General features: G+C 63.6%; 108 protein-coding genes, 4 tRNA genes, 1 pseudogene and 1 riboswitch (2 of these 114 only partly in view). Of the genes and pseudogenes, 47 read left to right on the top strand and 66 right to left on the bottom strand.

Going from position 1 to position 111760, the window contains the following annotated elements; all coding sequences use genetic code 11:
* Positions 1–146: the beginning of an SDR family oxidoreductase gene (locus tag BGP85_RS20245; protein WP_103449574.1), read on the bottom strand. The gene continues 664 nt to the left of window position 1, outside the view; 146 of the gene's 810 nt are visible here — the first part of the coding sequence; the start codon lies at positions 144–146; its stop codon lies off the left edge, out of view.
* Between the two features lie 248 nt (positions 147–394).
* Between BGP85_RS20245 and BGP85_RS20240 the strand changes: the two genes are divergently transcribed.
* The gene (locus tag BGP85_RS20240; protein WP_012271016.1) at positions 395–547 is read left to right on the top strand and encodes a DUF3309 family protein; all 153 of its coding nucleotides are present in this window, start codon (positions 395–397) and stop codon (positions 545–547) included.
* A 54-nt stretch (positions 548–601) separates the two neighbouring features.
* Here BGP85_RS20240 and BGP85_RS20235 read toward each other — a convergent pair whose 3' ends face one another.
* The 3 genes from BGP85_RS20235 to BGP85_RS20225 all read right to left on the bottom strand — a co-directional run bounded on the left by BGP85_RS20235 (position 602) and on the right by BGP85_RS20225 (position 3649).
* Complete coding sequence (locus tag BGP85_RS20235; protein ID WP_103449573.1) at positions 602–2266, bottom strand: cation acetate symporter; 1665 nt, start codon at positions 2264–2266, stop codon at positions 602–604.
* Positions 2263–2574 (bottom strand): DUF485 domain-containing protein, encoded by a 312-nt coding sequence (locus BGP85_RS20230; protein WP_103449572.1) that lies wholly within the window; start codon positions 2572–2574, stop codon positions 2263–2265. Before BGP85_RS20230 ends, BGP85_RS20235 begins: the two co-directional genes overlap by 4 nt.
* Before the next feature lie 214 nt (positions 2575–2788).
* Positions 2789–3649 carry a glycine betaine ABC transporter substrate-binding protein gene (locus BGP85_RS20225; RefSeq protein ID WP_103449571.1) on the bottom strand — a complete coding sequence of 287 codons (861 nt, stop codon included), beginning with the start codon at positions 3647–3649 and terminating at the stop codon, positions 2789–2791.
* Positions 3650–3845: 196 nt separating this feature from the next.
* On the opposite strand from BGP85_RS20225, the gene BGP85_RS20220 reads away from it, so the two are divergent.
* On the top strand, positions 3846–5408 hold the full coding sequence (locus tag BGP85_RS20220) for a glycoside hydrolase family 17 protein (protein ID WP_103449570.1): 1563 nt from the start codon (positions 3846–3848) through the stop codon (positions 5406–5408).
* A 27-nt stretch (positions 5409–5435) separates the two neighbouring features.
* Here BGP85_RS20220 and BGP85_RS20215 read toward each other — a convergent pair whose 3' ends face one another.
* Positions 5436–5804, bottom strand: a complete 369-nt coding sequence (locus tag BGP85_RS20215) for a hypothetical protein (protein ID WP_103449569.1) — start codon at positions 5802–5804, stop codon at positions 5436–5438.
* A 189-nt stretch (positions 5805–5993) separates the two neighbouring features.
* On the opposite strand from BGP85_RS20215, the gene BGP85_RS20210 reads away from it, so the two are divergent.
* Entirely contained in the window at positions 5994–7292 is a 1299-nt protein-coding gene (locus tag BGP85_RS20210; protein WP_103449568.1) for a serine/threonine protein kinase, read from the top strand.
* Positions 7293–7338: 46 nt separating this feature from the next.
* On the top strand, positions 7339–8112 hold the full coding sequence (locus BGP85_RS20205) for an MlaA family lipoprotein (RefSeq protein ID WP_374755333.1): 774 nt from the start codon (positions 7339–7341) through the stop codon (positions 8110–8112).
* Positions 8113–8127: 15 nt separating this feature from the next.
* Here BGP85_RS20205 and BGP85_RS20200 read toward each other — a convergent pair whose 3' ends face one another.
* Positions 8128–9276: a patatin-like phospholipase family protein gene (locus BGP85_RS20200; protein WP_103449566.1), complete on the bottom strand. Its 1149-nt coding sequence runs from the start codon at positions 9274–9276 to the stop codon at positions 8128–8130.
* A gap of 15 nt (positions 9277–9291) precedes the next feature.
* The gene (locus BGP85_RS20195; protein ID WP_103449565.1) at positions 9292–10227 is read right to left on the bottom strand and encodes a lipid A biosynthesis lauroyl acyltransferase; all 936 of its coding nucleotides are present in this window, start codon (positions 10225–10227) and stop codon (positions 9292–9294) included.
* Between the two features lie 111 nt (positions 10228–10338).
* On the opposite strand from BGP85_RS20195, the gene minC reads away from it, so the two are divergent.
* The 7 genes from minC (at position 10339) to BGP85_RS20165 (ending at position 16884) form a co-directional block, all read left to right on the top strand.
* On the top strand, positions 10339–11106 hold the full coding sequence (minC, locus tag BGP85_RS20190) for a septum site-determining protein MinC (RefSeq protein ID WP_103449564.1): 768 nt from the start codon (positions 10339–10341) through the stop codon (positions 11104–11106).
* A 99-nt stretch (positions 11107–11205) separates the two neighbouring features.
* A complete protein-coding gene (gene minD, locus BGP85_RS20185; protein ID WP_027918150.1) occupies positions 11206–12018 on the top strand; it encodes a septum site-determining protein MinD in 813 nt (270 codons plus the stop codon).
* Between the two features lie 3 nt (positions 12019–12021).
* On the top strand, positions 12022–12276 hold the full coding sequence (gene minE / locus BGP85_RS20180; RefSeq protein ID WP_009682849.1) for a cell division topological specificity factor MinE: 255 nt from the start codon (positions 12022–12024) through the stop codon (positions 12274–12276).
* A gap of 84 nt (positions 12277–12360) precedes the next feature.
* Positions 12361–12996, top strand: coding sequence for an RluA family pseudouridine synthase (locus tag BGP85_RS20175; RefSeq protein ID WP_019472567.1), 636 nt, complete (start codon positions 12361–12363; stop codon positions 12994–12996).
* A gap of 44 nt (positions 12997–13040) precedes the next feature.
* The gene (locus tag BGP85_RS20170) at positions 13041–14330 is read left to right on the top strand and encodes a M18 family aminopeptidase (protein ID WP_103449563.1); all 1290 of its coding nucleotides are present in this window, start codon (positions 13041–13043) and stop codon (positions 14328–14330) included.
* 188 nt (positions 14331–14518) lie between these two features.
* Positions 14519–14686 carry a hypothetical protein gene (locus BGP85_RS28950; RefSeq protein ID WP_165837385.1) on the top strand — a complete coding sequence of 56 codons (168 nt, stop codon included), beginning with the start codon at positions 14519–14521 and terminating at the stop codon, positions 14684–14686.
* A gap of 44 nt (positions 14687–14730) precedes the next feature.
* Positions 14731–16884 (top strand): mechanosensitive ion channel family protein, encoded by a 2154-nt coding sequence (locus BGP85_RS20165; protein ID WP_103449562.1) that lies wholly within the window; start codon positions 14731–14733, stop codon positions 16882–16884.
* Positions 16885–16888: 4 nt separating this feature from the next.
* Here BGP85_RS20165 and BGP85_RS20160 read toward each other — a convergent pair whose 3' ends face one another.
* Complete coding sequence (locus tag BGP85_RS20160) at positions 16889–17602, bottom strand: UTRA domain-containing protein (protein WP_103449561.1); 714 nt, start codon at positions 17600–17602, stop codon at positions 16889–16891.
* Positions 17603–17919: 317 nt separating this feature from the next.
* Here BGP85_RS20160 and BGP85_RS20155 point away from each other — a divergent pair, with 317 nt between their 5' ends.
* The 6 genes from BGP85_RS20155 (at position 17920) to BGP85_RS20130 (ending at position 23196) form a co-directional block, all read left to right on the top strand.
* Positions 17920–18984: an ABC transporter substrate-binding protein gene (locus BGP85_RS20155; RefSeq protein WP_103449560.1), complete on the top strand. Its 1065-nt coding sequence runs from the start codon at positions 17920–17922 to the stop codon at positions 18982–18984.
* A 126-nt stretch (positions 18985–19110) separates the two neighbouring features.
* Positions 19111–19917, top strand: coding sequence for an alkaline phosphatase family protein (locus tag BGP85_RS20150; protein ID WP_103449559.1), 807 nt, complete (start codon positions 19111–19113; stop codon positions 19915–19917).
* Positions 19914–20753 carry an ABC transporter permease gene (locus BGP85_RS20145; RefSeq protein WP_103449558.1) on the top strand — a complete coding sequence of 280 codons (840 nt, stop codon included), beginning with the start codon at positions 19914–19916 and terminating at the stop codon, positions 20751–20753. The genes BGP85_RS20150 and BGP85_RS20145 overlap by 4 nt, the downstream gene beginning before the upstream one ends.
* Positions 20743–21537, top strand: a complete 795-nt coding sequence (locus BGP85_RS20140; protein ID WP_103449557.1) for an ABC transporter permease — start codon at positions 20743–20745, stop codon at positions 21535–21537. The genes BGP85_RS20145 and BGP85_RS20140 overlap by 11 nt, the downstream gene beginning before the upstream one ends.
* Position 21538: 1 nt before the next feature.
* Positions 21539–22528, top strand: coding sequence for an ABC transporter ATP-binding protein (locus BGP85_RS20135; RefSeq protein WP_103449556.1), 990 nt, complete (start codon positions 21539–21541; stop codon positions 22526–22528).
* 14 nt (positions 22529–22542) lie between these two features.
* Complete coding sequence (locus BGP85_RS20130) at positions 22543–23196, top strand: HAD family hydrolase (protein WP_103449555.1); 654 nt, start codon at positions 22543–22545, stop codon at positions 23194–23196.
* A 121-nt stretch (positions 23197–23317) separates the two neighbouring features.
* Here the strand turns inward: BGP85_RS20130 and BGP85_RS20125 are convergent, their stop codons facing one another.
* The gene (locus BGP85_RS20125; RefSeq protein ID WP_103449554.1) at positions 23318–24280 is read right to left on the bottom strand and encodes an NAD(P)H-quinone oxidoreductase; all 963 of its coding nucleotides are present in this window, start codon (positions 24278–24280) and stop codon (positions 23318–23320) included.
* A 143-nt stretch (positions 24281–24423) separates the two neighbouring features.
* Here BGP85_RS20125 and BGP85_RS20120 point away from each other — a divergent pair, with 143 nt between their 5' ends.
* Positions 24424–26505 carry a carboxy terminal-processing peptidase gene (locus BGP85_RS20120; protein WP_181004543.1) on the top strand — a complete coding sequence of 694 codons (2082 nt, stop codon included), beginning with the start codon at positions 24424–24426 and terminating at the stop codon, positions 26503–26505.
* Positions 26506–26570: 65 nt separating this feature from the next.
* Here the strand turns inward: BGP85_RS20120 and BGP85_RS20115 are convergent, their stop codons facing one another.
* From BGP85_RS20115 to BGP85_RS20105, 3 genes are read right to left on the bottom strand one after another with little or no spacing between them, the layout of a single operon-like run.
* Positions 26571–27401 carry a hypothetical protein gene (locus BGP85_RS20115; protein WP_103449552.1) on the bottom strand — a complete coding sequence of 277 codons (831 nt, stop codon included), beginning with the start codon at positions 27399–27401 and terminating at the stop codon, positions 26571–26573.
* On the bottom strand, positions 27402–28943 hold the full coding sequence (locus tag BGP85_RS20110; RefSeq protein WP_103449551.1) for a hypothetical protein: 1542 nt from the start codon (positions 28941–28943) through the stop codon (positions 27402–27404).
* Between the two features lie 14 nt (positions 28944–28957).
* On the bottom strand, positions 28958–30409 hold the full coding sequence (locus tag BGP85_RS20105; RefSeq protein ID WP_103449550.1) for an OmpA family protein: 1452 nt from the start codon (positions 30407–30409) through the stop codon (positions 28958–28960).
* A 286-nt stretch (positions 30410–30695) separates the two neighbouring features.
* Here BGP85_RS20105 and BGP85_RS20100 point away from each other — a divergent pair, with 286 nt between their 5' ends.
* Positions 30696–31709 (top strand): EAL domain-containing protein, encoded by a 1014-nt coding sequence (locus BGP85_RS20100; RefSeq protein ID WP_103449549.1) that lies wholly within the window; start codon positions 30696–30698, stop codon positions 31707–31709.
* On the opposite strand, the gene BGP85_RS20095 is transcribed toward BGP85_RS20100, so the two are convergent.
* The 8 genes from BGP85_RS20095 to BGP85_RS20060 form a co-directional block, all read right to left on the bottom strand.
* Positions 31672–32040, bottom strand: a complete 369-nt coding sequence (locus tag BGP85_RS20095; RefSeq protein ID WP_060509068.1) for a hypothetical protein — start codon at positions 32038–32040, stop codon at positions 31672–31674. The genes BGP85_RS20100 and BGP85_RS20095 overlap by 38 nt on opposite strands.
* Positions 32037–32375: a helix-turn-helix domain-containing protein gene (locus tag BGP85_RS20090; protein ID WP_103449548.1), complete on the bottom strand. Its 339-nt coding sequence runs from the start codon at positions 32373–32375 to the stop codon at positions 32037–32039. Before BGP85_RS20090 ends, BGP85_RS20095 begins: the two co-directional genes overlap by 4 nt.
* A gap of 101 nt (positions 32376–32476) precedes the next feature.
* Complete coding sequence (locus BGP85_RS20085; protein ID WP_054886433.1) at positions 32477–32917, bottom strand: YkvA family protein; 441 nt, start codon at positions 32915–32917, stop codon at positions 32477–32479.
* A 280-nt stretch (positions 32918–33197) separates the two neighbouring features.
* Positions 33198–33965: an FKBP-type peptidyl-prolyl cis-trans isomerase gene (locus tag BGP85_RS20080; protein WP_103449547.1), complete on the bottom strand. Its 768-nt coding sequence runs from the start codon at positions 33963–33965 to the stop codon at positions 33198–33200.
* 503 nt (positions 33966–34468) lie between these two features.
* A complete protein-coding gene (gene pcaQ / locus BGP85_RS20075) occupies positions 34469–35401 on the bottom strand; it encodes a pca operon transcription factor PcaQ (RefSeq protein ID WP_103449546.1) in 933 nt (310 codons plus the stop codon).
* A 66-nt stretch (positions 35402–35467) separates the two neighbouring features.
* Positions 35468–35830: a nitrite reductase small subunit NirD gene (gene nirD, locus BGP85_RS20070; protein ID WP_103449545.1), complete on the bottom strand. Its 363-nt coding sequence runs from the start codon at positions 35828–35830 to the stop codon at positions 35468–35470.
* Positions 35830–38379 (bottom strand): nitrite reductase large subunit NirB, encoded by a 2550-nt coding sequence (nirB, locus tag BGP85_RS20065; protein ID WP_103449544.1) that lies wholly within the window; start codon positions 38377–38379, stop codon positions 35830–35832. The genes nirD and nirB overlap by 1 nt, the downstream gene beginning before the upstream one ends.
* 279 nt (positions 38380–38658) lie before the next feature.
* Positions 38659–42669 (bottom strand): bifunctional nitrate reductase/sulfite reductase flavoprotein subunit alpha, encoded by a 4011-nt coding sequence (locus BGP85_RS20060; RefSeq protein ID WP_103449543.1) that lies wholly within the window; start codon positions 42667–42669, stop codon positions 38659–38661.
* A 267-nt stretch (positions 42670–42936) separates the two neighbouring features.
* On the opposite strand from BGP85_RS20060, the gene map reads away from it, so the two are divergent.
* Positions 42937–43785, top strand: coding sequence for a type I methionyl aminopeptidase (gene map / locus BGP85_RS20055; RefSeq protein ID WP_103449542.1), 849 nt, complete (start codon positions 42937–42939; stop codon positions 43783–43785).
* Between the two features lie 79 nt (positions 43786–43864).
* Here map and BGP85_RS20050 read toward each other — a convergent pair.
* The 4 genes from BGP85_RS20050 to BGP85_RS20035 form a co-directional block, all read right to left on the bottom strand.
* Positions 43865–43941: transfer RNA gene (locus BGP85_RS20050), tRNA-Asp, on the bottom strand.
* 13 nt (positions 43942–43954) lie between these two features.
* Positions 43955–44030: transfer RNA gene (locus tag BGP85_RS20045), tRNA-Val, on the bottom strand.
* Between the two features lie 170 nt (positions 44031–44200).
* A tRNA-Asp gene (locus BGP85_RS20040) sits at positions 44201–44277 on the bottom strand.
* Between the two features lie 13 nt (positions 44278–44290).
* A tRNA-Val gene (locus BGP85_RS20035) sits at positions 44291–44366 on the bottom strand.
* Between the two features lie 216 nt (positions 44367–44582).
* Here BGP85_RS20035 and rdgC point away from each other — a divergent pair.
* The 3 genes from rdgC to sugE all read left to right on the top strand — a co-directional run bounded on the left by rdgC (position 44583) and on the right by sugE (position 46990).
* On the top strand, positions 44583–45503 hold the full coding sequence (gene rdgC, locus BGP85_RS20030; RefSeq protein WP_103449541.1) for a recombination-associated protein RdgC: 921 nt from the start codon (positions 44583–44585) through the stop codon (positions 45501–45503).
* A 108-nt stretch (positions 45504–45611) separates the two neighbouring features.
* Positions 45612–46577 (top strand): bile acid:sodium symporter family protein, encoded by a 966-nt coding sequence (locus BGP85_RS20025; protein WP_103449540.1) that lies wholly within the window; start codon positions 45612–45614, stop codon positions 46575–46577.
* 95 nt (positions 46578–46672) lie between these two features.
* Positions 46673–46990, top strand: a complete 318-nt coding sequence (gene sugE / locus BGP85_RS20020; RefSeq protein ID WP_103449539.1) for a quaternary ammonium compound efflux SMR transporter SugE — start codon at positions 46673–46675, stop codon at positions 46988–46990.
* 10 nt (positions 46991–47000) lie between these two features.
* Here sugE and BGP85_RS20015 read toward each other — a convergent pair whose 3' ends face one another.
* On the bottom strand, positions 47001–48878 hold the full coding sequence (locus BGP85_RS20015; RefSeq protein WP_103449538.1) for an MFS transporter: 1878 nt from the start codon (positions 48876–48878) through the stop codon (positions 47001–47003).
* A gap of 266 nt (positions 48879–49144) precedes the next feature.
* Here BGP85_RS20015 and BGP85_RS29650 point away from each other — a divergent pair.
* Together BGP85_RS29650 and BGP85_RS29645 are read left to right on the top strand one after the other, a co-directional pair.
* Positions 49145–50209, top strand: a pseudogene (locus BGP85_RS29650) (methyl-accepting chemotaxis protein); the annotation flags it as partial.
* On the top strand, positions 50201–51064 hold the full coding sequence (locus tag BGP85_RS29645) for a methyl-accepting chemotaxis protein (RefSeq protein WP_374755332.1): 864 nt from the start codon (positions 50201–50203) through the stop codon (positions 51062–51064). The pseudogene BGP85_RS29650 and the gene BGP85_RS29645, both read left to right, overlap by 9 nt.
* A 122-nt stretch (positions 51065–51186) precedes the next feature.
* On the opposite strand, the gene BGP85_RS20005 is transcribed toward BGP85_RS29645, so the two are convergent.
* The 3 genes from BGP85_RS20005 to BGP85_RS19995 all read right to left on the bottom strand — a co-directional run bounded on the left by BGP85_RS20005 (position 51187) and on the right by BGP85_RS19995 (position 54146).
* Positions 51187–52020 carry an amidohydrolase family protein gene (locus BGP85_RS20005; RefSeq protein ID WP_103449891.1) on the bottom strand — a complete coding sequence of 278 codons (834 nt, stop codon included), beginning with the start codon at positions 52018–52020 and terminating at the stop codon, positions 51187–51189.
* Positions 52021–52037: 17 nt separating this feature from the next.
* Positions 52038–53312: an MFS transporter gene (locus BGP85_RS20000; protein ID WP_103449536.1), complete on the bottom strand. Its 1275-nt coding sequence runs from the start codon at positions 53310–53312 to the stop codon at positions 52038–52040.
* Positions 53313–53414: 102 nt separating this feature from the next.
* Positions 53415–54146: a GntR family transcriptional regulator gene (locus BGP85_RS19995; RefSeq protein WP_103449535.1), complete on the bottom strand. Its 732-nt coding sequence runs from the start codon at positions 54144–54146 to the stop codon at positions 53415–53417.
* A gap of 151 nt (positions 54147–54297) precedes the next feature.
* Here BGP85_RS19995 and BGP85_RS19990 point away from each other — a divergent pair, with 151 nt between their 5' ends.
* Together BGP85_RS19990 and BGP85_RS19985 are read left to right on the top strand one after the other, a co-directional pair.
* Positions 54298–55476: an MFS transporter gene (locus BGP85_RS19990; protein ID WP_103449534.1), complete on the top strand. Its 1179-nt coding sequence runs from the start codon at positions 54298–54300 to the stop codon at positions 55474–55476.
* 111 nt (positions 55477–55587) lie between these two features.
* Positions 55588–59064: a hybrid sensor histidine kinase/response regulator gene (locus tag BGP85_RS19985; protein WP_103449533.1), complete on the top strand. Its 3477-nt coding sequence runs from the start codon at positions 55588–55590 to the stop codon at positions 59062–59064.
* Here the strand turns inward: BGP85_RS19985 and rmuC are convergent.
* Together rmuC and BGP85_RS19975 are read right to left on the bottom strand one after the other, a co-directional pair.
* Positions 59036–60409: a DNA recombination protein RmuC gene (rmuC, locus tag BGP85_RS19980; RefSeq protein ID WP_181004565.1), complete on the bottom strand. Its 1374-nt coding sequence runs from the start codon at positions 60407–60409 to the stop codon at positions 59036–59038. The genes BGP85_RS19985 and rmuC overlap by 29 nt on opposite strands.
* Positions 60410–60561: 152 nt before the next feature.
* Positions 60562–60921, bottom strand: a complete 360-nt coding sequence (locus BGP85_RS19975; RefSeq protein WP_103449890.1) for a sel1 repeat family protein — start codon at positions 60919–60921, stop codon at positions 60562–60564.
* A 956-nt stretch (positions 60922–61877) separates the two neighbouring features.
* Here BGP85_RS19975 and BGP85_RS19970 point away from each other — a divergent pair.
* From BGP85_RS19970 to BGP85_RS19960, 3 genes are all read left to right on the top strand, one after another.
* A complete protein-coding gene (locus BGP85_RS19970) occupies positions 61878–62102 on the top strand; it encodes a hypothetical protein (RefSeq protein ID WP_103449531.1) in 225 nt (74 codons plus the stop codon).
* Between the two features lie 248 nt (positions 62103–62350).
* Entirely contained in the window at positions 62351–62833 is a 483-nt protein-coding gene (locus tag BGP85_RS19965; RefSeq protein WP_103449530.1) for a hypothetical protein, read from the top strand.
* A 146-nt stretch (positions 62834–62979) separates the two neighbouring features.
* Positions 62980–64245: an OmpP1/FadL family transporter gene (locus BGP85_RS19960; RefSeq protein ID WP_103449529.1), complete on the top strand. Its 1266-nt coding sequence runs from the start codon at positions 62980–62982 to the stop codon at positions 64243–64245.
* A gap of 41 nt (positions 64246–64286) precedes the next feature.
* On the opposite strand, the gene BGP85_RS19955 is transcribed toward BGP85_RS19960, so the two are convergent.
* Positions 64287–65216 carry a LysR family transcriptional regulator gene (locus BGP85_RS19955; RefSeq protein WP_103449528.1) on the bottom strand — a complete coding sequence of 310 codons (930 nt, stop codon included), beginning with the start codon at positions 65214–65216 and terminating at the stop codon, positions 64287–64289.
* A gap of 114 nt (positions 65217–65330) precedes the next feature.
* Between BGP85_RS19955 and BGP85_RS19950 the strand changes: the two genes are divergently transcribed.
* Positions 65331–65591, top strand: a complete 261-nt coding sequence (locus BGP85_RS19950; RefSeq protein WP_103449527.1) for a DUF2798 domain-containing protein — start codon at positions 65331–65333, stop codon at positions 65589–65591.
* A 46-nt stretch (positions 65592–65637) separates the two neighbouring features.
* Here the strand turns inward: BGP85_RS19950 and BGP85_RS19945 are convergent, their stop codons facing one another.
* The 15 genes from BGP85_RS19945 to cobO all read right to left on the bottom strand — a co-directional run bounded on the left by BGP85_RS19945 (position 65638) and on the right by cobO (position 78143).
* The gene (locus BGP85_RS19945) at positions 65638–66189 is read right to left on the bottom strand and encodes a glutathione peroxidase (RefSeq protein ID WP_103449889.1); all 552 of its coding nucleotides are present in this window, start codon (positions 66187–66189) and stop codon (positions 65638–65640) included.
* Between the two features lie 46 nt (positions 66190–66235).
* Positions 66236–66358 (bottom strand): hypothetical protein, encoded by a 123-nt coding sequence (locus tag BGP85_RS29340; protein ID WP_258035899.1) that lies wholly within the window; start codon positions 66356–66358, stop codon positions 66236–66238.
* On the bottom strand, positions 66355–67557 hold the full coding sequence (locus tag BGP85_RS19940) for an MFS transporter (protein ID WP_103449526.1): 1203 nt from the start codon (positions 67555–67557) through the stop codon (positions 66355–66357). Before BGP85_RS19940 ends, BGP85_RS29340 begins: the two co-directional genes overlap by 4 nt.
* 63 nt (positions 67558–67620) lie before the next feature.
* The gene (locus BGP85_RS19935; protein WP_103449525.1) at positions 67621–68025 is read right to left on the bottom strand and encodes a MarR family winged helix-turn-helix transcriptional regulator; all 405 of its coding nucleotides are present in this window, start codon (positions 68023–68025) and stop codon (positions 67621–67623) included.
* A gap of 42 nt (positions 68026–68067) precedes the next feature.
* Positions 68068–69246 carry a glycoside hydrolase family 5 protein gene (locus BGP85_RS19930; RefSeq protein WP_103449524.1) on the bottom strand — a complete coding sequence of 393 codons (1179 nt, stop codon included), beginning with the start codon at positions 69244–69246 and terminating at the stop codon, positions 68068–68070.
* 146 nt (positions 69247–69392) lie between these two features.
* Positions 69393–70121 (bottom strand): adenosylcobinamide-GDP ribazoletransferase, encoded by a 729-nt coding sequence (locus BGP85_RS19925; protein ID WP_103449523.1) that lies wholly within the window; start codon positions 70119–70121, stop codon positions 69393–69395.
* A gap of 1 nt (position 70122) precedes the next feature.
* Positions 70123–70680, bottom strand: a complete 558-nt coding sequence (gene cobC / locus BGP85_RS19920; RefSeq protein WP_103449522.1) for an alpha-ribazole phosphatase family protein — start codon at positions 70678–70680, stop codon at positions 70123–70125.
* Positions 70677–71732, bottom strand: a complete 1056-nt coding sequence (cobT, locus tag BGP85_RS19915) for a nicotinate-nucleotide--dimethylbenzimidazole phosphoribosyltransferase (RefSeq protein ID WP_103449521.1) — start codon at positions 71730–71732, stop codon at positions 70677–70679. Before cobT ends, cobC begins: the two co-directional genes overlap by 4 nt.
* Positions 71729–72250: a bifunctional adenosylcobinamide kinase/adenosylcobinamide-phosphate guanylyltransferase gene (cobU, locus tag BGP85_RS19910; protein WP_103449520.1), complete on the bottom strand. Its 522-nt coding sequence runs from the start codon at positions 72248–72250 to the stop codon at positions 71729–71731. Before cobU ends, cobT begins: the two co-directional genes overlap by 4 nt.
* Position 72251: 1 nt before the next feature.
* On the bottom strand, positions 72252–73706 hold the full coding sequence (locus tag BGP85_RS19905; protein ID WP_103449519.1) for a cobyric acid synthase: 1455 nt from the start codon (positions 73704–73706) through the stop codon (positions 72252–72254).
* Positions 73703–74695: a threonine-phosphate decarboxylase CobD gene (gene cobD / locus BGP85_RS19900; RefSeq protein ID WP_103449518.1), complete on the bottom strand. Its 993-nt coding sequence runs from the start codon at positions 74693–74695 to the stop codon at positions 73703–73705. The genes BGP85_RS19905 and cobD overlap by 4 nt, the downstream gene beginning before the upstream one ends.
* Positions 74688–75596: an adenosylcobinamide-phosphate synthase CbiB gene (cbiB, locus tag BGP85_RS19895; RefSeq protein WP_103449517.1), complete on the bottom strand. Its 909-nt coding sequence runs from the start codon at positions 75594–75596 to the stop codon at positions 74688–74690. The genes cobD and cbiB overlap by 8 nt, the downstream gene beginning before the upstream one ends.
* Entirely contained in the window at positions 75593–76243 is a 651-nt protein-coding gene (bluB, locus tag BGP85_RS19890) for a 5,6-dimethylbenzimidazole synthase (RefSeq protein ID WP_103449516.1), read from the bottom strand. Before bluB ends, cbiB begins: the two co-directional genes overlap by 4 nt.
* Positions 76240–77535 (bottom strand): cobyrinate a,c-diamide synthase, encoded by a 1296-nt coding sequence (locus tag BGP85_RS19885; protein WP_103449515.1) that lies wholly within the window; start codon positions 77533–77535, stop codon positions 76240–76242. The genes bluB and BGP85_RS19885 overlap by 4 nt, the downstream gene beginning before the upstream one ends.
* Positions 77532–78143, bottom strand: coding sequence for a cob(I)yrinic acid a,c-diamide adenosyltransferase (gene cobO, locus BGP85_RS19880; protein ID WP_103449514.1), 612 nt, complete (start codon positions 78141–78143; stop codon positions 77532–77534). The genes BGP85_RS19885 and cobO overlap by 4 nt, the downstream gene beginning before the upstream one ends.
* 119 nt (positions 78144–78262) lie before the next feature.
* Positions 78263–78484: riboswitch (cobalamin riboswitch) on the bottom strand.
* A 165-nt stretch (positions 78485–78649) separates the two neighbouring features.
* Here cobO and BGP85_RS19875 point away from each other — a divergent pair.
* Positions 78650–79228 carry a hypothetical protein gene (locus BGP85_RS19875; RefSeq protein ID WP_103449513.1) on the top strand — a complete coding sequence of 193 codons (579 nt, stop codon included), beginning with the start codon at positions 78650–78652 and terminating at the stop codon, positions 79226–79228.
* Positions 79229–79319: 91 nt separating this feature from the next.
* Here BGP85_RS19875 and BGP85_RS19870 read toward each other — a convergent pair whose 3' ends face one another.
* The 5 genes from BGP85_RS19870 to BGP85_RS19850 form a co-directional block, all read right to left on the bottom strand.
* Positions 79320–79853 carry a C40 family peptidase gene (locus tag BGP85_RS19870; protein ID WP_103449512.1) on the bottom strand — a complete coding sequence of 178 codons (534 nt, stop codon included), beginning with the start codon at positions 79851–79853 and terminating at the stop codon, positions 79320–79322.
* A 139-nt stretch (positions 79854–79992) separates the two neighbouring features.
* The gene (locus BGP85_RS19865; RefSeq protein ID WP_103449511.1) at positions 79993–80631 is read right to left on the bottom strand and encodes a C40 family peptidase; all 639 of its coding nucleotides are present in this window, start codon (positions 80629–80631) and stop codon (positions 79993–79995) included.
* A gap of 127 nt (positions 80632–80758) precedes the next feature.
* Positions 80759–81466 carry a DnaA regulatory inactivator Hda gene (hda, locus tag BGP85_RS19860; RefSeq protein ID WP_008092169.1) on the bottom strand — a complete coding sequence of 236 codons (708 nt, stop codon included), beginning with the start codon at positions 81464–81466 and terminating at the stop codon, positions 80759–80761.
* Positions 81467–81619: 153 nt separating this feature from the next.
* Positions 81620–82693 carry an AI-2E family transporter gene (locus BGP85_RS19855; RefSeq protein WP_103449510.1) on the bottom strand — a complete coding sequence of 358 codons (1074 nt, stop codon included), beginning with the start codon at positions 82691–82693 and terminating at the stop codon, positions 81620–81622.
* Positions 82694–82704: 11 nt separating this feature from the next.
* Positions 82705–83775 carry a DUF2066 domain-containing protein gene (locus BGP85_RS19850; RefSeq protein WP_103449509.1) on the bottom strand — a complete coding sequence of 357 codons (1071 nt, stop codon included), beginning with the start codon at positions 83773–83775 and terminating at the stop codon, positions 82705–82707.
* Positions 83776–84029: 254 nt separating this feature from the next.
* Here BGP85_RS19850 and purM point away from each other — a divergent pair, with 254 nt between their 5' ends.
* The 4 genes from purM to BGP85_RS19830 all read left to right on the top strand — a co-directional run bounded on the left by purM (position 84030) and on the right by BGP85_RS19830 (position 86813).
* A complete protein-coding gene (purM, locus tag BGP85_RS19845) occupies positions 84030–85088 on the top strand; it encodes a phosphoribosylformylglycinamidine cyclo-ligase (protein ID WP_103449508.1) in 1059 nt (352 codons plus the stop codon).
* A complete protein-coding gene (purN, locus tag BGP85_RS19840) occupies positions 85088–85741 on the top strand; it encodes a phosphoribosylglycinamide formyltransferase (protein ID WP_103449507.1) in 654 nt (217 codons plus the stop codon). Before purM ends, purN begins: the two co-directional genes overlap by 1 nt.
* Before the next feature lie 8 nt (positions 85742–85749).
* Positions 85750–86460, top strand: a complete 711-nt coding sequence (locus tag BGP85_RS19835; RefSeq protein ID WP_103449506.1) for a DUF3108 domain-containing protein — start codon at positions 85750–85752, stop codon at positions 86458–86460.
* A 170-nt stretch (positions 86461–86630) separates the two neighbouring features.
* Positions 86631–86813, top strand: a complete 183-nt coding sequence (locus BGP85_RS19830) for a hypothetical protein (protein ID WP_103449505.1) — start codon at positions 86631–86633, stop codon at positions 86811–86813.
* 60 nt (positions 86814–86873) lie between these two features.
* Here the strand turns inward: BGP85_RS19830 and BGP85_RS19825 are convergent, their stop codons facing one another.
* The 7 genes from BGP85_RS19825 to BGP85_RS19795 all read right to left on the bottom strand — a co-directional run bounded on the left by BGP85_RS19825 (position 86874) and on the right by BGP85_RS19795 (position 95157).
* A complete protein-coding gene (locus BGP85_RS19825; protein WP_103449504.1) occupies positions 86874–87413 on the bottom strand; it encodes a DUF2058 domain-containing protein in 540 nt (179 codons plus the stop codon).
* Positions 87414–87439: 26 nt separating this feature from the next.
* Positions 87440–88273, bottom strand: a complete 834-nt coding sequence (mazG, locus tag BGP85_RS19820) for a nucleoside triphosphate pyrophosphohydrolase (protein ID WP_103449503.1) — start codon at positions 88271–88273, stop codon at positions 87440–87442.
* Between the two features lie 62 nt (positions 88274–88335).
* Complete coding sequence (gene relA / locus BGP85_RS19815; protein WP_103449502.1) at positions 88336–90576, bottom strand: GTP diphosphokinase; 2241 nt, start codon at positions 90574–90576, stop codon at positions 88336–88338.
* A 96-nt stretch (positions 90577–90672) separates the two neighbouring features.
* Positions 90673–92031 carry a 23S rRNA (uracil(1939)-C(5))-methyltransferase RlmD gene (rlmD, locus tag BGP85_RS19810; RefSeq protein WP_103449501.1) on the bottom strand — a complete coding sequence of 453 codons (1359 nt, stop codon included), beginning with the start codon at positions 92029–92031 and terminating at the stop codon, positions 90673–90675.
* Complete coding sequence (cysM, locus tag BGP85_RS19805; RefSeq protein ID WP_103449500.1) at positions 92032–92931, bottom strand: cysteine synthase CysM; 900 nt, start codon at positions 92929–92931, stop codon at positions 92032–92034. It abuts the gene before it with no gap.
* Positions 92932–93039: 108 nt separating this feature from the next.
* Positions 93040–94437, bottom strand: a complete 1398-nt coding sequence (locus tag BGP85_RS19800; RefSeq protein ID WP_103449499.1) for a sensor histidine kinase — start codon at positions 94435–94437, stop codon at positions 93040–93042.
* Positions 94438–94440: 3 nt separating this feature from the next.
* Positions 94441–95157 (bottom strand): response regulator transcription factor, encoded by a 717-nt coding sequence (locus tag BGP85_RS19795; RefSeq protein WP_103449498.1) that lies wholly within the window; start codon positions 95155–95157, stop codon positions 94441–94443.
* A gap of 193 nt (positions 95158–95350) precedes the next feature.
* On the opposite strand from BGP85_RS19795, the gene BGP85_RS19790 reads away from it, so the two are divergent.
* The 4 genes from BGP85_RS19790 to BGP85_RS19775 all read left to right on the top strand — a co-directional run bounded on the left by BGP85_RS19790 (position 95351) and on the right by BGP85_RS19775 (position 100071).
* Complete coding sequence (locus BGP85_RS19790) at positions 95351–98110, top strand: response regulator (RefSeq protein ID WP_103449497.1); 2760 nt, start codon at positions 95351–95353, stop codon at positions 98108–98110.
* 101 nt (positions 98111–98211) lie between these two features.
* Entirely contained in the window at positions 98212–99201 is a 990-nt protein-coding gene (locus BGP85_RS19785) for a 2-hydroxyacid dehydrogenase (protein WP_103449496.1), read from the top strand.
* 31 nt (positions 99202–99232) lie between these two features.
* The gene (locus BGP85_RS19780; RefSeq protein ID WP_079226860.1) at positions 99233–99670 is read left to right on the top strand and encodes a hypothetical protein; all 438 of its coding nucleotides are present in this window, start codon (positions 99233–99235) and stop codon (positions 99668–99670) included.
* Positions 99667–100071, top strand: a complete 405-nt coding sequence (locus BGP85_RS19775) for an META domain-containing protein (RefSeq protein WP_043196188.1) — start codon at positions 99667–99669, stop codon at positions 100069–100071. Before BGP85_RS19780 ends, BGP85_RS19775 begins: the two co-directional genes overlap by 4 nt.
* A gap of 34 nt (positions 100072–100105) precedes the next feature.
* On the opposite strand, the gene BGP85_RS19770 is transcribed toward BGP85_RS19775, so the two are convergent.
* Positions 100106–100570, bottom strand: coding sequence for a TlpA disulfide reductase family protein (locus BGP85_RS19770; protein WP_103449495.1), 465 nt, complete (start codon positions 100568–100570; stop codon positions 100106–100108).
* 85 nt (positions 100571–100655) lie between these two features.
* On the opposite strand from BGP85_RS19770, the gene arsC reads away from it, so the two are divergent.
* Genes arsC through BGP85_RS19755 form a run of 3 tightly spaced genes read left to right on the top strand, consistent with a single transcriptional unit; the run spans position 100656 to position 102017 of the window.
* Positions 100656–101009, top strand: a complete 354-nt coding sequence (gene arsC, locus BGP85_RS19765) for an arsenate reductase (glutaredoxin) (RefSeq protein WP_103449494.1) — start codon at positions 100656–100658, stop codon at positions 101007–101009.
* Positions 101006–101611 (top strand): NAD(P)H:quinone oxidoreductase, encoded by a 606-nt coding sequence (gene wrbA / locus BGP85_RS19760; RefSeq protein WP_016501124.1) that lies wholly within the window; start codon positions 101006–101008, stop codon positions 101609–101611. The genes arsC and wrbA overlap by 4 nt, the downstream gene beginning before the upstream one ends.
* Entirely contained in the window at positions 101604–102017 is a 414-nt protein-coding gene (locus tag BGP85_RS19755) for a DUF2069 domain-containing protein (protein WP_103449493.1), read from the top strand. Before wrbA ends, BGP85_RS19755 begins: the two co-directional genes overlap by 8 nt.
* A 31-nt stretch (positions 102018–102048) precedes the next feature.
* Here BGP85_RS19755 and BGP85_RS19750 read toward each other — a convergent pair whose 3' ends face one another.
* Positions 102049–102720 (bottom strand): DNA-3-methyladenine glycosylase I, encoded by a 672-nt coding sequence (locus BGP85_RS19750; RefSeq protein ID WP_103449492.1) that lies wholly within the window; start codon positions 102718–102720, stop codon positions 102049–102051.
* 4 nt (positions 102721–102724) lie between these two features.
* Complete coding sequence (gene ttcA / locus BGP85_RS19745; RefSeq protein ID WP_027918067.1) at positions 102725–103549, bottom strand: tRNA 2-thiocytidine(32) synthetase TtcA; 825 nt, start codon at positions 103547–103549, stop codon at positions 102725–102727.
* A gap of 263 nt (positions 103550–103812) precedes the next feature.
* Here ttcA and BGP85_RS19740 point away from each other — a divergent pair, with 263 nt between their 5' ends.
* Complete coding sequence (locus BGP85_RS19740; protein ID WP_103449491.1) at positions 103813–104412, top strand: Yip1 family protein; 600 nt, start codon at positions 103813–103815, stop codon at positions 104410–104412.
* 145 nt (positions 104413–104557) lie between these two features.
* A complete protein-coding gene (locus tag BGP85_RS19735; protein ID WP_103449490.1) occupies positions 104558–105052 on the top strand; it encodes a SprT family zinc-dependent metalloprotease in 495 nt (164 codons plus the stop codon).
* A 53-nt stretch (positions 105053–105105) separates the two neighbouring features.
* On the opposite strand, the gene BGP85_RS19730 is transcribed toward BGP85_RS19735, so the two are convergent.
* The 4 genes from BGP85_RS19730 to BGP85_RS19715 all read right to left on the bottom strand — a co-directional run bounded on the left by BGP85_RS19730 (position 105106) and on the right by BGP85_RS19715 (position 109501).
* A complete protein-coding gene (locus tag BGP85_RS19730) occupies positions 105106–106428 on the bottom strand; it encodes a dicarboxylate/amino acid:cation symporter (protein ID WP_060509215.1) in 1323 nt (440 codons plus the stop codon).
* Between the two features lie 295 nt (positions 106429–106723).
* Positions 106724–108070 carry an ATP-binding protein gene (locus tag BGP85_RS19725; protein ID WP_103449489.1) on the bottom strand — a complete coding sequence of 449 codons (1347 nt, stop codon included), beginning with the start codon at positions 108068–108070 and terminating at the stop codon, positions 106724–106726.
* Positions 108067–108744 carry a response regulator gene (locus tag BGP85_RS19720; protein WP_103449488.1) on the bottom strand — a complete coding sequence of 226 codons (678 nt, stop codon included), beginning with the start codon at positions 108742–108744 and terminating at the stop codon, positions 108067–108069. The genes BGP85_RS19725 and BGP85_RS19720 overlap by 4 nt, the downstream gene beginning before the upstream one ends.
* Before the next feature lie 151 nt (positions 108745–108895).
* Positions 108896–109501 (bottom strand): outer membrane protein, encoded by a 606-nt coding sequence (locus tag BGP85_RS19715; protein WP_103449487.1) that lies wholly within the window; start codon positions 109499–109501, stop codon positions 108896–108898.
* Positions 109502–109626: 125 nt separating this feature from the next.
* Between BGP85_RS19715 and BGP85_RS19710 the strand changes: the two genes are divergently transcribed.
* On the top strand, positions 109627–110421 hold the full coding sequence (locus BGP85_RS19710) for a dienelactone hydrolase family protein (protein ID WP_103449486.1): 795 nt from the start codon (positions 109627–109629) through the stop codon (positions 110419–110421).
* Between the two features lie 67 nt (positions 110422–110488).
* Entirely contained in the window at positions 110489–111190 is a 702-nt protein-coding gene (locus BGP85_RS19705; RefSeq protein ID WP_103449485.1) for a 4'-phosphopantetheinyl transferase family protein, read from the top strand.
* 3 nt (positions 111191–111193) lie between these two features.
* On the opposite strand, the gene BGP85_RS19700 is transcribed toward BGP85_RS19705, so the two are convergent.
* Positions 111194–111760: the 3' portion of an ATP-binding protein gene (locus BGP85_RS19700; RefSeq protein ID WP_103449484.1), read on the bottom strand. Its footprint extends 1035 nt past the window's final position; only the last 567 of its 1602 coding nucleotides appear in the window; the start codon falls outside the window, past its right edge — the gene reads right to left on this strand; its stop codon occupies positions 111194–111196.

The following is a 111760-nucleotide window of genomic DNA, read 5'->3' as shown; positions in this document are numbered from 1 at the left end:
GCTGCACGCACTAACTCCAGGGTTTCGCGCAGGCCCGCTTCGTTGACATCGGCCAGCGCCAGGCGCCAGCCCTCGCGTGCCCAGCGCAGGGCGATCTCGCGACCGAGGCCGGAGCCGGCGCCAGTGATCATGATGCGGTTTTGCATGGTGGCACGCCTTGTTCTGACAGGTTGTGCAACGAGTCTAATCAAGGCCTTGGCCAGAGGCAGGATTCATCAGGATAGTGAATGGGCGGGCATGACTGTTTGGTCAGTACCGGCCTCTTCGCAGGCTTGCCCGCGAAGAGGCCGGTACTGACCAAACAGATGGAATCTTTCGCAAGCGGCGTCGGTCCGAATTTACAAGAGGCCAGCAGTCCGAGGCCCTTGACCCTCAACCACGCAAGGACTCCGTCATGACCACGATTCTCATCATCATCCTGATCCTTCTGCTGATTGGTGGCTTACCGGTCTTCCCGCACTCGCGCAGCTGGGGCTATGGCCCGTCTGGCATCGTCGGCGTGGTGCTGGTGATTCTGCTGGTGCTGTTGCTGCTAGGCATGATCTAGTCGCAGGAAAAGAAAAACCGCGCCAAGGCGCGGTTTTTCAATTGCCGAAGGGTATCAGTGCGAAACCGCGCCAGAAGCCCCCAGGCCAGTCTGCGAACGGACGAACTGCGGGTAGAACAGCGCACGCTCGTCGTCGGCCGCCTTGGACTTGTCGGTGACCGAGAAGAACCAGATGCTGACGAAGGCAATGGCCATCGAGAACAGCGCCGGGTATTCGTACGGGTAGATGGCTTTTTCGTGACCGAGGATCTGCACCCAGATGGTCGGGCCGAGGATCATCAGCGTCACCGCACTCACCAGGCCCAGCCAGCCGCCGATCATGGCGCCGCGGGTGGTCAGCTTCTTCCAGTACATCGAGAGCAGCAGTACCGGGAAGTTGCAGCTGGCGGCGATGGAGAACGCCAGGCCGACCATGAAGGCGATGTTCTGCTTCTCGAACAGAATGCCCAGACCGATCGCCAGCACGCCGAGGGCGACGGTGGTGATCTTCGACACGCGGATTTCATCCTTGTCGTTGGCCTTGCCCTTGCGCCAGACGCTGGCGTACAGGTCGTGGGAAACTGCCGAGGCACCGGCCAGGGTCAGGCCGGCGACCACTGCCAGGATGGTGGCGAAGGCCACGGCGGAGATGAAGCCGAGGAACACGCTGCCACCCACGGCATCAGCCAGGTGCACCGCCGCCATGTTGTTGCCACCGATCAGGGCGCCGGCGGCGTCCTTGAAGTCCGGGTTGGTGCTGACCAGCAGGATCGCGCCGAAGCCGATGATGAAGGTCAGGATGTAGAAGTAGCCGATGAAACCGGTGGCGTACAGCACGCTCTTGCGCGCTTCCTTGGCGTCACTGACGGTGAAAAAGCGCATCAGGATATGTGGCAGGCCAGCGGTACCGAACATCAGCGCCAGGCCCAGCGAGAATGCCGAGATCGGGTCCTTGACCAGACCGCCCGGGCTCATGATCGCCTCGCCCTTGGCGTGCACCTTGATCGCTTCGGAGAACAGCGTGTTGAAGTCGAAGCCGACGTGCTTCATCACCATCAGCGCCATGAAACTGGCACCGGACAGCAGCAGCACGGCCTTGATGATCTGTACCCAGGTGGTGGCCAGCATGCCGCCGAACAGCACGTAAAGGCACATCAGGATACCCACCAGGATCACCGCGACGTGGTAGTCCAGGCCGAACAGCAGCTCGATCAGCTTGCCGGCGCCGACCATCTGCGCGATCAGGTAGAACGCCACCACCACCAGCGAACCGGAAGCCGACAGGGTGCGGATTTCCTTCTGCCCGAGGCGGTACGAGGCGACGTCGGCGAAGGTGTACTTGCCGAGGTTGCGCAGGCGTTCGGCAATCAGGAAGAGGATGATCGGCCAGCCGACCAGGAAGCCGATCGAATAGATCAGGCCGTCGTAGCCAGAGGTGAACACCAGGGCGGAAATACCCAGGAACGAGGCCGCCGACATGTAGTCGCCGGCAATCGCCAGGCCGTTCTGGAAGCCGGTGATCTTGCCACCGGCGGCGTAGTAGTCCGCCGCCGACTTGTTGCGCTTGGAGGCCCAGTAGGTGATGCCGAGGGTGAAGGCGACGAAGGCCACGAACATGGCGATCGCCGGAACGTTCAGCGGTTGCTTCTGCACCTCGCCGGTCAGGGCATCGGCGGCCCACACGGCGGGTGCAAAGGCTCCGCAGGCCAGAACGGCCAGGGCTTTGGCGTGGCGAATCATTGTTGCGCCTCCTTCAGGATGGCCTTGTTCAGCTCATCGAACTCGCCGTTGGCGCGGCGCACGTAGATGGCGGTCAGGACGAATGCCGAAACGATCAGGCCGACGCCCAGGGGAATGCCCCAGGTAATCGACGAGTCAGGGCTGAGCTTGGTGCCCAGAAGCTGAGGACCGTAGGCGATCAGGAGGATGAAGGCGCAGTAGAGGCCGAGCATGATCGCCGAGAGAATCCAGGCGAACCGTTCACGTTTGCTGACCAGCTCCTTGAAGCGCGGGCTGTTTTGTATCGAGAGGTAAATGCTGTCGTTCATTGTTTTTGTCCTAGCAGCACAGATAGGGGATGGAACCCACACCCTTACTTTATGCAGCTATTGGACGCCAACCAGACGACCTTAGTCTTAGATGCAACGGTGTTTTACCGATTGCGTAACAAAGTGCCGGCCCATCGCGGGACAAGCCCGCTCCTACAGGCCTTGCAGGAGCGGGCTTGTCCCGCGAAGAAGCAAAACTGGCCCTGAAGGGTTTTTACTTGCCAGTCCACTCCTTCACGCGGTCCGGGTGCTTGGCCACCCAGTCCTTGGCCGCCGCCTCAGGCTTGGCACCTTCCTGTATCGCCAGCATCACCTCGCCAATCTCATCCTTGGACTGCCACTGGAATTTCTTCAGGAACTCCGCCACTTCCGGCGCCTTGGTGCCCAGTTCCTTGCTGCCGATGCTATTCACGGTCTCGGCCGCGCCATACACGCCTTTTGGATCCTCGAGGAACTTCAGCTTCCACTTGGCGAACATCCAGTGCGGTACCCAGCCGGTCACGGCAATCGACTGCTGCTTGGCGTAGGCGCGGCCCAGTTCGGCGGTCATCGCCGCACCGGAACTGGCCTGCAGCTTGTAGCCGGTCAGGTCATAGTCTTTGATCGCCTGGTCGGTCTTGAGCATCACCCCGGAGCCGGCATCGATACCGACGATCTTCTGCTTGAAACTGCTGTCGGTCTTGAGGTCGGCGATGCTGACGGCCTTGACGTACTCAGGGACGATCAGGCCGATCTTGGCATCCTTGAAGTTCGGGCCGTAGTCGACCACGTTGTCCTTGTTCTTGGTCCAGTACTCACCGTGGGTCACCGGCAACCAGGCCGAGAGCATGGCGTCGAGTTTACCGGTGGCCACACCCTGCCACATGATGCCGGTGGCCACAGCCTGCAGCTTCACGTCGTAGCCCAGTTTCTGCTTGATCACTTCTGCGGCGACGTTGGTGGTTGCCACACTATCGGCCCAACCGTCCACATAACCAATGCTCACTTCTTTGGCCATGGCCTGTGCAGCGCTCATGGCCAATACCAGGGCGGTGCCCACGCCCAGGAAACGGCGCATTCTTGTAAAAGTAGCCATCAAAGCATCCCCTCGTCAGGTCTTGGAGATTGCATCATCTTCCTGCAACAAAGGTCGACCTGCTCCCACTGCGACCTGTACCGCACCATTGGCGACAGCACTGTGCCATTAGCGGCATCGGCCTACGCCGGCCTGCGCGATCCTTGCATGCCAAAGGTTTGGCGCCGGGCTACTATCTAACGTTTTGCGCCTGACGATGGACCGCCCAATGCCTGATGCTTCCCGCCTGCTGCCGTTGTACCTGCTCGCCTGCCTGCTCGCCCTGCTTGGGCTGGGGGCGCTCTGGTACGGGCTGGGCAAGCCGGTCCTGCTGCCCGACGCCGCCAGCCCCACGCACAAACTGCAGTGTGCGTCGTACACCCCGTTCGACAAGGACCAGTCGCCCTTCGACCAGCCTTTCCGCCTGCGCCCGGCGCGCATGGACGCCGACCTGGCGTTTCTGGCCGAGCGATTCCAGTGCATCCGCACCTATTCGATGACCGGCCTTGAGGCAATACCGGCGCTGGCCCGCAAGCATGGGCTGAAAGTGATGCTCGGGGCCTGGGTCAACGCCAACCCGGTCGACACCGGCAAGGAGGTGGACGCACTGATCGCCGCCGCCAATGCCAACCCAGACGTGGTCAGCGCGGTGATCGTCGGCAACGAGGCGTTGTTGCGCAAGGAAGTGACCGGCGAGCAGCTGGCCGCGCTGATCAACAAGGTGAAAAGCCAGGTCAAGGTGCCGGTAACCTATGCCGATGTCTGGGAGTTCTGGTTGCAACACCCGCAGGTGGCGCCAGCCGTGGACTTCCTGACCATCCACCTGCTGCCCTACTGGGAAGACGACCCGCGCGGCATCGACGATGCCCTGGCCCATGTCGCCGACGTGCGCCAGGTGTTCGGCAACCGATTCGCGCCCAAGGACATCTTCATCGGCGAAACCGGTTGGCCCAGCGAAGGCCGCCAGCGCGAGACCGCCGTGCCCAGCCGGGCCAACGAGGCGCGTTTCATTCGTGGTTTCGTCAGCATGGCCGAGGCCAACGGCTGGCACTACAACCTGATCGAAGCGTTCGACCAGCCATGGAAGCGTGCCAGCGAGGGCGCCGTGGGCGGTTATTGGGGGCTGTACGATGCCGATCGGCAGGACAAGGGCGTGCTCGAAGGGCCGGTCAGCAACCTGCATTACTGGCCGCAGTGGTTGCTGGCGGGCGTGCTGTTGATGGCGGTCACGCTGCTGTTGGCCGGGCGCCCTGCAACACCGCTGGCGGCCCTGCTGCTGCCGCTGCTGGCCGCATTTGGCGCAGGCTGCCTGGGGTTGTGGGGCGAGTTGATGCGCACCCATGCGCGGTTTGCCGGGGAATGGGTGTGGGCGGTGGTGCTGGCCGGGCTGAACCTGCTGGTGCTGATGCATGCGGCCCTTGCCTTGGTCGGTCGTAACGGCTGGCGCGAACGGCTGTTCACCTGGTTGCAGGCGCGTGCAGGCTGGTGGTTGCTGGCTGCCGGCTTTGCGGCGGCGGTGAGCATGCTGGCGATGGTGTTCGACCCGCGCTACCGGAGCTTCCCGAGCGTGGCGCTGGCATTGCCGGCGGTGGTGTACCTGTTGAAGCCGGTGGCGGCTCGGCGAGCGGAGGTGGCGTTGCTGGCCTTTATCGTTGGGGCCGGGGTGTTGCCGCAGTTGTATCGGGAAGGGCTGGAGAACGAGCAGGCTTGGGGGTGGGCGGTGGTCAGTGTGTTGATGACCGCAGCCTTGTGGCGGAGCTTGCGGCTGCGCAGAGCTTGAGGTTCCGGGGCTACTTTGCAGCCCCTGTCAGCCCCGGCGCGGTTGCCGAACCAGCCGCAACCCCGCCAGCACCACCACGAACACCGCAATGCTGGCGGTGTACAGCACCAGCGCCGGAACACCAAAGACCAGCGCCAGCACCGCCAGCCACCAGCCGCCGCGACCGGCAATGACCTGGGCAAGCAACGCCAACCCCAATCCGGCCCAGGCCATCACCTGAAAGTGAATGCCCAACCCCAACCACGAACGCACCTGGCACTGCCAGTAGTCGCCTGGCACTGCGCACAGGCCAACCCACTGAGCATCCTCCATCAACCGATAGCGCACGCCATAACTGGCCGCGAGCCAGATGGCCAGAAACATCAGCAGTAGAGCGGCCGGCAGCGATCGAGTCATCCCATTCTCCAATAGCGGTAATCGAAATCATCCATGATCGCCCAAGCCCTGTTGTAAGGCAAAATCACAACCCTGCAGCTATGTTGCAGATAACAAGCACACCAAAGGCCAGTGCACTCGGCAACTTTGCCCAGGCAACCGTGGTCCTAGCCTGCATACTGCACGACCTTGATCCTTCTGGGGGAATACATGCTTCGATCTTGGCGCCTCGCCGCCCTTCTTGGCGGCCTGCTCATGGCTGCGGCCGCTTCGGCGCGGGATATCGACGCCGCAAGCTACGGCTACCCCTTGACCAACCCGTTCGAGGCGACCATCGCCACTACACCGCCGGAGCAGCGTCCGACCCTGCCCAGCGACGACGAGATAGACCAGTCCGACTACAGCCTGAACCTGCGCCCCGAGCGCGAGTTCACCCTGCCCGACAACTTCTGGGCAGTGAAGAAGCTCAAGTACCGCCTGGCGCGACAGGACCACGAGGCACCGCTGATCTTCCTCATCGCCGGTACCGGTGCGCCCTACTCCAGCAGCATCAACGAATACCTCAAGAAGCTGTTCTACCAGGCCGGCTACCACGTGGTGCAGCTGTCGTCGCCAACCAGCTACGACTTCATGAGCGCCGCCTCGCGCTTCGCCACGCCCGGGGTCAGCCAGGAAGACGCCGAAGACATGTACCGGGTGATGCAGGCCGTGCGTGCCCAGCACCCACGCCTGCCGGTCAGCGAGTACTACCTCACCGGCTACAGCCTGGGCGCGCTGGATGCCGCCTTCGTCAGCCACCTCGACGAAACCCGTCGCAGCTTCAACTTCAAACGCGTGCTGCTGCTCAATCCGCCGGTCAACCTGTACACCTCGATCAATAACCTCGACAAGCTGGTGCAGACCCAGGTCAAGGGCATCGACCGCAGCACCACCTTCTATGAGCTGATGCTCGAGAAGCTCACCCGCTACTTCCAGGACAAGGGCTACATCGACCTCAACGACGCCCTGCTGTATGACTTCCAGCAGTCGAAACAGCACCTGTCCAACGAACAGATGGCCATGCTCATCGGCACCTCGTTCCGCTTCTCGGCGGCCGACATCGCCTTCACCTCCGACCTGATCAACCGCCGCGGCCTGATCATTCCGCCGAAGTTCCCGATCACCGAGGGCAGCAGCCTGACGCCGTTTTTCAAGCGGGCCCTGCAGTGCGACTTCGACTGCTACATGACCGAGCAGGTGATCCCGATGTGGCGCGCCCGCACCGACGGCAACAGCATCCTGCAACTGGTCAACCAGGTCAGCTTGTATGCCCTGGAAGACTACCTGCACAAGAGCGACAAGATCGCCGTGATGCACAATGCCGACGACCTTATCCTCGGCCCCGGCGATATCGGCTTCCTGCGCAAGGTGTTCGGCGACCGGCTGACCCTTTACCCCCATGGCGGCCATTGCGGCAACCTCAATTACCGCGTCAACAGCGACGCCATGCTGGAGTTCTTCCGTGGCTAACCAATTCCTCCTCGCCACCGCGCTGCTCGTCGTCGCCGGCAATGCCCTGGCCGCGGAAACCGCGGCACGGGCCAGCGTGGTCGAAGCCGACCCGCAAGTTACCCATGCGCCGCTGACACCGGAAGCCGACGGTTTCATCGACCCGCTGCGCGAACTGAAATTCAACCCCGGGCTCGACCAGCGCGAGTTCGAACGCTCGACCCTGGAAGCACTGAACGTGTACGACCCGCTGGAATCGGTGAACCGGCGCATCTACCACTTCAACTACCGCCTGGACCAATGGGTGCTGCTGCCACTGGTCAGCGGCTACCAGTACGTCACGCCCAGCTTCGTGCGCACCGGGGTGAGCAACTTCTTCAACAACCTGGGTGACGTACCGAACCTGTTCAACAGCGTGCTGCAGCTCAAGGCCAAGCGCTCGGCGGAGATCACCGCGCGGCTGATGTTCAACACCATCATCGGCGTGGGGGGCTTGTGGGACCCAGCCACCAGCATGGGGCTGCCGCGCCAGAGCGAGGACTTTGGCCAGACCCTGGGCTTCTATGGCGTGCCGGAGGGGCCCTACCTGATGCTGCCGGTGCTCGGCCCGTCGAACCTGCGCGACACCACCGGGCTGGTGGTGGACTATGCCGGCGAGCAGGCGGTCAATTACCTGAACGTGGCCGAGGCCAGCGAAAATCACCCGGAGATCTTCGCCTTGCGCGTGGTGGACAAGCGCTACACCACCAAATTCCGCTATGGGCAGCTCAACTCGCCGTTCGAGTATGAGAAGGTGCGGTATGTGTATACCCAGGCGCGCAAGCTGCAGATAGCCGAGTAAGCATGCCTGGCGAAATCAGATGCCCAGGAACTGGCACAGCTCGCGCTTCTTGGCCAAGGCATCGCGCCGCCCCAGTTCGATCAGCTCGCTGCAATAGCTGGCCTCGAACAACAAATAGCTCAACACCCCTGCCCCGCTGGTCCGGGTTGCCCCCGGACCACGCAGGAACAGGCGCAACGCCGCCGGCAACTCGCGCCGGTGCCGCGCCGCAATCTCGTCCAGCGGTTGGCTGGGCGCTACCACCAGCACCTCGATCGGCGCCAGCCCCAGGCGCCGTGCATCCAGGTGCGCCGGCAGCAGCCGGCTCAGGTGGTTGAGCCGCTGCAGCAGTTCGATATCATCCTCAAGGCTGTCGATGAAAGTGCTGTTGAGCAGGTGCCCACCGATCTGCGCCAGGCTCGGCTGCTGGCCGCTGAACACACGCTGGGGCGGCAACGGCGCCGCCGGGCGCTGCGGGTTACCGCTGACCCCGACCACCAGCACCCGGCTGGCGCCCAGGTGCAGGGCCGGGCTGATCGGTGCCGACTGGCGCACCGCGCCGTCGCCGTAATACTCGTCGCCCAGGCGCACCGGGGCGAACAACAGCGGAATCGCCGCGCTGGCCAGCAGGTGGTCGATGGTCAATGGCGTGGGCACGCCGATGCGGCGGTGGCGCAGCCAGGCGTCGATGGTGCCGCGCCCTTGGTAGAAGGTCACCGCCTGGCCACTTTCATAGCCGAAAGCGGTCACGGCAACTGCCCGCAATTGCTCGGCGGCGATGGAATGGCCGATGCCATCCAGGTCCAGGTGCGACTCCAGCAGGCCGCGCAGGGGGCTGCTGTCGAGCAAGGCCACCGGCGCCTGTCCGCCAAGGCCAAGCAGGCTGTGGCCGACGAAGCGGCTGGCCTGGCGCACCACGCCGGGCCAGTCGCTGCGGATGACCAGGCGGCTGCGGAAGTTCTGCCAGAACGCGGTGAGGCGCTGCACGGCGTCGTTGAAGCGCGTGGCGCCACTGGCCAGGGTCACGGCGTTGATGGCACCGGCCGAGGTGCCGACGATGACCGGGAACGGGTTGGGCGCGCCGGGCGGCAGCAGCTCGGCGATGCCGGCGAGGACGCCGACCTGATAGGCCGCGCGGGCGCCGCCGCCAGAAAGGATCAGACCAGTTACCGGGGGTGGCGCCATGGATTGAGTCCTGGATCAGCGTTTTTTCTTGTCGTACAGCCGCGGCGCGCCCTCGGGCCGCGACTTGAAGCGCCGATGCGCCCACAGGTACTGCTCCGGGCACTCGCGCAGCACGCCTTCGACCCACTGGTTGATGCGCAGGCAATCGGCTTCTTCGCTCTCACCGGGGAAGGCCTCCAGCGGCGGGTGGATCACCAGACGATAGCCGCTGCCGTCCTCCAGGCGCTTCTGGGTGAACGGAATCACCTGCGCCTTGCCCAGGCGGGCGAACTTGGTGGTCGCGGTGACCGTGGCTGCCGGAATACCGAACAACGGCACGAAGATGCTCTGCTTGGCGCCGTAGTCCTGGTCCGGTGCGTACCAGATCGCCCGGCCCGAACGCAGCAGCTTGAGCATGCCACGCACGTCATCACGCTCCACGGCCAGCGAATCGAGGTTGTGCCGTTCACGGCCACTGCGCTGGATGAAGTCGAACAGCGGGTTGCCGTGCTCGCGATACATGCCGTCGATGGTATGCGCCTGGCCAAGCAACGCGGCGCCGATCTCCAGGGTGGTGAAGTGCACCGCCATCAGGATGGCGCCTTGCCCGGCCTGCTGCGCCGCCTGCAGGTGCTCGAGGCCTTCGATGTGGGCCAGGCGTGCCAGACGGGCCTTAGGCCACCACCAGCTCATGGCCATTTCGAAGAAGGCGATGCCGGTGGAGGCGAAGTTGGCCTTGAGCAGACGCCGCCGTTCGTCGTCGGACAGTTCCGGGAAGCACAGTTCGAGGTTGCGCGCGGCAATGCGCCGGCGCTCGCCGGCCACGCGGTACATCAGCGCGCCCAGGGCACCGCCGAGCCACAGCAGGGCACGGTAGGGCAACTGCACCACCAGCCACAGCAGGCCCAGGCCCAGCCACAGGCCCCAGAATCGCGGGTGGAGGAAATAGGGTCGAAAACGCGGGCGTTCCATTGAAGCTTCCGGCAAGACAAAGGCCGAGCATTCTACAACGGATCGGCACCGGTTGCGGCCAACCGGTCTTATCGCTATAAGTCAGGGCACTTTTTTCGCAACAAGCCGTCTATGCAGACCATGAGCCCAAACCACACATCCGATACCGCCTCCGTGTTCCAGCTCAAGGGCAGCATGCTCGCCATCACTGTGCTGGAACTGGGGCGTAACGACCTGGAAGCCCTCGACCGCCAGCTGGCGGCGAAAGTGGCCCAGGCCCCGAATTTTTTCAGCAACACGCCGCTGGTGCTGGCGCTGGACAAGCTGCCGGCCAACGAAGGGGCGATCGACCTGCCCGGGCTGATGCGTATCTGCCGCCACCATGGCCTGCGAACCCTGGCGATCCGCGCCAACCGCATCGAGGACATCGCCGCGGCGATCGCCATCGACCTGCCGGTGCTGCCGCCGTCCGGCGCCCGCGAGCGACCGCTGGAGCCCGAACCCGAGGTGAAGAAGGTCGAGCCCGTGCCTGAGCCGGCCCCGGCTCCGGCGCCAGCCGAGCCAGAGGTGCGCCCTACCCGCATCATCACCTCCCCCGTGCGCGGCGGCCAGCAGATCTACGCCCAGGGTGGCGACCTGATCGTCACCGCTTCGGTCAGCCCGGGTGCGGAACTTCTCGCCGATGGCAACATCCATGTGTACGGCGCCATGCGCGGCCGCGCCCTGGCCGGGATCAAAGGCAATACCAAGGCGCGTATCTTCTGCCAGCAGATGACCGCCGAAATGGTCTCGATCGCCGGCCAGTACAAGGTGTGCGAAGACCTGCGCCGCGACCCGCTATGGGGTGCCGGCGTGCAAGTCAGCCTGTCCGGTGACGTGTTGAACATCACCCGTCTTTAACGGATACTTGCCGTCATTTTTAGAGCAACTTTTTTATCTGTTGCCGTTTTTTGCATTTTGCTGGGACACGTGTCCCGACTTATTTAGGGGTGAAACACCTTGGCCAAGATTCTCGTCGTTACTTCCGGCAAGGGGGGTGTGGGCAAGACCACCACCAGCGCCGCCATCGGCACCGGCCTCGCACTGCGCGGCCACAAGACTGTCATCGTCGACTTCGACGTGGGCCTGCGTAACCTCGACCTGATCATGGGCTGCGAACGCCGCGTGGTGTACGACTTCGTCAACGTGGTCAACGGCGAAGCCAACCTGCAGCAGGCCCTGATCAAGGACAAGCGCCTCGAGAACCTGTTCGTGCTGGCCGCCAGCCAGACCCGCGACAAGGACGCCCTGACCCAGGAAGGCGTGGAAAAAGTGCTGATGGACTTGAAAGAGCAGTTCGAGTACGTCATCTGCGACTCCCCGGCCGGTATCGAGAAAGGCGCTCACCTGGCGATGTACTTCGCCGACGAAGCCATTGTCGTCACCAACCCGGAAGTCTCCTCGGTACGTGACTCGGACCGTATGCTGGGCATCCTGTCGAGCAAGTCGCGCCGCTCCGAAAACGGCGAAGAGCCGATCAAGGAACACCTGCTGATCACCCGTTACCATCCCGAGCGCGTGGTGAAAGGTGAAATGCTCAGCGTCGCCGACGTCGAAGAAATCCTGTCGATCAAGCTCAAGGGCGTGATCCCCGAGTCCCAAGCCGTGCTGAAGGCCTCCAACCAGGGCATCCCGGTCATCCTCGACGACCAGAGCGATGCCGGCCAGGCCTACAGCGACGCGGTCGACCGCCTGCTGGGCAAAGAGAAGCCGATGCGCTTCATCGATGTACAGAAGAAGGGATTCTTCGAGCGCATTTTCGGGAGCAAATAAACCATGAACCTTTTTGACTTCTTTCGTGGCAGGCAGAAACAGACCAGTGCGTCGGTAGCGAAAGAGCGTCTACAGATCATCGTGGCGCACGAGCGCGGCCAGCGCAGCGAGCCGGACTACCTGCCGGAGCTGCAGAAGGAACTGCTGGAAGTGATCCGCAAGTACGTGAACATCGGCAACGACGATGTGCACATCGAGCTGGAGAACCAGGGCAGTTGCTCGATTCTGGAACTGAACATCACCTTGCCTGATCGCTGATCCAGGCGTTTCAGGCACAGGCGAAAACCACTGGGGCTGCATTGCAGCCCCAGTGGTTTTTGTCATTTTCACAGAGAACACGCAATGCCGCTGTCGAACATCCAGATCCTCCATGAAGACGCTGCCATCCTGGTGATCAACAAACCGACCCTGCTGCTGTCGGTGCCCGGCCGTGCCGAGGACAACAAGGACTGCCTGATCACCCGCCTGCAGGAAAACGGCTATCCGGACGCGCTGATCGTGCACCGCCTGGACTGGGAAACCTCCGGCATCATCCTGCTGGCCCGCGATGCAGACAGCCACCGCGAGCTGTCGCGCCAGTTCCACGACCGCGAGACCGAAAAGGCCTACACCGCGTTATGCTGGGGCCAGCCGGCGCTGGACAGCGGCAGCATCGACCTGCCCCTGCGCTACGATCCACCGACCAAGCCTCGGCACGTGGTTGACCATGAGCAAGGCAAGCATGCGCTGACCTTCTGGCGCATCGTCGAGCGTTGCGGGGACCACTGCCGGGTCGAACTGACGCCGATCACCGGCCGTTCGCACCAGCTGCGCGTGCACATGCTGTCGATCGGCCATCCGTTGCTGGGCGACCGCCTGTATGCCAACCCGGAGGCGCTGGCGGCCCATGAGCGGCTGTGCCTGCATGCCTCGATGCTGAGCTTCACCCACCCGGTTTCCGGGGAGCGCTTGAAGTTCGAGTGCCCTGCCCCCTTCTGAAGGTATCTGCGCTAAACTCGCGCCACTGCTGTCTGGAGTGAGTTATGCGCGAAGCACTGAATACCGGCCTGATTGAATTCCTCAAGGCCTCCCCGACGCCTTTTCATGCCACCGCCAGCCTGGCCCAGCGCCTGGAGGCGGCCGGCTACCAGCGCCTGGACGAGCGTGACAGCTGGGCTACGGTGCCCGGTGGCCGCTACTACGTTACCCGCAACGACTCCTCGATCATCGCGATCAAGCTGGGCAAGCAGCCGCCGCTGCTGAACGGCATCCGCATGGTCGGCGCCCACACCGACAGCCCGTGCCTGCGGGTCAAGCCACAGCCCGAGCTGCAGCGCCAGGGCTTCCTGCAACTGGGCGTGGAAGTCTACGGCGGCGCGCTGCTGGCACCGTGGTTCGACCGCGACCTGTCGCTGGCCGGGCGTGTCACCTTCCGCCGTGACGGCAAGGTCGAAAGCCAGCTGATCGACTTCAAGCTGCCGATCGCGATCATCCCCAACCTGGCGATCCACCTGAACCGCACCGCCAATGAAGGCTGGCAGATCAACCCGCAGAACGAGCTGCCGCCGGTGCTGGCCCAGGTGGCCGGTGACGAGCGCATCGACTTCCGTGCCGTGCTCACCGAGCAGCTGGCCCGCGAGCACGACCTCAACGCCGACGTGGTGCTGGATTACGAGCTGAGTTTCTACGACACCCAGGACGCCGCGCTGATCGGCCTGAACGGCGACTTCATCGCCGGCGCCCGCCTAGACAACCTGCTGTCGTGCTATGCCGGCCTGCAGGCGCTGCTGAGCGCCGACAGTGACGAGACCTGCGTGCTGGTGTGCAACGACCATGAAGAGGTCGGCAGCTGCTCGGCCTGCGGCGCCGACGGCCCGATGCTCGAACAGACCCTGCAACGCCTGCTCCCGGACGGCGACGCTTACGTGCGCACCATCCAGCGCTCGCTGATGGTCTCGGCCGACAACGCCCACGGCGTACACCCCAACTACGCCGACAAGCACGACGGCAACCACGGGCCCAAGCTCAATGCCGGCCCGGTGATCAAGGTCAACAACAATCAGCGCTATGCCACCAACAGCGAAACCGCCGGGTTCTTCCGCCACCTGTGCATGGCCCAGGAAGTGCCGGTGCAGAGCTTCGTGGTGCGCAGCGACATGGGCTGTGGTTCGACCATCGGGCCGATTGCGGCTAGCCACCTTGGGGTGCGCACGGTGGATATCGGCTTGCCGACCTTTGCCATGCACTCGATCCGCGAGCTGTGTGGCAGCCAAGACCTGGCGCACCTGGTGAAGGTGCTGAGCGCCTTCTACCGTAGCCGCGAGCTGCCTTGAGATTGATGTAGGCAGGCCCGGCCTTTTCGCGGGACAAGCCCGCGCCTACAGGCGATCGCGTTCCCTTGTAGGAGCGGGCTTGCCCCGCGAAAGGGCCGGGCCTGCAAACAGATGCCCAGGATCAATCCCCCTTCTGCCCAACCCGCTATGCTTGTTGTATGACCCCCAAAGCAGAAGGACCGCTGCCCATGTCCCCCTTTCTCTCACTGTTCGTGCCGGTGTTCCTGTTCCTGATGCTGCTGACCATCGGCTTCAGTATGCGTGAGCGCAATATCGGCGTGCTGATGATGTGGATCGGCACGCTGGGCATTTTTGGCCTCACCTGCTGGACGATCCTGGAGAAACTGCCGACATAAACCTCTACACTCGGTCAATCGTTTGACCTGAGGTAGATTTCCCGGTGCCAGCCTTTCTGCGTTGCCTAGCCCTGCTGCTGTTCATCTTCATGTCCCCGGTCCAGGCGGCGGGCTTGCCCAGCCTGCTGGGCTCCAGCGCCCCCGCCCAGCCCGAAGCCACCGAACCACTGGGCAAGTCCCTGGACGAGGTGATCAAGAACCTCGAAAACGACCAGCAACGCGCCAAGCTGCTGGCCGACCTGAAGAAGCTGCGCGACGCCACCAAACAATCGCAACCCACCGTCGAACAGGGGGTCCTGGGCCTGATCGGCGGCGCCCTGTACGACTTCGAAAAACAGTTCAGCGGTGATTCCAGCCCCTTCTACCGCTGGTCGCAGGAAATCGAACAGGCCCAGGCCGAACTGACCGAGCTGATCGTGCCGGTACATCAGTGGCCGGCCATCCTGTTCGGCTTTGCCGCGGTCATCGCGGTGTGGAGCCTGCTGGCCTATGCCTTCAACTGGGTCGGCCACCGCGTGCGGGTGCGTTTCGGCCTGACCGAGGAACTGCCGCAACACCCCCGTACCTGGGACCTGGTGCGCTTTGCCCTGCGCAAGCTGGGGCCGTGGTTGGTGGCTCTGATCTTCACCGTGTACCTGAGCTTCGCCCTGCCCCCGTCGCTGGGCAAATCACTGGCCATGGTGCTGGCCTATGCACTGGTGGTCGGCACCTGTTTCTCGGCCATCTGCGTGATCGCCTTCTCGCTGCTCGACGGCCCCCATCGCCACCGCGCCTTGCACATCCTGCGCCACCAGGCCTTCCGCCCGCTGTGGCTGATCGGCAGCTTCGCCGCCTTTGGCGAGGCCATGAGCGACCCGCGCATGCTGGTCGCCCTGGGTACCCACCTGGCCCATGCCCTGGCAACCCTGGCCAATGTCATCGCGGCGCTATCGTCCGGCCTGTTCATCCTGCGCTTCCGCCGGCCGATCGCCCACTTGATCCGCAACCAGCCCCTGGCCCGGCGCCTGACCCGGCGCACCCTCAGCGACACCATCGAGATCCTCGGCAGCTTCTGGTTCGTGCCGGCGCTGATCCTGGTGGCAGTCTCGCTGTTCGCCACCTTCATTTCCGCCGGCGACACCAGCACCGCCCTGCGCCAGTCGCTGATGTGTACCGTGCTGGTGGTGGTGTGCATGGTGCTCAACGGCCTGGTGCGCCGCCACGCCGCCAACCCCAAACGCGCCAGCAAGCGCCAGGCGGTATATGCCGAGCGCTTGCGCAATTTCGGCTACCTGCTGGTACACCTGTTCATCTGGCTGGTGTTCATCGAACTGGGGCTACGCGTGTGGGGCCTGTCGATGATCGGCTTCGCCGAGGGCGACGGCCATGAAGTGAGCGTGCGCCTGCTGGGCCTGGCCGGCACGCTGATCGTCGCCTGGCTGGTGTGGATCCTCGCCGATACCGCCGTGCACCATGCCTTGGTGCGCTCGCGCCGAGGCCTGGCCAACGCCCGCGCGCAGACCATGATGCCGCTGATCCGCAACGTGCTGTTCGTGGTGATCTTCATCATCGCGGTGATCGTCGCCCTGGCCAACATGGGCATGAACGTCACGCCGCTGCTGGCCGGTGCCGGTGTGATCGGCCTGGCCATCGGTTTTGGCGCACAGTCGCTGGTGGCCGACCTGATCACCGGTTTATTCATCATCATCGAGGACTCGCTGGCGATCGACGACTACGTCGATGTCGGTGGCCACCTGGGCACGGTCGAAGGCCTGACCATCCGTACCGTGCGCCTGCGTGACATCGACGGCATCGTGCACACCATCCCGTTCAGCGAGATCAAGAGCATCAAGAACTACTCCCGTGAGTTCGGTTACGCGATCTTCCGTGTGGCGATTCCGCACAGCATGAACATCGACCAGGCGATCACGCTGATTCGCGAAGTGGGGCAGAAACTGCGCAACGACCCGCTGATGCGCCGCAACATCTGGTCGCCGCTGGAATTGCAGGGGGTGGAGAGTTTCGAGTCTGGCTCGGCGATCCTGCGGGCACGGTTCAAGACCGCGCCGATCAAGCAGTGGGAAGTGTCGAGGGCGTTCAACCTGGCCTTGAAGCGCCAGTTGGATGAGGCAGGACTGGACCTGGCCACGCCGCGGTTGTCAGTGCAGGTGGTCACCGCCGGAGGGGGCGGGGTGACAGAAGCCGGTTCCTCCAGTTAAGGCCCTAACCCGCCTGGGCGCGGATGCAAATGGCATCGTGCCGCCAATATTCCAGGTCACAGTCGATCAGGTGCCCATGCTGGTCGCTGTTGACCCGGGTGATATGCAGGCCTGGGCTGCCGGCCGACACCTTCAACGCCCCCGCCGCCTCCACCGGCAAGGCGGTCGGCAGGATCTCGAAGCACACCTGCCCGTACTGGATGCCATACACCCGCCCGTAGATTTCGGTCAGCGACTGCGCCAGGTCCTGGTCGAGGATGCCAGGAAAATACTTCGGGTTCAGGTAGTGCTCGGCATACAGCACCGCCCGCCCATCGATGCGCCGCAACCGGCAGATCCGCACCACGCTGGACAGCGCCGGCAACTGCAGGCGTGCACAGATGGCCGCCGAAGCTGGCTGCAGGCGCGCCGAGAGCAGCTCGGTGGTGGGCACCCGGCCCTGATCCCGCACCATCGCATGAAAGTGGCTACGCTCGATCAGGTCGTAGGTCAGCCGCTGCGGCGCGACAAACCAGCCGCGCCGCTCTTCGCGGTAGATCAGTCCTTGGGCTTCCAGCTGGACCAGCGCTTCGCGCAGGGTGATGCGCGTGGTGGCGAACACCTCGCTGAGCTTGCGTTCGGCCGGCAATTTGCCGCCCGGCGCCAGCAAGCCGTGCTCGATCTGCTCCTGCAGGGCATGGCAGATGGCTGTTACCGCGCGCGGTGGCGTCGACTGCATCAAAAGGTTACCTATCTGGACTAGTCCAGCCCCATGACGAGGCCTCTGGAGAATAGTGCAAGCCTAGGCAGGGCTGATGAACATCCTGTGACAAAAGCCTTGGTCAGCCACTGCCGGAAACGCGCCAAGCCAGCAAAGCCGGGATGATCGGGTGGTCTACGCTGTAGCTTCAAGGCCTTTGCAAGCCCTGCCCTACATCAAACTGTCACGCAAACGGCCTACCTTGGCTCAAGCTTTGCTGACCTAGACCAACGGTCAGCAAAAACAGCTTCATTCATAACAACGATCGCTAAAGGCACCCACCCAAGGAGCTTCGGATGAAAAAGTTGTTCATGGCGTCACTGCTCGGCTCGGCCATTACCCTGTGCACCTCGGCGATGGCCGCCGGCCCCGACATCAAGGCCCTGGAAGACGCCGCCCGCAAGGAAGGCAACGTCAACAGCGTGGGCATGCCCGATGCCTGGGCCAACTGGAAAGGCACCTGGGAAGACCTGGCCAGCAAATACGGCCTCAAGCACAGTGACACCGACATGAGTTCGGCTCAGGAAGTCGCGAAGTTCGAAGCCGAGAAGGACAACGCCAGCGCCGACATCGGTGACGTCGGTGCCGCCTTCGGCCCGATCGCCTTCAACAAGGGCGTGACCCAGCCGTACAAGCCAAGCACCTGGGACCAGGTACCTGACTGGGCCAAGGACAAGGACGGCCACTGGGCGCTGGCCTATACCGGCACCATTGCCTTCATCATCAACAAAGACCTGGTCAAGGAAGGCGATCGCCCGACCAGCTGGCACGACCTGGAAAAAGGCAAGTACAAGGTTGCCATCGGTGACGTCAGCACCGCCGCGCAGGCTGCCAACGGCGTGCTGGCTGCGGCCATCGCCTACAAAGGTGACGAGAAGAATATCGAACCTGGCCTGCAGCTGTTCACCAAGCTGGCCCAGCAGAAGCGCCTGTCGCTGGCCAACCCGACCATCCAGACCATCGAGAAAGGCGAAGTCGAGGTCGGTGTGGTGTGGGACTTCAACGGCCTGAGCTACCGCGAGCAGATCGACCCCAAGCGCTTCGAAGTGCTGATCCCATCTGACGGTACGGTGATCTCCGGCTATACCACCATCATCAACAAGTACGCCAAGCACCCGAACGCGGCCAAATTGGCGCGTGAGTACATCTTCAGCGACGCCGGGCAGATCAACCTGGCCAAGGGGCATGCGCGGCCGATCCGTGCCGAGCACCTGAAGCTGCCGGAGGATGTGCAGGCCAAGTTGCTGCCGAACGAGCAGTACAAGGCGGCGCAGCCGATCAAGGATGCCGAGGTGTGGGAAGCGACCTCGAAGAAACTGCCGCAGATGTGGCAGGAGCAAGTGATCATCGAGATGGAGTAACAGCGAGGGCTGCGCCCTCGTTCGCGGGTCAAGCCCGCTCCTGCAGGCCCGCGCCGGCCTGTAGGAGCGGGCTTGACCCGCGAAAGGCCGCAAAGCGGCCGCTCTTGAAAACCCGCGGAGCTTCAAATGAACCACAACGTCATCCTGGTCCTGCTCGACGGCCTCAACTACCAGGTCGCCCACCACGCCATGGGCCACCTGCACGCCTACGTCGAGGCCGACCGAGCCGCGCTCTACCGCATGGAATGCGAACTGCCTTCGCTGTCACGGCCGCTGTATGAGTGCATCCTCACCGGCGTGGCGCCGATCGACAGCGGCATCGTGCACAACAACGTCAACCGCCTGTCCAACCAGCGCAGCGTGTTCCACTACGCCCGCGAAGCCAACCTGGGCACCGCGGCGGCGGCCTATCACTGGATGAGCGAGCTGTACAACCGCTCCCCCTTCGACCCACAGCGCGACCGTCACACCCACGCGCCAAAGCTGCCGATCCAGCACGGCCTGTTCTACTGGGACGATCGCTACCCTGATTCACACCTGCTGGCCGACGGCGAATACCTGCGTCGCCGCCATGCGCCGAATTTCCTCCTGGTGCACCCGATGAGCATCGACGATGTCGGCCACCGCCATGGCCTGGACAGCAGCCAGTACCGCAATGCCGCGCGCAGCGCCGACATCCTGTTGTCCGACTACCTGCCGGGCTGGCTCGAAGAGGGTTACCAGGTGCTGGTCACCGCCGATCACGGCATGAACAACGACCGCTCGCACAACGGCCTGCTGGCCGAGGAGCGTGAGGTGCCGCTGTTCGTGTTCGGCGACGCCTTCAGCCTCGACCCGGCCGCCAAACCGCTGCAGACTGAACTGTGCGGGACCATCTGCAAGCTGCTGGGCGCCGCGCATGACAAGACCGTGTGCTGGGAGCTGCTCAAGTGAAGGCCGGCAACCGTGGTCGCTACCTGGCCCTGCTCTGCCTGCTGCCGTTCGCCGTGTTCTTCGTGATCTTCCAGATCGCCCCGCTGGCCTGGGTGGCCATCAACAGCCTGCAATCGGAAGCCGGCTGGGGCGTGGAAAACTTCAGCAAGGTGTTCGCCTCCAAGTTCTACCTGCAGGCGCTGCAACGCAGCCTGGAGATCAGCTTCTGGTCGAGCCTGTTCGGCATCGTCATCGCCACCCTCGGCGCCTATTCGCTGCGCCAGGTCGACTCGAAGCTGCGCGACTTCGTCAGCGCCTTCGCCAACATGACCAGCAACTTTGCCGGGGTGCCGCTGGCCTTCGCCTTCATCATCCTGCTCGGATTCAACGGCGCGCTGACCTTGCTGCTGAAACAGATCGGCCTGCTGGAGGACTTCAGCATCTACTCCAAGAGCGGCCTGATCCTGGTGTACACCTACTTCCAGATCCCGCTCGGCGTGCTGCTGCTCTACCCGGCCTTCGACGCCCTGCGCGAAGACTGGCGCGAGTCCGCGGCGCTGCTCGGCGCCAGCCACTGGCAGTTCTGGCGGCATATCGGCCTGCCGGTACTGACCCCGGCGCTGCTCGGCACCTTCGTCATCCTGCTGGCCAACGCCCTCGGCGCCTATGCCACCGTTTATGCCCTGACCACCGGCAACTTCAACGTGCTGCCGATCCGCATCGCCGGCCTGGTGGCCGGCGACATCAGCCTCGACCCGAACCTGGCCAGCGCCCTGGCAATGGTGCTGGTGGGGCTGATGACATTGGTCACGGTGGTTCATCAATGGCTGCTCAAGAGGAGCTACCATGCGCGCTGAAAAAACCTCCGCCGGGCTCTACCATCGGCTGGTGGTGTACCTGCTGTTCCTGATCCTGCTGCTGCCGCTGGCCGGCACCCTGCTCTACTCGTTGGCCACCAGCTGGTCGGCGAGCCTGCTGCCCAGCGGCCTGACCTTCAAATGGTACGTCGCGCTGTGGAGCGAACCACGCTTCCTGGCCGCGTTCGGCCAATCGCTGCTGGTGTGCGTGGGCGCACTGCTGCTGTCGGTGGTGCTGATCCTGCCGCTGCTGTTTGTGGTGCACTACCATTTCCCGAAACTCGACGCACTGATGAACATCCTCATCCTGCTGCCGTTCGCGGTGCCGCCGGTGGTGTCGTCGGTTGGCCTGCTGCAGCTCTATGGCAGCGGCCCGATGGCGATGGTCGGCACGCCGTGGATCCTGATCGGCTGCTACTTCACCATCGCCTTGCCATTCATGTACCGGGCGATCACCAACAACCTGCAGGCGATCAACCTGCGCGACCTGATGGACGCTGCCCAGCTGCTCGGCGCCAGCACCTGGCAAGCCGCCCTGCTGGTGGTGCTGCCGAACCTGCGCAAGGGCCTGATGGTGGCGCTGCTGCTGTCGTTCTCGTTCCTGTTTGGTGAGTTCGTGTTCGCCAACCTGCTGGTCGGCACCCGCTACGAGACCCTGCAGGTTTACCTGAACAACATGCGCAACAGCAGTGGCCACTTCAACAGCGCGCTGGTGATCTCGTATTTCGCCTTCGTGCTGGTGCTGACCTGGGTCGCCAACCGCCTGAACAAGGACAAAACCTGACATGAGCTTCGTCAGCGTACATAACCTGCAAAAAAGCTATGCCGGCAGCCCGGTATTCGAGCACATCGACTGCCAGATCGAACGCGGCGAATTCGTTACCCTGCTCGGCCCGTCCGGCTGCGGCAAGTCCACCCTGCTGCGCTGCATCGCCGGCCTGACCCCGGTGGACGGTGGCAAGATCCTCCTCGACGGCCAAGACATCGTGCCGGTAAGCCCGCAGAAGCGTGGCATCGGCATGGTGTTCCAGAGCTATGCGCTGTTCCCCAACATGACCGTGGAGCAGAACGTGGCCTTCGGCCTGCGCATGCAGAAGGTCAAGGCCGATGAAAGCCAGCAGCGTGTGCGTGAAGCGTTGGACCTGGTGGAACTGGGCAACTTCGCCGGGCGCTACCCGCACCAGCTGTCCGGCGGCCAGTGCCAGCGCGTGGCCCTGGCCCGTTCGCTGGTCACCCGCCCGCGCCTGCTGCTGCTCGACGAACCGCTGTCGGCGCTGGATGCGCGCATTCGCAAGCACCTGCGTGAGCAGATCCGCGCGATCCAGCGCGAGCTTGGGCTGACCACCATTTTCGTCACCCACGACCAGGAGGAGGCGCTGACCATGTCCGACCGCATCTTCCTGATGAACCAGGGGCGCATCGTCCAGAGCGGCGATGCCGAAACCCTCTACACAGAGCCGGTGGACCTGTTCGCCGCCGGTTTCATCGGCAACTACAACCTGCTCGACGCCGACAGCGCCAGCCGCCTGCTGCAACGCCCGGTGGCCGGCCGCCTGGCAATCCGCCCGGAGTCGATCACCCTGGGCGTCAACGGTGAACTGGACGCCGAGGTGCGCAGTCACAGCCTGCTTGGCAACGTCATCCGCTACCGCGTAAAAGTGCGTGAGGTGGAACTGGTGGTCGACGTGCTCAACCGTTCGCCCGAGGACCTGCATGCCGACGGCCAGCGGGTTTCCCTGTCGATCGACCCCACGGCGCTGCGCGAAGTGGCCTAAGGAGAATCAGCAAGATGGCACTGGCAATTTTCGATCTGGACGAAACCCTGATCCACGGCGACTGCGCGTCGCTGTGGAGTGAACAGATGGCCCGGCTGGGCTGGGTCGATGGCAAGGAGTTCCTGCGCCGCGACCATGAACTGATGGAGGCCTACGGCAAGGGCCACTTGCAGATGGAGGATTACATGGCCTTCAGCCTGGAGCCGATTGCCGGACGCACGCTGGAGGAAGTCGAGCATCTGGTGGAGCCGTGGGTCGAGGAGGTGATCGAGCCGATCATCTACGGCGACGCCTGCCGCTGCATTGCCGAGCATCGCCGACGCGGTGACCGGATCCTGATCATTTCCGCCTCAGGCACGCACCTGGTCGGGCCGATTGCGGCGCGGCTGGGGGTGGATGAGTACCTGGCGATCGAGCTGGAAGCGGTGAACGGGGTGTATACCGGCAATACCCACGGGGTGCTGACCTACCGCGAGGGCAAGATCACCCGTTTGCTGGAATGGCTGGACCAGGAGCAGGAGAACCTGGAAGGCGCGAGTTTCTATTCCGATTCGCGCAATGACCTGCCGCTGTTGCTGAAGGTCGATCATCCGCATGTGGTGAACCCGGACGCGGTGCTCAGGGAGCATGCCGAGACTAATGGCTGGCCGGTGTTGAGCTGGAGCTGAGATCTCAGGCACCTGTACCGGCCCTTTCGCGGGGCAAGCCCACTCCTACAGGTGCGTCGCCGGCCTTGAATCCGGTGATGGGCCTGTAGAAGCGGGCTTGCCCCGCAAAGGCCTGGCCTGCTTAAGCCAGGCTAGGGTCGATGATCATCACCAGCTTGCCGGACACCTGGTTGCTCTCAAGCTCCGCATACGCCGCCTGGGCAAACTCCACCGGGTAGGTATCGACCAATTGCGGCGACAGGCGCCCTTCGGCAAACAGCGGCCACACCTGCTGCTGCAGTTCGCGCAGCAGCTCGGCCTTGAAGCCGTCATCGCGGTTGCGCAGGGTCGAGCCGGTAATCTCCAGGCGCTTGCCCAGCACCTGGGCCAGGTCCAGCTCGAACTTGCGCCCGCCCATCAGGCCGATGATCACCCAACGCCCGTCACGGGCCAGCAGTTTCAGGTTGAGCTCGCCATAGCTGGCACCCACCGGGTCCAGAATCACATCGAACGGCCCGAAGCCTTCCAGCGCGTCGAGGTTCTGGTTACGCACCACGCCACCCGCAGCACCCAGCGCCTCACAGTAGTCCAGACGGTCCTGGGAACCGACACTGACCCATACCGGGCTGCCAAACGCCTTGCACAACTGGATCGCCGCCGAGCCCACGCCACTGGCGCCAGCATGCACCAGCACTTTTTCACCGGCCTTCACCTTGCCCAGCTGGAAGATGTTCAGCCACGCCGTGGCATACACCTCCGGCAGCGCCGCCGCTTCGTGCAGGCTCAAGCCCTCTGGTACCGGCAATACATGGCGGGCATCGACTACCACTTCTTCAGCCATGGCACCGCTGGCCAGCAGCGCGCAAACACGGTCGCCCACGCGCCAATCAGCGCCGGCACCGACTTCCTCGATCACCCCGGCGCACTCCAGGCCCATGTACGGGCTGGCGCCTGGCGGCGGTGGATACAGGCCCTTCATCTGCAGCAGATCGGCGCGGTTCAGCCCCGCAGCAGCCACTCGAATGCGCACTTGGCCCGCGTCACAGGCCGGGCGTTCGGCCTCGACCCAGGCCACATGTCCGTCAACGCCTTGCAATGCCTTCACAGTGCCTCCATAGTTAAATCACAGACTGAGCCTGAGGAGCCCGCTCCCCAGGCTTTTTGCAGTATTTGTCCGGCTCCGATGGAACCGGCGAACGGAAAAGACGGCCTACTATGCGTGATCAATTGCCTCCACGTCGAATCAGCATGAAGCATTTCCTCCCAAGCACCGCCCTGGCCCTGATGGTTGGCCTGGGCAGCCTCACGCTCGGCGGCAATGCGGCGGCCGCCAACAAGTGGGACAGCTTGCAGCCGGACCGCGACGAAATCGTCGCCAGCCTCAACGTGGTGGAACTGCTCAAGCGTCACCACTACAGCAAGCCGCCGCTCGATGACGCCCGCTCGGTGATCATCTACGACAGCTACATCAAGCTGCTCGACCCGGCCCGCAGCTACTTCACCGCAGCCGACATCGCCGAATTCGACAAGTGGAAGACGCAGTTCGACGACTTCCTCAAGAGCGGCAACCTCGACCCTGGCTTCACCATCTACAAGCGCTACCTCGACCGCGTCAAGCAGCGCCTGGACTTCGCCCTGGGCGAATTGGCCAAGGGCGTCGACAAGATGGACTTCACCACCCACGAAACCTTGCTGATCGACCGCAAGGATGCCCCGTGGGAGAAGGACCAGGCCGCGCTCGACGACCTGTGGCGCAAGCGCGTCAAGGACGAGGTGCTGCGCCAGAAGATCGCCGGCAAAGAGCCGAAGCAGATCCAGGAAACCCTGACCAAGCGCTACAAGAACCAGCTGGCGCGCCTGGACCAGACCCGTGCCGAGGACATCTTCCAGGCCTACATCAATACCTTCGCCCAGTCCTACGACCCGCACACCAACTACCTGTCGCCAGACAACGCCGAGAACTTCGACATCAACATGAGCCTGTCGCTCGAAGGCATCGGCGCGGTGCTGCAGAGCGACAACGACCAGGTCAAGATCGTGCGCCTGGTGCCGGCAGGCCCGGCCGCCAAGACAAAGCAGGTAGCACCGGCGGACAAGATCATCGGCGTCGCCCAGGGCAACAAGGAAATGGTCGACGTGGTCGGCTGGCGCCTGGACGAAGTGGTCAAGCTGATCCGTGGCCCGAAAGGCTCGGTGGTGCGCCTGGAGGTCATCCCGGCCAACAATGCACCAAGCGACCAGACCAGCAAGATCGTCTCGATCACCCGCGAAGCCGTGAAGCTCGAGGAGCAGGCGGCGAAGAAGTCGGTGCTCAAGCTCAAACAGGACGGGCGTGACTACAAGCTCGGCATCATCGAGATCCCGGCCTTCTACCTGGACTTCAAGGCCTACCGTGCCGGTGACCCAGACTACAAGAGCACCACGCGCGACGTGAAGAAACTGCTCACCGAACTGCAGAAGGAAAAAGTCGACGGCGTGGTCATCGACCTGCGCAACAACGGCGGGGGTTCCCTGCAGGAAGCCACCGAGCTGACCAGCCTGTTCATCGAGAAAGGCCCGACCGTGCTGGTACGCAACAGCGACGGCCGTGTCGACGTGCTCGAAGACGAAAACCCGGGCGCATTCTACAAAGGCCCGATGGCGCTGCTGGTCAACCGCCTGTCGGCCTCAGCCTCGGAGATCTTTGCCGGCGCCATGCAGGACTACCACCGTGCGCTGATCATCGGTGGCCAGACCTTCGGCAAAGGCACCGTGCAGACCATCCAGCCCCTCAACCATGGCGAGCTGAAGCTGACCCTGGCCAAGTTCTACCGGGTCTCCGGGCAGAGCACCCAGCACCAGGGCGTGCTCCCGGACATCGACTACCCGTCGATCATCGACACCAAGGAAATCGGCGAAAGCGCCCTGCCTGAGGCCATGCCGTGGGACACCATCCGCCCGGTGGTCAAGCCAGCAGTCGACCCGTTCAAGCCGTTCCTGACTGACCTCAAGGCCAAGCATAACGCACGCAGCGCCAAGGATGCCGAGTTCACCTACATCCGTGACCGCCTGGCCCTGACCCAGAAGTTGATGGACGAGAAGACCGTCAGCCTCAACGAGCAGGAGCGCCGCGCCCGCCACGATGACGTCGAAGCCAAGCAACTGGCGATGGAGAACATCCGTCGCAAGGCCAAGGGTGAGGAGCCGCTCAAGGAGCTGAAGAAAGTCGACGAGGACGCCCTGCCGGAAGAGGATGACAAGACCAAGCCGGAAGACGACGCCTACCTGGCCGAGACCGGTCGCATCCTCATCGACTACCTGAGCGAAAGCACCAAGATGGCCAAGAAGTAACGCTCAGCACAGGCTGAAAGAAAAAGGGGCGAACATTTGCATGTTCGCCCCTTTTTTTCGCCCGTTTACTGCAGGTCGACATTCAGGCTCGGTGTGCCAAATGCCGCCAGCGAGGCGTTGGAGCCGGCGAAATAGCCGCTCCAGAATTGCTGCAACTGCTCCATGGTCTTGCCCGAACGGTAGGCGTGCTTGACGTCCTGGGTCACCAGTCCGGCGCCAGCGACATAAACGCGGGCCCCCTGCAGGTTGGCAAACAACTGGCGCTCGCCAACACGCTTGAGCTCAGCCGCCGGGTTGAGGTCACGAATTCGGTTGTTGGCGTAGAAACTCCCGAAGTCACTGTTTTCCAGCATGTCCGACAGCAGCAGGATCACGCGCTCGTCGGCCGGGCGTGAGGCCAGGTCGTTACCAATGTCGCGCAGCGAATGAAAAATCTCGCTGCGCGGAATGTCCTCGGTCGCCTCACGAAGGCTCTGGACGAATACCTGCCCGAATTTCTTGTGCAAGAACGCCTGCTGCTGCACTAGACATTTGTCGAAAGTACGCAGCGACTGCATACCGACATCATCACGAACATTGCCTGGCAGAGGTGTATTCAGTTCGCCGGCGAAACGCAGCTGCATGTACTTGCCCGGCACGAATGCCGAGAAACTGTACAGGCGCAGCTTGTCGCCAGGGCCGACGAAATGGTTTACCTGGGCCCAGGCGGCTTTCTGGATGCTCTCGGGCATCGGGATGGTCTGGTCAACGATCACCGTCAGCTCACGTCCGCTGCCCGCCTGGCGGAACGCATCAATCCTGGCATGGCCATAGCAGTCGGGAACGTCGTTGCGCTCGCTGGCCTGGGCCAGCGCAGGCAGGCAGAACAGTGCGGCGAACAAGGTCTTGAGCTTCATTCAGACGCCTTCGAAGTCTTTCAACAATTTCTGTTCATCGCGCAGTCCCAGCACCGCACCGAGGTCAAACCCCTTGGCCTGGCAGATGGTGCGCAACTGCTCGTCGCTGTAGCCCGTCAGATCCTTTTTACGCAAGGCGTCCAGGGCTGCGGCAGGCATCTCGGGCAAGGCTTCCCGAGGCGCCGCGACAACATCCTGCGGCGCGGCTTCGGCTGGCGAGCCCGGCTCTACCTTGGCTGGGCTGGCAGTGGCCACCTGGCGGGCATGGCTGTCTTCCTGGCGCAGGCGCACGAAGGCGTTGAAGTCGCGGTTCTGCGAGGCGTCAATGGCCACCGCCACGTCCGGGTTGGTGGTCGGGCGACGCGACAGCTTCATCTGCAGCTTGCGCAACTTGTGGTCGGCATGGGCACTGATACGGATGCGCTGGTTTTCCATCCAGCGTTCGAGTTCGTCAGCATTGTTGAAGGCATGCGAATACGCCCAGGCCTTCTTCGACTCCACACCCGCGAAACCGAAGATTGAGGCCAGCCAGACGCTCACTGCCTGGATGGCGATGTAAATGACCGACAGCACGACGAAGGTGATCAGCGACGCACTGCGGATGGCGTCCATCTTGTCGGTCAGGGTGTTGTCGCTGGCCTGCTGGTTCAGGGTCGCCGAGTCATCGGGCAGCTCGAACGGGCTGGCTTCGCCCTCGACCTGCTGGGCAAAGATGTCCGGGTTGCCGACCATCTCGGTCTCGATGCTCTTGAGCTGGTAGGCACGAATGCCAAACGCCGCACTGGCCATGATCAACACGACCAGGGCACAACCGATGATCCAACCGCGCTTGGGCGTGACTGTGTGATTGGTATTGAGGCGCGCGAGGATACGGTTGTAGTCCTTGGCACCGTTATCGCTGTAGGTATCCTTGATGCGGATACCCGGCAGTTGCTTCAAAGCATTGCTGCCCCGCTCGGGGTCGCTCTCCCACCAGTGCCGAGCCTTGCTGACCAGGGCATTATGGTGAATGGCGCGACCTGCCGCTTCGGCGAAGCCGGCAGAGATGATCGACAGCAAGAACGCCGCCATCCAGCCCAGGTAGGTCTGGTCGTTGCTCGAAAGGTTCTGGTTGATGAACGGTACCAGGACATAGGCGAAACCGACGGCTTCGAACAGGATAAGCAAGAAGGTCAACACCAGGACCCAGAGCGGACGTTCACGGCGATCGCTTTCACCGATGGCGTCCAGATATGCTTCGCACTTGTTGTAGTACTCGGCGTTCTTTTCACCGACATCCTGGTAATAGTCGTAATAGGCGTCGCACAAAGTGGTTTCGCTCAGTAGCCATTTGCGCTTGTCGGCAATGGTACTGGCCCGGGCCAGGCGGGCGACCGTGCCGATCAGCGGCAGGCCGTGCCAGACACGCATGGCGGTATACACCACTTGTTTCCAGTGCATAACGCACAGGATCGCCGCAACCAGGGCCAGCATGACCCCGGCACTGATCAGCCGGTTGGCCACGACCAATGCCATCAACTCGTTGAAACTGAACGCTTGCATGTGTCTTCCCTGTTTCAGGTACGAACCGGCACGAACCGGGCGGTAAAGGTTTCGCCGTCGCGGCGGGGGTAGAACAGCGCGCCATCGGTGGCCTTGGCGCTGCCCTTGCTGAATACCACGTCCATGCAGGACACCGGCGCTTGCGGATCTTTGAGGAACACCCGGTACAGCACGCGGACTTCACCTTCATAGGTGTTGGCTACCGCATCGGCCTTGATCAGCGCCTTGCGATTGCCCTTGGCGTAGTCAGTCACAACCTGGATAAACGGCTGGCGATCGACCGCCGCATCCATACGCAGGATCGACACTGGCGAAATGGTCACCAGGTGACCATTGACCGTTTGCGCCCAAACGCGGTTGTTGTAGCCCGGCAGATAGTCGGCGGTCGGATGGCTGTCGAGTGCCTGGCCACTGGCGAGATTGAACACCTTGCCGCTTTCGCGTGGCTGGTCGGCCTCGCAGCTGCTCACCGGGATGGTGCTGGCATAAGCTGGGGACACCAGTGTGAAGCCACCGCTTTTCGGTGTGATGGTCTGCCCCAGTGTCCATTGGCTGCTGGAAACTGCCTCCCCGCCGAAATCGATCAAAGTTCCGCTACGGACAACCAATGCTGGCCCGCTTGCCGCGGGAGCCGCCGTCTTTTCTGTCGCGCTGGGCCTGGCGGGCAAGCTGCCAGCTGGCTTTGCCTGCCGAGCGGGTGACTTGGCCACCGTCGCCGTGCCGTGGGCCAGGTACTTGGGATTGTTCTGCTCGGCATTCACGCGCTTGACCAGTGTGGCGGTGTCGTTGACCTCGACGAACTCGACTCGACGGTTCTTGCCACGTTGCAGCGGGTCACTGTTGTCCGCAACCGGGCGTGAGGCCCCTGCCCCCTGGAAGTACATGCGCTGGCGTGCAATACCCTGCTCGGCAAGGATGCTGGCCACCGCCCGTGCCCGCCGCTCGGAAAGCTGCTGATTGAAGCTCGCGCTGCCGGTGGCGTCAGTGTGGCCAACCACCAGAATCGCTGTATCGCGCTGGCCGCCGAAGGCGCTGGCCAACTTGCGCACCTGGCGCTCACCGTCGGGGCTGAGTTGGGCACTGCCGACAGCGAACATGCCCTCGTCCTGCACCTGGGCGACGAAACCCGCCTCCTGTGGTGCAGCACTGGCGGTGGCCGCCGGGGTGTTGAGGGTTTCAACGTCAAGTTGCAGGTGTTCTTCCTGGGCCAGGCTGCGTAAACGGTCGATGCGGTCCTTATACGCCAGCGCCGCACCGCAACCGGCGGCTGCGCCAATGACCGCACCACCGATAACTGCACCATTGCCCTTGTTGCTGAGCGCCCCCGCAGCCGCCCCTGCCAGGGCCCCAACCGTGCCGCCCAGCAGGCAGTTGGCCGTACGGCTATGGGTATGGGAAAACTCTTCGATGCTGGCGCAACCGCTGACGCCGACTGCCACGGCAAGGGCTAGGGCCGTGCTGCGCATATTGTATTTTGAAGCTGACAAACCCGTCTCCCGAGCAATCCACTGACCCAGGGCGCCCACCACGCAAATGCACTGGCTGACGTTCGTCCCTGAACGACAAATTTTGTAAAAATGAAAGGTGCGGGGATTTCATCACAGCCGTTGACGCCAATACAACGGCGAATATGCCGTTTACCCCACAATGATGGCAATTTAATACATGCTGTCATCAAATGGTCACTGCACTGTCGTGAAATACATCGGCCGGGGGGCATGCGCCTGGCCTCTTCATCTTCAGGAATTCACCATGACCGTCGCCGAACAGCTCACTGCCTTGAGCGCAATTCTGGCTCAGCGCAGCATTCACAGCCTGTTCCAACCGATCATCTGCCTCAGCGAACGGCGTGTCTTCGGCCATGAAGCTTTAAGCCGCGGCCCGTCCAACAGCCCGCTGCATTCTCCATTGAACCTGTTCACCATCGCCCGTCAGGCCGGTCACCTGACCGAACTGGAGGCCGCGTGCCGGGAAAGTGCGTGCCGACGCTTCAGCGAGCAGAGGCTCGACGGCAAGCTGTTTCTCAACATCTCACCTGAATCGCTGCTGGAACCGCACTACCCTTCCGGGCGCACCCTCAAGCTGCTCGAGCAAGTGGGGCTGGCACCCAGCCGGGTAGTGATCGAACTGACCGAGCACACGCCTACCGACGATTTCCAGCTGCTGTCCAATGCCTTGCACCACTATCGCGACATGGGCTTTTCCATCGCCCTGGACGACCTAGGCGCGGGCTATTCGAGCCTGCGCTTGTGGTCGGAGCTGCGTCCCGAGTACGTGAAGATCGACCGCCACTTCATCGATGGCATCCACCGCGACCCGCTCAAGCGCGAGTTCGTCGGCTCCATCCTGCAGATAGCCCGGGCGTCGAAGGCGCAGGTGATTGCCGAAGGGATCGAGCTGGCGCAAGAGCTGGCGGTATTGACCGAGATGGGGGTGGACCTGGTGCAGGGATACCTGCTGGGGCGGCCGCAGGAGTTGGGGGTGCGGGAGAGTCAGCAGCTACTGGCGCAGGTGCTGCCTGTGGCTCTGGTGGAACAACCGACGGTGGGGCTGAATGCCACGCTTGGGCAGATCATGGAACTGTTTGGCCGCAATGGTGACTTGAAGGAACTGGATGTAATGGATGCCGATGGCAACCCCTGCGGCGTGATCCATCGAGATGCATTGCCTGTGCTGGCCTCTTCGCGGGTATACCCGCGAAGAGGCCGGTGCAGCCCTTCCATAGGGTTCAGGCATGCTCTGGATAGCTGTACTCGAACACCCTGACAACCTCGGAAGCATGCCAGGACGCCGCCTCCATGCCATCCACCGGCCCAGAGAAGCGCCCCAGGCGCTCCACGCATTCGAAAAAGCCGGTGCGCGGCAAGCGACTGGCCCCCTGGCTGATGACCAGCGAACTGCGCAGCGGCTGCTCGGCACGAGCATCGAGCACCGCCAGGTACTCAAGCGCAGCGGTGAGGGTCTGCATGGCCGGGCTGGGCAACTGCAGCCGCTCTATCAGCGCACGGTAGGTGAGCAGGTGGCGTTGACGGCGGGCCAGGTCAAGCTCGTCCAGCAGGTTTTGCCAATGCTGTCGGCTGATCCTGACCTGGCTCATGAGGGTTCGCTCCAGCCGGCTACCCCGAGGTGCCACGCCAGGGCACGGCGGATCGCAGCATCCGGCTGGCGCTCGCCCGATTCGATCATGGCCAGGTAAGCCGGGCTCACCCCGACATTACGCGCCAACTGCTCAGGGGCGATGCCTTTGGCCTGGCGCAGCTGTGCCACTTCACTGAACGCGGGCAGGCTGGCTGCCGGGGAACTCTGTTGCGCTGATTCGACATCCACCTCGGCGGGTGTCTGCCCGGCTGCCTTGAGCAGCGCCTGATACTGCTCCCAGGGCACGACGGCGTACTCGGGCTGACCGTCCCGGCTAATGACCTGAATACCCATTACAACCCCCTTACGTAAGGATTACCGCATGTAATCCGTAGGCATAACGCTTATGCCAATTATATTACCAAGCGCGGGAGTCTGTGGGGACTTGCTCGATTTCAGTGCGTATTGCGCTCCAGGCGCAGCGCTTCGGGGGTATCGGGAAGGCGTTCGACCACCCGCAAGCGCTCAGGCGCCTGGCTGTCGCGCCAGGCCTTGAAACGCGCCAGCTCATCGGCCACGGTCTTCAACACCCAGCCGAGTACGGCGATGTCATCGAGAAAACCGACGCCCAGAATCCAGTCGGGGATGGCGTCGATGGGGCTGACGAAGTACAGCAAACCGGCGACGATAGTCACCAGTGCCTTGGGGCTGATGGCACGGTACTCACCGCGCCACCATGCCAGGCACAGCGACTGCAGCAGTTTGACGTCGTCGCGCAACTGGCCGATGCGCGGGCCTTTGCGGGCCACTGCGAACAGCAAGGCCGGCAACCGGCCGCGGCTGAGCAGGCGCTCGGCCAGGGGCAGGAAACGGGCGAAATTCCAAGGTGCGCTCATGGAGCCTCCAGCAGGGAAAGGTTATCCACATTTATTGTGGATAACCTTGTGAACAGGGTGAAGTTTGTGACGGCAGGCGCCCACAAGGCAAGGGCCCCGGTCAGATCGGGCGTTTTTTACACAGTCGTTTCAGTTCCGCAAACGATTTGCGTCAGGACGCTTGCGGCTTCTTCACACTGCTCTTGCTCGGACCATGGCAGCCGCATGAGGTTCGCCGAATCATTCCCCACAAACGACAACGCCCCGTCAGGACGGGGCGTTGTGCAGGTACCAGCCGTTATTACTTGGCAGGTGCTTCAGCCGGGGCTTCAGCCGGGGCTTCAGCTTCCGGCGCTTCGCCACCCTGCAGCTGGGCAGGGTCCTTGATGGCGATCAGTTCCAGGTCGAACACCAGAACCGAGTTGGCCGGGATCAGCGGGCTCGGGCTCTGGGCGCCGTAGGCCAGCTCAGCCGGGATGAACAGCTTGTACTTCTCGCCAACGTGCATCAGCTGCAGGCCTTCGACCCAGCCCGGGATCACACCGCTGACTGGCAGGTCGATCGGGCTGCCGCGCTCGACCGAGCTGTCGAACACCTTGCCATCGATCAGCTTGCCTTCGTAGTGAACGGTGACCACGTCGGTCGGCTTCGGCTGCGGACCGTCGGCCTTCTTCACGACTTCGTACTGCAGGCCGGAGGCGGTGGTGACCACGCCAGGCTTCTTGGCGTTTTCTTCGAGGAATTTCTTGCCGGCGCTGGCGGCTTCTTCGCTGGCCTTGGCCAGGCGCTCTTCGGCGCGCTTCTGCAGCGCGGTGAAGGCTTCTACCAGCTCTTCGTCCTTGATGCGTTGCTCCTTCTTGCCGACAGCGTCTTCGATGCCGAGGGCGACCGCTTTCGAATCAAGGTCTTCCATGCCTTCCTGAGCCAGGCTCTTGCCCATGTTCAGGCCGATACCGTAGGAGGCTTTCTGTGCCGGAGTCTTCAGCTCGGGGCTGCTGGCTTGTTGATCACAGCCAGCCAGTACCAGGCCTACCAGGGCAACCGCAGCCGCCAGACGATGCTGTTTCATGCTATTTCCTTGTTCATGCGCCATAAGGGCAATCAGGGTAAAGCCGCGAGCTTATCAGGCGGCCATCACCAATGGCTACCGGCATAAGAGCGGGTTTTCGTAAGGAAGTTCAGTAGGTAAAGGCTTCTTCATGGAAGCTTTACAGCCATTGGCCAGTATTGACCCTTTGTGCCGGGTTTTCCTGGTTTTTGTGGCTTTTTATTTCGGGGGGTTCTGAGTGCCTGCCGCAAGATCTTCAGCGCCTGTGAGATCGAGCGCCGCCCGCGCGGCGCATCACGAGCTGCGCTCGCTCCTACGTTTGTTTCGGGCCAGTTATTCCTGGGGGATTTGCGCGTGAACGCCTTGGCGCCAGGCGCGATATCGCGTCGTACAGACAAGGCGGCCGCGCGCGCCTGTCACAGGCGTTACTGGCCAAAAACAAACGTAGGAGCGAGCAAAGCTCGCGATGCGCCGCGCGGGCGGCGCTCGATCTCACAGGCGCTGAAAAACTTGCGGCATGCACCTCAAGGATACCGCCCCTCCCGATACTGCTCAGCGAGCTCGCGCAGCACCTCGCAAACCCACTGCCCCGGCAGGCTCAACGGCAATGCCGCATTACGGCAAATCCCCACCGAACCACCCGGCTCACGCACTCCGAGATCCAGTTCAGCCAGCTCACCCCGGCGCAAATCCAGCAGCACCGCATCACGCGGCGCCACCCACAGCGCATCGCTACCCAACAGGTAACGACGGCTCAATGCCAACGACAAGGTCTCCAGACGCTGCGCCGGCATCTGGATGCCGCACTGCACGAACAGGCTGTCAGCATGCTGGCGGATCGTGGTGCCCGGTGGCGGCAGCACCAACGGATACTGGCCTACCCGCTGCCGCTCCACCAGTGCGCTGGAAAGCAAGGGATGGCCAGGGCGCACCACCAGTGCCATTGACTCGCTGTACAGGTGCTCGAACGACAACCCTTGGATCTGCGGGCTGTCGGTCATGCGCCCAACTACCAGCTCCAGCTCACCCAGGCGCAGTTGCCCGAGCAACTGCGCACTGATCCCGGTCACCACGCTGATCACCAGCGCCTCGTGGCGCTGATGCAGGCGGCACAGTACCTCGGGCATCAGCAGCCCCTCGACAGTCGACAGCACGCCAATGCGCACCTGCGACGGCGCCCGCGCTTCGCCACGCAGGCTGCTGACGCCATCACGCAGCGCCTGAACGCTGGGCCCGGCGTAGCGCATGAAGCGCGTGCCAGCCGGGGTCAGCTCGACACCCTGGCGGCTGCGCTCGAACAGGCGTGCTTCGAGCAGGTCCTCAAGCTCCTTGAGGGTCTTGGAAATCGCCGGCTGGCTGATCGCCAGGATGTCCGCCGCCCTGGCCAGGCTGCCCTGCCGGGCAATCTCCAGAAAACACAGCAGGTGGCGGTACTTGATACGGGTGTCGAGGTTCATGCCGGCAAGCTTACCGCATCGCCAGCTACGGTGTATCCGGGGCTGCGCTGCAGCCCCAGCGGTCTATCACGCCACCGCCAGCTCCACCGCCCCACCCTTCATCCGCACCGGCCACACCCGCAGCCGTTGCCCGGCATCCTCCAGGCACGCCCCGCTCTGCAGGCTGAAGTGCTGCTTGTACAACGGCGCCGCCACCACCAGCTCCCCCTGCAAGCTACCCACCAGCCCACGCCCGATAATGTTGGCCCCCGACCGCGGATCGCGGTTGTCCACCGCATACAGGCTCTGCTCCAGCCCCGGCAGGTAGAACAACGCCACCTGTGCACCGTCGAGCCACACCACCACGCCGGAGTCGGCCACCAGGTCATCGGCCTGGCACACCGTCTGCCAGTTCTCTTGGGTTTTCACAGCAGCATTGGACAGGTTCATCAGACAGCCTCCTCGACGTTTGGGATCAGGTGCAGCGGTGCAGCCGGCCGGCGTTGTTCGCGTTCGCGCACAAAGTGCACGTCCGGGTCGGCGCGCTTGTCGTTGACGAAGGTGCGGAAGCGCTTGAGCTTCTCGGGGTCGCTGAGGGCGTTGGCCCATTCGCATTCATACTGGTCGACCACATGCTGCATTTGCGCCTCCAGCTCGGCCGCCAGGCCCAGGCTGTCGTCGAGGATCACCTGCTTGAGATAGTCCAGACCGCCTTCCAGGCTTTCGCGCCAGACCGAGGTGCGCTGCAGCTTGTCAGCCGTGCGGATGTAGAACATCAGCACACGGTCGATCAGACGCACCAGGGTTTCGTCGTCCAGGTCAGTGGCGAACAGTTCGGCGTGGCGCGGCCGCATCCCGCCGTTACCGCAGATGTACAGGTTCCAGCCCTTGTCGGTGGCGATCACGCCGATGTCCTTGCTCTGCGCCTCGGCGCACTCACGAGTGCAGCCGGATACGGCAAACTTGAGCTTGTGCGGGCTGCGCAGGCCCTTGTAGCGGTCCTCCAGGCGCAGGGCCATGCCGACACTGTCCTGCACGCCGTAGCGGCACCAGGTGCTGCCCACGCACGACTTCACCGTGCGCGTCGACTTGCCATAGGCGTGGCCGGTCTCGAAGCCGGCTGCGATCAGCTCGCCCCAGATCAGCGGCAGCTCGTGCAACTGGGCGCCGAACAGGTCGATGCGCTGGCCGCCGGTGATCTTGGTGTAGAGGTCGTACTTTTTCGCCACCTGACCGATCACGATCAGCTTGTCAGGGGTGATCTCGCCACCCGGGATACGCGGCACCACTGAGTAGGTGCCGTTCTTCTGCATGTTGGCCATGAAGGTATCGTTGGTGTCCTGCAGCGGCACCAGCGCCGAGTCCATGATCGGCTGGTTCCAGCACGAGGCGAGGATCGAGCCCACCGCCGGCTTGCAGATGTCGCAGCCGACATGGCCCTTGCCGTGGCGTTCGAGCAATTCGTTGAAGGTGCGAATGCCCTCGACCCGCACCAGCCCGTAGAGCTCCTGACGGGTGTAGGCGAAGTGTTCGCAAAGGCTCTTGTCGACCGTCACGCCGCGGGCGGTGAGCTCGTGCTCGAACACCTGCTTGAGCAGCGCCGCGCAACCGCCACAGCCGCTGCCGGCCTTGGTGCAGCCCTTGACCGCAGCCAGGTCGCCGCAGCCACTGTCGATGGCCGCGCACACCGCGCCCTTGCTGACGTTGTGGCACGAGCAGATGGTCGCGCTGTCGGGCAGCGCGTCGGCGCCGAGCGCAGGCGCACCGCCACTCTGCGGCAGGATCAACGCTGCCGGGTCGGCCGGCAGGGCAATGCCGTTCTGCGCGTACTGCAGCAGGGTGTCGTAGTAACTGTTGTCGCCCACCAGCACCGCGCCGAGCACGTGCTTGCCGCTGGCATCCACCACCAGCCGGCGATAGGCGCTGTTGGCCTCGTCGATGAAGCGGTAGCTGCGCGAACCCGGCGTGGCGCCGTGGGCATCGCCGATGGAGCCGACATCCACGCCCAGCAGCTTGAGTTTGGTCGACATGTCGGCACCGGTGAAGGCGCTGGCGGCTTCGCCCGTCAACAACGCAGCCAGGTTGCGCGCCATGCTATAGCCCGGAGCGACCAGGCCAAACACGCTGCCATTCCACGAGGCGCATTCACCGATGGCGAAGATGCGCGGGTCGCTGCTGCGGCAGTGGTTGTCGATCACCACGCCACCGCGTGCGGCGATCTCCAGGCCGCTGGCACGGCCGAGGGCATCCTGTGGGCGGATACCGGCAGAGAACACGATCAGGTCGGTTTCCAGGTGTTCGCCGCCGTCGAAATTCATGCGGTAGCGGTAGGCCTCACCCGCGCAGATCGACTGGGTGGCACGCGACAGGTGCACGCCCACGCCCAACGCTTCGATCTGCGCCTTGAGCGCGGCGCCGCCTTCACCGTCCAGCTGCACCGGCATCAGCCGCGGGGCGAATTCCACCACGTGCGCCTCAAGGCCGAGGGACTTCAATGCGTTGGCGGCTTCCAGGCCGAGCAGGCCGCCACCGACTACCACGCCGCGGCGCGCCTGGCCGGCAGCAGCGCGAATGGCATCGAGGTCGTCGAGGGTACGGTAGACCAGGCGGGCGTTGCCGCTGGAGCCTTCGATCGGAGGCACGAACGGGTAGGACCCCGTGGCCAGGACCAACTGGTCATAGCCGTAGCGGCCCTCGGCAGTCACCACCTCGCAGCGTTCGCGGTCGATCTCCAGCACCGCTTCGCCCAGATGCAGGTACACGCCGCTGTTGCCGTAGTAGTCCTGCCCACACAGGGCCAGGGTCTCGGCACAGCTGCCGGCAAAATACTCCGACAGGTGAACGCGGTCGTAGGCCCGCTGGCGCTCTTCACCGAACACGTGCAGCTCGAAGCGCTCAAGGGCACCGCGTTCGACCAGTTGCTCCACGCAGTGGTGGCCGACCATGCCGTTGCCGACGATGACCAGTCGCTCTCGTTGCCCGCTCGCTGTTGCCTTCATAAGCCGATCCTCGATCAAAAAAAAAGCGCCTGGAGCCGAAGCTCCAGGCGCCTTTGCCTGTATTCATCACGGTGGGTGGCCCAGGTTGATCGCCGTTGATCAGTGGGCTTTGTTGTACTAGAGGTAAAGCAGAGACCGTGCCAATAGTGTTTTCCTGTGCCGGCCCTTTCGCGGGACAAGCCCGCCCTACAAATTACCTGTAGGAGCGGGCTTGTCCCGCGAAAGGGCCGGCACTGCCAACGCACATTTAAAGTGCAACACTCCCCATCCTGGAGCACATCAATACACATCACGCCGGTACCGCTTGGCCTTGCTCAACGCTTCGACATAGGCATCGGCATCCACGCCTCCGTGCACGGCTATGACCTCACGCAACGCCGCATCCACATCCTTGGCCATGCGCTGCGCATCACCACACACATAGAAGTACGCCCCCGCCTCCAACCACTGCCACAACTGCGCCCCCTGTTCGACCATGCGCTGCTGTACATAGATCTTCTCGGCCTGGTCCCGCGAGAACGCCGTGTCCAGGCGCAGATGCCCGCTCGCCTGCCAGGCCTGAAGCTGTTCCTGATAGTAGAAATCCGTGGCCGCATACTGTTCGCCGAAGAACAGCCAGTTACCCCCTTTGGCACCCTGTGCCTCACGTTCTTCGAGGAAGGCAAGGAACGGCGCGATACCGGTGCCGGGGCCGACCATGATCACTGCCACCGTGTCGTCCTCGGGCAGACGAAAGTGCTTCGATACCTGCGGGAAGATCGCCACCTTCAGTGATTTCGCCCGATCGGCGAGGAAGGTGGAGCACACGCCTTTGCGCTCGCCATAGCGCACCGTAGAGACGGTCAGGTGTACCTGGTCCGGATGAGCCAATGGACTTGAGCTGATCGAATACAGCCGCGGCTGCAGCGGCTTGAGCAGATCGAGCCAAGTGGCCAGCGGCAACTGCTGAGGGAACGCCCGCAGCACGTCGACCAACTGCCGGCCCCACAGCCAGTCCTGCAGTTCGGCCTTGCACTCGGGTTGCAGCAGGCGCTGCAGGTCGGCGGCATGCGTACTGAACACCTGCAGTTGCTGCGGGGTAACCTTGGCGATTTCCAGATGGCTTTCCAGGGCCTCGGCCAGTGGCATCGCCGGCTGCCCTTTCAATTCCACCGACGCCTGGCCATCGAGGTGCATCAGCGCCAGCAATTCCTCGACCAGCGTCGGGCAATTGCGCGGCCATACGCCCAAGGCATCACCGGCGGCATAGCTGAAGCCGCTGCCGGAAAGGTCGAACACCAGCTGGCGGGTTTCCTTGCGCGCACCCGGGCCATTGAGCAGTTGATTGGCAAGCAGTGGGGCCGACCACGGCTGCTGCTTGCTGTAACGAGCGACAGACGATGGCGCACTGACGGGTGCTGATGCCCCCGTGCTGCCAAGTACGGGCAGCAAGGCTTCGAGCCAACCGGTGAATGCCTCGTCAAAATCCGGTTCACAATCGACTCGCTGCAGCAAGCGGCGCCCGCCCAGTTCGGCCAGACGCTGGTCGAGCTTGCGGCCAAAGCCACAGAACTGGTCGTAACTGGAGTCACCCAGGGCCAGCACGGCGTATGGCAGCTCCGCGCAGCAGGCGCCTTGCTCACCCTGCAGCGCCTGCCAGAATGCCGTGGCGCTGTCAGGCGCGTCACCGTCACCGAAGGTGCTGGTGATCAGCACCACACTGGCGGCGCCTTGCAACTGGCTGGGGCTGACCGCCTCCATGCAGCTGACCTGTACCTCCAGACCCGCGCTGCGCAGGCGCTCGGCGCAACGCTCGGCAAGCGCCTCGCCATTGCCCGTCTGCGAAGCCCACAGCACCTGGTGGCGCGGCGCGGCGATGGCCGGGGTGGCGGCTGGTTGCGCAAACAAACCTGCCAGCAAACCATCGACGAACAGCCGCCGCGAAGCAGCCAATGGCGCGCTGGCTGGCAGGCTGGGCACGCCCTCGGCACGCACCTGGTCGAGGCCGAGCAGGAAGCCCTGCAGGTAATGACGCTCGTCATCCGCCAGCACCGGAGCTGGCAGGGTGTCCAGGCCAAGCAGGCGGGACAGGGACGCGGTCGGCATGCGGGCAAGCTCCGGGATGGCAGTGTTCAGTTCGAGGGCATCGATGCGCTCGCCAGCAACCCGTTCCAGCGCCACCGCGCAATGTTTGAACGTCGGCTGCAGCGACAGCGGGTCGACTGCAGCGCAGGTGACGGCATTGATCGCCAGCTGCTCGCCGATCAGGTCATTCCAATGGAACGGCGCAAAGCAGTTGCCGGGCATGACCCGATCGCTGATGCGCGCTGGCAATATGGCCTGACCGCGACGTGAGCGGATGGCAACCTGGTCCTTGTCGGCGATGCCCAGGCGGGCAGCATCATCAGGGTGGACTTCAACGAAGGGCCCAGGCTCCAGCTTGTTCAGCGCCGGAACCTTGCCGGTCTTGGTCAGGGTGTGCCACTGGTGCTGCACGCGGCCGGTGTTGAGCACCAGCGGGTAGTCGGCGTCTGGCAGTTCGGGGGCTGGCAGCCAGGGCCGAGCGAAGAAGCGCGCCTTGCCGCTGGTGGTGGGGAATGCCAGGGCAGGTGCATTGCCCTCGGCATCGTGCAACAGTGGCTGGCTGCTGCCGTCGTTCAGATAACGCAGTGGGCTGCGGTCATCTTCGCGACCCGGCGCGCAGGGCCATTGCCGTGGACCGTGGCGCAATTGTTCATAACCGACGCCACGCAGGTCGTAGCCGGTCGCCGGGTTCCAGAAACGCCGAATCTCGTCGTACACCGCCTCGGCGTTGGGGTAATCGAAGGCCTCGGTGAAGCCCATGGCGCAGGCGACCCGGGCAATGATCTGCCAGTCCGCCAGGCTCTGGCCCGGGGCCTGGACCGCAGGTGGCATCAGCGTCAGGTTGCGTTCGCTATTGATCATCACGCCCTCGCCTTCGGCCCACAGCGCGGCAGGCAGGAGGATGTCGGCGTAGCGGTTGGTCTCGGTGTCGAGGAAGGCGTCCTGGGTGATCACCAGATCGGCCTGGCGCAGGCCGTCGATCACTTGTTGGCGGTCGGCAACGCTGGCCACCGGGTTGCTGCAGATCACCCAGCAGGCTTTTACCTCGCCCGCCTTCATCTGCTCGAACAACGCGATCGTACCCTCGCCGCCCTCGCTGCGCAGGCTGCCCGGTTGCAGGCGCCATTGCTCCTCGACGAAGGCGCGGTCCGCCGCCACCAGCGCTGAACGCTGGCCCGGCAGGCCGGGGCCCATGTAGCCCATCTCGCGGCCGCCCATGGCATTGGGCTGGCCGGTCAGCGAAAACGGCCCGCTGCCGGGACGGCAGATAGCGCCGGTGGCCAGGTGCAGGTTGCACAGGGCGTTGCTGTGCCAGGTACCGTGGACGCTCTGGTTGAGGCCCATGGTCCAGCAGCTCATCCACTCCCCGGCAGTGCCGATCCATTCTGCTGCCTGGCGGATGTCGGCTTCACGCAGGCCGGTAATGGCGGCCACGCGCTCCGGGGTGTAATCGTCGAGAAAGGCCGCCAGCTCGTCCCAGCCTTCGGTGTGACGGGCGATGAACGCGGGGTCGGTGTGGCCGTTATGCTGCAGCAGGTGCAGCAGGCCGTTGAGCAAGGCCATGTCACTGCCGGGGCGCACCTGCAGGAACAGGTCGGCTTTGTCGGCCGTGGCAGTGCGCCGTGGGTCGACGACGATCAGCTTGGCGCCGACCTTGACCCGGTCGAGCAGGCGCAGGAACAGGATCGGGTGGCAGTCGGCCATGTTTGCGCCGATCACCAGAAACACCTCGGCGCGGTCGAAATCCTGGTAGCTGCCGGGCGGGCCGTCGGCGCCCAGTGACAGCTTGTAGCCACTGCCGGCACTGGCCATGCACAGCCGCGAGTTGGACTCGATATGCCGGGTGCGGATAAAGCCCTTGGCCAGTTTGTTGGCCAGGTACTGGGCTTCCAGCGACATCTGCCCGGACACATACAGCGCCACGGCGTCCGCGCCGTGCTGGTCGATGATGCCGCGCAAGCGCTGGCCGGCCTGGGCAATGGCCTGGTCCATGCTGCTGCGCGCCGGCTGCTGACTGCGTTGCTGGCGCACGTAAGCGTCCTCCATGCGCCCGGCGGCGGTCAGTGGCAGGTGGGCGGTGAGGCCTTTGGTGCACAGGCGGCCGAAGTTGCTCGGGTGCTGCTTGTCGCCGCTGATCTTGCTGACCTTACCGTCGGCAACGCTCATGACAATGCCGCAACCGACGCCACAGTAGGGGCAGACGCTGCGTACTTCGCGGGTGGTCATGGGCGATCTCCCCTTTCAGGAACGCAAAAAAGCGCCGGCTGCCCGGGCTTGCATGGCAAGCGGGGCAACACGGCGCCTTTGTCGTGAGTTGTTTGGGCTGTCGACGTTGATAGCCCTGGATGGTGGTCATTCAGCAATTAGTGGGCCAGCTGTGCCGGCCCTTTCGCGTGGCAAGCCCGCTCCTACAGGAATCGAGAGGCTCCGAGCGCACGGATATCCTGCAGGAGCGGGCTTGCCCCGCAAAGAGGCCGGCACAGGCATCGCACCATACGGTGGCAAGCGATTGACCCATGGCGCTATGCTGGGGCAATTTCCAGCAAGAGCTACAGCCCGCATTCCATGTCCAAGGTGATCCTCAAGACCCCCGCCCAACTCGAACTGATGCGCAACGCCGGCCGGCTGTTGGCCCAGGTGTTCGCCGAACTCGACAGCTTCATCCGCCCCGGCGTGACTACGATGCAGATCAACGACCGCGCCGAGGCCTTCATCGTCGATACCCTCAAGGCCCGCCCGGCCAGCAAGGGCCAGTACGGCTTCCCCTACTCGCTCAATACTTCGGTGGACCATGTAGTTTGCCACGGCATCCCCAAGGTCGATGAAGTGCTGAAGGAAGGCTCGATCATCAACGTCGACATTACCCTCGAACAGGGCGGCTACATTGCCGACTCGTCAAAGATGTACAGCATCGGAGCAATCAGCGAAGACGCCCGGCGATTGGTCGACACCACCTACGATGCGCTGTGGAAAGGCATCGAACAGGTACGCCCCGGGGCGACGCTGGGTGACATCGGCCATGCCATCCAGGCCCATGCCGAAACGGCCGGCTACAGCGTGGTACGCGAGTACTGCGGCCATGGCATCGGCCAGCAGATGCATGAAGGGCCCGAAGTGCTGCATTTCGGCCAGCGCGGCATGGGCATGAAGTTGCAGCCAGGGATGGTGTTCACCATCGAACCGATGATCAACCAGGGCGGGCGCGGGACGCGGACGCTGAAGGATGGCTGGACGGTGATTACCCGGGACCACTGCCTGTCGGCACAGTGGGAGCACACGTTAGCGGTGACCGAGGATGGGGTCGAGGTGCTGACGTTGCGCGAAGAAGAGCGCAGCCAGTAAGAGCAGAAACAAAAAAAGCGACCCTAAGGTCGCTTTCTTTGTGGCTTCCGGGTGTTCAGTGGGCCCTGGAAGCGGAATATGGCGCAGCGGACGGGACTCGAACCCGCGACCCCCGGCGTGACAGGCCGGTATTCTAACCGACTGAACTACCGCTGCGCTATTCAACGAGTGGTGGGTGATGACGGGATCGAACCGCCGACCCTCTGCTTGTAAGGCAGATGCTCTCCCGGCTGAGCTAATCACCCATTCGTCTCGGTGAGGCGCGCATTCTACGGACGAACCAGCAGCCTGGCAAGCCATTGATGCAACTTTTTCGCAAAAAATCTCAATCGCAAATTCCAGGCACAAAAAAAGCGACCCTAAGATCGCTTTCTTTGATACTTCCGGGTGTTCAGTGGGCCCTGGAAGTGGAATATGGCGCAGCGGACGGGACTCGAACCCGCGACCCCCGGCGTGACAGGCCGGTATTCTAACCGACTGAACTACCGCTGCGCTATACATCGAGTGGTGGGTGATGACGGGATCGAACCGCCGACCCTCTGCTTGTAAGGCAGATGCTCTCCCGGCTGAGCTAATCACCCTTCGTCTCGGTGTGGCGCGCATTCTACGGAGGGCCTGCCACCCTGGCAAGCACTTTTTTAATTTTTCTCAAAAAAAATTCCAAGCCTTTCAAAGACCTAGCGCAGCCTGGGCTTTTCTTCCCTTATAAACGGCTACTGGCCCTCTGACAGGGTTGGCCTGCGGGCACTGCTCGGAGAATAATGCCCGCCTTATGCATTAAGGAGAGATTGCCCCCCATGTGGTTCAAGAACCTGCTGTCCTACCGCCTGACCCAGGAAGTACCGTTCGAGCCTGAAGCGCTGGAAGCCGCGCTGGCCACCAAGCCAGCCCGCCCCTGCGCCAGCCAGGAGCTGACCACCTACGGTTTCATCGCGCCGTTCGGCAAGGGTGAAGACGCTCCCCTGGTGCACGTCAGTGGCGAGTTCCTGCTGGTTGCCGCGCGTAAGGAGGAACGCATCCTGCCGAGCAGCGTGGTCAACGATGCGGTGAAAGAAAAGGTCGAAGAGATCGAGACCGAGCAGATGCGCAAGGTCTATAAAAAGGAGCGCGACCAGATCAAGGACGAGATCATCCAGGCTTTCCTGCCGCGCGCGTTTATCCGCCGCTCGATGATCTTCGCCGCCATCGCCCCGCGCTTAGGGATGATCCTGGTCAACTCGGCCAGCGCCAAACGCGCCGAAGACCTGCTGTCGACCCTGCGCGAAGTGATGGGCTCGCTGCCAGTGCGCCCGGTCACCGTGAAGATCGCACCGACCGCGACCATGACCGACTGGGTCAAGTCGCAACAGGCTGCCGAAGGCTTCTACGTGCTGGACGAGTGTGAGCTGCGCGACACCGCAGAAGACGGCGGCATCGTGCGCTGCAAGCGCCAGGACCTGACCAGCGAGGAAATCCAGCTGCACCTGAGCACCGGCAAGGTGGTTACCCAGCTGGCCCTGGCCTGGCAGGACAAGCTGTCGTTCGTGCTTGACGACAAGATGGTGATCAAGCGCCTGAAGTTCGAGGAGCTGCTGCAGGAGCAGGCCGAGCAGGACGGTGGCGAGGAGGCTGCGCAGCAGTTCGATGCCAGCTTCCAGCTGATGATGATGACCTTTGCCGAGTTCCTGCCGGCACTGTTCGAAGTGCTCGGTGGCGAAGAGATTCCGCAAGGGGTCTGATCCGGTTTGAAATGCCGGTGCTGGCCTGATGTTCGGTTGTCGCCAGTTCCGGCCCTTTCGCGGGACAAGTGAAATTCATAAAGCTATAAATAGAAAAGGAATTGCCCCATGCGTGCCCTCGCCGCCCTCAGCCGCTTCGTCGGCAACACCTTCGCCCTGTGGGTGCTGGTGTTCGCCGTGCTGGCCTTCCTGATGCCCCAGTGGTTCATCGCCCTGAAGGTCGCCATCGTTCCACTGCTGGGTCTGGTGATGTTCGGCATGGGCCTGACCCTCAAGCTCGACGACTTCGCCGCCCTCGCCCGCCAGCCCTGGCGTGTGGCCCTGGGCGTGGTGGCGCACTTCATGATCATGCCGGGCATGGCCTGGCTGCTGTGCCAGCTGTTCCACCTGCCGGCGGAAATCGCCGTGGGCGTTATCCTGGTCGGCTGCTGCCCGAGCGGCACGGCGTCGAACGTGATGGTCTGGCTGTCCAAGGGCGACCTGGCGCTGGCGGTGGCGATCGCTGCGGTCACCACCCTGCTCGCCCCACTGCTGACCCCGGCGCTGATCTGGTTCCTGGCTTCGGCTTGGCTGCCGGTGTCCTTCATGGACATGTTCTGGTCGATCCTGCAACTGGTGATGCTGCCGATCGTCCTCGGCGTGCTGGCCCAGCGCTTGCTGGGCGCGCGGGCGCAGACGGCGGTGCAGGTGCTGCCGCTGGTGTCGGTAGTGAGCATCGTGATGATCGTCTGTGCGGTGGTGGCGGCCAGCCAGGCCAAGATCGCTGAATCGGGGTTGCTGATCATGGCGGTGGTGGTGCTGCACAACACCTTCGGCTATCTGCTGGGCTACCTCACCGGCCGGCTCTGCAACCTGCCGCTGGCCCAGCGCAAGTCGCTGGCGCTGGAGGTGGGGATGCAGAACTCGGGGCTCGGAGCGGCGCTGGCTGCGGCGCATTTTTCGCCGCTGGCAGCGGTGCCGAGCGCGCTTTTCAGCGTCTGGCACAATATCTCCGGGGCGCTGCTGTCGACCTGGTTCCGGCGAATGGAAGCCCCATCGGCCGCAGTTGAAGAGGTTGAGCCAGCCAGGCATTGATGTGTACCCTGATGGCCACTGTGAGGACGACCTCACGACGCACCGCGTGACCATCCTGGGGACGGCCCCATCATTCGCAACGATGGAGACGCATCATGTCCTGGATCATCCTGTTCTTCGCCGGCCTGTTCGAGGTCGGCTGGGCCGTCGGCCTGAAATACACCGACGGCTTCAGCAAACCCCTGCCTACCGTACTGACCGTCGCCGCCATGGCCATCAGCCTGGGCCTGCTGGGCCTGGCCATGAAGGAACTGCCGCTGGGCACCGCCTATGCCATCTGGACCGGCGTCGGCGCCGTCGGCACGGTGATCGCCGGGATAATCCTGTTCGGCGAATCGATGGCCCTGGTGCGGCTGGCCAGCGTGGCGCTGATCGTCACCGGCCTCATCGGCCTGAAAGTCAGCGCCAGCTGATTCCCATGCCTTAACGCAGGCCGCCGCGCAAGCGGCTGACCTGCTCACGCAAGGCGTCTGGCTGCGCCGCCTCCACCGGGATGGCGGCGCCGGCCACGATGGTCACCCGCGACCACAGGCGCTTGAAGAAGCCCTTGGCCGGGTCGCGGCTGAAGAAGCTCCCCCACAGGCCCTGCAGCGCCAGCGGAATCACCGGCACCGGGGTTTCGTCGAGGATACGGCTGACGCCCCCCTTGAACACATCGATCTCGCCGTCGCCGGTCAGCTTGCCCTCCGGGAAGATGCACACCAGTTCACCGTCCGCCAGGTATTCGGCGATACGTGCGAAGGCTCGCTCGTAGGTGGCCTGGTCCTCATTGCGCCCGGCAATCGGAATGGCGCCCGCCGTGCGGAACACGAAGTTGAGCACCGGCAGGTTGTAGATCTTGTAGTACATGACGAAGCGGATCGGCCGGCGGATCGCCCCGCCCAGCAGCAATGCATCGACGAAGGACACGTGGTTGCACACCAGCAGCGCCGCGCCTTCGTCAGGGATGCGTTCGAGGTCGCGGTGCTGCACGCGGTACATCGAATGGCTGAGCAGCCAGATCAGGAAGCGCATGGTGAACTCAGGCACGATCCTGAAGATGTAGGCATTGACCAGCACGTTCAGCAGTGACACCACCAGGAACAGCTGCGGAATACTCAGTTTGAGCACGCTCAGCAGGACGATGGTGAAGATTGCCGAGACCACCATGAACAGGGCATTGAGAATGTTGTTGGAGGCGATCACCCGGGCCCGCTGATCTTCGGCGGTGCGTGCCTGGATCAGGGCGTACAGCGGCACGATGTAGAAGCCGCCGAACACGCCGAGGCCGACGATCGACAGCAGGATCCACCAGGCCTGGTGCATGCCCAGCAGCGCCAGCCAGTCGTGCGGCTGGGCGCCGGCCGGTACATCCCCCGAGTGCCACCACCAGAGCAGGCCGAACAGGGTCAGGCCGAACGAGCCGAACGGTACCAGGCCTATTTCCACCTTGCGCCCGCTGAGGCGTTCGCACAGCAGCGAACCCAGGGCAATGCCCACCGAGAACAGGGTCAGCACCAGGGTCACGGCGGTCTCGTCGCCGTGCAGCCACTCCTGAGCATAAGTCGGGATCTGCGTCAGGTAGATGGCACCGACGAACCAGAACCACGAGTTGCCGACGATCGAGCGCGACACCGCAGGGGTCTGCCCCAGGCCCATGCGCAGGATCACCCACGACTGCTTGAAGATGTTCCAGTCCAGCGCCATCTGCGGCGAAGCGGCCGCGGCCCGTGGGATCCAGCGGCTGGCCAGGTAGCCCAGCACTGCGGTGCCGACCACGCCACCGGCCACCACCGTGGCGTAGCTGTCGTGGGCCATCATCACCCCGGCGCCAATGGTGCCGACCAGGATGGCGAGGAAGGTGCCCATCTCCACCAGGCCGTTACCACCGACCAGCTCTTCTTCACGCAGGGCCTGGGGCAGGATCGAGTACTTCACCGGGCCGAACAGCGCCGAGTGGGTGCCCATGCCGAACAGCGCCACCAGCATCAGTGTGAGGTGGTTGGTGACGAAGCCGATGGCGCCGACCGCCATGATGACGATTTCGGCCAGCTTGATCGCGCGGATCAGCGCGTCCTTGGCGAACTTCTCGCCGAACTGCCCGCCCAGCGCCGAGAACAGGAAGAACGGCAAGATGAACAGCAGCGCGCAGAGGTTGACCCAGATCGAACGGTCGCCGTCGCCCAGGCTGAGCTTGAACAGGATCGCCAGGATCAGAGACTGCTTGAACAGGTTGTCGTTGAAGGCACCCAGCAACTGGGTGACGAAGAACGGCAGGAAACGCCGCTTGCGAAGCAAGGTGAATTGCGAGGGGTGACTCATCGTCCTTGTTCCTGAGTGTCTTTTGTCATTGGAGGCACGCGGAGCGCTGCGAGCCACAAATCTGCATGGGAATGCTTGCGCATGGCAAGGAACACGAGGCAATTCAGGAACCCGCTCACACCTTGATATCACAGTGATATTAATTTCCGCTCAATCACTGTTCAGATTCAGTCACTCACGCCGATAATTCATATAGATGACTATATCTAGCAGAAGGAACAGACCTCAGGTCTCCTCCAACGCACAAGAAAAGGAGCTCGGCAGTAATGTTTACCTGGTTTGGCGACCTCAGGATCGCTCATAAACTCTTCCTCGGTTTCGGCCTGGTGCTGTGCCTGACACTCGTGCAGTCGCTGATCAGCTGGGACGGCCTGGGCAGCCTGGTACGGCGCAGCGAGGTGGTCAGCGATGTTTCGCGCATCAACGACGCCCTCGGCGACTTGCGCGAAGCGCGCTTGCGTCACGCCATGGCCAACGGCGCTCCAGCCGAGAGCAAGCAACTGCAGGTTGCGCTGGAGGCCTTCAAGCCGACACTGCAAAAGCTGCGCGAGGTGATGATCAAGGCGCAGACCCATGCGCTGCTCAATACCGCCGACCAGGCACTGCAGGGCTACAGCAGCAACCAGGCCGCCAGTTTCCGCTCCTATGAAAAGATGCGCGCCGCGCAGAAGGAAATGGGCGTGCTGGCCACCCAGTCGTTCGCCAGCATCGAGCTGATTCGCAATCAGGTGCGTGCCTTGCCCGATGCCGAGCAGCGGTTCGTGCGCATTGAGGCGATCAACCAGATTCGCGAAAACCTGATTCTGCTGCGCTACCACGTTCGCGGTTATACCGGTAACACCAACGCCGAGACCGAGAAGCTGATGAACGCCCAGATCGCCACCACTGTGGATGACCTGCCCGGGCTAGTCGCCCGGTTCAACGGCAATTTCCCGCAGCAGTTCCAGCAGCTGGAGCAGCAGGTACAAGCCTATGCGAAGGCCGTCGAGGCATTCCGTGGCGAGGTCAGCCACCTGGTGGGCTACCGCACCGCCATGGCCAACGACATCGAGACCCTCAATGGTGTCATCGGCCAACTGCTGGATGACCAGGCTGTGCTGGTCGCCAAGGACAGCCACTTCGCCCGTACCCTGCAAATCGCCACCACCCTGCTCGCCTTGCTGATCGGCGCCCTGGCTGCCGTGGTCATTGCCCGGCAGATCAGCCAGCCGCTGCGTCAGGCACTCAAGGCCATGGAACAGGTCGCTGCCGGTGACCTTAGCGAACAACCCACCAGCCGCCGCCGCGACGAAGTCGGCCAGTTGCAGAACGCACTGCAAGGCATGACCCGCAACCTGCGCGAGCTGATCGCCCAGGTGCGCGATGGCATTTCGCAGATTGCCAGCGCCACCGAGGAGCTTTCGGCGATCACCGAGCAGACCAGCGCCGGTGCCAACAGCCAGAAGGTGGAAACCGACCAGGTGGCCACGGCCATGCAGGAAATGGCTGCCACCGTGCATGAAGTGGCGCGCAATGCCGGTGAAGCCTCTGCGGCCGCCAGCGCCACTGACGAAGAAGCCCGTGAAGGCGACGGCGTGGTCAACCGCGCCGTGGCCCAGATCAGTCGCCTGGCCAGCCAGGTAGAGGCCACTGGCGAAGCCATGGGGGCACTGCGCACCGAGAGCCAGCGTATCGGCAAGGTCATGGACGTGATCAAGGCCGTGGCCGAACAGACCAACCTGCTGGCGCTCAATGCCGCCATCGAAGCGGCACGGGCCGGTGAAGCGGGCCGTGGTTTTGCAGTGGTGGCCGATGAAGTGCGCAGCCTGGCACAGCGTACCCAGGCGTCGACACTGGAGATCGAGTCGGCAATTGGCAGCCTTGAGGACGGCACCCGTTCGGTGAGCGAGTTGATGGAGCAGAGCCAGAGCCTGACCGAAAGCAGCGTGGCGCTGGTGCGTGAGGCCGGGGTTGCGCTGGAGGGGATTACCCAGCGTGTGTCGGCGATTCAGCTGATGAACCAGCAGATTGCGGCGGCCTCGGAGCAGCAGAGCGCAGTGGCTGAAGAGATCAGCCGCAGCGTGGTGACGGTGCGGGATATTTCCGAACAGACCGCCGAGGCCAGTCAGCAGACTTCGGTGTCCAGTGTGGAGCTGGCGCGGTTGGGTGGGCAGTTGCAGCAGATGATCAGCCGGTTCCGCTTCTGATTTTCCTGTGCCGCCTCTTCGCGGGGCAAGCCCGCTCCTACAGGTATTGCGCGTGCCCCAGGGACAATGCGAAACCTGTAGGAGCGGGCTTGCCCCGCGAAGAGGCCGGCACAAACACTACATCACTCGAACCCGAACAGCTTCCGCGCGGTATCCACCAGCAGCGCCCGGCGCAATTCAGCCGAGCAGCCCAAGGCATCGAACTGCTCGACTACCCTGGCAAAGCTCACCGCTGACTCATGCTGGGTATGCGGCCAGTCACTGCCCCACATCAGCCGCTCGGCACCGTAGTGAGTTTCCAGAGCACACAGGGCCTGGCGTGCAAACGCCAGGTTCTGCTCCGGCGTGCCTTCCAGCCGGTAGATACCCGACACCTTGACCCACACCTTGCCCTTGCCGCCCAGCGTCAACAGTTCGGCAAAGCCCGGCTGCCCCAAGCCCAGACGGGCATCGGGGCGGCCAAAGTGATCGACGACGATATCCAGGCCATAAGGCTCGAGCGCGCGCACCAGCGCAGGAATATCCGCCACATGGCGGTGCAGTTCCAGATGCCAGCCCTGCTCGCCGATGCGCTCCAGCAGGGGCCGCCATTCGTCGCCCGTCAGGTCTGGAAGGCCCTGGCCCATGAGGTTCAGGCGCACGCCCCTGACCCCAAGCCGATCCATCTCCTGCAAGGTCTCGCGCTCGACGCCCCGGTCAAGCATCACCACCCCGCGCAGTTGCCCCGGCACGTTCTGCAGGGCGCTGAGCAAGTAGCGGTTGTCGGTGCCCAGGAAACTGGGCTGCACCAGTACGCCATGGCTGAAACCATGGGCCAGCAACTGGCCCAGGTAATCGCCCAGCGGCGCATCGTAGCTGGGCGCGTAACGCCGCTCGCTGGCCAGGTTCAGCCCACGCCTGAACACGTGGGCATGGCTGTCGATGGCGGTCAGGTGTGAAACAGGAACGTCGGGCATGGTCATCACAGGACAGGTTACTTGGCAACAGCGCCAGCCATTGCCGGCGCAGGCGTGGCTTCGAGGTTGCGCCCACGGGTTTCCGGCAGGCACAGCGCGGCTAGCATGGCCACGCCGTAGGCGATGCCAGCATCGATACCGATCGCGCTACCCAGCGACATGGATTCGCTCATGTGGCCGACCAGGAACGGGAACACCGCCGACAGCACGCGGCCGAAGTTGTAGCAGAAGCCGACCCCGGCACCGCGCACGTCGGCCGGGTACAGCTCGTTGAAGAACGCCCCCAGGCTGGCCGGGATGCCGGCGGCGAAGAAGCCCAGCGGGAAGCCGAGGAACAGCATCTGGGTATTGGTCAGCGGGAAGAACACATAGGCCTGCACGGTGAGTACGCAGCACAGCGCGAACAGCAGGATGTTCTTGCGGCGGCCGATACGGTCGATCAGCAGGCCACTGGCCACGCAACCACACCAGAAGGCGAAGATGATCACCGCCAGGTAGCCACCGGAGTTCAGGACCGACAAGTTGCGTTCGGTCTTGAGGAAGGTCGGCAGCCAGGTCATCACCGCGTGGTAACCACCGTGGGCACCCAGGCCCAGCAGGCCGCCGAGCAGGGTAACGCGCAGCAGTTCCGGACGGAAAATGCCGGACATTGACTTGAAGAAGCTGCCGGGAATGGCCTTGTCCTTTTGCAGGCGCTGGAAGCTGTCTGGCTCCGGCACGTTGCGGCGCACCCAGATGATCAGCAGCGACGGCAGCAGGCCGACGAAGAACATCACCCGCCAGGCGTACTCAGCCGGCACCAGCGAATAGATCAGGGTGAACAGGCCCACCGCCAGGCCCCAGCCCACGGCCCAGGCGCTCTGGACAGTGCCCATGACCTTGCCGCGGTACTTCGGGTTGATGGTCTCGGCCATCAACACCGCGCCAGCCGCCCACTCGCCACCGATGCCGAAGCCCTGCATGGCCTTGACGAACAGCAGCGGGTAGAAGCCGGTGACGAACGCCGAGAGGAAGGTGAAGAAGGAAAACCAGAGGATCATCCACTGCAGGGTCCGCACCCGGCCATAGCGGTCCGACAGGGTGCCGCCGAGCCAGCCACCGATCGCCGAGGTGACCAGGGTCAGGCCGCTGATCAGGCCGGCATCACCCTTGGTCAGGGAGAACGCGGCGATCAGCGCGGGGATGGCCAGGCCGAACATCTGCACTTCCAGCGCATCGAGCGACCAGCCACCGAAACAGGCCCAGAACGTCTTGCGTTCCCGTGAAGTGATCTGGCGATACCAGCTGAACATGATTGTTATCCTTCTAGTTGTAAGTGTTGCGGGCAGGCGAAGCCACTGCGCCGTGGCAGAACGGCGCAGACGGGTAACGGGTAACGCGGCCGGTTTAACGGCTCAGCGAATGTCGACGCGGTAGCGGAAGTGCTGCGCGTGACCGCGCGAGCGGCGCCATTCCAGCGGTTTGCCGGCGTAATCGCGGGCCAGGCGCTCGATCACCACCACCGGGCTGTCGGCCGGCAGTTGCAGCAAGCGACCATGGACCGCATCGACCGCTTCGGCGGTCAGGGTCTCTTCGGCGTAGGCGACTACCTGGCCGCACAGCTCCTCGTAGATCGGGTAGAGCAGCGGGCCTTTGCTGTCCAGATCGACGTCGAGCAGCGGCTGGAAGGTCTGGCGCGGCAGCCAGATTTCCTCGGCAAGCACCGGCTGGGCGCCGAGCAGACGGGTACGGACAATGCGAATGACCTCGGCCTCGGCGGCCAGGCCCAGCGCTTCGGCAACGGCCGACGGTGCCGGTACCGGCTCGATCGAGAGGATGCGGCTTTCCGGCATCAGTCGCTCGCCGGTGGCGCTTTCAAAGCGAAAGAAGCGGAACAGCGAAGACTGGAACTGCGGGCGACGGATGAACGTGCCGCGGCCCTGCTGACGCTCCAGCACGCCTTCGGCGACCAGCACGTCCACGGCCTTGCGCACCGTACCGACGGACATGTCGAACTCGGTGGCCAGGGCGGCTTCGGTCGGAATGGCTTCGCCAGGGCGCCAGCGGTTGTTGGCGATCTGCTCGATCAGGTGATCGCGCAGCTGTTGATAGCGTGGCAGTCGAGCATCACCGGACAGTGGGTGCATGGGTCGGCTCTCGTCTTGTTATGTAGACATATATATGAATTTTTCGGAGAGTATTCCCCCGCAAGGTCAGGGCTGTCAATCCTCGGCTGGTCGCCGTTGCCGGCCTCACTTATCCTCAAGCATCGCAAAAACCCACAACAAGGACGTGGTAATGCTCGCCGCCCTGAAAGGCTACCCCGCCAGTGTCCGCCTGCTGCTGGCCACCACCTTCACCCTCACCGTGGCCCGGGCCCTCACCCTGCCCTACCTGGTCGTCTACCTGGCTGACAACTTCCAGCTGTCGGTCGGCCAGATCGGCCTGCTGATCGGTGGCGCATTGATCGTAGCCTCGCTGCTGAGCCTGTACGGCGGGCACCTGGTCGACACCGTGCGCAACCACACCCTGGTCAGCGCCAGCACCCTGGTCTTCGCCCTCGCCTTCGTGGCGGCCATCGCCGGCCGTTCGGTGTGGCTGTTCTTCACCTGCCTGGTGCTGATCAACCTGGCCCTGGCAGTGGTCGACATCGCCGCCAAGGCCGGCTTCTGCGCGTTGCTGCCGGTGGAGCAACGGGCCGAGGTGTTCGCTATCAAGTACACCCTGAGCAACGTCGGTTATGCCGTCGGCCCGCTGCTCGGCGTGGCCATGCTGGAGTTGGACGATCACCTGCCTTTCATTGCCTCGGCGCTGACCGGCCTGGGCATGTGCCTGGCCTACTGGCGGCTCGGCGACCGTGGGCTGCAGGCCAGCGCCCAAGAGCAGCCGGGCGTCGGGTTCAGCCAGGTGGCGCTGGGGCTGGCGCGTGACCGCCGGCTGGTGTGCTTCACCTTGGGCGGCGTACTGAGCGCGGTGGTGTTCGGCCAGTTCACCGCTTATCTGTCTCAATATCTGGTGGTGACCAGCAGCGCCAGCGAGGCGGCGCGGCTGGTCGGCTACCTGGTGACCACCAACGCGGTCACGGTGATTGCCCTGCAGTACCTGATCGGCCGGCGCATTGCCCGCCAGCAGCTGATGCCCTGGCTGCTGGCCGGCATGGCGTTGTTCATCGCCGGGTTGCTGGGGTTCGCCATGGCCGGGTCGGCCGTGGCCTGGTGCCTGGCGATGCTGGTATTCACTTTGGGCGAGATCATCGTCATCCCTGCCGAGTACATGTTCATCGACCTGATTGCACCGGAGCACCTGCGCGGGGTGTATTACGGGGCGCAGAACCTGTCCAACCTCGGGGCAGCGCTGGGGCCGGTGCTGGCGGGGTTTGCCCTGGGGCGATGGTGGCCGGGGGTGATCTTCTACCTGCTGGTGATGTCGGTGATACTGGCAGGGGTGTTCTACTGGCTGGGTACCCGTCGAGCTTGATGCTGCCTGCGACGACTCGCCGCTGCGACCATCGTCGGCGCTGACGAACCGCCGCCCGCGTGCCAGACTGATTGATCGGGACCGCGTTATCTTTTTTGCTCCGGAGTTTTCATGTCGTTGTCCAGCGGGCTGATCGCCGTGGTCGCCCTGGCCTATATGGCCATCATGTTCGCCATCGCCTTCTACGGCGACCGCCGCAGCACACCGTTGCCGCCGCGCCTGCGTGCCTGGGTGTACAGCCTGTCGCTGGCGGTGTACTGCACCAGCTGGACGTTCTTCGGCGCGGTCGGCCAGGCTGCCGAACAGCTCTGGGCGTTCCTGCCGATCTACCTTGGCCCGATCCTGCTGCTGATCTTCGCGCCGTGGGTACTGCAGAAGATGGTGCTGATCAGCAAGCAGCAGAACATCACCTCGATCGCCGACTTCATCGCCGCCCGCTACGGCAAGTCGCAGTCCCTGGCGGTGGTGGTGGCGCTGATCTGCCTGGTTGGCGTGCTGCCCTACATTGCCCTGCAGCTCAAAGGCATCGTGCTCGGCGTCAACCTGCTGATCGGCGCCAATGCCGACGCCACCGGCACCCGCGTGCAGGACACCGCGCTGGTGGTGTCGCTGGTGCTGGCGCTGTTCGCCATCGTCTTCGGCACACGCAGCCTGGACGTCACCGAGCACCACCGCGGCATGGTCCTGGCGATTGCCTTCGAGTCGCTGATCAAGCTGCTGGCATTCCTCGCCGTGGGCGTGTTCGTGGTGTTCAACCTGTACGACGGCTTCGACGACCTGCTGACCCAGGCGCGCCAGTCGGTGCAGCTGGACAGCTACTGGCAGGAAACCATCAACTGGCCGTCGATGGTGGTGCAGACCGCGGTGGCGATGATGGCGATCATCTGCCTGCCACGGCAGTTCCATGTCACCGTGGTGGAGAACATCGAAGCCCAGGACATGCGCCTGGCGCGCTGGGTGTTCCCGCTGTACCTGGCCCTGGCCGCGCTGTTCGTGGTGCCAATTGCCCTGGCTGGGCAGATGCTGCTGCCGGGCACGGTGATTTCCGACTCCTTCGTCATCAGCCTGCCACTGGCCGAAGCGCACCCGAGCCTGGCCCTGCTGGCCTTCATCGGCGGTGCTTCGGCCGCCACTGGCATGGTCATCGTCGAGGCCGTGGCGCTGTCGACCATGGTCTCCAACGACATGCTGCTGCCCTGGCTGTTGCGCCGCAACAACGCCGAGCGGCCGTTCGAGGCGTTCCGCCACTGGATGCTGTCGGTACGCCGGGTGACCATCGTGGTGATCCTGCTGCTGGCCTATGTCAGCTACCGCCTGCTCGGCTCCACCGCGAGCCTGGCCACCATCGGCCAGATTGCCTTCGCCGCTGTCACCCAGCTGACTCCAGCCATGCTCGGCGCGCTGTACTGGAAGCAGGCCAACCGCCGTGGTGTGTTTGCCGGCCTGGCGGCGGGCATCTTCCTGTGGTTCTACACCCTGGTGCTGCCCATCATCGCCCATAGCCTGGGCCTGTCGCTGGGGCTGTTCCCGGGCCTGGCCTGGCTGCACGGCAACCCGCTCGACCTGCCGATCAGCCCCTTGACCCAGGGTGTGGTGCTGTCGCTGGCGGGCAACTTCACCCTGTTCGTGTGGGTGTCGATGCTGTCGCGCACCCGCGTGTCGGAACATTGGCAAGCGGGCCGCTTCATCGGCCAGCAGACCAGCGCCCGGCCCAGCAGCAAACCGTTGCTGGCGGTGCAGATCGATGACTTGCTCAACCTGGCCTCGCGCTTTGTCGGCGAGGAACGCGCACGGCAGAGCTTCATCCGTTTCGCTTACCGCCAGGGCAAGGGTTTCAACCCCAACCAGAACGCCGACGGCGACTGGATCGAGCACACCGAACGCCTGCTCGCCGGTGTGCTTGGCAGCTCCTCGACCCGCGCCGTGGTCAAGGCCGCCATCGAGGGCCGCGACATGCAGCTCGAGGACGTGGTGCGCATCGCCGACGAAGCCAGCGAGGTGCTGCAGTTCAACCGGGCCTTGCTGCAGGGCGCCATCGAGAACATCAACCAGGGCATCAGCGTGGTCGACCAGAACCTGCACCTGGTGGCCTGGAACCGCCGCTACCTGGAACTGTTCAACTACCCCGACGGGCTGATCAGCGTCGGCCGCCCGATCGCCGACATCATCCGCTACAACGCCGAGCGTGGCCTGTGCGGCCCTGGCGAGGCGCAAGTCCACGTGGCGCGGCGCCTGCACTGGATGCGCCAGGGCCGAGCCCACTCCTCCGAGCGGCTGTTCCCCAATGGCCGGGTGATCGAGCTGATCGGCAACCCGATGCCCGGTGGCGGCTTTGTCATGAGCTTCACCGACATCACCCCTTTCCGCGAGGCCGAACAGGCGCTGCGCGACGCCAACGAAGGCCTGGAGCAGCGCGTGGCCGAGCGGACTCACGAGCTGTCGCAACTCAATCAGGCGCTGTCGGAAGCCAAGAGCCAGGCCGAAGCGGTGAGCAAATCCAAGACCCGCTTCCTGGCTGCAGTCAGCCACGACCTGATGCAGCCGCTGAACGCTGCGCGGCTGTTCTCCGCTGCTCTGTCGCAGCAGGCCGAAGGCATGAACGAAGAGGCCCAGCAGCTGGTGCAGCACATGGACAGTTCGCTGCGCTCGGCCGAAGAGTTGATCAGCGACCTGCTAGACATCTCGCGCCTGGAAAACGGCAAGATCACCCCCGACGCCAAACCCTTCGCCCTCAACGAACTGTTCGACACCCTCGGCGCCGAGTTCAAGGTGCTGGCGGCCGAAAAGGGCCTGGAGTTCCGCCTGCGCGGCAGCCGCCTGCGGGTCGACAGCGATATGAAACTGCTGCGCCGGGTGCTGCAGAACTTCCTTACCAATGCCCTGCGCTACGGCAAGAGCCCGATCCTGCTGGGGGTACGCCGTCACGGTGAGCAGCTGTGGCTGGAGGTGTGGGACCGTGGCCCAGGCATTGCCGACGACAAGCTGCAGGTGATTTTCCAGGAGTTCAAGCGCCTGGACAGCCACCAGACCCGCGCCGAAAAAGGCCTGGGCCTGGGCCTGGCGATTGCCGACGGCCTGTGCCGGGTACTTGGCCACAAGCTGGAAGTGCGCTCCTGGCCCGGCAAGGGCACGGTGTTCCGCGTCAATGTGCCGATAGCCCACCAGGCCGCAGCAGCGCCGAGCGCCCCGGTGGAAGCCGCGAGCCAGCCGCTGGCCGGCTTGCAGGTACTGTGCGTGGACAACGAAGACAGCATCCTGATTGGCATGAACAGCCTGCTCAGCCGATGGGGCTGCCAGGTGTGGACCGCGCGCAACCGCGCCGAATGCGAAGCGCTGCTGGCCAAGGGCATGCGCCCGCACCTGGCGCTGGTGGACTTCCACCTGGATGACGGCGAAACCGGTACCGGGCTGATGGGCTGGTTACGTGCGCGCCTGGGCGAGCCGGTGCCCGGCGTGGTAATCAGCGCCGACGGCAGCAAGGAAACCTTGGCCACCGTGCATGCCGCCGGCCTGGACTACCTGGCCAAACCGGTGAAACCGGCGGCCTTGCGCGCCCTGCTCAATCGCCATCTGAGCCTGGTTCAGTAACCGCCTCGTCGGCCATTGCTTCGTCTGACAGTGCCCGTTCCAGCAGCTCGGTCGGCAGGCTCTTGCTGGCACGGGCCCCAAGCAGTTTGAGCTGCTCGCTGCGGCTGACCAGGTTGCCGCGCCCTTCGCACAGCTTGTTGCGTGCTGCGGCGTAGGCCTTGTCGACCTGTTGCAGGCGGTTGCCCAGTTCATCCAGGTCCTGGATGAACAGCACGAACTTGTCGTACAGCCAACCGGCGCGCTCGGCGATCTCGCGGGCGTTCTGGCCCTGGCGCTCCTGCTTCCACAGGCTGTCGATGACCCGCAGGGTGGCCAGCAAGGTGGTCGGGCTGACGATCACGATCTGCCGGTCGAACGCTTCCTGGAACAAGTTGGGCTCGGCCTGCAGGGCTGCCGAGAAGGCGGCCTCGATCGGCACGAACAGCAGCACGAAGTCCAGGCTGTGCAGGCCTTCGAGGCGGTTGTAGTCCTTGCTCGACAGGCCTTTGACGTGGCTGCGCAGCGACTGCACGTGCTGCTTGAGCGCGGCTTCATCGTTGCTGCTGACAAATTGCTGGTAGGCGGTGAGACTAACCTTGGCATCGACCACCACCTGCTTGTCACCGGGCAGCATGATCAGCACATCAGGCTGGAAGCGCTCGCCATCGGCGCTCTTGAGGCTGACCTGAGTCTGGTACTCGCGACCTTTTTCCAGGCCGGCATGCTCCAGCACCCGCTCGAGGATCAGCTCGCCCCAGTTGCCCTGGGTTTTCTGCCCCTTGAGTGCCTGGGTGAGGTTGGTGGCTTCGTCGGACAGGCGCAGGTTGAGTTGCTGCAGGCGCTCTAGTTCCTTGCCCAGCGAGAAGCGCTCGCGGGCTTCCTGCTGGTAGCTTTCCTCGACGCGTTTTTCGAACGCCTGGATGCGCTCCTTGAGCGGGTCGAGCAACTGGCCCAGATGCTGCTGACTGGTCTGGGCGAAGCGCTGCTCGCGCTCGTCGAAGATCTTCGTGGCCAGGTCGGCGAACTGGGCGCGCAGGGTATCACGGGCCTCCTGGAGGTCTTCCAGGCGCTGCTGGTGGCTGTCCTGCTGTTCACGCAGCTCGGCCTCCAGGCGTGCGGTCTGGGCCTCCAGGCGCCGCAGCTCGGCTTCGCGAGTGGCGCGTTCGAGGTGCCAGGCGTGGGCGGCATCGCGGGCGTTGTCGCGGTCGATCTGCAGCAGCTCCAGTTCACGGCCCTGGGCGGCCAGTTGAGCCTGCTTGACGGTGTTGGCTTCGCTGAGGTCGCTGATCTCGTCGCGGCTGGCATCCAGTTGCGCCTGCAGGCCGGCCTGAGCCAGCTGCGCACTGCTCAGACGCTCCTCGAGCAGGGCCTGCTCGCCCTGGCGTGCGGCCTGACGGCGCTGCACCTGCATGACCCAACCCAGGCAAGGCAAGGCCCCTGCCACCAAGCCCAGCAGAATGCTGGTCAGATCCACTGCCATGCTTACCCCGATCACTGTTGCGAGTTGAGTGCAGCTTATCAGTCTGCTGGGGCGGGCGCCTGTTCCGGCGCATCGGCCTGGAACAGCCGCGCATACTCCAGCTGCGCCCGCCGGTCCCCGGCCCGCGCCGCCTGGCGCAGCAGTTCATGGCCGATGCGTCGGTCGCGGGCATTGCCGCAATCACGGCAGAGCATCTGCCCCAACCGGCTCTGCGCAACCACCACACCTTCACGCGCGGGCTGCTTGAGCAGGCGCCCAGCGATGTGCTTGACCTGCTGCTTTTCACCCAGGCGCGGGCTGTCGAGCAGCCACAGGGCCACTTTCAGGGAAAAGCGTTTGGGCGAGGGGGCTGACGAGGCAACAGCGGGGCTGGCGAGGGATTTACCGCGAAACTTCATGACCGACAGGGATGGCAACTCGAAAGGCGCGCCACTCTACTCCTTTTTTTCGTGCATGACGTGTCGATTTCCGGAGGATTGAAATTTTTTTTCGATGATTTTTTCTTGACGTTTCCGAGTGGATGACTGGCTGGTCGACTGATGCCTGTCGATTGTCGGACAGTTCTCTAATTTGCTGGCACGCCCGTCCTAGAGCAAGCGCTCGGGACAATCCACAGTTCCTGTGGATAACTCGGTGGACAACCCCTCCAATGAGCCCGCAAACCCCCATGAAATGGGGCCTACAGTCAAACTGACGATTTTTTCACCAGCAAAAATTAGTGTTTTTTTTCATTGACTTAAGGTGCCAGTCAAGTCATTGGCGGGCCTGATCAGGGCTGTTGCCAAGCTGTTACAAGTCACGCCTCGAATGTGAACAAGTGCACCGAAAGCCCGCATTTGGATGCACGAAAATGGCACATCAGGCCGGTTGGAGGCCAGGTGCCCCCTCTTCCCATAAGGCGAAAGAGAGGCCATACTGCGCGGCTCACCTGAAGAAACGTACAAAGCTTGCAAAGGTCTTACATTTTCGGTAAGGTGCGCACCGTTAGTACCCAAGCTGAAAGTCAATTCTGGCCAGAAGCGTCCTTGCAGCCCATCGCTCTCCCAAACGATCGCTGCTGAAACCAGGACCGGCCCCACTCGATGATTCACTCGCCAGCCCAGCGCTGTTCAAGCACGAATCAACCGGAAGATTGATCAGGATTCCACCTCGACGGCCTAGAACCTTGGCCCCGGCGTGCTGCCTGCCTTCTGAAGTACCTACCAGTCAGCCCAAGCGCCCACACTTTGAATGCGCTATCTCTGGCTGCCCTGTTCCAGTCAGGTTCGTTCGTCCCTTAATAAAGGCGTCACTGGAACGTTTCTATCATGCACGGATCATATCTCCCGTGCTTAAAGCAGGAACCTCCAACAACATGCAAACTCATCATCAAATTCAGGCTGCCATTGGCACCCTCTCCCAGGCCTTCTCGCCGTTGAAGTGCCTGATCACCGCCCCGCGCAAGGGAAACTTCAGCTTCACCCTGGTGGACGAGCACGGCGTCGCCTGCCACACCGAACGCCTGTACCCTGAACAGTACAACCGCTCGGAACCGCTGCAGGCGGTGATCGCCCGCACCCGCCAATCGCTCACCGCGTGATTGGCGAATATCGGGGTATTCAGAGACTGAATGGCACCTGCCACATGCTGCCTGATCGTTCTTGGCCTAAGTGCTGCAAGGCATATAGCGCTGGACCGCAGGCAGCAATCGATTTAAAAACAGCCCTTTACACCACGATTATCACACTACACTTCAACTCGAGCGGTCCTTACCGCTTCCGGCGGGCCTGACCAATTTCCAGCTGCCAAGCTCCAGCGCCCGTCGGCCCTTTACTGCTCGAGGGCATCATGGGTATTGCTGCGAATGAATTGTGTCAGTATGTGATTCGACCAACTCTGGTCTATCTGAATCGTCACTGCGCCAGTGCCGAGGCCCTTTTGCTCGGTATCGCGGCCTGCCAGTCGGCACTTGGTTCAGCCTTGCACGACCGCCGTGGCCACGGCCTCTACCGCATTGGCGAAAGCCGTCACCAGGCCGTCTGGGACCACTTTCTTGCGCGTGACCCGGAACTGGCCAGCCTGGTACGTGGCCTGGCCAGCCAGCACGCCTTCCTCGGCGGGCCGCATCTGGAGCTCACGGTGAACCTGCGCTACTCCACCGCCATCGCCTGGATGCTCATCGAAGAGCAATCCATGGCGCTGCCAGCGGCCGACGACTTGCTCGGCCTCGCACGTATCTGGCGGCAGATTTTCCACCCTCAAGGTCGCCTGCGCGACTTCACACAGGCCTGGCAATTGTGCATTGAGCAGAAATTGCCACAGGCATCTTAAGAAGCGTCCTACACCATTACCGGAAAAAATGGAATTTTGGTCGGATTGTCCTACAAAACTGCGCTATCTCCTGTGATCCAGGCTATAGCGCGGCGCGTAAATTGTTGGTAGCTTTTCGCCCCGGAGATCACAAGGAGTTTCTAATAATGAAAAAAGCAATGCTCAAAACCTCCCTCGGCGTAGCCGTTGCCCTGGCATCAAGCCAACTGTTCGCTGCCGGCTTCGCACTTAACGAACAAAGCATCAGCGGCATGGGAACAGGTTTCGCAGGTCGTTCTTCTTCTGCCGATGACGCCAGCACCGTGTATGGCAACCCGGCCGGCATGTCGCGCCTCAAACGTCAGCAAGTGACCGTGGGCGGAGCAGCTGTAATCGCCAAGACTGACATTTCGGGCCCGGGCAGCAGCCCACTGCCAGGCGAAACCGACGGCGACATGGTGCCTACCGTCGGCGTACCAATGGGCTACTACGTGAAACCGATCGATGAGCACTGGAGCGTCGGTTTTGGTGTTTACGTCCCATACGGCCTGGTGACCGACTACGGCAGCGGCGACGCCGCTCGCTACTGGGGTAAAAAGAGCCACGTCGAGGTCATCACCTTCCAGCCTACCGTCAGCTACGCCTTCAACGACAAGGTGTCGATCGGTTTCGGCCCGACCATCAACCGCATCAAGGGCGAGCTGGGCTCGAACACCATCAACCCGCGCTCTCCAGGCGTGAACGATGGCGAGGTGAAGATCAAAGGTGACGACACCGCCGTCGGTTACAACGTCGGTATCCTGGTACAGGCCACCGACCGCACCCGCGTCGGCCTGACCTACCACTCGATGGTCGACTACAAACTCGAAGGCGATACCAAGATCAACAACGCCCTGATCGGGCCTTTCAGTGGCAGCAAGTTCGACGCCACCCTGAAGATCAAGACGCCTGAGTCGGTGGACTTCTCGGTCACCCACGAACTGGACGACCAGTGGACCCTGTATGCAGGCAGCACCTGGACTCGCTGGAGCCGCCTGGAGAACATCACCGTCAACAACGACGTCCCGGCACCGCTAAGAGCCCAGTTCGGTACCATTACCGAAGAGCAGAACTGGCACGATACCTGGGCTCACGCCATTGGCGCCTCCTATAAGGTGAACAAGGAGTGGGTGCTGCGTACTGGCTTCTCCGTCGACCAGTCGCCAACCAACAACACCGACCGCTCGCCGCGCATTCCTACGGGTGATCGCAAGGCGATCAGCATCGGTGCCGGTTACAGCCCAACCGACGACATGACCATCGATGTGGCCTACTCCTACTTGTGGGAAGAGGACACCAAGGTCAACCTGGCAAGCCCCACCAAGGGCCGCTACCAGGCCAAGTACGAAAACAGCGCGCACGGTATCGGTGCCTCGCTCACCTACCGCTTCTGATTCGTACCGTTGCATGAAAAACCGCCCTCGTGGCGGTTTTTTCATGCCTGCACTTGCCAGCTATCGCCCAACGACTCACGCAGGTAGTCCATGAACGCACGCACCTTTGCGGTCATGGCGAAACGGTCAGCTACGCACAGGTAGATATCCATTGGCTCGGTCTGGGCATAGGCCTGGCCGCTGTCGCGGTATTCGAATAGCGGCACCAGTGCCCCCGAGGCCAGATGCGGCCTGACGATAAACTCAGCCAAGCGGGTGATGCCGCCATCGTTGAGGGCCATCTGAGTCAGGGCATCGATGTCATCACTGATCAATACGGTGCCGAATTCCGCTTCGAAACGCATGCCATCACGCACAAAGCCCCAACGCAGGAAACGGCCGTCCACCGGATAACGGAAGACCAGACAGCGATGATCCCGCAACACTTCCGGGGCGGTCGGCAAACCGGCACTGGCGAGGTAACCCGGTGACGCGCAGCAGGTGAACGGGATGCGGGCGATGTGCCGCGCCAGCAGTTGGTCTTCCAGTTGCGGGGTGATGCGCAAGCTGACATCGACATCTTCGCGGGCGTGATTGACCTTGCGATCAGTCGTTATCAACTCTATCGAAAGCAGTGGATAGCGGGCGCTGAAGGCCGGGATCAGCGGCGCCAGCACATGGCGACCAAAAGCAGAGGTCGAGGCGATGCACAGCCTCCCTTGTGGCTCACTGTCGGGCGTGGTGACCGCTTGTTCGGCAAGGGCCAGGTCGCGCTCGATGTGCCTGACCCGCTCATAGTACTGGCTACCGGCAGGCGTCAGCGCCATGCTGCGAGTGGTACGGCTGAGCAAGCGCACGTGAAGGTGCCCTTCCAGTCGCGCCAGGTTCTGGCTGACCGCCGCCGGGCTGAGGCCGAGGTTGCGGGCGCCAGCGGCGATGCTGCCAGCTTCGACCACCTTGATGAAGCTGCGGATGGCGTTGAGCAGATCCATGGCAAGCTCTTCGATTCGTAAGAATCTCTTTATAAAGAACTCAATCCAGCCGGTCTACAGCCGGTGCCGCAGGCATTGCTAACCTGCGCCCTCAGCCAACCTTCAGGAGATCGCATGAGCAATCTGTCCCACACGCGCAGCCGGCGCAAGCTACGCCCAAGCGCTACGCCGTACGTGTTCGCCTTCTACATGTCGTCGATCATGGCGCTACTGATGTGCTTCGTGATCACTGCGGCGAATGCCGGGGTGAACCCGGACTACCTGAGCAATGTTCTGAAGGCATACCAATTGGCGATGCCAGTGGCATTTGTGTGCGTGCTGATGGTAAGGCCGGTGGTGTTGAAGCTGGTGGCAATGACGGTGCAGCCACACTGACAGGTGTCCGCCCCTACGCGAACACCTTCCCCCTACGATGGGTCACTTATGGATGCGAGGCGATCGCCTTCTCGATAGCGGCCCTGAAGGCGGGATCATCGGGCTTGGTCAAGCTGGAGAAGTTGCCGATCACATTGCCTCGGCGATCCACCACGTACTTGTAGAAATTCCACTTCGGCGCGCTGCTCTGGTGCGCCAGCTCGACAAACAGCGGTATCGCATCCTTACCGCGAACCGGCTGGGTCTTGGTCATGGTGAAGGTTACACCGTAGTTGGCGTAGCAGACCTTGGCAGTCTTCTCGCTATCAGCGTCTTCCTGCTTGAAGTCATTGGACGGTACGCCCAGCATTTCCAGGCCCTGCTCGTGATACTCCTTGTACGTCGACTCCAACCCCTCGAACTGCGGTGCGAAACCGCAATAGCTGGCCGTATTGACCACCACCAGCGGCTTACCGCCGAAGCGTTGGCACAGGTCGACCTGCCCCTTGCCACGCAATTCAGGCAGGCTGCCCTGCAACAGCGCCGGGCAGTCGGTAGCCCAGCTGGTACTGGCAGCCAGCAGCGCCAGCAACGGCATCGTCAACCAATGGGCACGCATCATTCATTCCTCCGGCAAGACTCTCCTCGAACTTGCAGGGTAGCGCTTAACAAACGCTCATGCCCAGCTGCATCAACGCCAACCCGCCCCGCTGCCAGCCCCACCACGCCAGCACCAGCAACAATGCCGCAACTACCAGCACCAGCCCGCGGGCCAGGTAGCGGTTCATGCCGCTTGCACCTGCAAGCGGGCGACCGGCCGTTCACGTACCGGCCAATTAAGCGCGGCAGCCAGCACACTGAGCAGAATCGAAATCTGCCAGACCAGGTCATAGTTGCCGGTCTGGTCGTACACCACGCCTCCAAGCCAGCCCCCCAGGAAGGCGCCCAGCTGGTGGAACAGGAAGACGATGCCGCCGAGCATCGACAGGTTGCGCACGCCGAAGACCGTGGCCACGGTGCCATTGGTCAAAGGCACCGTGGAAAGCCACAGCAGCCCCATGGCAATACCGAACAGGTAGGCACTGACCTGAGTCACCGGCCCCCACAGGAACAGCGCAATCACCACCGCACGTAGCAAATACAACGTGGTGAGCAGACGTGGCTTGGACATGCGCCCACCCAGCCAGCCGGCTGTGTAGGTACCGACGATGTTGAACAACCCGACCAACGCCAGCACCGTGGTGCCGGTAGCCGCCGGCAGGTGCTGGTCAACCAGATAGGCAGGCAGGTGCACGCCAATGAAAACCACTTGGAAGCCGCAGACGAAGAAGCCCAGGGCCAGCAGCCAGAAGCCGGAGTGCGAGCACGCCTCGCGCAGGGCCTCGCCCAACGTCTGCTCCGCACCATGACTGGGCAGCGGGCGGTCACGCAGGAGCCCGACAAAGGGCACGATCAACACCACCAGCAAGCCAAGCACCAACAGTGCCGACGACCAGCCCAGCCATTCGATCAAGCCAAGGGTACCGGGGAGCATGGCGAACTGGCCGAAGGATCCGGCAGCGCTGGCAATACCCATGGCCATGCTGCGTTTTTCCGCCGGCACGGCGCGGCCGACCACCCCGAGGATCACCGAGAACGAGGTGCCAGACAGGCCGATACCGATCAGCAGGCCGGCACTGAGCGACAGCGACCAGGCCGAATCGGCGGTGCTCATCAACAGCAGGCCAGCGGCATAGAGAATGCCACCGATGATCACCACTCGCGCCGCGCCGAGGCGGTCGGCCAGCGCACCGGCAAACGGTTGTGCCAGGCCCCAGATCAGGTTCTGCAGGGCGATGGCAAAGGCGAACACTTCACGGCCCCAGCCGAAGTCAGCGCTCATCGGCGCCAGGAACAGGCCAAAACCGTGCCGCACACCCAAGGACAGCGCCAGGATCAACGCTGCCCCCACAAGTACCCACCCGCTGGTTCGCCAAACCGAAGTCATTGTCGTTATCTCCAGCACATCGCAAGGTTTTACGGGTATATACCCGCTTCTAGTCGTTATGATTCAGGCAAGCCGCTCCAGCAAGCGCACAAGCTCGTCACGCTGTCCTTCGCCCAACTGCTCGACCAGCATCAATTGCGCCTGCTCCCAGGCTGGATGAGCCTCCTGCAAGCGTGCTGCACCCGCCTCGGTCAGCAACACCACACGGTTGCGCTGGTCATCGCCATCGGCGAGGGCGACCAGGCCTTCGGCCTCCAGTACGCGCAAGTTACGGCCCAAGGTGCTGCGCTCCAGGCCCATGGCCTCGGCGAGCGTGGTAATACTGGGGCGATCGAGCCGTTGCAGGTGGCGCAACAGGGAAAACTGGGCGACATTGATGCCGAAGCCGGCAAGGGCCTCGTCATAATGCCGGCTCACCCCGCGGGCGGCGCGACGCAGGTGGGTGCAGATGCATTCGCTGGTCAACATCAATACGTGTATATACCCGCACCCAGGCTGTTGCAAGAAGTTTCAGTCTGCCAAACGTCGCCGAATCGGCTCGAATTCCGCTGTGGCCTTGCGTGCCAACGGGTCAGGAGTGCCTTGCTCGATCGCCTGCCAATAACGCCAAGGCACCTTTGCCGACCCTAGTTCGTAGTCCATACCATCCCAGTTGTCTTCACGGAAGCTGTAGAACGCCCAGTGCAACCGATGCCGGTCCATGACCGAGAGGACGTCTTCCAGGTACTCGCTGCAACCGGGCAGTCGGCGCATGCACCCGAACTCCCCCACGACCAGCCGGGAAGACGGCAGCTTCATGCGCTCCATCCAGGACAATGGCAGGCTCAGATACTGACGAACCCGCTCGGCATCCCACTGCTGACTTTCACCACCGAACGGCGCCGGGCCGGGGTAGTCGATGGGGGCCTTGCGCAACAGGTTCGGCGCACTGGTGGCCGCATAGGGTTCATACATGTGGACGCTGTAGAGCACTCGATCATCCTGCAAGGGCGATTGCCAGTATCCGAAGGCGTCGGCGCTGGCGAACCAGCCCGCGTCGACCATGATCGGGGTCTTGGCATCCACCTCGCGTATTGCCGCGATCAATTGCGCGTACAGCACAGGCAGGTCACGCGCCCCACCCTGCACCTCGGCGTACCATTGCCGCATGTGTTCAGCCGCAGCATGTTCGGCCAGGCCGCCAAGTTTCTCGGGCGCAGGTTCGTTGATCAGGTTGTAGGCGGCGATGGCAGGATGATCTTTCAACTCCCGCGCCAGATCGCGCCAGAAGCTGGCTGCTTGCCGTGCGTAACCGTTGCCTTGCCAAAGACGGTCATCGAACTGCCCCTGGTTGTTTTGCGACCAACGCATGCCGGGTAGCGATAGCGGCGCAATGACCACCTTGAGCCCTGCCCTGTGCGCGCGATCCAGGGTATCGCGCAATAGCTTGAGATCGGCAGCGGACAACTGCTCATACCGGTCCGCATCACCCAACAGGAAATCACGCTGCGCTGGCTTCCACTTGTCGTAGGACAGCCGGACCCAGCTCGCGCCATATGCACTCAACGCATCGAAGTAAGCCTGGTCCGGCGGCAAGCGATTGAAGCTGTTGCCGCCGTGGCGCGGGGTGTTCCAGAAGTCGATCAGGTCGGCTGCAGTAACGGAGCCACTGACGGTGACCAGCAACAAGGCCAGCAGGAATCGTCGCATTGTCCATGCCTTCGCGGTGGAAAGGAAACCGCGAGCATAGATAGTTGCAGAAAAGACGTCATTTCCTGAATTTTATCAGCATTTTTCCGCAATTCTGCAGCCAGTCTTATCCGAAAGGATATTCGCCAAAAACTGTAGGACTCTTCCTAAATCGCCAAACCCAACAGCACAGTTAGCTCAAGAATTTCCAGCATGGCGCCTGCGGTATCACCCGTGGTCCCACCCAGACGCTTACACATCAACCGGCGCAGCCCGATGAATACAGCCATCGCCGCCAGCATCGGCAAGATCGCGCGCGCGCCACCCACCAACAAACACAACAGCAAACTGGCCAGCAGAACCCACGCGGCCGTACGCCGCGGCAAGTGCTCGGCCAGCGCCTGCCCCAGGCCCCCGCGACGCACGTAAGGCGTGCCGAGAAACAACCCGAGCATCGCCGCCCGCCCCACCACCGGCGCCAGTAGCAAGGCCATGCCCGCGCCCTGCTCCACCAGCACCCACAGGGCACAGAACTTCAGCAGCAACACCAGCACCAGGGTGACCACGGCTATCGGCCCACTGCGCGGATCTTTCATGATCTGCAGCGTGCGCTCGCGGTCACCGAAGCCCCCCAGCCAGGCATCGGCACTGTCAGCCAGGCCATCCAGATGCAACGCGCCACTGAGCAACACCCACAGCGCCAGCAGCAGGGCCGCGTGCAGCGGCGCCGCAGCCCCCAGCAGCAGGTAGTTGGCCAGCCACAGCAACAGGCCGAACAGCAACCCTACCAACGGGTAGCACAACAACGAGCGGCCCATCTCACGTGGCTCGGGCATCCCCGGCAAACGCACCGGCAGGCTGCTGAGAAACTGCAGGGCAATCCAGAACGGCAGCATGTCAAAGCACCTCGTGCATGGCGCCGCTCTCATCCACCGCCAGGCGCACCAGGGCGCCATGGCCAACCTCGACCTGCAGCAACTGCTCCTTGGGCAGCCCACGGGCGCGTGCCAGCAGCAGGCGCATGACACCGCCATGGGTGACCAGCAGCACGCGCTTGCCGGCATGCTGCTGGCGCAGGCGCCCGACGGCAAAGAGCACACGCTCGGCAAAGGCCGCGACAAGCTCCCCTGCGGGCGGTGTGTAGCTGTACGGATCGGCCCAGAAACGCCCAAGCTCGTCAGCCTGCGTTTGCATGATCTGCAAGGCGCTGCGCCCTTCCCATTCACCGAAATGCAGTTCTTGCAGATCAGCTTCCAGCTGAACCGGCATGCCCAGCTGCTCGGCAAAACGCGCACAGCGCTGCAACGGCGAACTGACCAGCACATCCCAGGGGCCTGCACCTGTCAGCGCGTCACGCATCTGGCCCCAGCCCTTGTCGGTCAAGGCATCGTCCAGGCTGCCACGCAGGCCGCCGCCCTGCTCCGTTTCACCGTGACGCAGCAGGTCAAGGATCATGCCGGGCGGTCCGCCACCGCCGCTTCGGCAAAGGTCGCCATCTGCCCATGCAGGGCGCAGGCCAGACGCATCAGCGGCACCGCCAGGGCGGCGCCACTGCCTTCGCCCAGGCGCAGGTCCAACGCCAGCAATGGCTGGGCTTGCAGTGCCGCGAGCAGGGTCTTGTGCCCAGGCTCGGCGCCTTGGTGAGCGAACAGCAGCCAGTCACGGCTCTGCGGATTGAGGCGCACCGCCAGCAATGCCGCGACGCTGCAGATGAAGCCATCCACCAGCACGGCAATGCCTTGCTGGGCGCAGGCCAGGTAGGCTCCCGTCAGCGCAGCGATCTCGAAGCCGCCGACACAGGCCAGCGCCTGCAGCGGTTGGTCGGCGCGCAGGCCGTGCAGCACCAGGGCGCGCTCGATCACTTCAGCCTTGTGGCGAACGCCGGCGCTGTCCAGGCCGGTACCCGGCCCACTCAACTCCCGCGCCGGGCTGGCCAGCAAGGTGCTGGCCAGCGCGGCAGCGGCAGAGGTGTTGCCGATGCCCATCTCGCCACCGATGAACAACTGCGCACCATTGGCCTCTGCACGCAGGGCACTGTCGCGACCAGCCTGCAAGGCAGCCTGCAGCTGGGCATCGGTCATGGCCGGCTGGCGGGCGAAGTTGGCGGTGCCAGCGCCGAGGCGCAGGTGCAGCACCCCTGGCAGTTCCAGCTCAGGGTCGATGGTGCCGAGGTCGACCACTTCAAGGCTGGCCTGCAGCTGGCGCGCGAGCACGCTGATCGCCGCGCCACCGCCGACGAAGTTGCGCAGCATCTGCCCGGTGACTGCCTGCGGGTAGGCCGAAATACCCTCTTCGACCACGCCGTGGTCACCCGCAAAAATGGTGATTGCGACCTGATCCAGGGTTGGCCGCTCGCGGCCTTGCAGGCCGGCCAGTTGCACGGCCAGGCCTTCCAGCTGGCCGAGCGAGCCGGCAGGTTTTGTCAGCTGCTGCTGACGGGCGCGGGCCTGGTCCATGGCGGCGTTGTCGAGGGGTTGGCAGGCATCACGCCACCAGGCTTGGTTCATAGAGCGGGTCCTTTGAGCATGAGAGGTAGGCCGGCGACGGTCAGTACCACGCGCTGACAGCGTTCGGCAACGGCCTGGTGCAGCCAGCCGGCCAGGTCGACATAACGGCGGGTCAGCTCGCCCATGGGCACTACGCCCAGGCCGGTTTCGTTGCTGACCAGAATGAGGGTGCCAGGCAAGTGCTCCAGGCAGTTGAGCAGCGCATCGCGCTCTGCGGCCAGCCGCTGGGGATCTTCGAGCATCAGCAGGTTGGTCAGCCACAAGGTCAGGCAGTCCACCAGCAGGCAACGGCCTTCGGCGGCTTCTGCACGCAGCACGCCCGCCAGGGCCAGTGGCTCTTCGATCAGCCCCCAGTGTTCAGGCCGACGCTGGCGGTGCAAGCGCACCCGCTCGTTCATTTCGCCATCGAGCGGCTCACTGGTGGCGATGTAGGTGACTGGCAGGCCGCTGTCGCTGGCCAGTTGCTCGGCCAGGCGGCTCTTGCCCGAGCGGGCGCCGCCGAGGATCAGGTTGCGCATGTCAGGCGACTCCACACAGCATGCGCAGGTGCGCGGTATCCAGGTGCGTTTCCACCAGATCGGCCAGGCGCTCGATGTCACGTTCGCGCAGGGCTTCGTAATCGATGGTCTGCACATGTTCCAGCCCCGCCCAGCGCAGCAGCGCGGCACACGACTGGCTGCCCTCGAACAGGCCATGCAGGTAGGTGGCGAGAAGCTGGCCATCGGCACTGACCGCGCCATCACTGCGACCATCGGCGAGCTGCACCGCAGGCTGCTCCAAGGCAGGCCCTGCGGTGACACCAGCATGAATCTCATAACCGGCGACCGGCGCGGCCTCCAGGTTCAGGGTCCCAGCCACGTTGCGCAGTTGCTTGTCGGCTTCGAGCACCGTCTCGTAATCGAACAGGCCAAGCCCGGGACTGGAACCGGCGGCGCCTTCGAGGCCAAGCGGGTCGTGAACTTCGCGGCCGAGCATCTGCAGGCCGCCACAGATTCCGATCAGCTTGCCGCCATAGCGCAGGTGCCGCTCGATGGCCTTGTCCCAACCGCGCTCACGCAGTTGCGCCAGGTCGCCACGCACGCTCTTCGAGCCAGGCAGGATGATCAGGTCAGCGGCTGGAATCGGCTGGCCCGGGCCGATGAACTGCAGGTCGACCTGCGGGTGCAGGCGCAGCGGGTCGAAATCGGTGTGGTTGCTGATGCGCGGCAACACCGGGACGATCACCTTGAGCACACGATCCTGCTTGGAGCCCTGGCGGATGTCGATGCCATCCTCGGCTTCCAGGTGCAGGTCGGTGACATAGGGCAGCACGCCCAGTACCGGTTTGCCAGTACGTTGCTGCAGCCAGTCCAGGCCCGGCTGCAGCAGCGCGATATCGCCGCGGAAGCGGTTGATGACGAAGCCCTTGACCCGCGCCTGCTCGCTTGGCGACAGCAGTTCGAGGGTGCCTACCAGGTGAGCGAACACCCCTCCACGATTGATGTCGGCCACCAGGATCACCGGGCAATCGACCGCCTCGGCAAAGCCCATGTTGGCGATGTCGCCGGCGCGCAGGTTGATCTCGGCCGGCGACCCAGCCCCCTCGACCATCACCACCGGGTAGGCCGCACTGAGGCGCTGATGCGAGGCCAGGACCGCCTGCATGGCGATGGCCTTGTAGTCGTGATAAGCCACCGCGTTCATGCTGGTGACCGCACGACCATGGATGATCACCTGGGCACCCGTGTCGCTGTTGGGCTTGAGCAGCACCGGGTTCATGTCGGTGTGCGGTGCCAGCCGGCAGGCCTGGGCCTGCACGGCCTGGGCACGGCCGATTTCGCCACCGTCGGCGGTCACCGCGCTGTTGAGCGCCATGTTCTGCGGTTTGAACGGCACCACGCCGACGCCCTGGCGCAACAGCCAGCGGCACAGGGCGGTAACTAGCGTGCTCTTGCCGGCATCGGAGGTGGTGCCTTGCACCATGAGGGTGGTCATGCCGTTTCCTTCTGATAATCGGCCAAGGCCTGGTCCAGGCGCTGCTCGTCTGCGGCAGTTGCCGGCAGGCCAAGGCGCACGGCGGCCGGCTGCTCGAACAGACGCACGAGGATGCCGCGGCGGGCGAGAAAGTCATGCAAGTGGGCTGCGCGCTCGCTGCGCACGTACTGGAACAGGTCACAGCCGCCGCTGGGCGCCAGGCCGTAGCTTTGCAGCAGCGTTGCCAGGCGTTGACTGGCCTGGGCGCAACGCTCGATCTGAGCCTGATGAGCCGCGTGGTCGGCAAAGCACGCTTGCGCCAGCACCCGGGTCGGGCCACTGACAGTCCAAGGCCCGAGCAGCGCTGCAAGCCGTTGCAACAGCGGCAGCTCGGCCACTACGCAGCCCAGGCGCACACCGGCCAGACCAAAGAACTTGCCAAACGAACGCAGCACAATCAGGCCTGGGCGCTCGGCGCACTCAGCCACGCTGTGTTCGGGTGAGTTATCCATGAACGCTTCGTCCACCAGCAGCCAGCCGCCACCCTTCGCGAGCCGCGCATGCCACGCCAGCAACTGCTCACGGGATACAAGCCGCCCGGTCGGGTTGTTCGGATTGACCAGCACCAGCACGTCGAGCTGATCGAGCTGCGCCTCGACCTGGCTTTCATCCAGCTCGATCAAGTGATGCCCCGCCCGCTGCCAGGCATGCGGGTGCTCGGCGTAGCACGGCGTCAGCACACCCACGCGCCCCAGCGGGCGCAACAGGGGCAAGGCCTGGATGGCCGCCTGGGAGCCTGCCACCGGCAACAGTTGCCGCACGCCATAATAGTGTCGCGCATTGTCTTCCAGACCGTCGTCGGCTTCCGGCAAGCGGGCCCAGGCGTCCAGCGGAATCGGGGGAATCGGGTAAGGCCAGGGGGCAATGCCACTGGATAGGTCCAGCCAGTCTTCGCGGGCGATTGCGTATTGCCGCACTGCCCGCAGCAGGCGGCCACCATGCTCAAGCATTCAGATAGGCTCCCACGCAGATCAGCAGTACCCATAACCAGACGCCACGCTGCACCAGGCTCCAGCCGCGCTCGATGGCATCGGTATCGGCCATCGGCCCTTCACCCAGGCGCGGGCGCTCGTGCAGTTCACCGTGGTACACCGCCGGGCCGCCCAGTTCGACACCCAGCGCACCGGCGCCGGAGGCCATTACCGGCCCCGCGTTGGGGCTGTCCCACAGCGGCGCCTGCTTGCGCCAGCAGGCCAGGGCCAGGCGCGTCTTGCCCAGCAGCGCGTAGGTCAGCGCCACGAGCCTGGCAGGAATATAGTTCAGCCCATCGTCGATGCGTGCGGCGCACCAGCCGAAGCGCTCGAAGCGTGCATTGCGGTACCCCCACATCGCATCCAGGGTATTGCTCAGGCGGTACAGCACCACCCCCGGCGCACCGGCCACGACGAACCAGAACAGCGCGGCGAACACCGCATCGCTGCCGTTTTCCAGCACCGATTCGGTGGCTGCGCGCGCCACGGCGGGCTCGTCCAGTTCGCGGGTTTCACGGCTGACCAGATAACCGACACGGCGCCGCGCCTCTTCCAGGTCACCTTGGCGCAAGGCGTTGGCCACCGGCAGCACATGCTCGCCGAGGCTGCGCAAACCCAAGGCGCAATACAGCGCCAGCACGTCCACCAGCCAGCCGACATAGGGCAGCCAGGACAGGATCAGCGCCACCAGGGTCAGCGGTATCACGGCCACGAACCAGGCGCTCACGCCATGGCTGCGCCAGCCGCGCCCACCGGCATTCAGCCGGCGCTCCAGGCTCGACGCCAGGTTGCCGAAGCCCACCAGCGGGTGCCGGCGCTGCGGCTCGCCCAGCAGCGCATCGAGGGCCACTCCAACCACAGTCAGCAAGGCCACGCTCATGGGCGCTCTCCCCATTGGTTCTCGAACAGCATTTCACTCAGGGGGCGTTCTTGCGCCCAGTTTTCCTGCACCAGCATGGGCTGAGCGTAGAACTCGCTGACCGGCCCCAGGCACAACACCGCCACCGGCTTGGCGCCAGCGGGCATACCCAGCAGGGCGGCCAGGGCCTGCGGGTCGAACAGCGATACCCAGCCCAACCCCAGGCCCTCGGCACGGGCGACCAGCCACAGGTTCTGGATGGCGCAGGCCAAGGAGGCCAGGTCCATTTCCGGCAAGGTGCGGCGGCCGAAGATGTGGGGCTCGCGATTGTCCATCAACGCCGCGACCAGCACTTCGGCGCAGTCGCTGATGCCCTCGACCTTGAGTTTCATGAAGTCATCGGAGCGCTCGCCCAGGGCTTCGGCGGTACGCACCCGCTCCTCCTCGACCAGGCCCTGAATGCGCCCGCGCAGCTCGCGTTGAGTGATGCGGATGAAGCGCCAAGGCTGCATCAGGCCGACACTGGGCGCCTGGTGCGCGGCAGCCAGCAGGCGACCGAGCAGCTCGGGCGCGACCGAGCCACCGGCAAAGTGGCGCATGTCGCGGCGCTCACCGATTGCGCGGTAGATGGCGGCGCGCTCGTCGGCGCTGTAGGCGTGATCGCTCATGGCCGCAACAGCGCCGCCGCCGCCTCAGGGTTGGACGGGAAGTAGAAGTGCACGTAGGAAGCGGTCAGCCGGCCCAGTCGATACACCGCTTCGTTGCCGCGCCCGCCATTGGGGCTCAAGCCCCGGGCGATCGGCTCCAGCTCGGTGGTCGTCAGCGAGTGGTGGTAAGTGTGCCCGCGCAGGGTGCCTTCCGGCAGTTCCACGGCCTGCAGGGCCAGGGCCGCCAGGCGCTTCTGCATGGTTGCCTCGCCTGGCAGCAGGCCCAGCAGTTTGGCACGCTCGCCAGCGACATCGGTCAGCGCATCGAGCAGGTACAGCATGCCACCGCACTCGGCCAGCAATGGCTTGCCCTGGGCATGATGGGCACGGATCGCCTCGCACATCGGCGGATTGGCTGCCAATGCGTGATGATGCAGTTCCGGATACCCCCCTGGCAGATACAGGCTGTCCACCACCGGCAGTTCATGATCGTGCAGAGGGGAGAAAAACGACAGCTGCGCGCCCTGGTCGCGCAGCAGATCAAGGTTCGCGCCATAGGTGAAGGCAAACGCTTCGTCACGCGCCACACCGATGCGTACACCGCTCAGCGACGTAGCACACGGCTGCGGTTCAGGCGCCGCAAAGGCCACTGGCGGCGGCAAGGCAGCATCGCAGCTGGCGCCGAGGGCTTCGGCAGCGGCATCCAGGCGGGCATCCAGGTCATTCAGTTCGCTGGCCTGAACCAGCCCCAGGTGGCGGCTGGGCAGCTCGATGCCGCGCTCACGCGACAGGCCGCCGTACCAGCGCAGGCCCTCGGTCAGGCTACCTTCGAGCAGTTGCGCGTGGCGCAGGCTACCGACCCGGTTGGCCAGCACGCCGGCGAACGGCAGATCGGGCTGATAACGCGCCAGGCCCAGGGCCAGAGCGCCGAAGGTCTGGGCCATGGCCGTGCCGTCGATCACCGCCAGTACCGGCACGCCGAAGTGGCGGGCCAGATCGGCGCTCGAAGGGGTACCGTCGAACAGGCCCATGACCCCTTCGATCAGAATCAGGTCGGCTTCTTCTGCGGCTTGCCACAGCAGTCGACGGCTTTCTTCGGCACCGATCATCCACAGATCGAGCTGGTACACCGGCGCGCCACTGGCCCGCTCCAGGATCATCGGGTCCAGGAAGTCAGGGCCACACTTGAACACCCGGACTTTACGCCCAAGGTTGCGGTGCAAGCGCGCCAGTGCCGCAGTCACGGTGGTCTTGCCCTGGCCGGAGGCGGGGGCTGCAATCAGCACCGCCGGACAGTTGCGCGTTTCACTCACAGTTCGACGCCCTTCTGCGCACGGATACCGGCCTGGAACGCATGCTTGAGCATGCCCATCTCGGTGACGGTGTCAGCCAGCTCGATCATTTCGGGCTTGGCTGCACGGCCGGTGACGATCACGTGCTGCATTGGCGGCCGGGCCTGAATGTCGCTTAGCACCTGGTCGAGGTCGAGGTAGCCGTGCTTCAGGGCGATGTTCAGCTCATCGAGCACCACGAATTGCACGCTCGGGTCTTGCAGCAGCTGGCGCGAGACCGCCCAGGCCGCTTCGGCGGCGGCCATGTCGCGTTGGCGGTCCTGGGTCTCCCAAGTGAAGCCCTCACCCATCACGTGATAGCGCACCTGCTCGGGGAAGCGGCGGAAGAACAGCTCTTCGCCGGTGCTGTTGCGGCCCTTGATGAACTGCACCACGCCGCACTCCATGCCATGGCCCAAGGCGCGGGCAAGCATGCCGAAAGCCGAGCTGCTCTTGCCCTTGCCGTTGCCGGTGAGCACCAGCAGCAGGCCGCATTCGTTGGGGGAATTGGCAATGCGCTCGTCGATGACCGCCTTCTTGCGCTGCATGCGCGCCAGGTGGCGTTCGTCGCGTTCGGTGGATTCGCTCATGAAGGGTTCTCCGCAGGCTGACGCCACGTGAACAGCGGCGACAGGTAATAGGCGGGCAGCCGGAGAACGCGCAGGAGCCGTGACCGGAGCCACGATGCACCGCGCATCACCCTCCGTGATGCCGTTGGCAGTTTCAGGCCGGTCTCCGGGCTCGTGAGCGGGCCATCCGGCCCAGACCTGCGCGCCTTCCCGGGTGCTTTTACCCAGTGGCCCTGCGCAGCTGCTTCTCACCTACCGTTGCGGGGGCAGCGCCGGAATCGCGCCATGCTGGCGGCCACCGGCTTCCCAGTTTCACCCCGCCCAGACGGGGCTGGCAGGGCACCTGAAACACGCGCGAAGGTTAGAGGGTTGCACCGGGAGCGTCAATCGAACGTGGCCTTTTACTTCGGCGCAACAGGCCTGGGTCAATGGCCGATCTGTCAGGTTGTGCCACACTGATCACAGTGATATCACATAGCCATTATTTTGCGCTGAACGCGATCACAACGATAACAGGAGTGCGCAGCATGCAAGGCCAGATCATCAACAACCCGAACCTGGAATTCCTCCGCCCCGTACTGGAACGCTGGGTCGACTGCATCGATCGCTTCAACCAGTTCAATGGCGATGCCGAGTCCCCCTACTGGCATGGCACCCAAGCAAACATCGGCATGCTGGCTGCGGCCGCCTGGCAGGCCGAACTGGCGGCGCTGCAGCAGTTCACCAGCAAGAAACAGCGTGACGAAGGCGAACAGGAGGGGCGCTGCGACCTGTCAATCTGCAGCGCAGATGAAACGCTATACCTGAGCGTCAGCCAGCGCTGGCCGAAAGTCGCGCGGCTGGACATGGCGCCGGCACTGCAGGAAACGACTGCCCTCGCCCGCCACAAGGCGTATGCCAGCCAACTGAAAGCGGGCGCTCTGTTCATCACCCCCTGGAAGGTTGGCCAACATGCCAGCCCCGAGGAGTTGCAGGATCTGGTGGACGACCTGCAAAAGCACACGGCCTGCGCCATCGCCTGGTACTTCCCGTACGCCTACCGCAAGCTGCACAACGAGACAGGGCAGTACTACCCGGGCGTGGCGTTGCTGCTCAAGCAGGCCTGAACCCTGCGGCCCGTCCCCCTCACCGAATGTGTATCGGCTTTGCCGCTGCAGCATGGTGAGGGAAGGCGTCGTCGCCGCGGCAGGCGAGAAATCAGGGGTTCTGTGCCAGATGCTCTTGCGGGATAACCCGCTTGGCCTGCAGGTAGGCTTTGGACCAATAGCTGTTGGACAGGTAATCCAGGCGTACTGTACCGCCTGTGCGAGGCGCATGCACGAAGCGCCCTTCCCCGACGTAGATGCCGGCATGGCTGACCTGTGAACCACCACCGGTGGCGAAGAACACCAGGTCACCCGACTGCAGTGAATTGATGTCCACGGTTGGCGCGCGCATGACGATCATCTCGCGTGTCGAGCGCGGCAGGCTGATGCCCGCAGCATCGCGGTACACGTAGCCAATCAGGCCGCTGCAATCGAATCCGGAATCCGGTGTGTTGCCACCCCAGCGATAGGGTGTGCCGACCAGGCCGATCGCACGGATCAACACGTCGTCGGCGAGGGGCGAGCCTTCGGGCTGGCTGTAGGTAACCCGTGGCTGTACCACAGGGGCCGGTGCCGGGGCACGGCTGGAGCAGGCGGCAAGCAATGCCACCAAGGAAAGGAATGCGAAGCGCGCCATCATCGCCATGGCCAGAACTTCCTGTCTGAGACCGAACGGCCGCAGCCGAAAAGAGTTGAGAATTTAGATTAGACGCTTTCTGTAAATGCGCACGGCGGCGAGCTTTTTTTCAAGCTACGCCGCCGTGGCAGGTTATATCATTTTGATATCAGTTGCGCGCGATATTAGTGCTCGGCGCCATGGCCAAGGCACGCTTGGCTTCGATGAAGGTCTTGCTCCAGTAGCGATCACCGAGGCTGTCGATGCGCACACCACCGCTGCGGCGGCTGCTGGAGTGGATGAACTGGTTGTCACCCAGGTAGATGCCAGCATGGCTGACACGGCCACGGCCATTGGTGCTGAAGAACAGCAAATCGCCTGGCTTGAGCTTGTTGCGGGCCACCTTGGGCGCATCGACGTTGATCATTTCGCGGGTCGAGCGCGGCAGGTTCATGCCAGCCTCTTCGCGGAACAGGTAGCCGATGAAACCGCTGCAGTCGAAACCGGAGGCTTCCGAGGTACCACCGAAGCGATAGCGGGTGCCGATCAGCGACATGCCACGCTCGAGGATGCTGTCTGCCAGCACCGGGAGCTGATAAGGCTTGCTGCTGGAGAAGGCCTCCAGGTCATCTTCAGTGGCCTGTTCTTCTTCGCCGAAAACGGACGAAGGCGAAGCCTTGGCCTTGTTGACCGATTGCGAGGCAATCGGGGTGTGATCCTGGGGCTGGGAATCCGGGCCGTGGGCCGCGCAGCCAAAAAGCAGGGTCACGAGTGCGAGTGGCACGAGGGGTGCGAAGCGCTTCAGCATGGGCACGACCGTGTCTGTAATCCTTTAGAAGGGTGAAACTATGCCCTCTATCATGGCCATTTGCAAATTTTATCGAAAAAGATGTGACTTTTTCGTTTTGCACCTCAGAGCCCAGTGTTAACGGGCCTTACCAGCCAAGCGTTTCCTTCAGGAAGGGGATGGTCAGCTTGCGCTGGGCCTGCAAAGAGGCCTGATCAAGGCGCTCAAGCAGGTCGAACAGCGCGCTCATGCTGCGCGTTCCACGGGTCAGGATGAAATGGCCAACTTCGTCAGTCAGGTGCAGGCCACGGCGCGAAGCACGCAATTGCAGGGCGCGCAGCTTGTCCTCGTCGGACAGGCCGCGCATCTGGAAGACCAGCGCCAAAGTCAGGCGCGACTTGAGATCGGGCAGCTTGATCGGCAGTTCGCGAGGTGAAGCGGAGGCCGCCAACAACAGGCGCCGACCGCTGTCGCGCAAGCGGTTGAACAGATGGAACATCGCCTCTTCCCAGTCCGCCTTGCCAGCAATCACGTGCAGGTCGTCGATGCATACCAGTTCGTATTGAGCCAGGTAATCGAGCAGCTCCACGCCGCGATCGAGCAATTGCGCCAATGGCAAGTACACGGCGGGTTCGCCGCGCTGCTGGAAACGGTGGGTGGCGGCCTGCAACAGGTGGCTGCGCCCAACGCCCTGCTTGCCCCACAGGTAAATGAGGCTCTCGGTCCAGCCGGCGTCGGCTTCGCATAGCCGCTCGACATAGCCCAACGCCGCGGCATTGGCGCCCGGATAGTAGTTGATGAAGGTGGCGTCATCGCGCAGGCGCACACCCAGGGGCAACTGGATCGGTGGTTTCATGCTCGCGGGCGGTCGTCACGACCGCAGGGGGCCTTTGGTGAACAATGTGCAAAGTCTATACCTGCATTGCAGGGCGCACAATCATGCAGGCGCAGAGCGCAAGCAAAATCAACGAGTTGCGCCACCTTGAGGCGACGCAACCCGGTACTCAGGTCACAGATCCGGGTCGACATCCCCGGCATACATGTCCGATTCCTTGTACAGATCATGCACATGCCGCAGCAGTACCATGATCACCGCCGCCACCGGCAGCGCCAGCAGCACCCCGGTAAAGCCGAACAGTTCGCCACCGGCAAGAATGGCGAAGATCACCGCCACCGGGTGCAGGCCGATGCGATCCCCCACCAGCAGCGGGGTCAGCACCATGCCCTCCAGCGCTTGCCCGACCATGAACACGGCAACGATGCCAAGCATCGGGTACAGGTCACCACCAAACTGGAACAGCCCGGCTACCAGCGCCGCGCCGATACCAATGATGAAGCCCATGTACGGCACGATGGCCGCCAGGCCCGCGAGCATGCCGATCAGCAGGCCCAGCTCAAGCCCCACCAGCATCAGGCCGGCGGAATAGATGACGCCCAGCGCAAGCATCACCATCAACTGGCCACGGACGAACGCCCCCAGTACTTCATGGCATTCACCGGCCAGGCCCACCACCTGCGGTTCGCGCTGACGCGGCAGCAGGCCGCGCAGCTTGGCCATCATGAGGTCCCAATCACGTAGCAGATAGAAGCCCACCACCGGGATCAGCACCATGTTGGCCAGCCAGGCGATCAGCGCCAGGCTCGAGGCAGTGGCATGGGACAACAACATGCCAACGATGTCGGTAGTCTGGCCCATGTGCTCGCCGATGGCGGCCTTGATCTTGTCGAATTTCCAGAAGCCATCGGCCAGGCCCAGACGGCCCTGCACCCAGGGCAGCGCCACGTGTTCGAGCCAGTCGAGCATTTGCGGCGCCAACTCGTACAGGCGTAGCAACTGCTTGGCCAGCAGCGGCACCAGCACCAGCAGCAAGGCCAGCAGCACCAGGGTGAACAGGCCGAACACCACCACCACACCCCAGGTACGCGACAGGCCAACGCGCTCCAGACGGTCGACCAGGGGGTCAGCCAGGTAGGCCAGCAAGATGCCGACCAGGAACGGCGTAAGGATGTTGTGCAGGCTATAGAGAAGCACAGCGATCAGCAGTGCAGCACCCCAGCCAATCCAGCGACGCATGTCAGTCATGGATAGCGCCCTTACCAACGAAATCGCAAGCCGTCGAACGGCTTGGCGGCGACAGGAGTGGGTGCCGCCGGCTGGCCTGGAGCGGCAGCCGGGGCCGGAGCAGGTGTGGCCGGTGTCGGCGGAGCCTGCTCGAGTGGCACCTCCTGCAATTTGGCCAAGCCCAGTTGGGCACGCAGTTGCTCGCGATTACCGGTGACCGCATAGGTCAAGGTACTGCCTTCGGCCAGCTGCAGGCGTGGGCCATAAGGCTCCAGCACACGGCTCAGCTCGGCATAGCGTTGCAGGTTCATGCCTTGCACTTGCAACTGCAACTGGCTGCTGGCACCGGCCTTGACCACATAGCGCGGCGCCAGACGGTTGCTGACCGCCAGCATGACGGCGTCCGCCAGAGCCGCCTGGTCAGCGCCTTCGGCGTTGCCCTGCTCGCGCTTGTCGCCCAGCCACAGCTGCCATGTACCTTGCCATTTGCCATCGGCTTCATGGGCATGCACCGCCAGCATGGCGTCGGCACCGTAGCGCTGCGCAGCATCGCGCAGGGGTGCCGGATCATTGCCTTCGAGCTGCTTGGCGTTGGCCACCAGTTGCTCTTGCAGGTCGGCCAGCGGCAAGCGCAGCGGCAAGCCTCGGTGCTGGGCCGCTCGACGCAGCGGCTGGGCGCTGGCCTGGCCGTCGCCGACCAGGTTGCTGCCTTCGGCGCTGTCATTGAGCCACCAGCCGAGGATGGAGGGCCGGTTGCTGCCCCACAGCGCCAGGCCGGCCTTGCGCAAGGCACGCTCGGTGCTGCCAGGGTCGAACTCGACCAGCACCGATTCCGGCGGCCCGGCTTCGGTGCCGACCTGGTTGATGATTTGTTGCGGGGCCTTGCGCAGGTCGGCCAGCGCCGGGTTCTGCGCCGCCCTGGGATCGCCAGTCAGGCGCAGTACCAAGGTATCGAAGGCCTTGGCAGTGGCTGCGGAGCGGGCTTCGGCGCCCTGCCCTTCGACCGGCTCGCGCACTTGATAAAGCCCGGAGACGGTTTCGGCCTGCGCAGTGAGGCAGGCCAGTGCAAGGCACCCTGCTGCCAGATAATTGAATAGTCGCATGGGGATTCCTGTCCGATTGCGCATGAAGCATGTGGCTTGCAGCTTATACAGAAGGAGGCGCATCAACCACCCACACACCTTTTTCAGCAATTTACCGCCCTGCCCGTCGGCCTGAGGATGGCCGCTGCACGGCAACCCTGATAAAATCGCGCGCCTTCACAGACCACTGACGTTTCAGGCAGCCGCCGCTTTCCAGCCGGCCTTGGCCGTCATGGTCGTTTTTACGAATCCCTCCCTCTTAAAGGCCTGGATCAATGAGCAAGCAACCCTCCCTGAGCTACAAGGACGCCGGTGTAGACATCGACGCCGGCGAAGCACTGGTCGAACGCATCAAGGGCGTGGCAAAACGCACCGCACGCCCTGAAGTCATGGGTGGCCTGGGTGGCTTCGGCGCCCTCTGCGAGATCCCGGCCGGCTACAAGCAGCCGGTGCTGGTCTCCGGCACCGACGGCGTCGGCACCAAGCTGCGCCTGGCACTGAACCTGAACAAGCACGACAGCATCGGCCAGGACCTGGTCGCCATGTGCGTCAACGACCTGGTGGTCTGCGGCGCCGAGCCGCTGTTCTTCCTCGACTACTACGCCACCGGCAAGCTGAATGTCGACGTGGCCGCCACCGTGGTCACCGGCATCGGCGCTGGCTGTGAACTGGCTGGCTGCTCCCTGGTCGGCGGCGAAACCGCCGAAATGCCGGGCATGTACGAAGGCGAAGACTACGACCTGGCCGGCTTCTGCGTCGGCGTCGTGGAAAAGGCCGAGATCATCGACGGCTCCAAGGTTGCCACCGGTGACGCGCTGATCGCCCTGCCGTCCTCCGGCCCGCACTCCAACGGCTACTCGCTGATCCGCAAGATCCTCGAAGTGTCCGGCACCGATATCGAGAACACCCAGCTCGACGGCAAGCCGCTGACAGACCTGCTGATGGCGCCGACCCGCATCTACGTCAAGCCACTGCTGCAGTTGATCAAGAACACTGGCGCAGTCAAGGCCATGGCCCACATCACCGGTGGCGGCCTGCTGGACAACATCCCGCGCGTCCTGCCTAAGAATGCCCAAGCCGTGGTTGACGTGGCCAGCTGGCAGCGCCCGGCGGTGTTCGACTTCCTGCAGGAAAAAGGCAACGTCGACGAGCACGAGATGCACCGTGTGCTGAACTGCGGTGTCGGCATGGTCATCTGTGTGGCCCAGGACCAGGTCGAAGCTGCCCTGAACGAACTGCGCGCCGCCGGTGAGCAGCCTTGGGTCATCGGCCGCATCGCCGAAGCCGCCGAAGGCGCCGCCCAGGTCGAGCTGCAGAACCTCAAGGCACACTGATGCCGAGCAAGCCCTGCAATGTAGTGGTACTGCTGTCGGGTTCCGGCAGCAACCTGCAAGCGTTGATCGACAGTTGCCGTGTGCAGGACAGCCAGGTGCGCATCGCCGCAGTGGTCTCCAACCGCGCCGATGCCTATGGCCTGCAACGGGCCCAGGCGGTCGGTATCGACACCGCGGTGCTCGACCACACCCAGTTCGACGGCCGCGAAGCCTTCGATGCCGCGCTGATGGCGCGTATCGACGATTTCACCCCGGACCTGGTGGTGCTCGCCGGCTTCATGCGCATCCTCAGTGGCGACTTCGTGCGCCACTACCAAGGCCGCCTGCTCAACATCCACCCGTCGTTGCTGCCCCGCTACAAGGGCCTGCATACCCACCGCCGGGCACTGGAGGCAGGCGACGCCGAGCATGGCTGCAGCGTACACTTCGTCACCGAGGAACTCGATGGCGGGCCTCTGGTCGTACAGGCTGTGGTACCGGTGCTGCCTGAAGACACGGTGGAAAGCCTGGCCCAAAGGGTCCACCATCAGGAACACCAGATCTACCCGCTGGCGGTGCACTGGTTTGCCCAAGGGCGCTTGCGCCTGGGTGAACAGGGTGCATTACTGGATGACCTGCCGCTGCCGGCCAGTGGTCACTTGATCCGACCCTAGGAGAATTTATGCGTCGTGCCCTGCTATTGGCTCTCGCCGTGCTCGCCCTGCCCCTCCAGGCAGCTGAACTCAAGCCATTCTCGGCCAGCTACACCGCCGACTGGAAGCAACTGCCCATGAGCGGCACCGCCGAGCGCAGCCTGGTCAAAAATGCCAACGGTACCTGGGACCTTAATTTCAAGGCTTCCATGATGATCGCCAGCCTGACCGAGCAAAGCACCCTGCGCATGGACAACGACACCCTGCTGCCGCAGAAGTACCACTTCGAGCGTGGCGGCCTGGGCAAGGCCAAGACCGTCGACCTGACCTTCGACTGGAACGCCAAGAAGATCACCGGTACCGACCGCAAGGATGCCATCAACCTGCCGCTCAACCGCGGTGTGCTGGACAAGTCGTCCTACCAGCTGGCACTGCAGCACGATGTGGCCGCTGGCAAGAAGAGCATGACCTACCAGGTAGTCGATGGCGACGAGATCGACAACTACGACTTCCGCGTGCTCGGCACCGAGAAGATCACCACCAAGACCGGCCAGGTCGAGGCGGTGAAGGTCGAACGCGTGCGTGCCCCAGCCCAGAACAAGCGTGTTACCGAGCTATGGTTCGCCAAGGACTGGGACTACCTGCTGGTGCAGCTGCGCCAGGTCGAGACCGATGGCAAGGAGTACGTGATCGTGCTGCAGGATGGCACGGTCGACGGCAGGACGGTGAAGGGTAACTGATCCCCTGCAGCCCGCAGTATCCGAAGCCCCGCCCTGTGCGGGGCTTCTTTTTGCCCGGCTTTCATGAAACTTGTTTCATGCCTGTTTTATTTACTTAGCCTGCTAACAAATTCTATAAAGGGGTTGTGCGACACAGTGTCGCAGTCAACTCAAAGCAGTGGAGTTTACCGATGACAGTCCAAGTAACCGAACGCGACGAATCGAAAATGTCCCACGAAGGCCTGGCCGCTGGCGTGCGGATCTGGGATGTGCACCAGCAAGGCCAACTGGTCGGCATGTTCCACCAGGAACATGAAGCTCACCAGTACCGGGCAGAGCTCGAAGAGCTGGAAAACCAGCGCACCACGCAATAAGCCAGACCCCTTTACACAGTCTTCCAATAAAAAACCCCGCCGAGGCGGGGTTTTTCGTGCTTACCACATCAGATCGTCTGGGATCTTGTAGGCAGCGTACGGATCGTCCTCGTCCGCTTCCTCGACATGGGTATTGAGCAGCAGGATTCGGTTCGGGTCGCGCTCCTGGATCTTCACCGCCGCCTCGCGCGGGATCACCTCGTAGCCGCCAGCATGCGACACGATGGCCAGCGCGCCGTTGCTAAGGCGGGTGCGCATCAGGGCGTTGACGGCAATGCGCTTGACCTTCTTGTCGTCGACGAAGTTGTAGTAGTCCTCGGTGGTCAGCTTGGGCAGGCGGGTGGCTTCGATCAACTGCTTGATCTGTGCCACGCGGGCCTTCTGCTCGGCCTTTTCCTGCTGCTGGCGATTCAGCTCCTGGTCACGTTTGGCCTTTTCGGCCATGGCTTCCTTGGCCAAGCGCTGCTGGCTGTCGTCGACTTCGACCTGGCCTTTGTGCTCCATGCGCTTCTGTTTCTTTTCAGCTTTGTTGGTCTGCGAGACCTGTTTCTGGTTGACCAGACCGGCTTTGAGCAATTGGTCGCGAAGGGAAAGGCTCATGAATGTTCACTCACTTATGCAACAGCTCAGCCGCAGCTGGGCAGGTTCTTTTCCTGACGCTTGGCTTCACCCCAAAGGGCGTCCAGCTCGTCAAGGTTACAATGTTCAATCGGCCGGCCGCTGTCACGCAATGCCTGTTCGATGAAGCGGAAACGCCGCTCGAACTTGCGGTTGGCGCGGCGCAGGGCGTTTTCCGGGTCTTGCTTGAGGTGGCGGGCCAGGTTCACGGCGGCAAACAGCAGGTCGCCGACTTCATCCTCGAGGGCGTCGGCGTCGTTGTCGGCCATGGCCTGCAACACTTCGTCGAGTTCCTCGCGCACCTTGTCCAGCACCGGCAGTGCCGCTGGCCAGTCGAAACCGACGGTGGCCGCGCGCTTCTGCAGTTTGGCCGCCCGCGACAGCGCCGGCAATGCCGCCGGTACGTCATCGAGCAGCGACAGTTGTTCAGGGGTGCTTTTCTCGGCGCGCTCCTCGGCCTTGATCTCCTCCCAGCGCGACTTGACCTGGGCCTCGTTGAGGCTTGGGGTGTCCATTGGTGCGTACAGCTCGCCCGTCGGGAATACGTGGGGGTGACGACGGATCAGCTTGCGGGTGATGCTGTCGACCACGCCATCGAACTCGAAACGCCCTTCTTCCCGGGCCAGCTGGCTGTAATAGACCACCTGGAACAACAGGTCGCCGAGCTCGCCCTGCAGGTGTTCGAAATCGCCGCGCTCGATGGTGTCGGCGACTTCGTAGGCCTCTTCGATGGTGTGCTGCACGATGCTCGCGTAGTTCTGCTTCAGGTCCCACGGGCAGCCGTACTGCGGGTCGCGCAGGCGGGCCATGAGGTGCAGCAGATCTTCGAGGGTGTAGGTCATTTAAGCAGGTCCTTCGGTGGTGCCTTCTTCGCGGGTTTACCCGCGAAGCAGGCGCCGCGGTCTCAAGGGGTTCGATTACGCCGTGTTTCGATGATGTTCGGCAACTGCGAAATCCTGCCCAGGAGGCGCCCAAGCGCATCCAGGCCCGGAATCTCGATGGTCAGCGACATCAAAGCGGTGTTGTCTTCCTTGTTCGAGCGGGTGTTGACCGCCAGCACGTTGATCTTCTCGTTGAGCAGCACCTGCGACACGTCGCGCAGCAACCCTGGGCGGTCGTAGGCACGGATGACGATGTCGACCGGATAGGTCTGCACCGGGATTGGCCCCCAGCTTACCTGGATCATCCGCTCCGGCTCGCGCCCGGCCAGCTGCAGCGCCGAAGCGCAGTCCTGGCGGTGGATGCTGACGCCGCGGCCCTGGGTGATGTAGCCGACGATGGCATCGCCTGGCAGCGGCTGGCAGCAGCCGGCCATCTGCGTGAGCAGGTTGCCGACACCCTGGATCTGGATGTCGCCACGCTTACCGGTACGCGGGCCGGTAGGCTTGCGCGGCACCAGCTCGATCTGCTCGATGCGCTCGGGCTCGAGCAGCTGCTGGGCGGCGTTGACCAGGTGCGCCAGGCGCAGGTCACCGGCACCGAGCGAGGCAAACATGTCCTCGGCGGTCTTGACATTGGTCTTCTCGGCCAGGCGCTCGAAGTCCACCTGCGGCAAGCCCAGGCGGCTCAGTTCACGTTCGAGCAAGGTCTTGCCGGCAGCGACGTTCTGGTCACGCGCCTGCAGCTTGAACCAATGGACGATCTTGGCCCGCGCCCGCGATGTGGTGACGTAGCCGAGGTTGGAGTTCAGCCAGTCACGGCTCGGGTTGCCGTGCTTGCTGGTGATGATCTCCACCTGCTCGCCGGTTTGCAGGCTGTAGTTGAGCGGCACGATGCGCCCGTTGATCTTGGCGCCACGGCAGTTGTGGCCGATCTCGGTATGCACGCGGTAGGCAAAGTCCAGCGGCGTGGCACCCTTGGGCAGGTCGATGGCGTGGCCATCAGGGGTGAACACGTAGACCCGGTCGGGTTCGATATCGACCCGCAACTGCTCGGCCAGGCCACCGATGTCGCCCAGCTCTTCATGCCATTCGAGCACCTGGCGCAGCCAGGAGATCTTCTCTTCGTAGTGATTGGAGCTCGGCTTGACGTCGGTGCCCTTGTAGCGCCAGTGGGCGCAGACACCGAGCTCGGCTTCTTCGTGCATGCCGTGGGTACGGATCTGCACTTCCAGCACCTTGCCCTCGGGGCCGATCACCGCAGTGTGCAGTGAGCGATAGCCGTTTTCCTTGGGGTTGGCGATATAGTCGTCGAACTCCTTGGGGATGTGCCGCCACAGGGTGTGCACGATACCCAGCGCGGTATAGCAGTCACGCACCTCAGGCACCAGCACGCGCACCGCACGCACGTCGTAGATCTGGCTGAATTCCAGGCCTTTGCGCTGCATCTTGCGCCAGATCGAATAGATGTGTTTCGCCCGGCCGCTGATGTCAGCCTTGACCCCGGTGGCCAGCAATTCGTTTTGCAGCTGGTTCATCACGTCGCTGATGAAGCGCTCACGGTCCAGCCGGCGCTCGTGCAACAGCTTGGCGATCTGCTTGTACTGGTCAGGCTCCAGGTAGCGGAAGGACAGGTCTTCCAGCTCCCATTTGATATGGCCGATGCCCAACCTGTGAGCCAGCGGCGCATAGATGTCGAACACCTCGCGCGCCACACGCAGGCGTTTTTCGTCATCGGCAGACTTCACCGCCCGGATCGCACAGGTACGCTCGGCCAGCTTGATCAGCGCCACGCGCACGTCGTCGACCATGGCCACGAGCATCTTGCGCAGGTTCTCGACCTGCGCCTGCGAGCCCAGCACCAGCGACTGGCGCGGGCTCAGGCTGGCGCTGATGGCGGCCATGCGCAGCACGCCGTCGATCAACTTGGACACCACCGGGCCAAAACGCTGGCCGACTTCGGCCAGGGTCACCTTGCCTTCACGTACCGAGCGATAGATCACCGCCGCAACCAACGAATCCTGGTCGAGCTTGAGGTCGGCGAGGATTTCGGCGATTTCCAGGCCGGCCTGATAACTGGACGTACCGTCGGCCCACGAATGCTTGGCCGAGTTGCCCTTCTTTTCGATTTCCTGGGTGAACTCGCAGGCTTCTTTCAGCGCCACGCGATCCAGTGCCGAATCGACGCTCACCACGTGATCCAGCCATGCTTCGAGATTGATACTGCCGTCTGTGTTGACCGGCTGGTGCACTCTCACCTGTACCATCTTTGTTTTACCTTTCCATACAGCGCACCACACGGGTGCACTGGCTATCACCGTGCAGCTTCCCTTCCGTGGAAGCCGCACCAAGGGGCCAGTTCGCTAGCCCGCTTCGAATAACGCCATGGCTTCGACATGCGCCGTCTGAGGAAACATGTCGAGAATCCCGGCCCTTTTTAACCGGTACCCCTGACCGACCAGCACCTGGGCATCTCGCGCCAGCGTGGCCGGGTTGCACGATACATACACCAAGCGCTTGGCGTTGAGGCGGGCGATGCCTTGCACCACCTCATATGCACCGTCGCGCGGTGGATCCAAGAGTACCGCAGAAAAGCCCTCGGCGGCCCATCCGGCGCCTGCCAAAGGCTGCGATAAATCGGCCTGAAAAAACGCGGCGTTATGCACATCGTTGTTCCGGGCATTGGCCGCGGCCCGATCGACCATGGCCTGTACACCTTCCACCGCCACCACTTCACGTGCCTGACGCGCCAGCGGCAGGGCGAAGTTGCCCAGGCCGCAGAACAGGTCCAGCACGCGCTCGTCAGCCTGCGGTGCGAGCCAGGCCAGGGCCTGCTCAATCATCGCCGTGTTGACCTGGGCGTTGACCTGGACGAAATCGCCCGGGCGCCAGGCCAGTTCCAGCTGCCAGGGCGCCAGGGTAAAGCCCAGTTTCGCCTCGGCATCCACAGGGGCCGGCTCACCCTCGCCCTGCAGCCAGAGCTGGGCCTTGGCCTCGTCACAGAATGCCTGCAAGCGTGCCAGGTCGTCCGCCGACAGCGGCGCCACATGGCGCACCAGCACGGCTTCGGCGGTGCCACTGAACAGCTCCACATGGCCGATCGCCTGTGGCTTGCCCAGCGAGCGCAGCACAGCCGGCAAGTGGCGAAGAATAGATTGCAAAGGCTGTACCAGCACGACGCAGTCATCGATGGAGACAATTTCCTGGCTCGCTTCGGCGCGCAAGCCGACATCCAGGTGCTTTGCCTTCACATCCCAGCGCACTGCCACCCGCGCCCGGCGCCGGTAGCCGAACTCCGGCCCGCTCAGGGGCGCGGCCCATTCTTCGGGCTGCACGCCGGCCACCCGTTGCAGCTGTTCGGCCAGGGTGCGCTGCTTGAGCGCCAGCTGGGCGTCGTGCGGCAGGTGCTGCAGGTTGCAGCCACCGCAACGCTCGTAGTGGCGGCACGGCGCCTGGCGGCGTTCGGGGCTGGCTTGCAGCACGCGCTCCAGGCGCGCCTCGACGACCTTGCCGCGGGCGTTGAGCACCCGCGCCTCGACCGCTTCACCGGCCAGGGCGCCACTGACGAACCAGGTGCGCCCCTCCAGGAAGGCGATGCCACGGCCGTCACCGGCCAGGCGCTCGATATCCAGACGCTGCTTCTTGCCCACGGGGACCTGGGGCGTGCGGTTGCCGCCGGCCGGCTGGAAGCGCAGGCCGCTGTTGCTCTTTTTCTTGGACATTTAGCTCGGGTCAAACAGGCCGGTGGACAGATAACGGTCGCCGCGGTCACAGATGATCGCGACCATCACGGCGTTTTCCACTTCGCGGGACAGGCGCAGCATGGCTGCCACCGCACCACCGGAAGACACGCCACAGAAAATGCCCTCTTCGCGCGCGAGGCGGCGAGTGGTGTCCTCGGCCTCCTGCTGGGACATGTCCATCACACGGTCGACACGGGTGGCATCGAAAATCTTTGGCAGATACTCCTCGGGCCAGCGGCGGATCCCCGGAATGGCCGAGCCTTCCATCGGTTGCAGGCCGACGATCTGCACGTTGGGGTTCTGTTCCTTGAGGTACTGCGAACAGCCCATGATGGTACCGGTGGTCCCCATGGAACTGACGAAATGGGTGATGGTGCCCTGGGTCTGCTGCCAGATTTCCGGGCCGGTGCTGGTGTAGTGGGCGATCGGGTTGTCGCCGTTGGCGAACTGGTCGAGGACCAGGCCGCGGCCTTCGGCCTGCAACTTCTCAGCGAGGTCGCGGGCGCCTTCCATGCCCTCTTCCTTGGTCACCAGGATCAGCTCGGCGCCGTAGGCGGTCATGGCTGCCTTGCGTTCGGCGGTGGAGTTGTCGGGCATGATCAGGATCATCTTGTAACCCTTGATCGCCGCTGCCATCGCCAGGGCGATGCCGGTATTGCCGGAGGTGGCTTCGATCAGGGTGTCGCCTGGCTTGATCTGGCCGCGCAGTTCGGCGCGGGTGATCATCGACAGTGCCGGGCGGTCCTTCACCGAGCCGGCTGGATTGTTACCTTCGAGCTTGAGCAAGAGGGTATTGCTGGTTTCGCCAGCGATGCGCTGCAGGCGAACCAGGGGCGTATTGCCGACGCAATCGGCGATGGTTGGGTACTGCAAGGTCATGGCGTATTTCACAATCCGGACGGCAGGGGTGCCTATCATACCGGCAAACACTTCCCGGCCATATCACGCAATCTGTGGTTGCTATAGCTACAAGCTATAAGCCATAAGTTACGAGCAGCTTATCGTTGCCCCTGTAGGAGCGAGCTTGTCCCGCGAAGAGGCCGGCACATGAATCGGCAACCTCATGCACAGGCGCAGCCCGCGCTTGCCATTCTCCGCCCACAAGGTTCCGCCTTGGCGCTGGATCGCACTGCGGGCAATGCTCAACCCCAGACCAAAACCGCCATCTCCCGGTCGTGAGCCATCGAGCCGGGAGAACGGTGCAAAGATCCGCTCCAGGTCTTCATTGGCCACACCCCCGCCCTCGTCTTCCAGCCACAAACGCCAATACCCGCCCTCGCGCTGCCCACCCAGCCGCACCAAGCCATTTTCCGGCGAATGGCGGATAGCATTGCGCAGCATGTTCTCCACGGCCTGGGCCAGGTGGTTGAGATTGCCCTCTACCCAGCAATTGCTCGGCAGCTCGCAGCGCAACCGCTCGGCCGACCAGCCACTTTCATAGCTGGAGTCCTCGACCAGCAGGCGCCACAGTGCCTTGACCTGGATCGGTTCTAGGTTCATCGGCGTACGCTCGGCGTCCTGCCAAGCCAGTTGCAACGTGTTCTCGACCAGCTGCTGCATGCAGTCCACCTCACGCCCCAGGCGTTCTCGCAAGCGCGCAAGGTCGGTCTCGCTGTCACAGGCCACGCGCAGGCGGCTGAGCGGCGTGCGCATCTCATGGGACAGGTCGCGCAACAGCTGCTGCTGCATCACCACGGTACTTTGCAGGCGCTCGGCCATCTGATCGAAAGCTCGGGCCAGTTCGCCCAGCTCGTCATGGCGGGCCGTGGTCCGTGAATCCAGGCGGGCCGAAAGCTGGTCGGCACGCCAGGCATTGGCCTGCTCGCGCAGCTGGTTTAGCGGGACGATCAGCATGCGGTACAGGCCAACACACAGCAGCAAGGTAAACAGGCCGGGGATGATGCCGTTGGTAACGACTTGCCAGGCCAGCCGGTAGTGGCCCGGGTTGAGCCGTTGTGGCAGCTCGATCACCAGCATGCCCTGTTGCGGCGCGCCGGGGAACGGAATGCGCAGCCACGGCTGGTCGACGCTGCGCCGGCTCATGGGCCAGTCGACGCCACGCAGGCGGGTGAGCCGCTGCATGATCTCGGGGCCGAGAATGGCACTGTCGAGGGGCCGCAGGTTGAGGTCGAGCACACCGACCCAGCCGCGTTCGCGCTGCTGCATCGCCGCCACCCAACGGTCCAGCCCCTCCCGCCCTCCGCCACGCCAGGCCGTTTCCGCCTCACTGGCATAGTTGCGCAGCACCTTGCGGGCCGACTCATCGAGAAAGGCGTTCTGGGTTTCCATGTGGCGGCCCCAGGTGTAGCTGAGGCCGATCATCAACAGGCAGAAACCCACCAGCAGGATGGCCAGCTTCCAGAACAGCGAATGGCGATCGAGCATGGCCTACTCCGCTTCGCCAACGCTGAGCACGTAGCCTTTGCCCCACACAGTGCGGACCTCTCGCTCGTGATAGCCGATACTCTTGAGCTTGCGGCGGATCTGACTGACGTGCATGTCGAGGCTGCGGTCGTGTCGCGAGTAACCGCGCTGCAGCACCTGCTGATAAAGGAAGGGCTTGCTCAGCACTTCATCGACATTGCGGTAGAGAACGTCGAACAGGCGGTATTCGCTGGGGGTCATGCCGGCTAGCTGACCACCCAGACTGACGTCACACAGGCCTTCGTGGAAATGCAGCGCGTCTGCGGCGGCCTCCAACGGCGGCTGATGACGCCGCTCAAGGGCGACCCGGCGCAGGATCGCCTCGATCCGCACCTGCAGCTCGGCCATGCTGAAGGGCTTGGGCAGGTAATCATCGGCACCACGCTGGAAGCCGCTGATGCGGTCGGCCTCGGCGCCCAGCGCCGACATCAGGATCACCGGCGTGGCGCTATGCTGGCGCAGCCGGGCCAGGGCATCCAGGCCATTGAGGCCAGGCAGCAGGATGTCCATCAGCACCACGTCGAAGCTTTGCCGACCGGCCGCCTCCAGGCCATCCAGGCCATTGCGGCACCAGGTGACCTGGAAGCCGCCACGCTGCAGCTCTTCATGCAGGTACGCACCCAGGACCGGATCGTCCTCGATCGCCAGGATGCGGGATATGTAATTAGCCACAGGATTCATTAGCAACTGCCATTCATTCTCAGTTGCGCAATTATTGTGCATGGTCTTCTTCCAGGCAACCGCCCTGCGACCAATGCGTTGGCCAAGTAACGAAATGACATTCAGTGGGTGCATTAGCGCAGCCAGCGGAGTAACTTTCCGCTTTGTTCCGTCGTAGCGACGACGGTGTCCAGGCACATCACAGGAGGCGAGTGTGCTCGATCGTTTGGGAATCAGAAGCCGGGTGCTGCTGCTTGCACTGCTGCCGGCCAGCCTGATGGCACTGGTGCTGGGCAGCTATTTCACCTGGCTGCAACAAGACCAGTTGCGCACCCAGTTGCTGCAGCGCGGCAAGATGCTCGCCGAGCAGCTGGCACCGCTGGCCGCACCGGCCCTGGCACGGCAGGCACCCGCCCAGCTGGAGCGCATCGCCGCGCAGACCCTGGAGCAGGCCGACGTGCGCGCCGTGGCGTTCCTCGCCCCCGACCGCAGCCGCCTGGCCCATGCCGGGCCGAGCATGATCAACCAGGCCCCCAGCGGCGGCACCGGCACTCAGTTGCTGCAGCGCACCGGCAACGACGCCACCCGTTACCTGATGCCGGTGTTCGGCCACCACCGCGACCTGGCCACCGATGCCGTACCGGCCGAGGCCGAGCGCCTGCTGGGCTGGGTCGAGATCGAGCTGTCCCACGACGGCACGTTGTTGCGCGGCTACCGCAACCTGTTCACCAGCGTGCTGCTGATCCTCGCCTGCCTGGCCCTTAGTGGTCTGCTGGCGATGCGCATGAGCCGCACCATCAATGACCCGATTGCACGCATCAAGCACGCGGTCAACCAGCTCAAGGACGGCCACCTCGACGAACGCTTGCCAGCCATGGGCAGCCATGAACTGGACGAACTGGCCCGCGGCATCAACCGCATGGCCGAAACCCTGCACGGCGCCCACGAGGAGCTGCAGCACAGCATCGACCAAGCCACCGAGGATGTGCGCCAGAACCTGGAAACCATCGAAATCCAGAACATCGAGCTGGACATGGCACGCAAGGAGGCCCTGGAGGCCAGCCGCATCAAGTCGGAGTTCCTGGCCAACATGAGCCACGAGATCCGCACGCCGCTCAATGGCATCCTCGGCTTCACCCACCTGCTGCAGAAGAGCGAGATGACTCCACGGCAGCTGGATTACCTGAGCACCATTGAGAAGTCCGCCGACAACCTGCTGGGGATCATCAACGAGATCCTCGACTTCTCCAAGATCGAGGCCGGCAAGCTGGTGCTCGACAGTGTCCCGTTCAACTTGCGCGACCTGGTCCAGGACACCTTGACCATCCTCGCCCCCGCCGCCCACGCCAAACAGCTCGAACTGCTCAGCCTGATCTACCGCGACACGCCGACGTCGCTGATCGGCGACCCGTTGCGGCTGAAGCAGATCCTCACCAACCTGGTGAGCAACGCGATCAAGTTCACCCGCGAAGGCACCATAGTCGTCAGGGCCATGCTCGAGGACGAACAGGATGACAGCGCCCAGTTGCGCATCAGCGTGCAGGACACCGGCATCGGCCTGTCGCCACAGGACGTGCGTACCTTGTTCCAGGCGTTCAGCCAGGCCGACAACTCGCTGGCCCGCCAGCCCGGTGGTACCGGCCTGGGGCTGGTGATTTCCAAGCGCCTGATCGAGCAGATGGGTGGTGAGATCGGCGTCGACAGCACGCCGGGCGAAGGCTCGCAGTTCTGGATCAGCTTGAGCCTGCCCAAGGCCCACGACGACATCGAGGAGCAACCACTGCAACCGTTGCTGGGGCGCAGAGCGGCCATTGTCGACAGCCATGAACTGGCGCGCCAGGCCCTGGAGCACCAGCTCGAGGACTGTGGCCTGAGCGTCAGCCTGTTCGCCTCTTACGACCAATTGCTGCAAGGCGTGCAGGCAGGCTTCCAGGCCGGCTTGCCATTCGAGTTTGCGGTACTCGGCGCCAACCTCGGCACGCTTTCGCCGGAGCAGCTCGGTCAGTACAACCAGCAGCTGGAACGGTTGCACTGCCAGTGCGTGGTGCTGTGCCCGACCACCGAGCAGGCGCTGTACCACCCCTTCCTGCCTAACGGTCATGGTCAGTTGCTGTCCAAACCGACCTGCACGCGCAAGTTGCGCCGCCTGTTGCTGGAGCTGGTGCAACCGCGCCGCACGCTGGCCGAACCGGCACTGGTCAGCAGCGGCCAACACCGAGCGAAGATCCTGTGCGTCGACGACAACGCCGCCAACCTCCTGCTGGTGCAGACGCTGCTTGAAGACCTGGGCGCCGAAGTGCTGGCAGTCGACAACGGCCATGCCGCCGTGCACGCGGTACAGGCCGAGCCTTTCGACCTGGTGTTGATGGACGTGCAGATGCCCGGTATGGACGGACGGGCCTGCACCGAGCAGATCCGCCTGTGGGAAAAGACCCAGAGTGGCAACCCGTTGCCGATCGTCGCCCTGACTGCCCACGCCATGGCCAACGAAAAACGCGCCTTGTTGCACAGCGGCATGGACGATTACCTGACCAAGCCGATCAGCGAGCGACAGCTGGCCCAGGTGGTCATGAAGTGGACCGGGCTGAGCCTGGGCACATCGCCATTGGAGCATGCCAGCGGGCCGCATGGCGACAGCCATGAGCTGCCGGTACTGGACCCTGACGAAGGCTTGCGCCTGGCCGCCGGCAAGCCGGACCTGGCTGCCGATATGCTGGCCATGCTGCTGGCGTCGCTGGAAAGCGACCGCCAGGCGATTCGCGCTGCGCGCGAGGCGGATGATCCGTCGACATTGATCGAGCAGGTGCACCGGCTCAACGGTGCCTCGCGCTATTGCGGCGTGCCCCAGCTGCGCGCGGCGTGTCAGCGCAGCGAGACCCTGCTCAAGCAGGACAGCCCACAGGCAACGCAGGCGCTGGATGAGCTGGATGCGGCGATCAACCGCTTGGCTGCGCAGGCGCGTCTGAGCGCTTGACGGGATATTTTCGGCGCCTGTGAGATCGAGCGCCGCGCGGGCGGCGCTCGATCTCACAGGCGCCACACAAGCCAAGACATGCACTTCAGAGGAAGCCCACCATGCGCGTTCTGTTGTTCAGCAGCCAGCACTACGACCAGGAAAGCTTCACCCAGGCCGCCCAAGGCAGCGGCCTTGACCTGCACTTCCAGCCCACCCGCCTGACCCTCGACACCGCCGCCCTGGCCCAGGGCTACGAGGTCGTCTGCGCCTTCATCAACGACGAGCTCGGCGCCCAGGTACTGCAGCGCCTGGCCGCTGGCGGTACACGGCTGATCGCCCTGCGCTCGGCCGGCTACAACCATGTCGACCTGGCTGCCGCCCAGCGCCTTGGCCTGGCGGTGGTGCGCGTGCCGGCCTATTCGCCGCATGCCGTGGCCGAGCACGCCGTGGCCCTGATCCTTGCCCTCAACCGCCGCCTGCACCGGGCCTACAACCGCACCCGCGAAGGTGACTTCACCCTCCACGGGCTGACTGGCTTCGACCTGCATGGCAAGACCGTCGGCGTGGTCGGCACCGGCCAGATCGGCGCAGCCTTCGCCCGTATCATGGCCGGCTTCGGCTGCCAACTGCTCGCGTATGACCCCTACCCCAACCCGGAGCTGCTGGCCCTGGGGGCCCGCTACCTGGACCTGCCCGAACTGCTGCGCGAGGCGCGAATCATCAGCCTGCACTGCCCGCTGACCGAGCACACCCGGCACCTGATCAATGCGCAGAGCCTGAACCACTTGCAGCCAGGCGCCATGCTGATCAACACCGGCCGCGGTGCGCTAGTCGACACGCCGGCGCTGATCGACGCCCTGAAAAGTGGCCAGCTCGGCTACCTGGGCCTGGATGTGTATGAAGAGGAAGCCCAGCTCTTTTTCGAGGACCGTTCCGACCTGCCGCTGCAGGATGATGTGCTGGCACGGTTGCTGACCTTCCCCAACGTGATCATCACCGCGCACCAGGCATTCCTGACCCACGAAGCACTGGACGCCATCGCCACCACTACCCTGGACAACATCATCCGCTGGGCGGCGGGTAATCCGCAGAATCTGGTCACCGGTTGATGCTAGGATACGCGGCATTTCTGGAGGACCCATGGTCGAACACGATTTTCGCTACACCCTTTTCAACCCGCAACACACCTTGATCGAGTGCCGCGCCCTGGTTCCGGGCCGTTACCAGGTGACCGGCAACGGTGGCTCGATGCACAAAGGCGACGTCCTGATCGTGACCCTCAAGGGCAGCAAGGACCTGGCCATGCGCCTGACCGTGGAGAGCGTGCGCCACCTGATCAACCCACGCGGCCAGTGGGTGGCCGTGGCCAGCGGCCCGGTGTTCAACGAGCTGGAAATTCTCACCTGGAAGGTCGAGTGCGACAGCTGCGACGCGGTGCTGGACTTCGAGTTCGCCGTCGACGCCAAACTTGGCAAGGCAGCCCGTCAGCCGGCCGCCAGCGCCCGTATCGCAGAACTGGGCTGGGCCAGCCGTGGCGACAAGCATCTGTGCCCGCGTTGCCAGGAGAGCGCCGAGTGAAGAATCTGCTGACCGGTGTGCTGATTGCCACCGGCCTGCTCGGCTGTGCTGCCGAACCTTCGAAGCTGCAGCAGGAACGCAGCTACGTACTGGAGTGGATCGGTGAGCGTCCGCTGATCGACTACAGCCACCTGACCCTGACCCTGGCCAGCGATGGCCGCGCCTATGGCAATGCCGGCTGCAACCACTGGTTTGCGCCGTACACGCTGGAGGGTGAGCACCTGAGCTTCGGCAAGGTCGGCAAGACCCGCAAACTGTGCGCCCCGGCATTGATGGAGCAGGAAAAGCGCTTCCTGCAGGCGCTGGAGACCGTGCAGCGCTGGGATGTGTCGCCCGTCGAGCAGATGCGTTTCTGGCCAGCCGAAGGCAAGCCACTGCGTTTCTGGCCTGAAGAAGGCTGAGAATGTTTGGGGCCGCATTGCAGCCCCAAATGCATCAGGCGCCTTTGAGCGCCTTGATTTTGGCCTGCAGCCCTTCCAGGGTCTGCTCACCCAGCAGTTGCTCACGCACCTTGCCCTTGTCATCGATGATGTAGGTCACCGGCAGCGCCTCGCTGCGTGGCAGGTCATAACGCTCGGCCGGGTCCTGCGCCAGCACGGTGAAGCCGATGCCCAAGGCTTCCGCTGCCTGCTTCAGTTCCGGGCCCTGCAGGCCATCGAAGTTCACCCCGAACACCTTGATGCCATCGGCCGCCCATTGCTTGGCCGCCTGGTTCAGCTCGGGTACCTCGGTACGGCACGGGCCACACCATTCGGCCCAGTAATTGAGCACTACCCAGTGCCCGTCGATCTGTTCCGCCTTTACCGTCTTGCCATCTTGGTCCACGCCGTAATCGGCACCGCAACCACCGAGCAACAGGCTCGCGGTGATGGCCAGTACTGCTGCCAGACGCCTTGCCATGGGTCAATCCTTCTCGAAGTTTCAAGCAAATAGGTCAGTCGCTGCGGTTAGAATAGCCGCCACACCCAGCTGGATGCGACCCGACATGACTGACTTGACGCTCTATCATAACCCGCGCTGCTCGAAATCCCGCGGCGCGCTGGAACTGCTCGAACAACGCGGCCTGGCACCGACCATCGTGCGCTACCTGGAAACCCCGCCCGACGCGGCCACCCTCAAGGCCCTGCTCGGCAAGCTGGGTATCGCCCCGCGCCAGCTGCTGCGCAGCGGCGAAGACGAATACAAGGCCCTGGACCTGGGCAACCTGGCGCTGACCGACGCGCAACTGATCGACGCCATGGTCAAAAATCCCAAACTGATCGAACGGCCGATCCTGATTGCTGGTGACAAGGCCGTGATCGGCCGCCCGCCAGAGAAGGTGCTGGAGATCCTGCCGTGAGCGCGCCCTACATCCTGGTGCTGTATTACAGCCGTCACGGTTCGACCAGCGAGATGGCCCGGCATATCGCCCGCGGCATCGAGCTGGCCGGCATGGAAGCGCGCCTGCGCACAGTGCCGGCGATCTCTACCGAGTGCGAAGCGGTGGCCCCGGACATCCCGGCCAGCGGCGCGCTGTACGCCACCCTCGACGACCTGCGCCACTGCGCCGGCCTGGTGCTGGGCAGCCCGACCCGCTTCGGCAACATGGCCGCACCGCTGAAGTATTTCCTCGATGGCACCAGCAGCCTGTGGCTGGGTGGTGAACTGGTCGGCAAACCGGCTGGCGTGTTCACCTCCACCGCCAGCCTGCACGGCGGCCAGGAGACCACCCTGCTGTCGATGATGCTGCCGCTGATGCACCACGGCATGTTGGTGATGGGCCTGCCTTACAGTGAATCGGCACTGCTGGAGACCCGTGGTGGCGGCACCCCTTACGGCGCCAGCCACCATGCCGGCGCCGATGGCAAGCGTGAGCTGGACCAACACGAGATCGCTTTGTGCCGCGCCCTTGGCCAACGCCTGGCGACCACGGCCAAGGCCCTGGAGGCCGCGCGTGGCTAAAAAGCCCAAGGTGTTGCCCTCACTCGAATGGCTGGCACCGCGGCTGCGCCTTACGCGGGCGTTGAGCCTGGCATGCTTCTTTGGCCTGATCGCGCTGCTGGTGGTGAACAATCTGTGGTTTGCCAACCTGCATGGGGCACGGGTCGAAGTGATCCTGGCGATCGAGTTGGTGCCGCTGCTGTTGCTGCTGCCGGGCATGCTGATGGGCAGCGCCCGGGCGCATGCCTGGACCTGCTTCGTGGTGAATATCTATTTCATCAAGGGCGTGCTGGCGGCGTTCGACCCGGCGCGTGCAGTGTTTGGTTGGGTGGAAGTGCTGGTGAGCCTGGGGTTGTTCATTGCCGGGCTGCTGTATGTGCGCTGGAAATTCCAGTTCGAACGGCGCATGGCGGGCGAAGGCAGTTGAGTTCGGGGGCCGCTTTGCGGCCCCGGCGATCTCAATGGTTGACGGTATGCGCCAGCATTACCGACAACTGGCACAGCGGTCGCCCGCTCTCTGCGTGCCATTGATTGAACGCTTGCTGCACCAGGGCCAGGTCGCGCTGGCTGGTCGGCTGCTTGTCGATCACCTTCTGTGCAATCAACGCCGCCGCCATGTCTTCAGTGGGGATGAAGGTGTCCTTGCCGACCATGCGCAGGAAGCGCGGTGCCGACAATCCGCCCAGTTGGTTGCCGTGCTTGGCCAGGTACTTCCACAGCCCGACGATGTCGGTCTCCGGCCAGTCGGCGATGAACGCGCCGAAGCTGCCCTTCTCCTTCGCCACGTCGAGGATCATCTGCGCATTGCGCGGCACGCTCTTGAGCTTGCCCAGATGGCGGATGATGCGCTCGTCGTGCATCAACCGCTCCAGGTGCTCGGCGCCCATCAGCACCACCTTCTCTGGGTCGAAGCCGAAGAACACCTGCTCGAACGCAGGCCACTTGGCATCCACCAGGCTGTGCTTGAGCCCGGCGCGGAACACGCGCAGGGCCAGGGTCGACAGGTAGCGGTCGTCAGCGATGGCGCGCAGCTGCGCCGGCGTGCGCGGCTGCGGCAGGAAGGCTTCCAGCGCCTCGGCCGAGCCGAAGCGGTTCAGGCAATATGCGTGCAGCCACTGGTAATCGCGCATGGCCTCAGATGTTCACCACGTCGAGGAAACGCGGGGTAGCGTTCTCGTCGATCTTCAGGCTGGTGAAGTCGAACAGATTGCGGTCGGCCAGCTGCGACGGGGCCACGTTCTGCATGGCGCGGAAGATGCTCTCGGTGCGGCCAGGGTGCTTGCGCTCCCACTCCACCAGCATGTCCTTGACCACCTGGCGCTGCAGGTTCTCCTGCGAGCCGCAGAGGTTGCACGGGATGATCGGGAATTCCTTCATGTCCGAGTAGGCCTGGATGTCCTTTTCGCTGCAGTAGGCCAGCGGGCGGATCACCACGTTGCGGCCGTCGTCGGCGCGCAGCTTCGGTGGCATGCCCTTGAGCGCGCCGTTGAAGAACATGTTGAGGAAGAAGGTTTCGACGATGTCGTCGCGGTGGTGCCCGAGGGCCATCTTGGTCGCACCGATTTCATCGGCGAAGGTATACAGGGTGCCACGGCGCAGACGCGAGCACAGCGAGCAGGTGGTCTTGCCCTCGGGCACCAGCTCCTTGACCACCGAGTAGGTGTCCTTCTCGACGATGTGGTACTCGACGCCCAGCTCCTTGAGGTAGGCCGGCAGCACATGTTCTGGGAAGCCTGGCTGCTTCTGGTCCATGTTCACCGCGACGATCTCGAACTTGATCGGTGCCACCTTCTGCAGGTGCAACAGAACGTCGAGCATGGTGTAGCTGTCCTTGCCGCCAGACAGGCAGACCATGACCTTGTCGCCATCTTCGATCATGTTGTAGTCGGTGATGGCTTCGCCAGCGAGACGACGCAGGCGTTTTTGCAGTTTGTTCTGGTTGACCGAGAGGGTGCCCATAGCGCTTGGATCCGCGAGGTGTGACAAAAGCCGGCTATTTTACGCACAAACCACGCGCATCTGTAGGGATTCCGATAAAGACTTCAAGGGAATCAACAACGGCCCTGACAGCGCAATTTGCTCTAAAAAGCGCAGTTTGTGCAGGGATTGGCTTCCTATACTGCGACATAAGGCCACATTACCGTTCTGCTTCGGTGTCCTGGCCTCGGGCCGCTTGCGCTCCATGTGGGGGGCGATTGGCAACATTGAGAGGAGTGACCGGCATGATTCATCACGTTGTGGGGCTGTTTACCCATCCCGACCAGGAATGGCGGGAGATTCGTGGCGAAGAAGAAAGCATCAGCCACATGTACCTGACTCATACGCTCATCCTGGCGGCGATTCCCGCCATTTCGGCCTTTATCGGCACAACCCAGGTAGGCTGGGTAATCGGCGGCCGACCGGCGGTGATGCTGACCATGGACAGCGCGATCTGGATGAGCATCATGTCCTACGTGGCGATGCTCGCCGGGGTGGCGGTGATGGGTGCCTTCATCCACTGGATGGCCCGCACCTACGACGCCAGCCCGTCCATGGCGCAATGCATAGCCTTTGCCACCTACACCGCCACCCCGCTGTTCCTCGGCGGCCTGGCGGCGCTCTATCCGCACTTGTGGCTGGGCATGCTGGTGGGGACCGCTGCCATTTGCTACACCGTGTACCTGCTGTATGTCGGCTTGCCGACGTTCATGAACATACCGTCAGATGAAGGCTTCCTGTTCTCAAGCTCCGTGCTGGCAGTGGGCCTCGTTGTGCTGGTGGCGATCATGGCTGCAACCGTGATCATCTGGGGTTTGGGCGTGGGGCCCGTGTACACCAACTAGATCAGATCCAGCCAACATAGGGCATCAAGCCAGAGGCCGCCGCAAGGCGGCCTTTGTCTTTGTCATGATGCCTGCCTGCTGACCGGCGGCTCGGCAACCGCGACAGGCATCCGGCATAATGCCCGGTCAGGAGAACCACCCCGCCATGCCCGAGCTGCTCAAACAACGCGTCGAAACCTGTTACCAGCAAGCCGAAGCCTTCTTCAAACGCCCCTTCCCGCGCCCGGAAGTCAGCTTCAAGCTGCGCGGCCAGAAGGCCGGTGTCGCCCACCTGCACGAAAACCTGCTGCGCTTCAACCTGCAGCTGTATCGCGAGAACCAGGACGACTTCCTGCGCCAGACCGTGGCCCATGAAGTGGCGCACCTGGTGGCCCACCAGCTGTTTGGTGACCGCATCCAGGCCCATGGTGAGGAGTGGCAGCTGATCATGCGCGGGGTGTATGAGCTGCCGCCGAATCGCTGCCACAACTATGCAGTGCAGCGGCGTGTGGTGACCCGTTACATCTACCGCTGCCCATGCCCGGAGGGTGATTTCCCGTTTACCGCGCAGCGGCACAAGCTGGTGCGCCAAGGGCGGCGCTATCTGTGCCGACGCTGCCGGGCGATATTGGTGTACAGCGGCGAAACCCGCGTCGAATAGGCAGGCACAAGAAAGGCGACCCGAGGGTCGCCTTCTTTTTTACCGCATCGGGATCAACGCACCGGGGTTTCTGCAACGCCCAGATCATCGGTAGGTACCGACAACTCCAGCGGCGCGCCACCGGAAGCCAGCTCGGAGGCCAGCTTGTCGTCATCCATCTCTTTCACCCACTTGGCCACGACCACGGTGGCCACGGCGTTGCCGACCAGGTTGGTCAGTGCGCGGGCTTCGGACATGAAGCGGTCGATGCCGAGGATCAGCGCCAGGCCGGCAACCGGCAGGTGGCCGACGGCCGACAGGGTGGCAGCCAGCACGATGAAGCCCGAACCGGTCACGCCGGCAGCACCTTTGGACGCGACCAGCAGCACCAGCAGCAGGGTGATCTGGTGGGTGATGTCCATATGGGTATCGGTGGCCTGGGCGATGAACACCGCAGCCATGGTCAGGTAGATCGAGGTACCGTCAAGGTTGAACGAGTAGCCGGTCGGGATCACCAGGCCGACGACCGACTTCTTGGCACCCAGGCGCTCCATCTTGGCCAGCATGCGTGGCAGAGCCGATTCCGAGGAGGAAGTGCCCAGCACGATCATCAGCTCTTCACGGATGTAGCGGATCAGCTTGAGGACACTGAAGCCGTGAGCGCGGCAGATACCGCCCAGCACCACCAGCACGAACAGCAGGCAGGTGATGTAGAAGCAAGCCATCAGGTAGCCCAGCTGCACCAGCGAACCCACGCCGTACTGGCCGATGGTGAAGGCCATGGCACCGAAGGCACCGACCGGGGCCAGCTTCATGATCATGTTGATGATGTTGAACATGACGTGGGCGAAGCGATCGATCAGGTCCAGTACCGGCTTGCCGTAGCTGCCCAGGCGGTGCAGGGCGAAGCCGAAGATCACCGAGAACATCAGCACTTGCAGGATATCGCCGTTGGCGAAGGCACCCACCACGGTGTTGGGGATGATGTTGAGCAGGAAGCCGACGGTGGTCTGCTGCGCGCCGGCGGCGGCGTAGGCGGCCACGCTGCTGGCGTTCAGGGTGCTGACGTCGATGTGCATGCCTGCACCCGGCTGAACCACGTTGACGACCACCAGGCCGATGATCAGGGCGATGGTAGAGACGATTTCAAAGTACAGCAGTGCGTAGCCGCCAGTCTTGCCGACCGACTTCATGCTCTGCATGCCGGCGATGCCGCTGACCACGGTACAGAAGATGATGGGCGCGATGACCATCTTGATCAGTTTGACGAAACCATCACCCAAAGGCTTAAGGGCGACGCCGGTTTCGGGGTAGAAGTGGCCGAGCAGGATGCCAATGGTGATGGCGACCAACACCTGGACATACAGGGATTTGTACAGCGGCTGACGTGTCGTCATGGCTCATTTTTCCTCAAGTGTGCCGGCTTCACCCTTCCCAGGGTGTGCAAGCACCTGAATCGCTAACCCTCCTGCACCCGGAGGGATTTGTCGTTGTGTTCGAGCTGCCTGGGCAGGCCTCTGCCAAGTGGAATAGCAAGGGCGATGCCAAAGTGCCCAGCAAGGGTGCAAAGGCAGTGTTTGCTGGGCGTAAATGCCCAACGACGGGGCGAATTCCCTGAGATGTGGTGGCGGATTTCCGCCCGGTGGCGGGAAATGTACAGGGTATGTGGCGGGATTCCGCCCGGGCGGCAGATCAATCGAGGTGCAAGGTGATGCAGAAGGCGGCCCCGCCCAGCGCGGATTCATCCAGCGTCAGCTCGGCGCCATAGCTGTCGACGATGTCCTTGACCACCGCCAGGCCAATGCCCTGCCCCGGATGTTGCCGGTCTAGCCGTTCACCGCGTTCGAGAATTCGTTCACGCTGGTCAGCCGGCACCCCGGGGCCGTCGTCCTCGACGCACAGTGTCAGCGTGCCGCGCCCCTCCTGCAGGCTCACCCGCAGGTGCCCCAGGCTCAACCGGTAGGCGTTCTCCAGCAGATTGCCCAGCAGCTCCAGCAACGCACCCTGCTCGATCGGCACATGCGACTGCGCAGGCACATCCAGCTCGACCTCCACCCGCTTGTCGCGATAGACCTTGGCCAAGGTGCTGCACAAGCTCTCCAGCACCGGCAGCAGCAATACGCTGTGGCGCACCAGGCCGCTCTTGCGCAGGCTGGCTCGCTGCAGCTGGTAATCGATCTGCTGGCTCATGCGCTCGATCTGGCTCTGCAGCACCTGTGCCTGTTCGCGTTCGCCAGCACGCTGCTGCATGCTCTCGCCCACGCCCTGCAACACTGCCAGCGGGGTCTTCAGGCTGTGTGCCAGGTCGCCTAGTGAATCGCGATAGCGGGTGCGCTGCTCGCGTTCGCTGCTCAGCAACCGGTTCAGCGAGCGTGTCAGGCGCAGCAATTCGCGGGGGTGCTCGCCGCTGAGGCCATCACGTGCGCCGGACTCCACCTCATCCAGCTCAAGGCTCAGCCGACGTAATGAGCGCAATCCCCAGGTCAGGCCGGCCCAGAGCAGTGCCAGCAAGGCCAGCAGGGCCGCACCAAAACCTAGGTAAAGCTTTTCGCGCAGACCATTGAGCGTGGCCTTGTATTCACTCACTGGCTGCAGCGCCACGATGCTGTAGGCCGCGCTCTGGCCACCGAGCAGTTTGATCTCGACGTCATAGACGAAGAACTCTTCGCCATCCTCCTGGTGGATACGGGCGAACTCGTTACCACGCCCGTCGTAGCGCGGGCGGTAATTGATGTGCCGATCGGCGGTGGCGCGCGAGCGCCAGACCAGGTTGCCGTCACGGTCGAAGATGTAGCCCAGCAGGCCGGTGTATGGCAGGTTGTAGCGCTCGTCCGGCAGCAGCTCGGGCATCAGCAACTGGCCATGCTCGATGCGCGCCGCGGAGATCAGCGTGGTCACGTCCGACGCCAGGCGCTGCTCGATCGACTCCTGCAGGGCGAGGCTGAATGCCTTCTGCAGCGCCGGCAACAGCGCCAGCATGAACAGCAGCGCCAGCACCGCTGCCGCGAGCATCAGGCGTACCCGCAGCGAGCGGATCATCTGCAGCGCTCGGTGAACAGATAGCCGAGACCGCGCACCGTGTCGATCGGCTTGAAGCCGCTCTCACCCTCGAGCTTGCGACGCAGGCGACCGACCAGCACCTCGATGACGTTGGGGTCGCGTTCCTCGTCGCCGGGATAGAGCTGCTCCATCAGGCGGTCCTTGGCCACCACTTGCTGGTGATGACGCATGAGGTACTCGAGGATGCGGTACTCATAGGCCGTCAGTGCCAGCGGCTGCTCATCCAGGGTTGCCTGTTTGCGATTGAGGTCCAGCACCAGGGGGCCGGCGGCAATGGTCGACTGGGTGAAACCGCTGGAACGACGCAGCAAGGCGTTCAGGCGCGCTTCGAGCTCCTCGAACTGGAACGGCTTGACCAGATAGTCGTCGGCACCGGCTGCCAGGCCTTCGACCTTGTCCTGCCAGTTGCCACGGGCGGTGAGAATGAGGATGGGGAAGGTCTTGCCCTGGCTGCGCAGGCGGCCGATCAGCTCGAGACCGCTGATGCCAGGCAGGCCCAGGTCGACAATGGCCAGGTCGAAATGGAAGTGCTCGGCCTGGTACAGCGCTTCTTCGGCATTGGCCACGGCTTCGACCACATGGCCGCTTTCACCCAGGCGCGTGTGGAGGTGGTGCCGCAGCAGGGCTTCGTCCTCGACCACCAGCAATTTCATGTAGCACTCCTATTTATGTATTGCCTGTGCTGGCCTCTTCGCGGGACAAGCCCGCTCCTACAGGGATCGCACAGGTTCGAAGGCTGTGCAATCCCTGTAGGAGCGGGCTTGTCCCGCGAAAGGGCCGGCACAGGATAACCCGGCTCGCCGGTCAGAACTTGTAGCTGGCTGCCAGGTAGGTCTGTGCACTGCTGGTCAGGCGCAGGGTGCCTTCCTTCGGCCCGCCACTGGCGCCCACCTCCGTTGCAGCATTGGTACGCAGGTAACGGTAGCCCAGCTCGACCGAAGCCTGGTCGGTGATGTCCTGGATAACGCCGGCCTGCAAGCCGTAGGCATAGCCATAGTCGGTATCACGGCTGGCCCCTGGCGAATCCTGGGTCAGCTTGGTCATGCCCAGGCTGCCACCGCCGAACAGCTTGGTGGTATCCCCCACCGGCAGGAGCAGGTCGTAGCTGCCGAGCAGGTTTTCCTGGCGCAACTTGTAGCCACTGTGGTCGCCGGAAACGTTGTCGTAGGTCAGGTAGTAGCGTGCCTGATCATTGATCTTGCCCAGGCGCACGCCCCAGGTATCATCCTTGCCGATGATGCCGTCGGCGTTCAGGTGGTCGGTGTTGCTCTGCAGCAGTCCGGACTTGCGGACCTTGTCGCTGGTCTGCCCGTACGTGAAGCTGGCGAAAGTATCTTCGGCCGCCTGGGCAGAGGTCATGCCAGCGGCGCAAACGGCCATGGCAGCGAGCAGGGTGTTGAAGGTTTTCATGGCTTCTTACTCCAGTTGAATGCGCTGTTGCGGTCTGGAAGCTAGAGTAAGCAAGGTGCCCTGAACCGCGACTGAACCCTGGCTGAACCGCGGCTGAACGATCTGTTGAACAAGGAGTAGTGAACATGCGTGCCCTGCTGGCCCTGACCCTGATGTGCAGCGCCGCCCTCGCCCAAGCGGCGGTGCAGACCCGCGAGATCCGTTACCAAGATGCCGACGGCACCGCGCTGATGGGCTATTACGCCTACGACGATGCCGTGAAGGGCGAGCGCCCGGGTGTGCTGGTAGTGCACGAATGGTGGGGGCTGAACGACTATGCCAAACGCCGTGCGCGCGATCTTGCCGGGCTGGGCTACAGCGCGCTGGCCATCGACATGTATGGCGAAGGCAAGCACACCGAGCACCCGCAGGACGCCCAGGCATTCATGGCCGCGGCGATGAAGGACCCGAAAGCGGCGGCCAGGCGCTTCGACGCGGGGCTCGACCTGCTGAAGAAACAACCCTATACCGACAAGCACAAGCTCGGCGCGGTGGGCTACTGCTTCGGCGGCAAGGTGGTGCTGGATGCCGCACGCCGGGGCGCGCGGCTGGATGGCGTGGTGAGTTTCCACGGCGCACTGGCCACCCAGACACCGGTCACCGAGCCTGGCGTGGTGCGGGCCTACCTGCTGGTCGAACACGGGGCGGACGACAGCATGGTCACCCCGCAGCAGGTGGACGCCTTCAAGAAAGAGATGGATGCAGCCAAGGTCAACTACCAGTTCGTCAGCATTCCGGGCGCCAAGCATGGTTTCACCAACCCGGATGCAGACCGGCTGAGCCATGGCGATCATGGCGGGCCTGACATTGGCTACAACGAGGCAGCAGACAAGAGCTCGTGGGCAGACATGCAGGCGTTCTTCAAGCAGGTATTCAAGTAGAGAGCGCTGGGGCCGCTGTGCGGCCACCATCTCCCACATGAGACTCCCGGCTGGCACAATACCGGTCATGAACACACTCCCCGCCTGCTGCGCCCCGCTCCAGCATCACTGGCCCCTGCCCCGCCCGCTGCCCGGCGCGGTGCTGGTCAGTTGCGCCTTCGACCCCGCCCACCTGGCCGCCGATGACTTCCAGCGCGCCGGTATCGTACCCAGCGCCAGCCTGCAACGCTCGGTGGCCAAGCGCCAGGCCGAGTACCTGGCCGGCCGTGTCTGCGCCCGTGCCGCGCTGCTGCGCCTGGATGGCCGCGACTACGTCCCTGGCACCCATGAGGACCGCTCACCGATCTGGCCCGCGGATATCCACGGCTCGATCACCCATGGCAAAGGCTGGGCCGCCGCTGTGGTCGCTGCCGATGGGGCCTGCCGCAGCCTGGGCCTGGACCAGGAAGCGCTGCTGGAAGATGAGCGCGCCGAGCGGCTGATGGGCGAGATCCTGACGCCTGCCGAACGCGAGCGCCTGGACCGCAGCCAGCTGGGCCTGACGGTCACCCTGACCTTCTCGCTCAAGGAAAGCCTGTTCAAGGCGCTCTACCCACTGACCCGGCAGCGCTTCTATTTCGAGCACGCCGAGGTGCTGGAATGGTCAGTCGATGGCCTGGCGCGCCTGCGCCTTCTCACCGACCTGTCACCCGAATGGCGACACGGCGCCGAAGTCGAAGGCCAGTTCTGCTTGCAAGACGGCCACCTGCTCAGCCTGATCAGCGTCTGAGCCCTACTGCGGCGCCTGCTCACGCGGCCAGTTGAGGCTGAAGCAGGCCCCGCCCAGCGCCTCGCTGCGCCCTACCGTGGCGCGGCCGGCATGCCAGTAGATGATCCGCCGCACGATCGACAGGCCCAGGCCATGCCCACCAGAAGCGCGGGTGCGGCTGTCGTCGAGCCGGGTGAAGGGGGTGAAGATGCGATCCCAGAAACCCTCGGGGATGCCCGGGCCATCGTCTTCCACATCGATGCGGCAACGCTGCTGGCCCAGCTGGTAGCTCAAGCGTACTTCACTGCCAGCATGGCGCAGCGCATTGCTCACCAGGTTCTGCAGCGCACGATGCAGGTAACGCGGCTCGGCCTCGACCCAGCAGCCGTCGCTGGCCTGGCACGCCCCGCGCAGCAAGCGGACCTTGCTGTTGAGCGGCGCCAGCTCTTCGATCACCCGGTCGAACAGCGCATCCAGCTCGACACGCTGGAATTTCAGCGCCGGCGCGCCCTGCTCCAGGCGTGCGTAGGTCAGCATCTCGTCGACCAGCCTGTCGAGGTCCTGGATATCGCCATCCATGCCGGCCAGGTG

It is taken from the genome of Pseudomonas putida, from assembly GCF_002906855.1.
Lineage (GTDB): Bacteria > Pseudomonadota > Gammaproteobacteria > Pseudomonadales > Pseudomonadaceae > Aquipseudomonas > Aquipseudomonas putida_N.
Note: the sequence above shows the minus strand (reverse complement) of the source record. Positions and strands in the feature narration are given on the sequence as shown.

Excerpts from the sequence above, each read along its gene's own strand:
- arsC (WP_103449494.1), top strand. The coding sequence starts at position 100,656 with ATGACTGACTTGACGCTCTATCATAACCCGCGCTGCTCGAAATCCCGC.
- BGP85_RS20175 (WP_019472567.1), top strand. The coding sequence starts at position 12,361 with ATGCCGCTGTCGAACATCCAGATCCTCCATGAAGACGCTGCCATCCTG.
- ttcA (WP_027918067.1), bottom strand. The coding sequence starts at position 103,549 with ATGGGCACCCTCTCGGTCAACCAGAACAAACTGCAAAAACGCCTGCGT.
- BGP85_RS28950 (WP_165837385.1), top strand. The coding sequence starts at position 14,519 with ATGTCCCCCTTTCTCTCACTGTTCGTGCCGGTGTTCCTGTTCCTGATG.
- BGP85_RS19950 (WP_103449527.1), top strand. The coding sequence starts at position 65,331 with ATGAGCAATCTGTCCCACACGCGCAGCCGGCGCAAGCTACGCCCAAGC.
- BGP85_RS19800 (WP_103449499.1), bottom strand. The coding sequence starts at position 94,437 with ATGCTCGATCGCCATTCGCTGTTCTGGAAGCTGGCCATCCTGCTGGTG.
- relA (WP_103449502.1), bottom strand. The coding sequence starts at position 90,576 with ATGGTACAGGTGAGAGTGCACCAGCCGGTCAACACAGACGGCAGTATC.
- BGP85_RS20210 (WP_103449568.1), top strand. The coding sequence starts at position 5,994 with ATGCTTCGATCTTGGCGCCTCGCCGCCCTTCTTGGCGGCCTGCTCATG.
- BGP85_RS19865 (WP_103449511.1), bottom strand. The coding sequence starts at position 80,631 with ATGCTGAAGCGCTTCGCACCCCTCGTGCCACTCGCACTCGTGACCCTG.
- BGP85_RS20220 (WP_103449570.1), top strand. The coding sequence starts at position 3,846 with ATGGACCGCCCAATGCCTGATGCTTCCCGCCTGCTGCCGTTGTACCTG.
- BGP85_RS19715 (WP_103449487.1), bottom strand. The coding sequence starts at position 109,501 with ATGAAAACCTTCAACACCCTGCTCGCTGCCATGGCCGTTTGCGCCGCT.
- BGP85_RS20170 (WP_103449563.1), top strand. The coding sequence starts at position 13,041 with ATGCGCGAAGCACTGAATACCGGCCTGATTGAATTCCTCAAGGCCTCC.
- BGP85_RS19965 (WP_103449530.1), top strand. The coding sequence starts at position 62,351 with ATGGGTATTGCTGCGAATGAATTGTGTCAGTATGTGATTCGACCAACT.
- BGP85_RS20235 (WP_103449573.1), bottom strand. The coding sequence starts at position 2,266 with ATGATTCGCCACGCCAAAGCCCTGGCCGTTCTGGCCTGCGGAGCCTTT.
- minC (WP_103449564.1), top strand. The coding sequence starts at position 10,339 with ATGCAGACCATGAGCCCAAACCACACATCCGATACCGCCTCCGTGTTC.
- BGP85_RS29340 (WP_258035899.1), bottom strand. The coding sequence starts at position 66,358 with ATGAACCGCTACCTGGCCCGCGGGCTGGTGCTGGTAGTTGCGGCATTG.
- BGP85_RS20085 (WP_054886433.1), bottom strand. The coding sequence starts at position 32,917 with ATGAGCGCACCTTGGAATTTCGCCCGTTTCCTGCCCCTGGCCGAGCGC.
- cobC (WP_103449522.1), bottom strand. The coding sequence starts at position 70,680 with ATGATCCTTGACCTGCTGCGTCACGGTGAAACGGAGCAGGGCGGCGGC.
- BGP85_RS19960 (WP_103449529.1), top strand. The coding sequence starts at position 62,980 with ATGAAAAAAGCAATGCTCAAAACCTCCCTCGGCGTAGCCGTTGCCCTG.
- BGP85_RS20140 (WP_103449557.1), top strand. The coding sequence starts at position 20,743 with ATGCGCGCTGAAAAAACCTCCGCCGGGCTCTACCATCGGCTGGTGGTG.
- BGP85_RS19720 (WP_103449488.1), bottom strand. The coding sequence starts at position 108,744 with ATGAAATTGCTGGTGGTCGAGGACGAAGCCCTGCTGCGGCACCACCTC.
- BGP85_RS19780 (WP_079226860.1), top strand. The coding sequence starts at position 99,233 with ATGGTCGAACACGATTTTCGCTACACCCTTTTCAACCCGCAACACACC.
- BGP85_RS20120 (WP_181004543.1), top strand. The coding sequence starts at position 24,424 with ATGAAGCATTTCCTCCCAAGCACCGCCCTGGCCCTGATGGTTGGCCTG.
- BGP85_RS20155 (WP_103449560.1), top strand. The coding sequence starts at position 17,920 with ATGAAAAAGTTGTTCATGGCGTCACTGCTCGGCTCGGCCATTACCCTG.
- purM (WP_103449508.1), top strand. The coding sequence starts at position 84,030 with ATGAGCAAGCAACCCTCCCTGAGCTACAAGGACGCCGGTGTAGACATC.
- BGP85_RS19935 (WP_103449525.1), bottom strand. The coding sequence starts at position 68,025 with ATGTTGACCAGCGAATGCATCTGCACCCACCTGCGTCGCGCCGCCCGC.
- cbiB (WP_103449517.1), bottom strand. The coding sequence starts at position 75,596 with ATGAGCGTGGCCTTGCTGACTGTGGTTGGAGTGGCCCTCGATGCGCTG.
- BGP85_RS19990 (WP_103449534.1), top strand. The coding sequence starts at position 54,298 with ATGCTCGCCGCCCTGAAAGGCTACCCCGCCAGTGTCCGCCTGCTGCTG.
- BGP85_RS19750 (WP_103449492.1), bottom strand. The coding sequence starts at position 102,720 with ATGCGCGATTACCAGTGGCTGCACGCATATTGCCTGAACCGCTTCGGC.
- BGP85_RS19955 (WP_103449528.1), bottom strand. The coding sequence starts at position 65,216 with ATGGATCTGCTCAACGCCATCCGCAGCTTCATCAAGGTGGTCGAAGCT.
- BGP85_RS19830 (WP_103449505.1), top strand. The coding sequence starts at position 86,631 with ATGACAGTCCAAGTAACCGAACGCGACGAATCGAAAATGTCCCACGAA.
- BGP85_RS19730 (WP_060509215.1), bottom strand. The coding sequence starts at position 106,428 with ATGACGACACGTCAGCCGCTGTACAAATCCCTGTATGTCCAGGTGTTG.
- BGP85_RS20230 (WP_103449572.1), bottom strand. The coding sequence starts at position 2,574 with ATGAACGACAGCATTTACCTCTCGATACAAAACAGCCCGCGCTTCAAG.
- BGP85_RS20025 (WP_103449540.1), top strand. The coding sequence starts at position 45,612 with ATGCGTGCCCTCGCCGCCCTCAGCCGCTTCGTCGGCAACACCTTCGCC.
- hda (WP_008092169.1), bottom strand. The coding sequence starts at position 81,466 with ATGAAACCACCGATCCAGTTGCCCCTGGGTGTGCGCCTGCGCGATGAC.
- BGP85_RS19940 (WP_103449526.1), bottom strand. The coding sequence starts at position 67,557 with ATGACTTCGGTTTGGCGAACCAGCGGGTGGGTACTTGTGGGGGCAGCG.
- BGP85_RS20015 (WP_103449538.1), bottom strand. The coding sequence starts at position 48,878 with ATGAGTCACCCCTCGCAATTCACCTTGCTTCGCAAGCGGCGTTTCCTG.
- BGP85_RS19855 (WP_103449510.1), bottom strand. The coding sequence starts at position 82,693 with ATGACTGACATGCGTCGCTGGATTGGCTGGGGTGCTGCACTGCTGATC.
- BGP85_RS19875 (WP_103449513.1), top strand. The coding sequence starts at position 78,650 with ATGCAAGGCCAGATCATCAACAACCCGAACCTGGAATTCCTCCGCCCC.
- BGP85_RS19970 (WP_103449531.1), top strand. The coding sequence starts at position 61,878 with ATGCAAACTCATCATCAAATTCAGGCTGCCATTGGCACCCTCTCCCAG.
- BGP85_RS20100 (WP_103449549.1), top strand. The coding sequence starts at position 30,696 with ATGACCGTCGCCGAACAGCTCACTGCCTTGAGCGCAATTCTGGCTCAG.
- BGP85_RS20200 (WP_103449566.1), bottom strand. The coding sequence starts at position 9,276 with ATGGCGCCACCCCCGGTAACTGGTCTGATCCTTTCTGGCGGCGGCGCC.
- BGP85_RS19795 (WP_103449498.1), bottom strand. The coding sequence starts at position 95,157 with ATGAATCCTGTGGCTAATTACATATCCCGCATCCTGGCGATCGAGGAC.
- cobD (WP_103449518.1), bottom strand. The coding sequence starts at position 74,695 with ATGCTTGAGCATGGTGGCCGCCTGCTGCGGGCAGTGCGGCAATACGCA.
- cysM (WP_103449500.1), bottom strand. The coding sequence starts at position 92,931 with ATGACCTTGCAGTACCCAACCATCGCCGATTGCGTCGGCAATACGCCC.
- nirD (WP_103449545.1), bottom strand. The coding sequence starts at position 35,830 with ATGAACCTGTCCAATGCTGCTGTGAAAACCCAAGAGAACTGGCAGACG.
- purN (WP_103449507.1), top strand. The coding sequence starts at position 85,088 with ATGCCGAGCAAGCCCTGCAATGTAGTGGTACTGCTGTCGGGTTCCGGC.
- BGP85_RS19870 (WP_103449512.1), bottom strand. The coding sequence starts at position 79,853 with ATGGCGATGATGGCGCGCTTCGCATTCCTTTCCTTGGTGGCATTGCTT.
- BGP85_RS19905 (WP_103449519.1), bottom strand. The coding sequence starts at position 73,706 with ATGACCACCCTCATGGTGCAAGGCACCACCTCCGATGCCGGCAAGAGC.
- BGP85_RS29645 (WP_374755332.1), top strand. The coding sequence starts at position 50,201 with ATGACCCGCAACCTGCGCGAGCTGATCGCCCAGGTGCGCGATGGCATT.
- BGP85_RS20160 (WP_103449561.1), bottom strand. The coding sequence starts at position 17,602 with ATGCAGTCGACGCCACCGCGCGCGGTAACAGCCATCTGCCATGCCCTG.
- BGP85_RS20130 (WP_103449555.1), top strand. The coding sequence starts at position 22,543 with ATGGCACTGGCAATTTTCGATCTGGACGAAACCCTGATCCACGGCGAC.
- BGP85_RS19985 (WP_103449533.1), top strand. The coding sequence starts at position 55,588 with ATGTCGTTGTCCAGCGGGCTGATCGCCGTGGTCGCCCTGGCCTATATG.
- BGP85_RS20195 (WP_103449565.1), bottom strand. The coding sequence starts at position 10,227 with ATGGAACGCCCGCGTTTTCGACCCTATTTCCTCCACCCGCGATTCTGG.
- sugE (WP_103449539.1), top strand. The coding sequence starts at position 46,673 with ATGTCCTGGATCATCCTGTTCTTCGCCGGCCTGTTCGAGGTCGGCTGG.
- BGP85_RS19930 (WP_103449524.1), bottom strand. The coding sequence starts at position 69,246 with ATGCGACGATTCCTGCTGGCCTTGTTGCTGGTCACCGTCAGTGGCTCC.
- BGP85_RS20005 (WP_103449891.1), bottom strand. The coding sequence starts at position 52,020 with ATGCCCGACGTTCCTGTTTCACACCTGACCGCCATCGACAGCCATGCC.
- BGP85_RS19850 (WP_103449509.1), bottom strand. The coding sequence starts at position 83,775 with ATGCGACTATTCAATTATCTGGCAGCAGGGTGCCTTGCACTGGCCTGC.
- pcaQ (WP_103449546.1), bottom strand. The coding sequence starts at position 35,401 with ATGAACCTCGACACCCGTATCAAGTACCGCCACCTGCTGTGTTTTCTG.
- mazG (WP_103449503.1), bottom strand. The coding sequence starts at position 88,273 with ATGACCTACACCCTCGAAGATCTGCTGCACCTCATGGCCCGCCTGCGC.
- BGP85_RS20150 (WP_103449559.1), top strand. The coding sequence starts at position 19,111 with ATGAACCACAACGTCATCCTGGTCCTGCTCGACGGCCTCAACTACCAG.
- BGP85_RS19825 (WP_103449504.1), bottom strand. The coding sequence starts at position 87,413 with ATGAGCCTTTCCCTTCGCGACCAATTGCTCAAAGCCGGTCTGGTCAAC.
- BGP85_RS20215 (WP_103449569.1), bottom strand. The coding sequence starts at position 5,804 with ATGACTCGATCGCTGCCGGCCGCTCTACTGCTGATGTTTCTGGCCATC.
- nirB (WP_103449544.1), bottom strand. The coding sequence starts at position 38,379 with ATGAAGGCAACAGCGAGCGGGCAACGAGAGCGACTGGTCATCGTCGGC.
- BGP85_RS20135 (WP_103449556.1), top strand. The coding sequence starts at position 21,539 with ATGAGCTTCGTCAGCGTACATAACCTGCAAAAAAGCTATGCCGGCAGC.
- cobT (WP_103449521.1), bottom strand. The coding sequence starts at position 71,732 with ATGAACCAAGCCTGGTGGCGTGATGCCTGCCAACCCCTCGACAACGCC.
- BGP85_RS19705 (WP_103449485.1), top strand. The coding sequence starts at position 110,489 with ATGAACACACTCCCCGCCTGCTGCGCCCCGCTCCAGCATCACTGGCCC.
- BGP85_RS19925 (WP_103449523.1), bottom strand. The coding sequence starts at position 70,121 with ATGCTGCCGTTCTGGATTGCCCTGCAGTTTCTCAGCAGCCTGCCGGTG.
- BGP85_RS20090 (WP_103449548.1), bottom strand. The coding sequence starts at position 32,375 with ATGGGTATTCAGGTCATTAGCCGGGACGGTCAGCCCGAGTACGCCGTC.
- BGP85_RS20000 (WP_103449536.1), bottom strand. The coding sequence starts at position 53,312 with ATGTTCAGCTGGTATCGCCAGATCACTTCACGGGAACGCAAGACGTTC.
- cobU (WP_103449520.1), bottom strand. The coding sequence starts at position 72,250 with ATGCGCAACCTGATCCTCGGCGGCGCCCGCTCGGGCAAGAGCCGCCTG.
- BGP85_RS20110 (WP_103449551.1), bottom strand. The coding sequence starts at position 28,943 with ATGCAAGCGTTCAGTTTCAACGAGTTGATGGCATTGGTCGTGGCCAAC.
- BGP85_RS19945 (WP_103449889.1), bottom strand. The coding sequence starts at position 66,189 with ATGCGTGCCCATTGGTTGACGATGCCGTTGCTGGCGCTGCTGGCTGCC.
- BGP85_RS20095 (WP_060509068.1), bottom strand. The coding sequence starts at position 32,040 with ATGAGCCAGGTCAGGATCAGCCGACAGCATTGGCAAAACCTGCTGGAC.
- BGP85_RS20115 (WP_103449552.1), bottom strand. The coding sequence starts at position 27,401 with ATGAAGCTCAAGACCTTGTTCGCCGCACTGTTCTGCCTGCCTGCGCTG.
- minE (WP_009682849.1), top strand. The coding sequence starts at position 12,022 with ATGAACCTTTTTGACTTCTTTCGTGGCAGGCAGAAACAGACCAGTGCG.
- BGP85_RS20105 (WP_103449550.1), bottom strand. The coding sequence starts at position 30,409 with ATGCGCAGCACGGCCCTAGCCCTTGCCGTGGCAGTCGGCGTCAGCGGT.
- BGP85_RS20225 (WP_103449571.1), bottom strand. The coding sequence starts at position 3,649 with ATGGCTACTTTTACAAGAATGCGCCGTTTCCTGGGCGTGGGCACCGCC.
- BGP85_RS20060 (WP_103449543.1), bottom strand. The coding sequence starts at position 42,669 with ATGACCACCCGCGAAGTACGCAGCGTCTGCCCCTACTGTGGCGTCGGT.
- BGP85_RS20080 (WP_103449547.1), bottom strand. The coding sequence starts at position 33,965 with ATGAAACAGCATCGTCTGGCGGCTGCGGTTGCCCTGGTAGGCCTGGTA.
- cobO (WP_103449514.1), bottom strand. The coding sequence starts at position 78,143 with ATGAGCGAATCCACCGAACGCGACGAACGCCACCTGGCGCGCATGCAG.
- BGP85_RS19835 (WP_103449506.1), top strand. The coding sequence starts at position 85,750 with ATGCGTCGTGCCCTGCTATTGGCTCTCGCCGTGCTCGCCCTGCCCCTC.
- BGP85_RS19995 (WP_103449535.1), bottom strand. The coding sequence starts at position 54,146 with ATGCACCCACTGTCCGGTGATGCTCGACTGCCACGCTATCAACAGCTG.
- BGP85_RS19735 (WP_103449490.1), top strand. The coding sequence starts at position 104,558 with ATGCCCGAGCTGCTCAAACAACGCGTCGAAACCTGTTACCAGCAAGCC.
- BGP85_RS19710 (WP_103449486.1), top strand. The coding sequence starts at position 109,627 with ATGCGTGCCCTGCTGGCCCTGACCCTGATGTGCAGCGCCGCCCTCGCC.
- BGP85_RS19785 (WP_103449496.1), top strand. The coding sequence starts at position 98,212 with ATGCGCGTTCTGTTGTTCAGCAGCCAGCACTACGACCAGGAAAGCTTC.
- BGP85_RS19975 (WP_103449890.1), bottom strand. The coding sequence starts at position 60,921 with ATGAAGTTTCGCGGTAAATCCCTCGCCAGCCCCGCTGTTGCCTCGTCA.
- BGP85_RS19725 (WP_103449489.1), bottom strand. The coding sequence starts at position 108,070 with ATGATCCGCTCGCTGCGGGTACGCCTGATGCTCGCGGCAGCGGTGCTG.
- rdgC (WP_103449541.1), top strand. The coding sequence starts at position 44,583 with ATGTGGTTCAAGAACCTGCTGTCCTACCGCCTGACCCAGGAAGTACCG.
- rlmD (WP_103449501.1), bottom strand. The coding sequence starts at position 92,031 with ATGTCCAAGAAAAAGAGCAACAGCGGCCTGCGCTTCCAGCCGGCCGGC.
- BGP85_RS19740 (WP_103449491.1), top strand. The coding sequence starts at position 103,813 with ATGATTCATCACGTTGTGGGGCTGTTTACCCATCCCGACCAGGAATGG.
- bluB (WP_103449516.1), bottom strand. The coding sequence starts at position 76,243 with ATGAGCGATCACGCCTACAGCGCCGACGAGCGCGCCGCCATCTACCGC.
- BGP85_RS19770 (WP_103449495.1), bottom strand. The coding sequence starts at position 100,570 with ATGGCAAGGCGTCTGGCAGCAGTACTGGCCATCACCGCGAGCCTGTTG.
- BGP85_RS20240 (WP_012271016.1), top strand. The coding sequence starts at position 395 with ATGACCACGATTCTCATCATCATCCTGATCCTTCTGCTGATTGGTGGC.